Annotated in this window: 114 protein-coding genes, 1 tRNA gene, 2 CRISPR repeat arrays and 1 riboswitch (2 of these 118 running past the window's edge); of the genes, 46 read left to right on the top strand and 69 right to left on the bottom strand. The window is 56.9% G+C overall.

Features of this window, described 5'->3' with window-relative positions; translation table 11 throughout:
- The 9 genes from cas1 to cas10 all read right to left on the bottom strand — a co-directional run.
- On the bottom strand, window positions 1-23 hold the start of the coding sequence (gene cas1 / locus CL1_RS10100; RefSeq protein WP_014789786.1) for a CRISPR-associated endonuclease Cas1. It extends 919 nt beyond the left edge of the window; only the first 23 of its 942 coding nucleotides appear in the window; the start codon lies at window positions 21-23; its stop codon lies beyond the left edge, outside the window.
- Between the two features lie 52 nt (window positions 24-75).
- A CRISPR array of direct repeats spans window positions 76-1,234; the repeat unit is 28 nt; unit sequence GTTTCCAAACATTATGTGGTTCTGAAAC.
- A gap of 737 nt (window positions 1,235-1,971) precedes the next feature.
- The gene (gene cas2 / locus CL1_RS10095; RefSeq protein ID WP_014789785.1) at window positions 1,972-2,241 is read right to left on the bottom strand and encodes a CRISPR-associated endonuclease Cas2; all 270 of its coding nucleotides are present in this window, start codon (window positions 2,239-2,241) and stop codon (window positions 1,972-1,974) included.
- An 18-nt stretch (window positions 2,242-2,259) separates the two neighbouring features.
- Entirely contained in the window at window positions 2,260-2,565 is a 306-nt protein-coding gene (crn3, locus tag CL1_RS10090; protein WP_014789784.1) for a CRISPR-associated ring nuclease Crn3/Csx3, read from the bottom strand.
- A complete protein-coding gene (locus tag CL1_RS10085) occupies window positions 2,559-3,548 on the bottom strand; it encodes a hypothetical protein (RefSeq protein ID WP_048152278.1) in 990 nt (329 codons plus the stop codon). Before CL1_RS10085 ends, crn3 begins: the two co-directional genes overlap by 7 nt.
- A gap of 21 nt (window positions 3,549-3,569) precedes the next feature.
- Entirely contained in the window at window positions 3,570-4,688 is a 1,119-nt protein-coding gene (gene csm5 / locus CL1_RS10080; protein ID WP_014789782.1) for a type III-A CRISPR-associated RAMP protein Csm5, read from the bottom strand.
- 3 nt (window positions 4,689-4,691) lie between these two features.
- Window positions 4,692-5,624, bottom strand: coding sequence for a type III-A CRISPR-associated RAMP protein Csm4 (csm4, locus tag CL1_RS10075; protein ID WP_048152275.1), 933 nt, complete (start codon window positions 5,622-5,624; stop codon window positions 4,692-4,694).
- The gene (gene csm3 / locus CL1_RS10070; protein WP_014789780.1) at window positions 5,621-6,502 is read right to left on the bottom strand and encodes a type III-A CRISPR-associated RAMP protein Csm3; all 882 of its coding nucleotides are present in this window, start codon (window positions 6,500-6,502) and stop codon (window positions 5,621-5,623) included. The genes csm4 and csm3 overlap by 4 nt, the downstream gene beginning before the upstream one ends.
- Window positions 6,499-7,017: a type III-A CRISPR-associated protein Csm2 gene (csm2, locus tag CL1_RS10065; protein ID WP_187287167.1), complete on the bottom strand. Its 519-nt coding sequence runs from the start codon at window positions 7,015-7,017 to the stop codon at window positions 6,499-6,501. The genes csm3 and csm2 overlap by 4 nt, the downstream gene beginning before the upstream one ends.
- 94 nt (window positions 7,018-7,111) lie before the next feature.
- Window positions 7,112-9,526 (bottom strand): type III-A CRISPR-associated protein Cas10/Csm1, encoded by a 2,415-nt coding sequence (cas10, locus tag CL1_RS10060; protein WP_014789778.1) that lies wholly within the window; start codon window positions 9,524-9,526, stop codon window positions 7,112-7,114.
- A 376-nt stretch (window positions 9,527-9,902) separates the two neighbouring features.
- Window positions 9,903-10,390: a CRISPR direct-repeat array (repeat unit 28 nt; unit sequence GTTTCCAAACATCATGTGGTTCTGAAAC).
- Window positions 10,391-11,166: 776 nt separating this feature from the next.
- On the opposite strand from cas10, the gene cas6 reads away from it, so the two are divergent.
- The 3 genes from cas6 to CL1_RS10045 are packed head-to-tail and all read left to right on the top strand — an operon-like array spanning window position 11,167 to window position 14,599.
- The gene (gene cas6 / locus CL1_RS10055; RefSeq protein ID WP_237266249.1) at window positions 11,167-11,913 is read left to right on the top strand and encodes a CRISPR-associated endoribonuclease Cas6; all 747 of its coding nucleotides are present in this window, start codon (window positions 11,167-11,169) and stop codon (window positions 11,911-11,913) included.
- A 9-nt stretch (window positions 11,914-11,922) separates the two neighbouring features.
- Window positions 11,923-13,137 carry a hypothetical protein gene (locus tag CL1_RS10050; RefSeq protein WP_014789776.1) on the top strand — a complete coding sequence of 405 codons (1,215 nt, stop codon included), beginning with the start codon at window positions 11,923-11,925 and terminating at the stop codon, window positions 13,135-13,137.
- Between the two features lie 4 nt (window positions 13,138-13,141).
- Window positions 13,142-14,599 carry a hypothetical protein gene (locus CL1_RS10045; RefSeq protein ID WP_014789775.1) on the top strand — a complete coding sequence of 486 codons (1,458 nt, stop codon included), beginning with the start codon at window positions 13,142-13,144 and terminating at the stop codon, window positions 14,597-14,599.
- Here the strand turns inward: CL1_RS10045 and CL1_RS10040 are convergent.
- Window positions 14,596-15,840, bottom strand: a complete 1,245-nt coding sequence (locus CL1_RS10040; protein ID WP_237266248.1) for a PDDEXK family nuclease — start codon at window positions 15,838-15,840, stop codon at window positions 14,596-14,598. The genes CL1_RS10045 and CL1_RS10040 overlap by 4 nt on opposite strands.
- Before the next feature lie 62 nt (window positions 15,841-15,902).
- Here CL1_RS10040 and CL1_RS10035 point away from each other — a divergent pair, with 62 nt between their 5' ends.
- The 3 genes from CL1_RS10035 to CL1_RS10025 all read left to right on the top strand — a co-directional run bounded on the left by CL1_RS10035 (window position 15,903) and on the right by CL1_RS10025 (window position 20,158).
- Window positions 15,903-17,678, top strand: a complete 1,776-nt coding sequence (locus CL1_RS10035; RefSeq protein WP_014789773.1) for a ribosome biogenesis/translation initiation ATPase RLI — start codon at window positions 15,903-15,905, stop codon at window positions 17,676-17,678.
- A gap of 217 nt (window positions 17,679-17,895) precedes the next feature.
- Window positions 17,896-19,074: a cell wall-binding repeat-containing protein gene (locus tag CL1_RS10030; RefSeq protein ID WP_014789772.1), complete on the top strand. Its 1,179-nt coding sequence runs from the start codon at window positions 17,896-17,898 to the stop codon at window positions 19,072-19,074.
- A gap of 91 nt (window positions 19,075-19,165) precedes the next feature.
- The gene (locus tag CL1_RS10025; RefSeq protein ID WP_014789771.1) at window positions 19,166-20,158 is read left to right on the top strand and encodes an AIR synthase family protein; all 993 of its coding nucleotides are present in this window, start codon (window positions 19,166-19,168) and stop codon (window positions 20,156-20,158) included.
- Here CL1_RS10025 and CL1_RS10020 read toward each other — a convergent pair.
- Window positions 20,155-21,027 (bottom strand): type I restriction enzyme HsdR N-terminal domain-containing protein, encoded by an 873-nt coding sequence (locus CL1_RS10020; protein ID WP_014789770.1) that lies wholly within the window; start codon window positions 21,025-21,027, stop codon window positions 20,155-20,157. The genes CL1_RS10025 and CL1_RS10020 overlap by 4 nt on opposite strands.
- Before the next feature lie 63 nt (window positions 21,028-21,090).
- Between CL1_RS10020 and CL1_RS10015 the strand changes: the two genes are divergently transcribed.
- The 3 genes from CL1_RS10015 to CL1_RS10005 are packed head-to-tail and all read left to right on the top strand — an operon-like array spanning window position 21,091 to window position 23,881.
- On the top strand, window positions 21,091-21,900 hold the full coding sequence (locus CL1_RS10015) for a class II glutamine amidotransferase (protein ID WP_014789769.1): 810 nt from the start codon (window positions 21,091-21,093) through the stop codon (window positions 21,898-21,900).
- Window positions 21,901-21,941: 41 nt separating this feature from the next.
- A complete protein-coding gene (locus tag CL1_RS10010) occupies window positions 21,942-22,349 on the top strand; it encodes a CBS domain-containing protein (RefSeq protein ID WP_014789768.1) in 408 nt (135 codons plus the stop codon).
- 5 nt (window positions 22,350-22,354) lie between these two features.
- The gene (locus CL1_RS10005) at window positions 22,355-23,881 is read left to right on the top strand and encodes a metallophosphoesterase family protein (RefSeq protein ID WP_014789767.1); all 1,527 of its coding nucleotides are present in this window, start codon (window positions 22,355-22,357) and stop codon (window positions 23,879-23,881) included.
- On the opposite strand, the gene CL1_RS10000 is transcribed toward CL1_RS10005, so the two are convergent.
- Window positions 23,856-24,737, bottom strand: a complete 882-nt coding sequence (locus CL1_RS10000) for a 2-phosphoglycerate kinase (RefSeq protein WP_014789766.1) — start codon at window positions 24,735-24,737, stop codon at window positions 23,856-23,858. The genes CL1_RS10005 and CL1_RS10000 overlap by 26 nt on opposite strands.
- Window positions 24,734-26,038: a 2,3-phosphoglycerate synthetase gene (locus CL1_RS09995; protein WP_014789765.1), complete on the bottom strand. Its 1,305-nt coding sequence runs from the start codon at window positions 26,036-26,038 to the stop codon at window positions 24,734-24,736. Before CL1_RS09995 ends, CL1_RS10000 begins: the two co-directional genes overlap by 4 nt.
- Window positions 26,039-26,178: 140 nt before the next feature.
- Here CL1_RS09995 and CL1_RS09990 point away from each other — a divergent pair, with 140 nt between their 5' ends.
- On the top strand, window positions 26,179-26,358 hold the full coding sequence (locus CL1_RS09990) for a hypothetical protein (protein WP_014789764.1): 180 nt from the start codon (window positions 26,179-26,181) through the stop codon (window positions 26,356-26,358).
- Between the two features lie 71 nt (window positions 26,359-26,429).
- The gene (locus tag CL1_RS09985) at window positions 26,430-27,305 is read left to right on the top strand and encodes an MBL fold metallo-hydrolase (RefSeq protein ID WP_014789763.1); all 876 of its coding nucleotides are present in this window, start codon (window positions 26,430-26,432) and stop codon (window positions 27,303-27,305) included.
- A gap of 4 nt (window positions 27,306-27,309) precedes the next feature.
- On the opposite strand, the gene cas4 is transcribed toward CL1_RS09985, so the two are convergent.
- The gene (cas4, locus tag CL1_RS09980) at window positions 27,310-27,951 is read right to left on the bottom strand and encodes a CRISPR-associated protein Cas4 (protein ID WP_014789762.1); all 642 of its coding nucleotides are present in this window, start codon (window positions 27,949-27,951) and stop codon (window positions 27,310-27,312) included.
- A gap of 162 nt (window positions 27,952-28,113) precedes the next feature.
- On the bottom strand, window positions 28,114-28,449 hold the full coding sequence (locus CL1_RS09975; protein ID WP_048152463.1) for a hypothetical protein: 336 nt from the start codon (window positions 28,447-28,449) through the stop codon (window positions 28,114-28,116).
- A 127-nt stretch (window positions 28,450-28,576) separates the two neighbouring features.
- Between CL1_RS09975 and taw2 the strand changes: the two genes are divergently transcribed.
- A complete protein-coding gene (taw2, locus tag CL1_RS09970; protein WP_014789760.1) occupies window positions 28,577-29,416 on the top strand; it encodes a tRNA(Phe) (4-demethylwyosine(37)-C(7)) aminocarboxypropyltransferase Taw2 in 840 nt (279 codons plus the stop codon).
- A 21-nt stretch (window positions 29,417-29,437) separates the two neighbouring features.
- On the opposite strand, the gene CL1_RS10795 is transcribed toward taw2, so the two are convergent.
- Window positions 29,438-29,614, bottom strand: coding sequence for a hypothetical protein (locus CL1_RS10795; protein ID WP_167773019.1), 177 nt, complete (start codon window positions 29,612-29,614; stop codon window positions 29,438-29,440).
- A gap of 163 nt (window positions 29,615-29,777) precedes the next feature.
- Here CL1_RS10795 and CL1_RS09965 point away from each other — a divergent pair, with 163 nt between their 5' ends.
- On the top strand, window positions 29,778-31,679 hold the full coding sequence (locus CL1_RS09965) for an aldehyde ferredoxin oxidoreductase family protein (RefSeq protein WP_014789758.1): 1,902 nt from the start codon (window positions 29,778-29,780) through the stop codon (window positions 31,677-31,679).
- Between the two features lie 227 nt (window positions 31,680-31,906).
- On the opposite strand, the gene CL1_RS09960 is transcribed toward CL1_RS09965, so the two are convergent.
- The 21 genes from CL1_RS09960 to eif1A form a co-directional block, all read right to left on the bottom strand.
- Window positions 31,907-31,993 (bottom strand) — tRNA-Ser (locus CL1_RS09960).
- 16 nt (window positions 31,994-32,009) lie between these two features.
- Entirely contained in the window at window positions 32,010-32,318 is a 309-nt protein-coding gene (rpsJ, locus tag CL1_RS09955; RefSeq protein ID WP_012571711.1) for a 30S ribosomal protein S10, read from the bottom strand.
- Window positions 32,319-32,367: 49 nt separating this feature from the next.
- Complete coding sequence (gene tuf / locus CL1_RS09950) at window positions 32,368-33,654, bottom strand: translation elongation factor EF-1 subunit alpha (RefSeq protein WP_014789757.1); 1,287 nt, start codon at window positions 33,652-33,654, stop codon at window positions 32,368-32,370.
- Window positions 33,655-33,839: 185 nt separating this feature from the next.
- Window positions 33,840-34,361: a hypothetical protein gene (locus tag CL1_RS09945; protein ID WP_014789756.1), complete on the bottom strand. Its 522-nt coding sequence runs from the start codon at window positions 34,359-34,361 to the stop codon at window positions 33,840-33,842.
- Window positions 34,362-34,476: 115 nt separating this feature from the next.
- On the bottom strand, window positions 34,477-36,675 hold the full coding sequence (locus CL1_RS09940; protein WP_014789755.1) for an elongation factor EF-2: 2,199 nt from the start codon (window positions 36,673-36,675) through the stop codon (window positions 34,477-34,479).
- Window positions 36,676-36,796: 121 nt separating this feature from the next.
- Window positions 36,797-37,873, bottom strand: a complete 1,077-nt coding sequence (locus CL1_RS09935; RefSeq protein WP_014789754.1) for an HD domain-containing protein — start codon at window positions 37,871-37,873, stop codon at window positions 36,797-36,799.
- Between the two features lie 52 nt (window positions 37,874-37,925).
- Window positions 37,926-38,675 carry an ABC transporter ATP-binding protein gene (locus tag CL1_RS09930; protein ID WP_048152461.1) on the bottom strand — a complete coding sequence of 250 codons (750 nt, stop codon included), beginning with the start codon at window positions 38,673-38,675 and terminating at the stop codon, window positions 37,926-37,928.
- A complete protein-coding gene (locus tag CL1_RS09925; RefSeq protein WP_014789752.1) occupies window positions 38,675-39,136 on the bottom strand; it encodes a hypothetical protein in 462 nt (153 codons plus the stop codon). The genes CL1_RS09930 and CL1_RS09925 overlap by 1 nt, the downstream gene beginning before the upstream one ends.
- Window positions 39,133-39,900: a hypothetical protein gene (locus CL1_RS09920; RefSeq protein ID WP_014789751.1), complete on the bottom strand. Its 768-nt coding sequence runs from the start codon at window positions 39,898-39,900 to the stop codon at window positions 39,133-39,135. Before CL1_RS09920 ends, CL1_RS09925 begins: the two co-directional genes overlap by 4 nt.
- A gap of 4 nt (window positions 39,901-39,904) precedes the next feature.
- Complete coding sequence (locus tag CL1_RS09915; protein WP_237266247.1) at window positions 39,905-40,939, bottom strand: hypothetical protein; 1,035 nt, start codon at window positions 40,937-40,939, stop codon at window positions 39,905-39,907.
- Window positions 40,940-41,042: 103 nt separating this feature from the next.
- Window positions 41,043-41,366, bottom strand: coding sequence for a hypothetical protein (locus CL1_RS09910; protein WP_014789749.1), 324 nt, complete (start codon window positions 41,364-41,366; stop codon window positions 41,043-41,045).
- 233 nt (window positions 41,367-41,599) lie between these two features.
- Window positions 41,600-42,403, bottom strand: coding sequence for a GTP cyclohydrolase IV (locus tag CL1_RS09905; RefSeq protein WP_014789748.1), 804 nt, complete (start codon window positions 42,401-42,403; stop codon window positions 41,600-41,602).
- 152 nt (window positions 42,404-42,555) lie between these two features.
- Window positions 42,556-43,947, bottom strand: a complete 1,392-nt coding sequence (locus CL1_RS09900) for a 5-methylcytosine restriction system specificity protein McrC (RefSeq protein ID WP_014789747.1) — start codon at window positions 43,945-43,947, stop codon at window positions 42,556-42,558.
- Window positions 43,944-46,055, bottom strand: coding sequence for an McrB family protein (locus CL1_RS09895; RefSeq protein ID WP_014789746.1), 2,112 nt, complete (start codon window positions 46,053-46,055; stop codon window positions 43,944-43,946). Before CL1_RS09895 ends, CL1_RS09900 begins: the two co-directional genes overlap by 4 nt.
- Before the next feature lie 72 nt (window positions 46,056-46,127).
- On the bottom strand, window positions 46,128-46,544 hold the full coding sequence (locus CL1_RS09890; RefSeq protein WP_014789745.1) for a DUF1699 family protein: 417 nt from the start codon (window positions 46,542-46,544) through the stop codon (window positions 46,128-46,130).
- A gap of 4 nt (window positions 46,545-46,548) precedes the next feature.
- Window positions 46,549-47,796: a DUF530 family protein gene (locus CL1_RS09885; protein WP_014789744.1), complete on the bottom strand. Its 1,248-nt coding sequence runs from the start codon at window positions 47,794-47,796 to the stop codon at window positions 46,549-46,551.
- Window positions 47,793-48,953 carry a DNA topoisomerase IV subunit A gene (locus CL1_RS09880; RefSeq protein ID WP_014789743.1) on the bottom strand — a complete coding sequence of 387 codons (1,161 nt, stop codon included), beginning with the start codon at window positions 48,951-48,953 and terminating at the stop codon, window positions 47,793-47,795. Before CL1_RS09880 ends, CL1_RS09885 begins: the two co-directional genes overlap by 4 nt.
- Entirely contained in the window at window positions 48,946-50,634 is a 1,689-nt protein-coding gene (gene top6B, locus CL1_RS09875) for a DNA topoisomerase VI subunit B (protein ID WP_014789742.1), read from the bottom strand. Before top6B ends, CL1_RS09880 begins: the two co-directional genes overlap by 8 nt.
- Before the next feature lie 2 nt (window positions 50,635-50,636).
- The gene (locus tag CL1_RS09870; RefSeq protein ID WP_014789741.1) at window positions 50,637-51,353 is read right to left on the bottom strand and encodes a KH domain-containing protein; all 717 of its coding nucleotides are present in this window, start codon (window positions 51,351-51,353) and stop codon (window positions 50,637-50,639) included.
- Between the two features lie 11 nt (window positions 51,354-51,364).
- A complete protein-coding gene (locus CL1_RS09865; RefSeq protein WP_014789740.1) occupies window positions 51,365-52,138 on the bottom strand; it encodes a serine protein kinase RIO in 774 nt (257 codons plus the stop codon).
- A 37-nt stretch (window positions 52,139-52,175) separates the two neighbouring features.
- Window positions 52,176-52,538, bottom strand: a complete 363-nt coding sequence (eif1A, locus tag CL1_RS09860) for a translation initiation factor eIF-1A (RefSeq protein WP_014789739.1) — start codon at window positions 52,536-52,538, stop codon at window positions 52,176-52,178.
- Window positions 52,539-52,743: 205 nt separating this feature from the next.
- Between eif1A and CL1_RS09855 the strand changes: the two genes are divergently transcribed.
- From CL1_RS09855 to rnhB, 3 genes are read left to right on the top strand one after another with little or no spacing between them, the layout of a single operon-like run.
- Window positions 52,744-53,538 (top strand): metal ABC transporter ATP-binding protein, encoded by a 795-nt coding sequence (locus CL1_RS09855; RefSeq protein WP_014789738.1) that lies wholly within the window; start codon window positions 52,744-52,746, stop codon window positions 53,536-53,538.
- The gene (locus CL1_RS09850; RefSeq protein WP_014789737.1) at window positions 53,535-54,356 is read left to right on the top strand and encodes a metal ABC transporter permease; all 822 of its coding nucleotides are present in this window, start codon (window positions 53,535-53,537) and stop codon (window positions 54,354-54,356) included. The genes CL1_RS09855 and CL1_RS09850 overlap by 4 nt, the downstream gene beginning before the upstream one ends.
- Window positions 54,331-55,059 carry a ribonuclease HII gene (gene rnhB, locus CL1_RS09845; protein WP_048152264.1) on the top strand — a complete coding sequence of 243 codons (729 nt, stop codon included), beginning with the start codon at window positions 54,331-54,333 and terminating at the stop codon, window positions 55,057-55,059. The genes CL1_RS09850 and rnhB overlap by 26 nt, the downstream gene beginning before the upstream one ends.
- Here the strand turns inward: rnhB and CL1_RS09840 are convergent.
- Together CL1_RS09840 and CL1_RS09835 are read right to left on the bottom strand one after the other, a co-directional pair.
- Window positions 55,034-56,413 carry an ATP-binding protein gene (locus tag CL1_RS09840; RefSeq protein ID WP_014789735.1) on the bottom strand — a complete coding sequence of 460 codons (1,380 nt, stop codon included), beginning with the start codon at window positions 56,411-56,413 and terminating at the stop codon, window positions 55,034-55,036. The genes rnhB and CL1_RS09840 overlap by 26 nt on opposite strands.
- A 42-nt stretch (window positions 56,414-56,455) precedes the next feature.
- Window positions 56,456-57,844, bottom strand: a complete 1,389-nt coding sequence (locus CL1_RS09835; protein WP_014789734.1) for a hypothetical protein — start codon at window positions 57,842-57,844, stop codon at window positions 56,456-56,458.
- Window positions 57,845-57,903: 59 nt separating this feature from the next.
- On the opposite strand from CL1_RS09835, the gene CL1_RS09830 reads away from it, so the two are divergent.
- A complete protein-coding gene (locus tag CL1_RS09830; protein WP_014789733.1) occupies window positions 57,904-59,052 on the top strand; it encodes a methyltransferase domain-containing protein in 1,149 nt (382 codons plus the stop codon).
- A gap of 49 nt (window positions 59,053-59,101) precedes the next feature.
- Here the strand turns inward: CL1_RS09830 and CL1_RS09825 are convergent, their stop codons facing one another.
- Complete coding sequence (locus tag CL1_RS09825; protein WP_014789732.1) at window positions 59,102-59,293, bottom strand: PCNA-inhibitor; 192 nt, start codon at window positions 59,291-59,293, stop codon at window positions 59,102-59,104.
- A 154-nt stretch (window positions 59,294-59,447) separates the two neighbouring features.
- Between CL1_RS09825 and glmS the strand changes: the two genes are divergently transcribed.
- Both glmS and CL1_RS09815 read left to right on the top strand, forming a co-directional pair.
- Window positions 59,448-61,256 carry a glutamine--fructose-6-phosphate transaminase (isomerizing) gene (gene glmS, locus CL1_RS09820; protein ID WP_014789731.1) on the top strand — a complete coding sequence of 603 codons (1,809 nt, stop codon included), beginning with the start codon at window positions 59,448-59,450 and terminating at the stop codon, window positions 61,254-61,256.
- 10 nt (window positions 61,257-61,266) lie between these two features.
- Window positions 61,267-64,149 carry an STT3 domain-containing protein gene (locus tag CL1_RS09815; RefSeq protein WP_014789730.1) on the top strand — a complete coding sequence of 961 codons (2,883 nt, stop codon included), beginning with the start codon at window positions 61,267-61,269 and terminating at the stop codon, window positions 64,147-64,149.
- Here the strand turns inward: CL1_RS09815 and CL1_RS09810 are convergent.
- Genes CL1_RS09810 through CL1_RS09800 form a run of 3 tightly spaced genes read right to left on the bottom strand, consistent with a single transcriptional unit; the run spans window position 64,133 to window position 65,387 of the window.
- Window positions 64,133-64,825 (bottom strand): class I SAM-dependent methyltransferase, encoded by a 693-nt coding sequence (locus CL1_RS09810; RefSeq protein WP_014789729.1) that lies wholly within the window; start codon window positions 64,823-64,825, stop codon window positions 64,133-64,135. The two genes, CL1_RS09815 and CL1_RS09810, sit on opposite strands and share 17 nt — an antisense overlap.
- On the bottom strand, window positions 64,825-65,106 hold the full coding sequence (locus CL1_RS09805; protein ID WP_014789728.1) for an MTH1187 family thiamine-binding protein: 282 nt from the start codon (window positions 65,104-65,106) through the stop codon (window positions 64,825-64,827). Before CL1_RS09805 ends, CL1_RS09810 begins: the two co-directional genes overlap by 1 nt.
- Window positions 65,106-65,387: a ubiquitin-like small modifier protein 1 gene (locus CL1_RS09800; RefSeq protein WP_014789727.1), complete on the bottom strand. Its 282-nt coding sequence runs from the start codon at window positions 65,385-65,387 to the stop codon at window positions 65,106-65,108. Before CL1_RS09800 ends, CL1_RS09805 begins: the two co-directional genes overlap by 1 nt.
- A 71-nt stretch (window positions 65,388-65,458) precedes the next feature.
- Here CL1_RS09800 and CL1_RS09795 point away from each other — a divergent pair, with 71 nt between their 5' ends.
- Complete coding sequence (locus tag CL1_RS09795; RefSeq protein WP_014789726.1) at window positions 65,459-66,205, top strand: hypothetical protein; 747 nt, start codon at window positions 65,459-65,461, stop codon at window positions 66,203-66,205.
- Here CL1_RS09795 and CL1_RS09790 read toward each other — a convergent pair.
- The 4 genes from CL1_RS09790 to pyk all read right to left on the bottom strand — a co-directional run bounded on the left by CL1_RS09790 (window position 66,171) and on the right by pyk (window position 70,818).
- Window positions 66,171-66,842 carry an adenylate kinase gene (locus CL1_RS09790; protein WP_014789725.1) on the bottom strand — a complete coding sequence of 224 codons (672 nt, stop codon included), beginning with the start codon at window positions 66,840-66,842 and terminating at the stop codon, window positions 66,171-66,173. The two genes, CL1_RS09795 and CL1_RS09790, sit on opposite strands and share 35 nt — an antisense overlap.
- A 79-nt stretch (window positions 66,843-66,921) precedes the next feature.
- Entirely contained in the window at window positions 66,922-69,153 is a 2,232-nt protein-coding gene (locus tag CL1_RS09785; protein ID WP_014789724.1) for an amino acid permease, read from the bottom strand.
- Between the two features lie 2 nt (window positions 69,154-69,155).
- A complete protein-coding gene (locus tag CL1_RS09780) occupies window positions 69,156-69,350 on the bottom strand; it encodes a hypothetical protein (RefSeq protein WP_014789723.1) in 195 nt (64 codons plus the stop codon).
- Window positions 69,351-69,381: 31 nt separating this feature from the next.
- The gene (pyk, locus tag CL1_RS09775; RefSeq protein ID WP_014789722.1) at window positions 69,382-70,818 is read right to left on the bottom strand and encodes a pyruvate kinase; all 1,437 of its coding nucleotides are present in this window, start codon (window positions 70,816-70,818) and stop codon (window positions 69,382-69,384) included.
- 93 nt (window positions 70,819-70,911) lie between these two features.
- Between pyk and CL1_RS09770 the strand changes: the two genes are divergently transcribed.
- Window positions 70,912-71,373 (top strand): peroxiredoxin, encoded by a 462-nt coding sequence (locus CL1_RS09770; protein ID WP_014789721.1) that lies wholly within the window; start codon window positions 70,912-70,914, stop codon window positions 71,371-71,373.
- Between the two features lie 46 nt (window positions 71,374-71,419).
- Here CL1_RS09770 and CL1_RS09765 read toward each other — a convergent pair whose 3' ends face one another.
- A complete protein-coding gene (locus tag CL1_RS09765; RefSeq protein ID WP_014789720.1) occupies window positions 71,420-71,881 on the bottom strand; it encodes a hypothetical protein in 462 nt (153 codons plus the stop codon).
- A gap of 151 nt (window positions 71,882-72,032) precedes the next feature.
- The gene (locus CL1_RS09760; protein ID WP_014789719.1) at window positions 72,033-72,737 is read right to left on the bottom strand and encodes a zinc metalloprotease; all 705 of its coding nucleotides are present in this window, start codon (window positions 72,735-72,737) and stop codon (window positions 72,033-72,035) included.
- A 95-nt stretch (window positions 72,738-72,832) separates the two neighbouring features.
- A riboswitch (Fluoride riboswitch) is annotated at window positions 72,833-72,906 on the top strand.
- Window positions 72,907-72,929: 23 nt separating this feature from the next.
- Here CL1_RS09760 and CL1_RS09755 point away from each other — a divergent pair.
- From CL1_RS09755 to CL1_RS09740, 4 genes are read left to right on the top strand one after another with little or no spacing between them, the layout of a single operon-like run.
- A complete protein-coding gene (locus CL1_RS09755; RefSeq protein ID WP_014789718.1) occupies window positions 72,930-73,796 on the top strand; it encodes a prenyltransferase/squalene oxidase repeat-containing protein in 867 nt (288 codons plus the stop codon).
- Window positions 73,797-73,805: 9 nt separating this feature from the next.
- Window positions 73,806-74,495 carry a DUF6062 family protein gene (locus tag CL1_RS09750; protein WP_014789717.1) on the top strand — a complete coding sequence of 230 codons (690 nt, stop codon included), beginning with the start codon at window positions 73,806-73,808 and terminating at the stop codon, window positions 74,493-74,495.
- Window positions 74,486-74,788 (top strand): hypothetical protein, encoded by a 303-nt coding sequence (locus CL1_RS09745; RefSeq protein ID WP_014789716.1) that lies wholly within the window; start codon window positions 74,486-74,488, stop codon window positions 74,786-74,788. The genes CL1_RS09750 and CL1_RS09745 overlap by 10 nt, the downstream gene beginning before the upstream one ends.
- Window positions 74,785-75,228 (top strand): hypothetical protein, encoded by a 444-nt coding sequence (locus tag CL1_RS09740; RefSeq protein ID WP_014789715.1) that lies wholly within the window; start codon window positions 74,785-74,787, stop codon window positions 75,226-75,228. The genes CL1_RS09745 and CL1_RS09740 overlap by 4 nt, the downstream gene beginning before the upstream one ends.
- On the opposite strand, the gene CL1_RS09735 is transcribed toward CL1_RS09740, so the two are convergent.
- Window positions 75,206-76,486, bottom strand: coding sequence for a cation:proton antiporter (locus CL1_RS09735; RefSeq protein WP_014789714.1), 1,281 nt, complete (start codon window positions 76,484-76,486; stop codon window positions 75,206-75,208). The genes CL1_RS09740 and CL1_RS09735 overlap by 23 nt on opposite strands.
- A 108-nt stretch (window positions 76,487-76,594) precedes the next feature.
- On the opposite strand from CL1_RS09735, the gene crcB reads away from it, so the two are divergent.
- The 6 genes from crcB (at window position 76,595) to CL1_RS09705 (ending at window position 80,612) form a co-directional block, all read left to right on the top strand.
- The gene (gene crcB / locus CL1_RS09730; RefSeq protein ID WP_014789713.1) at window positions 76,595-76,954 is read left to right on the top strand and encodes a fluoride efflux transporter CrcB; all 360 of its coding nucleotides are present in this window, start codon (window positions 76,595-76,597) and stop codon (window positions 76,952-76,954) included.
- Between the two features lie 4 nt (window positions 76,955-76,958).
- Window positions 76,959-77,339, top strand: a complete 381-nt coding sequence (locus CL1_RS09725; RefSeq protein ID WP_014789712.1) for a DUF190 domain-containing protein — start codon at window positions 76,959-76,961, stop codon at window positions 77,337-77,339.
- 64 nt (window positions 77,340-77,403) lie between these two features.
- The gene (gene coaBC, locus CL1_RS09720; RefSeq protein WP_014789711.1) at window positions 77,404-78,621 is read left to right on the top strand and encodes a bifunctional phosphopantothenoylcysteine decarboxylase/phosphopantothenate--cysteine ligase CoaBC; all 1,218 of its coding nucleotides are present in this window, start codon (window positions 77,404-77,406) and stop codon (window positions 78,619-78,621) included.
- Window positions 78,622-78,679: 58 nt separating this feature from the next.
- Entirely contained in the window at window positions 78,680-79,486 is an 807-nt protein-coding gene (locus CL1_RS09715) for a mechanosensitive ion channel family protein (protein ID WP_014789710.1), read from the top strand.
- Between the two features lie 114 nt (window positions 79,487-79,600).
- Window positions 79,601-80,281 (top strand): aspartate/glutamate racemase family protein, encoded by a 681-nt coding sequence (locus tag CL1_RS09710; protein WP_014789709.1) that lies wholly within the window; start codon window positions 79,601-79,603, stop codon window positions 80,279-80,281.
- 40 nt (window positions 80,282-80,321) lie between these two features.
- Window positions 80,322-80,612: a MazG nucleotide pyrophosphohydrolase domain-containing protein gene (locus CL1_RS09705; protein WP_048152258.1), complete on the top strand. Its 291-nt coding sequence runs from the start codon at window positions 80,322-80,324 to the stop codon at window positions 80,610-80,612.
- Between the two features lies 1 nt (window position 80,613).
- Here CL1_RS09705 and CL1_RS09700 read toward each other — a convergent pair whose 3' ends face one another.
- Complete coding sequence (locus CL1_RS09700; protein WP_014789707.1) at window positions 80,614-80,880, bottom strand: type II toxin-antitoxin system RelE family toxin; 267 nt, start codon at window positions 80,878-80,880, stop codon at window positions 80,614-80,616.
- Between the two features lie 10 nt (window positions 80,881-80,890).
- Window positions 80,891-81,109 (bottom strand): hypothetical protein, encoded by a 219-nt coding sequence (locus CL1_RS10790; RefSeq protein ID WP_048152255.1) that lies wholly within the window; start codon window positions 81,107-81,109, stop codon window positions 80,891-80,893.
- Between the two features lie 126 nt (window positions 81,110-81,235).
- On the opposite strand from CL1_RS10790, the gene CL1_RS09690 reads away from it, so the two are divergent.
- Window positions 81,236-82,654, top strand: coding sequence for a TldD/PmbA family protein (locus CL1_RS09690; protein ID WP_014789706.1), 1,419 nt, complete (start codon window positions 81,236-81,238; stop codon window positions 82,652-82,654).
- Between the two features lie 10 nt (window positions 82,655-82,664).
- Window positions 82,665-83,987: a TldD/PmbA family protein gene (locus CL1_RS09685; RefSeq protein WP_014789705.1), complete on the top strand. Its 1,323-nt coding sequence runs from the start codon at window positions 82,665-82,667 to the stop codon at window positions 83,985-83,987.
- 42 nt (window positions 83,988-84,029) lie between these two features.
- On the opposite strand, the gene CL1_RS09680 is transcribed toward CL1_RS09685, so the two are convergent.
- Window positions 84,030-85,220 (bottom strand): MFS transporter, encoded by a 1,191-nt coding sequence (locus CL1_RS09680; RefSeq protein WP_014789704.1) that lies wholly within the window; start codon window positions 85,218-85,220, stop codon window positions 84,030-84,032.
- Between the two features lie 206 nt (window positions 85,221-85,426).
- On the opposite strand from CL1_RS09680, the gene CL1_RS09675 reads away from it, so the two are divergent.
- Window positions 85,427-86,707, top strand: coding sequence for an MFS transporter (locus tag CL1_RS09675; protein ID WP_014789703.1), 1,281 nt, complete (start codon window positions 85,427-85,429; stop codon window positions 86,705-86,707).
- An 8-nt stretch (window positions 86,708-86,715) separates the two neighbouring features.
- Here CL1_RS09675 and CL1_RS09670 read toward each other — a convergent pair whose 3' ends face one another.
- The 6 genes from CL1_RS09670 to cobB are packed head-to-tail and all read right to left on the bottom strand — an operon-like array spanning window position 86,716 to window position 90,261.
- Window positions 86,716-87,177: a COG2426 family protein gene (locus CL1_RS09670; RefSeq protein WP_014789702.1), complete on the bottom strand. Its 462-nt coding sequence runs from the start codon at window positions 87,175-87,177 to the stop codon at window positions 86,716-86,718.
- The gene (locus CL1_RS09665) at window positions 87,174-87,749 is read right to left on the bottom strand and encodes a phosphatase PAP2 family protein (RefSeq protein WP_014789701.1); all 576 of its coding nucleotides are present in this window, start codon (window positions 87,747-87,749) and stop codon (window positions 87,174-87,176) included. The genes CL1_RS09670 and CL1_RS09665 overlap by 4 nt, the downstream gene beginning before the upstream one ends.
- A gap of 48 nt (window positions 87,750-87,797) precedes the next feature.
- Entirely contained in the window at window positions 87,798-88,379 is a 582-nt protein-coding gene (locus CL1_RS09660; protein ID WP_014789700.1) for an ASCH domain-containing protein, read from the bottom strand.
- Entirely contained in the window at window positions 88,336-89,064 is a 729-nt protein-coding gene (locus tag CL1_RS09655; RefSeq protein WP_014789699.1) for a TIGR02253 family HAD-type hydrolase, read from the bottom strand. The genes CL1_RS09660 and CL1_RS09655 overlap by 44 nt, the downstream gene beginning before the upstream one ends.
- A gap of 34 nt (window positions 89,065-89,098) precedes the next feature.
- Complete coding sequence (locus CL1_RS09650) at window positions 89,099-89,509, bottom strand: DUF3783 domain-containing protein (RefSeq protein ID WP_014789698.1); 411 nt, start codon at window positions 89,507-89,509, stop codon at window positions 89,099-89,101.
- Window positions 89,506-90,261, bottom strand: coding sequence for an NAD-dependent protein deacetylase (gene cobB / locus CL1_RS09645; RefSeq protein ID WP_014789697.1), 756 nt, complete (start codon window positions 90,259-90,261; stop codon window positions 89,506-89,508). Before cobB ends, CL1_RS09650 begins: the two co-directional genes overlap by 4 nt.
- A 146-nt stretch (window positions 90,262-90,407) precedes the next feature.
- Here cobB and CL1_RS09640 point away from each other — a divergent pair, with 146 nt between their 5' ends.
- The 10 genes from CL1_RS09640 to CL1_RS09600 all read left to right on the top strand — a co-directional run bounded on the left by CL1_RS09640 (window position 90,408) and on the right by CL1_RS09600 (window position 100,006).
- The gene (locus tag CL1_RS09640) at window positions 90,408-91,604 is read left to right on the top strand and encodes an aromatic amino acid transport family protein (RefSeq protein ID WP_014789696.1); all 1,197 of its coding nucleotides are present in this window, start codon (window positions 90,408-90,410) and stop codon (window positions 91,602-91,604) included.
- A gap of 129 nt (window positions 91,605-91,733) precedes the next feature.
- Window positions 91,734-93,023, top strand: coding sequence for a serine hydroxymethyltransferase (gene glyA, locus CL1_RS09635; RefSeq protein ID WP_014789695.1), 1,290 nt, complete (start codon window positions 91,734-91,736; stop codon window positions 93,021-93,023).
- Window positions 93,024-93,107: 84 nt separating this feature from the next.
- Complete coding sequence (locus CL1_RS09630) at window positions 93,108-93,545, top strand: immunoglobulin-like domain-containing protein (RefSeq protein WP_014789694.1); 438 nt, start codon at window positions 93,108-93,110, stop codon at window positions 93,543-93,545.
- A gap of 60 nt (window positions 93,546-93,605) precedes the next feature.
- Window positions 93,606-93,938 carry a transcription factor S gene (locus tag CL1_RS09625; protein WP_014789693.1) on the top strand — a complete coding sequence of 111 codons (333 nt, stop codon included), beginning with the start codon at window positions 93,606-93,608 and terminating at the stop codon, window positions 93,936-93,938.
- Complete coding sequence (locus CL1_RS10785) at window positions 93,935-94,105, top strand: hypothetical protein (protein WP_014789692.1); 171 nt, start codon at window positions 93,935-93,937, stop codon at window positions 94,103-94,105. The genes CL1_RS09625 and CL1_RS10785 overlap by 4 nt, the downstream gene beginning before the upstream one ends.
- 2 nt (window positions 94,106-94,107) lie before the next feature.
- Complete coding sequence (locus CL1_RS09620; RefSeq protein ID WP_014789691.1) at window positions 94,108-94,857, top strand: DNA polymerase sliding clamp; 750 nt, start codon at window positions 94,108-94,110, stop codon at window positions 94,855-94,857.
- 29 nt (window positions 94,858-94,886) lie between these two features.
- Window positions 94,887-95,456, top strand: a complete 570-nt coding sequence (locus CL1_RS09615) for a DNA replication complex subunit Gins51 (RefSeq protein WP_014789690.1) — start codon at window positions 94,887-94,889, stop codon at window positions 95,454-95,456.
- Window positions 95,457-95,461: 5 nt separating this feature from the next.
- Window positions 95,462-97,372 carry a molybdopterin-dependent oxidoreductase gene (locus CL1_RS09610; RefSeq protein ID WP_014789689.1) on the top strand — a complete coding sequence of 637 codons (1,911 nt, stop codon included), beginning with the start codon at window positions 95,462-95,464 and terminating at the stop codon, window positions 97,370-97,372.
- Between the two features lie 224 nt (window positions 97,373-97,596).
- A complete protein-coding gene (locus CL1_RS09605; protein ID WP_014789688.1) occupies window positions 97,597-98,244 on the top strand; it encodes a peroxiredoxin in 648 nt (215 codons plus the stop codon).
- Between the two features lie 169 nt (window positions 98,245-98,413).
- The gene (locus CL1_RS09600; protein WP_237266246.1) at window positions 98,414-100,006 is read left to right on the top strand and encodes a hypothetical protein; all 1,593 of its coding nucleotides are present in this window, start codon (window positions 98,414-98,416) and stop codon (window positions 100,004-100,006) included.
- 109 nt (window positions 100,007-100,115) lie between these two features.
- Here CL1_RS09600 and CL1_RS09595 read toward each other — a convergent pair whose 3' ends face one another.
- From CL1_RS09595 to CL1_RS09570, 6 genes are all read right to left on the bottom strand, one after another.
- Window positions 100,116-100,721 carry a hypothetical protein gene (locus CL1_RS09595; RefSeq protein ID WP_148267307.1) on the bottom strand — a complete coding sequence of 202 codons (606 nt, stop codon included), beginning with the start codon at window positions 100,719-100,721 and terminating at the stop codon, window positions 100,116-100,118.
- Entirely contained in the window at window positions 100,718-101,422 is a 705-nt protein-coding gene (locus CL1_RS09590; RefSeq protein WP_014789685.1) for an ABC transporter permease, read from the bottom strand. Before CL1_RS09590 ends, CL1_RS09595 begins: the two co-directional genes overlap by 4 nt.
- The gene (locus CL1_RS09585; RefSeq protein ID WP_014789684.1) at window positions 101,419-102,120 is read right to left on the bottom strand and encodes a fluoroquinolone export ABC transporter permease subunit; all 702 of its coding nucleotides are present in this window, start codon (window positions 102,118-102,120) and stop codon (window positions 101,419-101,421) included. Before CL1_RS09585 ends, CL1_RS09590 begins: the two co-directional genes overlap by 4 nt.
- Window positions 102,117-102,968 (bottom strand): ABC transporter ATP-binding protein, encoded by an 852-nt coding sequence (locus CL1_RS09580; RefSeq protein WP_014789683.1) that lies wholly within the window; start codon window positions 102,966-102,968, stop codon window positions 102,117-102,119. Before CL1_RS09580 ends, CL1_RS09585 begins: the two co-directional genes overlap by 4 nt.
- A gap of 61 nt (window positions 102,969-103,029) precedes the next feature.
- A complete protein-coding gene (locus CL1_RS09575; protein ID WP_014789682.1) occupies window positions 103,030-103,674 on the bottom strand; it encodes a helix-turn-helix domain-containing protein in 645 nt (214 codons plus the stop codon).
- A 207-nt stretch (window positions 103,675-103,881) separates the two neighbouring features.
- Window positions 103,882-104,127: a hypothetical protein gene (locus CL1_RS09570; RefSeq protein ID WP_048152248.1), complete on the bottom strand. Its 246-nt coding sequence runs from the start codon at window positions 104,125-104,127 to the stop codon at window positions 103,882-103,884.
- Window positions 104,128-104,419: 292 nt separating this feature from the next.
- Here CL1_RS09570 and CL1_RS09560 point away from each other — a divergent pair, with 292 nt between their 5' ends.
- Window positions 104,420-105,037, top strand: a complete 618-nt coding sequence (locus CL1_RS09560) for a GNAT family N-acetyltransferase (protein ID WP_014789680.1) — start codon at window positions 104,420-104,422, stop codon at window positions 105,035-105,037.
- A gap of 149 nt (window positions 105,038-105,186) precedes the next feature.
- The gene (locus tag CL1_RS09555; RefSeq protein ID WP_014789679.1) at window positions 105,187-106,569 is read left to right on the top strand and encodes a hypothetical protein; all 1,383 of its coding nucleotides are present in this window, start codon (window positions 105,187-105,189) and stop codon (window positions 106,567-106,569) included.
- A 60-nt stretch (window positions 106,570-106,629) separates the two neighbouring features.
- On the opposite strand, the gene CL1_RS09550 is transcribed toward CL1_RS09555, so the two are convergent.
- The 4 genes from CL1_RS09550 to CL1_RS09535 all read right to left on the bottom strand — a co-directional run.
- Window positions 106,630-108,717, bottom strand: a complete 2,088-nt coding sequence (locus CL1_RS09550; RefSeq protein WP_014789678.1) for a heavy metal translocating P-type ATPase — start codon at window positions 108,715-108,717, stop codon at window positions 106,630-106,632.
- Complete coding sequence (locus tag CL1_RS09545; RefSeq protein ID WP_014789677.1) at window positions 108,717-109,073, bottom strand: ArsR/SmtB family transcription factor; 357 nt, start codon at window positions 109,071-109,073, stop codon at window positions 108,717-108,719. Before CL1_RS09545 ends, CL1_RS09550 begins: the two co-directional genes overlap by 1 nt.
- Window positions 109,074-109,148: 75 nt before the next feature.
- Window positions 109,149-110,174, bottom strand: coding sequence for an SLC13 family permease (locus CL1_RS09540; RefSeq protein WP_335324042.1), 1,026 nt, complete (start codon window positions 110,172-110,174; stop codon window positions 109,149-109,151).
- 49 nt (window positions 110,175-110,223) lie between these two features.
- Window positions 110,224-110,318: the final stretch of a hypothetical protein gene (locus CL1_RS09535; protein WP_014789675.1), read on the bottom strand. The gene runs 367 nt beyond the window's last position; the window shows 95 of its 462 coding nt (coding positions 368-462); its start codon lies beyond the right edge, outside the window — the gene reads right to left on this strand; the stop codon is at window positions 110,224-110,226.

Here is a 110,318-nt window from a genome sequence, read left to right as displayed (position 1 = left end):
GTTATGAAGAGAGGATACTTCACAATGCTCCCCCCGCTGGCCTGAAGAAAGGTGCACAGCACGGGATAAAAACCTTGCGGCAAACATTATGTGGTTCTGAAACATCGTGTGAACTACGTGAGTCAAAGAGCCAAGCAAGTTTCCAAACATTATGTGGTTCTGAAACCGCCCGCATAGTCTCGACGAGAAACCTCGCGATGAACACCGGAAGCGCGGTGGGGTTTCTAAACATTATGTGGTTCTGAAACACGGGTCAATGTCGAAGGTTTTTCCGTCGGAAGTCCGCACATCAAAGGTTTCCAAACATTATGTGGTTCTGAAACTCAACATGTTCCTGGCGTACGTTGTACCGTTCATATTGGCCATAGCGTTTCCAAACATTATGTGGTTCTGAAACCCATTCAGGGGGAGGTAATCTATTACCGCCGCGGTAGGGTGTTTCCAAACATTATGTGGTTCTGAAACTCGGAGGGCGGGTTGGTAATCTGGCTCCAATCATGAGTTTCCAAACATTATGTGGTTCTGAAACTCCTGAGAAACAGGAACTACCACTACGGCGAGGTCCACGACGCTGTCAGCAGCATCGAGTTTCCAAACATTATGTGGTTCTGAAACGATCCCGAGGGGAACATATGGTTTGCATGCTCTCCAGAGATTTCAGAATGCGGTTTCCAAACATTATGTGGTTCTGAAACTTGTGCTCTGGGACCGTGTCGAAATAACTTTCGCTGCACTATTCAAGGATGGTTTCCAAACATTATGTGGTTCTGAAACAAGTCGGATAGCCCACTCGGTAAGGTTGTGTCCTATATCGTCAGCGTGGGTTTCCAAACATTATGTGGTTCTGAAACAGAAGAAGAAGGAAAGGACTACACCCTCGTTGAGTTTGAGATTGAGGGTGTCGTTTCCAAACATTATGTGGTTCTGAAACACGGTAGGGTCACGATAGACTTCAACGACGGTAACGTTGACGGGGTGCTCCCCAGTTTCCAAACATTATGTGGTTCTGAAACTTATAATTCCGTCACGGGTGTGTATTTCGAGAATGAGCCGTTCGTTTCCAAACATTATGTGGTTCTGAAACTTTGTGGAGGGGTGAACCATGAGGAATTTTGTAGTGGGCCCCCTTTTGTTTCCAAACATTATGTGGTTCTGAAACGTTGCGTGTAGTATTGTGGATAAGATCTGGGAGGCAGAAAAATGTCGGTTTCCAAACATTATGTGGTTCTGAAACGGTTAACTTTTTTGCCCCTTCGGGCAAATAGGGTAATGTTAAACTCCTATATAAATTTTGCGGTTACCAGGAGTTCAGAAAACAGCACCAGAACAAAAACCCTAAACACTCCAAACACAAACCACCCAAAATAGTAAGAAAACCGAAAAAGAAAGAAAAAGCCCTAACAAACCAGGGGAGGAGATAACGCCAGGGAGAGGGCCACCGGGGCAGGCTAAACAATTCACGGGGAAAACAAACGCCGTTCATTGGAAATCGCTCCACCAGACTCCCGCGAGAAGCCTTCGAAAGCCAGACAAAGGTAGTAGGAAACCCCGTTTGAGGCCCGCCTGGAAAACAGTAGAAAATGCTCCTCACAGCTATAGGAGAATTTTTAGGGCTTCTTTTGAGTTGTGGAGGTGTCATAACGCCTCGTTTTCAAACGCGTGCACGGACTTACTCCTATGTAATGTAAAAAGGTGAAAGGCTGTTTTAGGACTCTTTTGGCTGAAAAAAGCGTTTAGGGGAGAAATCACTCCACCTATCTCCGAGGGGAATTCTCAAAACGCCTGAATAAGCTTAGAGTATGCTTGTTTTGCCAGTACTTTCAAAGTTGGGGAAGCTATTTGATGGTTTTATTTGGGTTTTTAAAGTTTTCTCGGCGTTCATTCGCTTGAAACAAAAAAGTAAAGCCTTAGATTCAAAAAAGAAGGAAAAGACTCAAAAGACCCCGTGTAACAATACCCATAACTGTCCACTTAGATGACGTTGTCGAACTCGTCCGGGGGTCTGCCGAGGTGGAAGGTGACGAGGTTGGAGTCGCTCGGCAGGGAGTAGAAGAGGATCGAGTCCTCTTCCTCGTTTATCGCCCGCGAGAGCTTCCTCTTCAGCTCGGCGACCTCGTTCCCATCGAGCCAACCCTCGAAGACGCTCCTCTGGCGCCACTGGAGGTAGGCCTTCAGTATTTTGTGCACCCTTACGACCCTCTTCTCGTTCACGTCGTAGACGACTATGTAGTAGCGCGCCATGGTCCCACCGGGCCCCGATTACCTCCCCAAAATCTCCTCGGGGTCTATGGCCACTACATCCCCAGGGCTTTTATCGGGGACGTGGGACTCGACCACCACCGCCCCGATGCGGGGGTCGTAGGTGGCCACCCAAACGGTTGGGTGGTAGAAGTGAACGAGAAAACCGTAGAGCCATATGGGGCCCCTCCCCGTGAGTATGACGCCCTTCCTGGGATTGACCCCCGGTGGCCTCAGATCCCTGAGGACTTTCGGCTCGAGGATACCCTCAACCTCGAAGCCCACCACCGTGAACTCGTCCACCTCTCTGACCCTGAACCTCAGCATTCGAACGGCACCTCCACGAGGCTGTCCCCCATCAGCTCCCTCCACTTTCCGATGCTGTCGATCCTGCTGTGCTCCAGGGCGGCTCCAAAGAGCCTCCAGCTCCTCTCTATGAATGGACCCATCGTGAACGTGTCCCCGTCCACAGGGGTTATGTAGCCGGCCTCTATGAGCTTCGGTATGAACTTTTCGGTGTAGCCCCGTTTCTCCAGTATATCAAGCACCTCGGACTTGCTTATGTAGGCACTCCCCTTGGCCGTGTAGAACCTCTCGAGGAGGCTCCTGAGTATCGAGCCGACCCCGAGGTTGAGGGGTGGCAAGTCGTTCCACCTGTTGAGTATCTCGTTGGCACACTTGAAGACCTCATGCTCGTCCCTGGGGCACTTCTCCAGCCACCCCGGCTCGAGGAGGGGCGCGTCCTGGAAGACGTAGTAGTACCTGCTCGGCACCATCGTGTAACTGCCGGCTATCATCAGGGCGAGGTTTATCTGGTTGCTGCCCCCGATGAGGTTGACCCAGACCTCCTTCCTCCTGATACCGTAAAAGAGCGTGGTGGCCCTGTCAAAGACCTCGTCGAAGTCCTGACGGTTCACCTTGACGAGGTAGAAGTGCTTGGGTCTCTTCAGCTCGACCCCGAGGCCCTCGAGGCAGTCCCAGAGCCTGCAGAGGTACTTCACGATAGGCCTGTGTATGGGCTCCTCCCTCTGACGCATGTTGGAAAGCCCCCTGAACCACCTGGAGTCATAGGTGAGCCTGAGTTTTCCATCTATTGCCTCGGGGGTGTCGAAGACTATCACGACCTCGGGCATGCCGGGGTGTTTCTCCCTGCTCCCGCTCCTCTCTCCAGCCTCCCCGGAGAGCCTGAAGAAGTCCCTCGCCCCGTTGTGTCCCATCTGTGCCGCGGCCTGGAGTATGTAAACCGCGGTCAGGGGCATCGTCAGGGCGCCGGGGCTCAGCCCGAGTCCGGAGACGTGGTAGACGCCCAAGACTGGCACCTCCAACGGACCTCACTCTCGGAGGATCACCCAGCCCATCGGCCTGGAGTTCGCCACGCGGCGGGTCTTTGGAAAGTCCCCTGAGAGGGCATGGGTCCCAGGCTTCCTGCCGAGCTGGAATTTTCTCCGTATGTGTTTGAAGAAATCTGTTCCTAGTATCAGGGGACCGAGGGTCATCGAGTACCAGCCGCTTCCCCAGCCCACCCTGAGTTTGTGGCCCTCCATCCTCTCGAGCTGGGAGTAGAACCGCCCGACGCTCTCCCTGAACGCGCCGTACTTGCGGAGTTCCCTCCTCTCGAAGGAGATGACCTCCCTGGAGAAGCTGTCTATGGCCTTCCATATCAGGTCCTCGAAGTCCTCCTTCCCCTTTATCGTATCCGCCAGGAGCCCGTTCAGCTCCCCGGCCCTCATGGCGCGGGAGAGCAGCTCGTTATCTACCCTGATTTCGATTTCAACGTCGATGCCCTCAACGCCCTCCACGTACTGGGGTATCTCGCTTTTCCCTCCGACCGTCGAGACGGCGTACACCTTCAGGTTCCTGATGCTCAGGGGCTCGCTATCCCTGACCACCAGCGCCCTCATCGGGTCCCTCTTCGGTTCGTACCTTCTTCTGCCCCTCCTCCCCCTGGCGTACCCGAATACAAGCATCTCCAGCTCATCGTCGGCACGTTTTGGGTTGATTCTACCTTCTGAATCCGCCAGCTTTTCCAGTAACTTCTCTACCCTGCTCCGGTACTTTAAGGCAACATGGTAGAAGACGGCCGTCCGTATGGAACCCTTCACGCTCGAGCCGGGTATGTACGGCCTGCCGCTGGACTTTATGAACTCCCTTATCCTCATGCTCCTCGGTGCTATGCGACCCACCACGGGGAGTGTGTACTTCTTAACCTTCTCCAGCCCAACGCCGTAGTCTGAGAGGTACCTCTTCCAGATGTACATGTCCTCCATTATGTCGGGGGCCTTTACCAGCGTCAGTATCTCCTCGACGTCTGCCCCCGCGCTCGTGAGCTCGAGCATCAGCCTTTCAAGGTCAAGCACCGCTATCCTGCCGTCATTGAGGGGGAGCACGTCTATAACCGTCAGCTCGTTGCCGTTCCCGATGTGGAGTGGAGACAGGACGGTTAGCTTCATGCATCAACCCCCCATGGGCACCGGGAACGCCCTGCCGTAGACGTGGACCCTGTGCCCTATTTCCTTTGAGAACTCTCCTATCTCGTCGAGGTCCAGTATCCTTCCCGCGTTCTCCCTGACTATCGAGCCCTCAGCCGCGAAGAGCATGGTGGGCTTCCTCCTGGGCGTGCCGCCGGTGGTGTGCACCCAGCCGGAGCGCCTGACCGGCTCCCACTGGAGCACCTCCTCCCTGCTCTTCGGGAGCACGAGGGAGAGGGTTACGTAGCGTTCGCTTTTCTCCGGAAGTCCCGAGAAGCTGAAGTTCCTGTCGATCTCAAAATCGAAGAGGCCGAGTCCCCAGCTCCTCTTGCCACCCAGCCCCTCGTCGCCCAGGAACTTGACGGCGGGGAGGATGTACCTCCTGAAGATCTCCTCGCTCCCCTCGTAGAGGAAGTACAAACCTGCGTCCTCCCTGAAGTGGACCTGGGTCATGTAAAATATGTTGGAGTTGGAGGCGAGCCTGTCGAGGGCGACCTTCGGGATATCCACGATCCGCGCAGGTAGGCCCTCTGGAAGCAGCTCCCCCAGCCTCTCCGCCTCTATCCTTCCACCCACCACCATCTCGAAGGCTTCCTTCGTCAGGAGGGGTGCCTTTCTGAACCTTTTCGAGAGGGCGTAGCCCTCGGGCGTGTCTGCGAAGGTCCCGAGCACGAGGGAGTTCGCGTTCACGGGCTTCGGCAGGTAGTAGTGCTCGGAGTCAAAGGGGAAGAGCGAGGAGATGCGCGCGTTCCGCATTGCCTCGACGAACTCGTAGGTGCTGATGCCGAGCCTCGGGAGCACCGAGCCTATGGCACCGAATAGCGTATCCGAGTGAACCACGACGCCGGCGCTGTCGAGGGAGTGAAGCCCCACGTGGAGGGGCCCCCTGAACCTGAGCCTGACTGCTATCATCCTCATCCCCCGATGCTGAGTTTGAACAGTTCATCGAACGAACCCCTCACCCCCTCGATGGTGAGTGCCTCATTCGGCGCCTTCTTAACGAGCGTTTTCTCCTCGCCGTTCTCGGTGTAGTATTCAAGGGGCCTGAAGACGATTTCCGTGAGCCTGAACTCGACCTTTCCATAGCCCCTGGAACCCGAACCGCCGAGGTAGGTGTCCTCAAGCATCTTCATTGCCGAGAACAGGTTCCTGAGGTCCTCCTTCCACTGGGCGGTGTCCTCGATGGTGTAGATTATCTCGAACTCGAACTCCGCCCCGGCAACGACGCGCTCGTTCGTCCTCGGGTTCGCGGCGGAGGTGACCCTGTCGATGGCGACCTCTACCTTCGCCTCGGTTATCTCCTCGCCCGCCTTCCACCTATCCACCCACTCCTCAGCCAGCCTGGCGTCCCTGACGATTACCCTCGAGGGGAAGTTGCTGTTTCCGCTCGAACCGAAGAGCCTGCAGACGGGGCAGACCCTGGCGGTCTCGTACTCGTCGCAGACGTGGATGACGACCTTCCCAACGGCCCTGTTGAAGAACCTGTCGCATTTTTTGTTTTTAATCTCCTCAACAGTGCAGTAGCCGGGCTTGTACTTCAACTTTATCTGGCTCGGAACGTTGCCTCCCTTCTCAAGCTCCGTGTTGACCATCAGCTCGAGGAGTCCCCTGAGCCTGCCCTTCAGAGAGGAGCCGGGTATGTAGGGCAGCCCCGTCACGGGGTCCTTTATCACGTAGTTGTCAATGCCCCCTATCTCGGAGACCTCCCTCTGGGCCCCTATGTGCAGCCCGGTCACGGCCCTGATGCGCCCCCTGATTATGACCTTACCGTAAACGAGCCGGTTCATATCGGTCATTTCTCTCTCCCTCCGAGGAAGCGGTGGTAGGCTATAACGGCCTGAATAAAATCGTAAACGGCCTCAAAATTCTCCCTTGTAGGCGAAGCCGAGACCTTGAGCAGGATTGGATCAAGGGCCTTGTGAAGTGCCTCGAGAGCTTTGACATCCCTCCGGTCGGCCTTTCCTACCGAGTAGGCCAGGAGGAAGCGCATCCTCATGAGCTTCGACTGTATCCTTTCTTCGCTGGAGTGGTCGCCCCTGAACTCGAAGTCGAAGTATATATCCCTCGACAGGTCGAGCACCTTCCTGACCTGGTTGGTCTTGAGGTTCAGCACCCTGAGATAGGCCGCCACCACTATGGCCCAGTCCAGCCTCTCCCGCGGGGTTGCCTCAAAGAACCTTTCCATGGCCGTTAGGGTCTTCCCGAAGGTTTTCCCTATGACGCCCTCCAGGGAGTTCAGCTGCTTGCAGCTGGATATGGCCTCCCTGAGGCGCACCGCGTCGATGGGCTTTTTCTGGAGTGCCTCCGACACCACCGAAGTGTTGCAACCCCCGCCATTGCCGTGCTTCCTCTGGTGGGACTGGAGCCCACCATTTGAGTAGTTTTTATGGCCGTGTCCCATACGTTCACCCCCTAACCGCAAGGAGGAGGGGCTTCAGAACCCCGTCGATCCAGTATATCCTCTGGGGTTCTCCCCTCGAGAGGAGCTGGAGGTCGATTGAGACGAGATCCCTGAAGACCCCCTCCAGCTCCATGCGGGAGACGTAGTAAGCGAGAAGGTAGTTCCACCTTATCCCGTCCGGGTTGCGGACGTAAAGCTCCCTCAGCTCGAGGAGCTTCCAGAGCTGTGACTTGGGCACCCTTTCCCACCTTCCGCGCTCCCCGTTCCAGACCTGCAGTCCATCGGCGGTTACCCTGAATTTGCCGGCGTACCTGCGCCACAGCTCCCTGTACCCGCCCCAGCGGTAGGAGACGGGGAAGCTTAAGTCCCAGCCATAGTCCCTCGGGCTGGTGCGCTCGATTATGTAAACACGGTCCTTGCCCTCGTCCTTTGCCGTTTCGAGCCTCTCCTCAGCCACCTGGGCCATCCTCGACACTGGGAAGTCGTGGGCGAAGGTCGCTATCCCAGCGGACATCGTCACGTTCGGGTTCCTCCCGGTGTAGGCCGAAAACGTCTCCCTGATGAGGAAGGCCAGGTTGAAGACCTCGTTCCACGCGCCAACGATGAAGAGGTCATCGCCGCCGGCGTAGACGACGACCACGTTGGCGGGTGTCTGGCTCAGCCCCTGGTGTCGTTCCTTCCCCAGCTCCCTCGCGGTGGGAAGCCTCGGCACGTCGTCGGGCAGGGCCCCTTTCTCCAGTCTCCCCGAGATTATGGACACGAGGTAGGCCTTGAAGAAGTAGTCCATCAGCCTTGAGAGGCTCGCGACAAGGGCCGGGTTCCTGTCCTTAAGTCCCCTGCTGAATATGAGACCGAGGTTATCGACGTCGGCCTTGAAGACCGCTATCCTCTCCGCCCCCAGCGAGTTCTCGGCCAGCTTTTTGAATTCCATCACGGCCTTCCTGCCGTTCTCCAGCGTCAGCCTCGCGTAGTCGGCGACGACATATGGATAGGCGCGGTACTCTCCCGGAACCTTCCACAGGTCGAGGCTGTTCCTCAGCAGTACCTCCGAACCGGGCGGAACGTTCCACTCGGACAGCATCTTCACGTCGTCGAACCAGTAGATGCGGGAGAACGACAACAGAACGGAGCTCTTCGGATCCTCACCGTACTCCTCGAGGTTTTCCCCGCCAATCCTGACGAAGAGGCCGGTCTTGGGCAGGGCCGTTCCGAGGTGCCACAGCTCGTAGCAGCGCCCGCAGAGCTTGAGCTCCTCCCCCTCCTCGTTCCGTATCGTGAACTTCTTGGCCTCGGCGGGCGTTATCTGCTTCCTGCAGACGGCGCACTCCTCCAGCTTGTGGAAGCCATCGGAATCGACGAACTCACCTATCACATCGAGGAACCGCCTGCTCTTCCTCTCCCCGACCTTGGCCTTCATGTCCCTCCAGAGGCTTCCGTTTCTGAAGGTCCTCATCTCCTCCCTGCCAACCTCGTCCCAGTCGAGTGCGAGGTAAAGGGAGCCGTCGAACTCCCCGAGTAGGAAGCGCTCCAGCCTTTCCCTGACGCGGCGGAGGGTTGAAATGGTGTCATCGGTGTTGGGGAGTATGAGAGTAAACGCACCCCCGCCGTTGTAGATGATGCAAGACCTCGGGAGGCCGAGCCTTCCGAGTACCTCCAGCACGACGTCCCAGGCCAGGAGGTCGAGGTATATCGACCTGGCCCTGAGCATCTTGAGCGCTCCCTTGGAGGTTATCGTGAAGACGAAGCGCTGGATGCCCGAGAGGTCACCTTCCACGAAGAGGAACGGCTTCTCCGCCTCCCCGGCAAGGTACAGCGACACCGCGAGGGCCGAGAGCATGCGGGAGTAGTCGTAGAGGGAAACCCTTGGGTCCGATGTGCAGGCGGGCACGAAGGTCAGGTATCTCTCGAGAACCGCCATGACCCTGCTTGAGTCCGGGTACTGGCCGGGCTGTGAGAGGGCGTAGCTTATCCGCCCCACCACGTCGGAGTACCAGGCGGGGGTCACCTCCACCTCCCTCTCCGGTGTCGGGAACTCCTTTCCGAGGTCCAGCTCCACCGGCCGGTAGTAGAGCATCTCGGGACTCCCCTTGCCGATGTCCACGAGCGTGAAGACGGAGACGAGGGGAGTGGAGGGGTCCTCCTCGCGGCACTCCCCGAGCAGTTCCATCGCCTCGAAGATGGCCCTCCCCAACTTTAGGGTTTTCTCATCGCTCACCGAGTCCGCGAAGGCCTCCCACCCGTCGAGGAGCAACTGGAACGGTGCGACCCTCCTGTATTCCTCCCTCCCTGACCTCTCTGAAAGCCCAACGAGAAACTCGAACCCCGCCTTTCCCGGGGAACCGCGGCCCGCCCTCGACAGCACCCTGCCCAGTGGCAGAAGGGCGGCGGCGAGGGCCAGCGTTTCGACGTCCTGCTTCAACCGTCATCACCCCCTAGCCGGGCGACAGAAGTGCCCAACTGAAAGGTGCATTGATCACCTGAATGGGACACGGGTATTTTCTACGGTGCATCAGATAAAAAAGTTTTTCGGTCCGGGTTGGTGCGAAGAACCTAAGGAAAATCGTTCCCGACTTCAAAATTGCAGGGCTATGAGTCCAATTCAGCGGAGTTGTAATTCGTGAGAGAGGTTTTTGGGAAACACTGCAGGAGGAAGGTGTCTCAAGGTTACCCGGCCCCGCCACCGCGAGAAGATGCCCTCTTGTTTCGAGGCCACGACGCACCTGGAAAGCTTCCAGAACACACCAAACCTCCCACGGGGGCGCTTAAGGCCCCATCTCCCGATACCGCAGATTTTAGCGTCCAAACATTATGTGGTTCTGAAACTCAACATCAGGTTCGACAAAAACCTGTGGTTACAGTACCTGGCCCAGTTTCCAAACATCATGTGGTTCTGAAACAAGAAGGCGCCACTCCTCATAGTATTCGTCGACGTCAGTGGCTCCATGGACGAGTTTCCAAACATCATGTGGTTCTGAAACCATAGTCGACGAGGAGCTTAAGCTCCTCAAGGCGCTGTTTCCAAACATCATGTGGTTCTGAAACGTGAACCTTAACCCCGAGATTGTGACGGCATCGCTGGAAGGGGGGACGTTTCCAAACATCATGTGGTTCTGAAACTCGTGGATTGACAACAAAACACTCCCTCCAGAGGAGTTCGTCAAGCTGGGTTAGTTTCCAAACATCATGTGGTTCTGAAACTGGGAGCTGGGTGCGGGGGTTCGTGATGTTAAACTCCTTCAGAAGCTTCATTAGCTCGTTTCCAAACATCATGTGGTTCTGAAACGGTTAACTTTTTTGCCCCTTCGGGCAAATAAAGTAATGTTAAACTCCCATATAAATTTTGCGGTTATCAGAAGTTCAGAAAACAACCCTAGAAGGGAGACTCCAAACGCCCCCAACACAAACCACTTCAATTAGTAAGAAAGCCGAAAAAGAAAGAAAAAGCCCTAACAAACCAGGGAAGAAGATAACGTCAGGGAGAGGACCAGCGGGACAGGCTAAACAATTCACGGGGAAAACAAACGCCGTTCATTGGAAATCACTCCACCAGACCCCCGCGAAAAGTCCCCAAAAGCCCAACTGAGACGGCAGAGAGCCCCGTTTGAGACCCGTCTGGAAAACGGTAGAAAATTCCCCTCGCAGTTGTAGGGGGATTTTTAGGGTTTCTTTCGAGTTGTGGAGGTGTCATAACGCTTTGTTTTCAAACATGTGCACGGACTTACTTCTATGTAACGTAAAATGGTGAAAAGTTGTTTTACGGCTTTTTTGTCTGAAAAAAGCGTTCAGGGGAGAAATCACTCCACCCATCTCCCATTACAAATCCCCAAACGGCCGAAGAACCCTTGAACTGGCTGTTTTCTATCACCACCTCAAAACCAAATAAGGGCGGATCGATCTCAGTTTGTGGAGCACGGAGTTTTCTACCGTTCATTGGCCCCGAGGAGATTTGTAATGCCCCAAACAGAGAAAAGGAGAAAACGCCTCAAAAACAAGTGTGCATCGTTACTCAACTATGTTACCTATCCTGACCGAAAGGCTTTTTTATCCCTCCAGCTTTTAGTGAGAAGGTGTTTCAGGATGAGGATAAAGCTCGACCTGGAGCCCGAGGAAAGCTTCCCCTTCTACGCCGTTGGAAAACACACCGTCCAGGCGATGATATACACCCACCTCAACGGGACGGATTACTCTGATCTTCACGACAGGAAGGGCTTCAAGTTCTTCACCTTCTCCGACATCTACCCCAGCGGGCCCTTCGAGCCGGGCAAAAGGAAAAGCCTGATAATCAGCTCCCCGGACGAGGGGTTAATCGAGACGCTCTACGAGAAGCTCCTCCCAGATGAGAAGCTCTACCTCGGGAGGCACGCGCTTAAAATAGTCTCACTGAAGAAGTTCAGGCTAAGGCCGAGAAAGGCCTTCATAACCGGCTCCCCCGTCGTCCTCTCCGCCCCGGGAGACGGTCGCTTCTTCACCTTCCACCACCACAACAGCCTCGCCTACTTCGTCGAGAGGCTCACCGAGCTGGCCGTGAGGAAGTACGAGGCCTTCACGGGCGAGGACTTCGAGCTCGACGGCCCGCTCTTCACGAGGATGATCCCGAGGGTGAGGAGGAAGGGCTGGCTCGACATCTACGTCAGGGTTAATATCCGCGGGCGCTACTTCGACGTCCCGGGCACAACATGGGAGTACCTCGAGGCCCCGCTGAACGAGTCAAACAGGGACTTCTACGCCTTCACGATGGACGCCGGAATCGGGGAGCTGAACAGCCTGGGGTTCGGCTTTCTGAATCCGCTCAAGAAAAAGCCGTGAGGGGTTGCCATGAAAAGCTGGGAGCTCAGGCGGAAGGTTGGCTTCCTCGTTCTGGCCCTGACCAGCTGGGCCTTCCTGGCACAAACCGACATAGAGAACGCCACCTTCGCCACGACCGTCGCGTTCATACTCCTGCTCTTCGCCTGGACCGACTACTTCAGCTTCGTAATCTACATAGCCCCGGCCTTTGGCGCCATAGCCGGCCTCTTCGCCGGGAACTTCGATGGAATCTACTACGGCATTCCGACGGGCCTCGCCTTCGTCCTCTTCGCCCTCCTCATGAGCAGGAACCGCGAGAAGCTGGCAACGCTCGTCTTTCTCCTCACCCTTCCCCTCGCCGTCGTGAACGCCCACCTCTACCCTGTATCGAGCGCCATAGTCTGGACCTTCATCGGCCTGATGGTCGGCCTGATAGAGAACGCGGTCATAGAGGAGATGGCCGGGGGCGACGTCCTGATAATAGCCCTCTACTTCATGGCCCTAGGTCCCCTCGCCTTCATTCCCACCGCCCTCCAGACCTTCACCGGGCGGGCGCTCTTCGAGAAGGTCTTCGATGACGTCTCCGCATACCCCGTCGGCCCGGCGATGTTTGTCATAGCCCTTCCACTCTTCCTGGCTACCCCGGGGCTGGTGGAAAACCACTACCTCCCCGAGTGGCTCTTCTACGCCCACTTCCACGGCCTCCAGAGCCCGGGCTGGGCCTTCTTCGTGGGCCTCGGCGCGATGTTCCTCTCGGGTTACGCCACCTCCCTGGGGGACGATGACCCGATTGCGGCCATTATGGGGCTGACCGCCGGCCTGGTCGTTGGAATGGTAGTCCTCGTCGGCCTTGTTCTCCTCGGAATGTACGTTGAGGGTCTGGGACACGAGGGTCTTTCAACCCTGCTGGCTCTCGGTGCCCTCGCGCTGAGTCTCTTCGCCTGGCTCTTCTCCGCGGTCTCCCTGGCTCCCCTCCACTACGAGGGGAAAAGCTCGATCCCGCCCCACCTCTGGTTCTGGGGGCTGAACGCGGTTGCCCTGCTCCTCTCCGTTCCCCTCCTCCCCAAACTCTGGCGCCCGGGGGAGGGGACCTTCATAACGGCCCTCCTGGTTGCCCTGTTCTTCCTCGTGGCCCTTGGGGAGGAGAGGAAGGAGCTCGGCCCCCTCTGGACGGGCTTGCTGGCTCTAATGGCCCTGCTTGCGGGCCTGTGGACCGGTTTGGGCGTTCAATCCGTGCTGGGGTGATGGCATGAGGGCGTACGTGACGACCGTTGGAACCTCACCCGAGGCGGTCTTCAACCCCCTCTGGTACCTCGTCGAGGTTCACGGCTGGGTTCCCGATGCCGTTTACCTGCTCTGGAACGACGGCGTGAGGGAACAGCTTGAGGGGGTGAAGGGACTGATAGAACGTCTCTCCAGCGCCTACGGCGTGGGGATAAACGTCATCGCCGGCGAAGACCTGAGGTTCAGCGAGGATAACCCGGTGGAGTTCAGGGAGAGGGCCGCCTCGCTCATCGGCTCACTTGTCTCTGAGGGACATGAGGTCATTGCCGACATAACCCCCGGCAGGAAGTTCATGAGCGCCCTCCTCCTCGGCGCGGCGATGGCGAGGGGGGCGGGCGAGATAACCTACCTCCACCTGGAGGACTGGAGGCGCTACGCAGGGAAGCTGCTCTTCGAGGTCCCAATGGTGGAGCAGAGGCTCTTCAGGAAGGGGGAGCTGACGGGAAAACCCGGAAAGGTCTCCCTGCCGGGTAGGAAGAGGGGCCCTGCGGAGAGCCTCACCGTGAACAGGGAGTCGCTGATGGCCCTCCTCGACTCCCTGTATCTCGATGGGTTGAGGAGGTTCAGGCTGGCCGTCAGGAGCGAGGAAATAGCGTCCGTGAAGCTGGGCAGGCGGGCGAGGATAAGGGTGAGGGAGTATTTGACCCTCGACCGGGAACTCCACGGCGGGCACACGATGGTGAAGGAGGCGGTGATAGCGGGAATGGGGAGCTTCAGGAACTGGGACGAGCTGAAGGAAGAGGTCAGGGCGTTACTCCGCTCCGGAAGGCCGCTCTACATCGGCTTTGACACTAACGCCCTCCTCTTCCGCGTTCCTTCAAGGGTCATCGCAGAGGGGGACTTCTACAGGAACGGCAATCTGATATTCGACTTCGCCTACTCCGACGAGGTTCAGGTCGAGATAGGGCGGCAGGTGAACGAGAAACTGCCCTTCGACCGGGAGCTCGGCCCCTACTCCAACCAGCCAACGCCGAGGGCAAGGCTGGCCTCCATCGGCAGGGTCGAGCTGGTAAAGCTGAGGGAGATGGGGGCTGAAAGGGCCGACAGCAGGAGGGACGAGCGGGGGGACACGAAGATAGCCCTCGACTACAAGGCCTTCGCCGAGGAGAAGGACGCGAACGTGATGGTCATCACCCTCGACGACAGGGCCTACGCGGAGATGGACGCGCTCCGCGGGAGCGGGCTGGTTCCCTTCAGGCTGGAGTGGGAGTTCTCCTTCGGGGAGAACCTTGAGGGGAGCTGGGAGGCGCTGAGGGACACGCTCTACACGCTGGCGGTGACTCTCGGCGAGCTCAACGTCCACACCTACAAGCTCCACGGCCTCTGGCACGGCAAGAACTCGGAGGACTGGGAAAGGGAAAGGGTGAGGCTGAACAGCTTCGAGTACGGCAGGATTTTCAGGGTTCTCTCGGGCGGGGACTAGTCCTTCTCCCCCTTCTCGTACTGCCTCTCGAAGTAGTCCCTCAGCTCCCTGACGAGGTCCTCGAGGTCAAAGACGTCCATGTCCACGGAGACTAGTAGATCATTGGGTTCAACGTCGAAGACCCTCTGCCTGGCGTACTCCGCGTGGGCGTCGCCCTTTATGGCGTGGAGCATCATGGCTATGCTCATCGGTGCAGTCCCACCCGTCAGATGGAAGGTTACATCCCCGCTGTTCTCCTTTATCAGCTCCGCTATCCGGGAGCCGCGGATATCCTGAAATATCATTCTGACGTCGTTTGAATCCCTGATCGGGACGAAGTTCACCGTGATGGTTCTCCCCGGCCCGCTCTCAATCTTCTCTTCGTCCTCGCTCGGCCACCTCACCAGGAACCGCACGTCCAAGCATTTTGAAGCCTTCTCGAAAAAGAGCAGCAGGAGGTCCTTCACCTCGGTCTTCAGCTTGGGCGGATCGAGACTCGCCAAGTGAGCCTCCTTCGTCACGAGGAGGTAAAGGGACTCAAGCGGGCCGTCTTTGAAGTGGTAGTGCATTGAGACGTAGAGGGGAAAGAGGGAAACGGGCGCTTCCTTTCCGTTCGCGTTTATCTTCCTGTTGCGCCTCATGTCCTCACAGCTCGCGTTATTGACCAGATCCCAGTTGCTAGGGAAACTCAGGCCGTAGACGAGGTATCGCGTCTTCGGGTGATCCATCTTCTCTTTTTTCTTCGGCGCCGGGTAGGCAAAGGCCGTGGCGAAGATTATCGAGAGGAAGTAGAAGACCGTGCCTAAGACGAACCAGGGGTTACCCATCTTGATTGCATCGGGGAGCCATGCCGTCAGGATCACGGCGAAGAGAACAAAGAGGAAGAGACCGTACGCTGAAACTGCCAGCTCGCCTATGAAGTACCTTGATAGGAAAGTGCTGAAGAAAACGCCCAACGAGTCCCTTCGGCTTCCCCCGAGCTTCCAGCCGGCGAAGAGGGCAAGCCCAAAGGAAATGAGGAACACAATCAGCGAGGCCATTAGAAAAACAACGTAATCCGTTGGCAAAGACGTTGCTGGCCTTATGTGATCAACCACCCAATACTCGACCTCTATGAGGTGCGTAGCGATATCCTCTGGAAGCCATTTGAAGAAACTTTCCATCTCCATTAGGGCGGCGTTTTCCAGAAACATAGCGACGGCAGGTGTCAGCAGAAGTAGGGAAGAGACGAGCTTTCGGGCGGTCCTGCCTGGCATTCCCACCACCGCATTAAGTTCCCGCAACCCTTTAAAACCCTCTCCCTCAGCCTAACCCGGTGGTGGGAATGAGGATAGCGGTCATCGATTACGACAGGTGTAACCCTGACAAGTGCGGTAACTTCCTGTGCGAGCGGGTCTGTCCGGTCAATCGAATGGGTGGAGAGGCGATAATCATAGACGAGGAGAACTACCGGCCGGTGATTCAGGAGGCGAGCTGTACCGGCTGTGGGATATGTGTGCATAAGTGTCCCTTCAACGCGATAACCATAGTGAACCTCCCGGAGGAGCTTGAGGAGGGCTGCGTGCACCGCTACGGCGTGAACGCCTTCGTTCTCTACCGCCTCCCCGTGGTCAAGGACGGCATGGTCGTTGGCATACTCGGACCGAACGGAACCGGTAAGACAACGGCCGTTAAAATCCTCGCGGGCCAGCTCCTGCCGAACCTCTGCGGCGACAACGAGAGCTGGGACAACGTGATCAGGGCCTTCCGAGGCAACGAGCTCCAAACCTACTTCGAGAGACTGAAGAACGGCGAGATCAGGCCGGTGGTGAAGCCCCAGTACGTCGATTTGATCCCCAAGGCCGTTAAGGGCAAGGTCAGGGATCTGCTCAGGAGGGCTGATGAGGTTGGCGCCTTTGACGATGTTGTCAGGGAGCTCGAGCTTGAGAACGTCCTCGACAGGGACATAAAGCACCTCTCCGGCGGTGAGTTGCAGAGGGTTGCGATAGCCGCGGCGATACTGAGGAAGGCCCACTTCTACTTCTTCGACGAGCCCTCGAGCTACCTCGACATAAGGCAGCGCCTGAAGGTGGCGAGGATAATCAGGAAGCTGGCAGATTCCGGCAAGTCCGTCCTCACGGTGGAGCACGACCTGGCGGTGCTCGACTACCTGAGCGACGTGATTCACGTCGTCTACGGCAAGCCAGGAGCTTACGGTATATTCTCCCAGCCGAAGGGCACGCGCAACGGGATAAACGAGTTTCTGCGCGGCTACCTTAGGGACGAGAACGTCCGCTTCAGGCCCTACGAGATAAGGTTCACGAAATCCAGCGAGAGGCAGAGCCAGGCGAGTGACGTGCTCGTCCAGTACCCGCGCCTCGTGAAGGACTACGGGGGCTTCAAGCTCGAGGTCGAGCCGGGGGAGCTCTACATGGGCGAGGTGGTGAGCATAGTTGGGCCAAACGGTATCGGCAAGACGACCTTCGTGAAGATGCTGGCCGGCGTGGAGGAGCCGACAGGGGGAGAAGTTGATTGGGAGCTGAAGGTTTCCTACAAGCCCCAGTACATCAAGGCCGACTACGAGGGCACGGTTTACGAGCTTCTGAGCAGGATTGACGCGGCAAAGCTTCTCAACAGCTTCTACAAGACCGAACTGCTCAACCCCCTCGGAATCCCCGACCTCTACGACAAGCAGGTGAACGAGCTTTCGGGCGGTGAGCTCCAGCGCGTTGCCATAACGGCGGCCCTGATAAGGGACGCGGATCTTTACCTCCTCGACGAGCCCTCCGCTTACCTCGACGTCGAGCAGCGCTTGGCCGTTTCGAGGGCGATAAGGCACCTGATGGAGAAGGAAGGCAAGACCGCCCTGGTGGTCGAGCACGACGTGCTGATGATAGACTACATCAGCGACAGACTGATGGTCTTCGAGGGCGAGCCGGGGAGGCACGGAAGGGCCCTTCCGCCGATGGGAATGAGAGAAGGCATGAACCGCTTCCTGGCGTCGGTGGGGATAACCTTCCGCCGCGACCCCGAGACGGGAAGGCCGAGGGCCAACAAAGAGGGGAGCGTGAAGGACAGGGAGCAGAAGGAGATGGGCGAGTACTACTACGTCTCGGCCTGAATAGGCCCACTGTTCCTTTTTTCATGTTATCTCTGTCAGAGCGGTTCGTCTTGTTCCGTGTAAACCAAAATAAACGGTGGCTAACGTTGTTTAACGATAATTCGAGGGAAAAGCGGCCAGCAGCCCGTTTGATGAACAAAAGCAAATCCACGACGACGATTTCCTGAAAAAAGCTTAAATAGATCCCGTTTCATAGAGAAGACTGAGGTGAGGAGCCATGGCGTGGAGAAAAGTTATCGCAGTGCTCTTCGGTTTGATGATGCTGGCGGCGACGGTGTCCCTCACCGGGGTGAGGGCCGGCGAGGCTGGCGTGACGGTGATCCTGGTCAGCGACAACGAGGCCGACTGCGCCCTGGCAGAGTACCTGGCCAATCTGACCGGGGCCGTGGTTGTCACGACGACGTGGGGTGTCTATGACCCGAACGTCACCGCGGAGGTCATGGGCTACGGGCCTGACAGGGTGATAATCATAGGGGGCCCAGAGGCAGTCGTGGAGGAGTACGTGAGCGACCTCCAGGATCTGAACATAACGGTGGAGCGCTGGTGGGGCAAGAACAGGTACGAGACCAACCTGGCGGTCTTCGAGAACGCGAGCAGACTGGGCCTCAGGTTTGAGAACAGCGTGGTGATGGTTCCCGGAAACGACACGGGCGCGATCAGGGAGGCCCTCCGGGAGGCCCTGAGGACCAGGGGGATAATCGTGTTCGCCAACAACACCACCGATCCGGTTAGAATAATGGTCAGGTTGGGGGTTGGAAACGCCAACGTCACCATCATCAGGAGCCGCGTCACCGAGAGGATAGCGGAGAGAATAATGCTGAAGCTCGAGAGCAGAACGAAGGTGCGACAGGTGGAGGTGAACGTGACACCCGATATGGCCCTTGAGGCCATCAACGTCAGCGAGGCGAGGATAAGCACGGCTGAGGGACTCCTCGCCAACGTCACTCTGCCGGAGGAGAAGAAGATACTGGCGGAGAGGATGCTCAACCTGTCAAAGGCCGAGCTCGAGCGTGCGAAGGAAGCCTACGAGGCCGGGAACTACTGGAGGGCCTACGGACAGGCCATAGCCGCCAAGGCCCACGCCGAGGTGGTCATAAGGATCGCCTCCAAGGAGTGGGAGGTGAAGCTCAGGTTTGACCCGGCGATGCGGGCTGAGACCTTCATCTACCGCGTCGAGAGGCAGCTGGCCGTGATGGAAAGGGCAGGGATTGACGTGACCGGGCTGAAGGCCCTGCTGGAGCAGCTGAAGGCCGCGGTTGAAAACGGCGACTACGACGTCGTCAATTCGCTGATGACGCAGATAAGGAGGGAGCTCATGGAGGCCTACACCCACGGGAAGGGCAAGTTCTGGGAGCAGATAAGGTTTCCGGACCATGGAAGATGGGCCGCACCGTGAACTCCCCTTTCTAGGCCTCTTTTTCTTCTCGAGGCAAAGAATTTAAGGCCGTCCACGTTATCGGGGACGGAAGGAAAAAGAGGGGATCACCATGCTTCCGCCAGGCAAGATACCACCGGAAAAGTTAGGGAAGTTCGTGTTCAACAGGCTGGGGGCAAGGGACGACGGGGTTCTGGTTTCTTCTGGCCCGGGAATAGATGCCGCCGCGATAGAATTCGGCGATAGGGTTCTCGTCGCCTCGACGGACCCGATAACCGGGGCGGAGAAGGGAATAGGATTCTACGCCGTCCACGTCAATGCCAACGACGTGGCCACGTTTGGAGCCAGGCCGAGGTGGTTCCTTGTTTCGATCCTCCTGCCAGAGAACTCGGACGAGGGGCTCTTGGAGAGGATAATGGAGGAGCTCCACGGGAGCGCCCTCAAGCTCGGCGTTGCCATAGTCGGAGGCCACACGGAGGTAACGCCGGGCCTCGACAGGCCGATAGTCGTTGGAACTATGCTCGGTGAGGTCGAGAGGGAAAAGCTCGTTACCTCGAACGGGGCCAGGGCGGGGGACGCGATAATCCTCACCAAGTGGGCCGGCCTGGAGGGGACGGCCATAATAGCGAGCGAGCGCGGTGAGGAACTGGAGGGGGTCCTGGGAAGGGAGATCGTGGAGAGGGCGCGCTCTTTCATCGAGATGATAAGCGTCGTTGAAGACGCCCTAACCGCCAACTCGGTTGGAGTCCACGCGATGCACGACCCGACGGAGGGAGGGGTCACCAACGGCCTCCACGAGATGGCCGATGCTGCCGGCCTGGGCTTCCGGGTTTACAGGGGGAGGATACCCATCAGGGGGGAGACCCTCGAGATCTGCCGGTTCTACAACCTCGATCCCCTGGCCCTGATAAGCTCGGGGGCGCTCCTCATAGCCGCCCCCAGGGAGAAGGCCGGGGAAATCCTCGCGGCCCTGGCGAAGAAGGGCATAAACGCCTCCGTCATCGGGGAGTTCCTTGACGACGCGGGGACGAGGGTCATCGTCGAGAACGGTACGGAAAGGCCCCTTGAAAGGCCCGAGAGCGACGAGCTGTGGAAGGTCGTCTAAAGATCCACCGAGATCCTCAGGCCCTTCTCCTCCTCTATCCTCCTCAGCACCTCGAGGGCCGTTTCCTGGCTCACGGGGACCCTGAGGAGGTGCTCGTAGGCCTTCCTCACCTCCTCCCGCTCGTACCCCTGAGAGGTCTTCTCAATGTACAGGAGAACGGCGAGGAGGACACCCCTGAGACTGCGCTCGGGCAGGGGCAGGAGCTTCCAGCCGTTGTCGTGGACGTACGCGGCCCTTGGCCTTTCCTTTCCCGTCAGCTCTGTCAGGGGGACGGCGCCGGGGCTTTCTCCTGAGAGGAGGTACTCGACCAGCGCCTCGCCCGGGTAGCCCTCCCTTCTGAGGCCGGAGAAGCTCAGCTCGAGTGCACGGAGGAGTGAGGCCAGTCTCTCCAGGTCACGTATCCTATCCTTCGAGAGGAGGGACAGCTTGAGGACGGCCTTCTCGAGCGGCTCGTTCTCCAGGTCGGCCGTGAAGAGTACCCTGTCCCTGAGCCTTGAGCCCTCCTCGAAGGCCTTCACCGCTATCCACACGGCACCATTGGTGAGGACGCCGTACCTGACGCCGGAGTTGAAGCAGTAGCGCGCCAGCTGGCGAAGCGGCTCATCGCGTTTGAGAACGTTCACGCCCAGATTCTTGGCCTCGACGTAGGCGAAGACCTCCCCGTCCAGGATAAGCGCGTAGTCCGCCCTGCCGTCCTCGGTCCTCTCCTCCGGCCTTACCTCCTCGGGGTTGTTCCAGTCCCAGCCGAGAGCCTGGAAAATCTCGCCTATGAGGTGCTGCTTCACCGCCTCCTCGTTCTTGACGTAGAGGCCACGGTGGGACTTGATCTTCAGTTTGACCCGTGAAGCCGCTTTTCTCAGCCCCTCCATGAACCGCACCCAACAACTGAAATGCCTCCCCGTGACCTAAAAGCTTTTGGGAGGGTATCCCAAATGGGAACGGTGAACCAGATGTGCAGGATTCTCTTTGCAGTCGGTGAGGGAAGTGAGATACGGCCGCTCCTCGGGGCCCTCGTCAAATCCGCGCGGCACGACCCGTACCGCGAGAGGAGGAACGGGAAGAAGCAACACGCGGACGGCTGGGGCTACGTCCTTCTGAAGGACGGCTCGGTGAGGCACTACAGGTCCCTCAGGCCGGTCTTCGAGGACGACAGGGCCGTCGAGTCCCTGGAGGGGGAGCTTGAAGGTTTCGTGGCCCTGATGGTCCACGCGAGGGCCGCCTCCCAGGGGGACAGGAGCCTCTACAACGTCCAGCCCTTCGCCTTCTCGACGAGGAGGGGCTTTTCCTTCTGGCTGATGCACAACGGCGACCTGGACAAGGGGGCCATACTCGAGCTGGCCGAGCTTAACCCGAGAGAGCTGGAGAACGTTTCCGACACCTACGCCTTCGCCACCTACCTCTGCAGAAGGCTCCCGAGCGTTGGCCTGAGCGACCTCCTCGTCCACTACCGGACGATAGAGGGGCACACCAGGTCGATCTTCAACACCGTCACCCTGTTCCACGACTCGAGAAAAGGTTTCAGCGCCTTCGTCACGGCCAGAATGAGCGACGGGTACCTTAGCAATCCGGCGGACTACGACTACGCCAAGCTGCTCGTGCTCGAGGGGGAGAACCTCTTCGCCGTCGCCTCCTCCACGCTGGCGCTGTACCACGGGGCAGGTTACGAGGTGGTCCCCAACGAGACGGCCTTTCACGTTACCCTGGACGAGGGTTCCTTCGAGGTCAAGAGGATGCACCTGTGAAACGTTATATACCATGCTCCCCAAGTCAATCCGGTGATCCCATGGAGATGAAGGCCCCCGTGAAGGTCTACATGACCCGAAAGCTCATCGGGGTAGAGCCCGAGGACAGCGTGAAGAGGGCCTGCGAGGTGATGGTGGAGTTCGACATAGGCTCCCTCGTCGTCGTTGACTCCGGGAGGGTAGTGGGTTTCTTCACGAAGAGCGACGTGATAAGGCGCGTGGTAATCCCCGGGCTCCCGAACACCACGCCGGTGAGGGAGATAATGAGCGACGAGCTGATAACTGTGGACTCGAACACCCCCCTCCGGGAGGTCCTGGACCTGATGGCCAAGAAGGGCATCAAGCACGTGCTCGTGGAGGAGGGCGGGGAGATCGTGGGGATATTCAGCCTGAGCGATCTCCTCGCGGCGAGCCGGAGAAAGCTTGAGACGGCCATAGCGGCCGAGTGATGGCCATGATAAGGATAGCCCACATAAGTGACACCCACGTAACGGGGGAGAGCGCATACAAGGGTTACGCCTACGACCTCATAGTGAACGAGATAAACCGCGGCGACTTTGACTTCGTCATTCACACGGGGGACGTGACCAACAACGGCCTCCGCGAGGAGTACGAGAGGGCGAGCTACGAGCTGAGGAAGATCAGGAAGCCCCTCGTTGTCGTCCCGGGGAACCACGACGTCAGGAACGTCGGCTATGCCCTGTTCGAGCGCTTCATCGGCCCGCTGAACGGGGTCTTCGAGTTCGAGGGTGGCGTGGTGGTGTGGGTGGACTCCACGATCCCGGACCTCAGCGACGGGCGCGTCGGTGGCCACAAGTTCCGCTGGCTCAAGGAAAAGCTTGAGGAGTACTCCGACAGGAGGTTCAAGATAGTTGCCGCCCACCACCACCTGATCCCCCTCCCCGACACCGGCAGGGAGAGGAACGTCCTCTACAACGCCGGCGATGTTCTCGACCTCCTCCTGAGGCACGGGGTTACCCTCTACACCTGCGGCCACAAGCACGTGCCGAACGTTTACCGGGTGGAGGACCTGGTGGTGGACAACGCCGGCTGCGCCTCCTGCAGGAAAACGAGAAGGGGCGACGTGAACAGCTACAACGTCATAACCCTGCACGACGACGGAAGGGTGGAGGTAGAGGTGAGGCGCGTCACCCGGGAAGTGGAGCGCAGGGAGCACCGTCCGGTTAGGCCCAAGCTCTTCGTCCCAAGGGGGAAGAGACTCCTCAGGGTGGTGCAGGTCAGCGAGAGCAACGTCTCTGACAGGGCCTACTTCCGGCGCAAGGTCCTCGAGAACGCCATCAGGACCATCAACGAGAGGCTGAACCCGGACCTGGTCGTCCACTGCGGCGACGTCGTCGATATGGGCATAGAGCGCTACTACGAGAGGGCCGTGGAGTTCTACGAGAAAATCAGGGCCGAGAAGCTCATTGTCCCGGGCCACAACGACATAACCTACCTCGGCCACGACCTCTTCACCGAGTACTTCGGTGAGCCGGAGGTCAAGGAGATCGGGGACTTCACGTTTATCCCTGTCGTGAGCGCCCAGTACGAGACGCCGATAGGTGTCGTCGGACGGATAGGGCAGAGGGGGCTCGAGAAAGCGTTGCTGGAGAACTCCGAGAGGTTTACCGTGGTGGTGATGCACCACAACATAGTCCCGATACCGAGGAGCAGGGAGCTGGGCTTTCTCGAGGACGCCGGGGACGTCCTCAGGGTCCTCACGCGCGCCGGGGCGAACCTCGTACTGACCGGCCACGGAGGGAACGCCTTCGGGGTCAAGGTGGAGAAAACCCCTATCATCAACGCCGGCTCCATAAGCTGGGAGCTCCACAGGAACCCCTTCGGGAACAGCTTCAACGTGATAGACGTCTACCGGGACATGGTGGTCGCCTTCGAGGTGCAGGCCACCTGGGGTTCGGGCAGGCTCGTGGGGATATGGAAGACAAAGGGGCCATTCACCCCCTTCCGATCCTCTCCCTGAGGCGCTCCATCAGGTCCTCCATTATCGCGTTCACGGTTTTCTCGAGCTCGACGTTCTCTATGACCCTCACGCCGTGCTCCCTCGCCCTCTCAACTATGAACTCCTGTATCTCCAGTATCTCCTCCAGGTGCTCCAGGTAGTAGTCGGCGGACCTCTTGCTGTAGCGCGCCCTCTCGTAGAACCTCGCCTCGAGGTCCCTCTCGCTCCCCACGGTTATCACGTACATAAAGCTGTTCTCCCTCAGCTCGACGTAGCCCGGGACGAGGTGTATGCCCTCGATTATGGCGTTCGAGCCCTCCTTGTAGGCCCTCTCGAGGACGGCCGAGACGCCGACGGAGACGTGCTTGACCTGGCTCTTGAATCCTTCAATGAGGGGTGAACCGCCACCGCCCTCCGCGTGGATCGTCCTCCAGGCCAGGAACGAGGAGGCGTGGATATCAGGGAGTAGCTCCGGCGCGATTATCTTCCTCATCACCTCCCTTATCGTGTCCGTTCCGATAACGCTCCTTATGCCGAGCCTGAAGGCCAGCTCCGTGGCTATCGTGGATTTTCCGACACCGGTGGCTCCTCCAAGGAGTATCGTTATGGGCACCTTGAGCCTCCTCAGCTGGCGCCAGAAGAGGTAGCGCCTCGCCGCCTCCTCCAGGCCGTGCTCAATGAGCTTCCTGTAGGTCAGCTCCCGTATCTCCTCGGTCGTCACGAGCCTGCGGCCCTTCTCGTTGAGCTCCTTCTGAACCTCCGTGGCGATTATGTACGCCACCCCCACGTCCACCCCGGCCAGCGTGATCGAGCGGGTCAGTATGCCCCTCGAGAAGGGCAGGCGCATCTTCCTCTCGGGATCGGTGACGATTATCATCTTCCTCCCCCCAGCACGGAGCGTCCCAGGGCGAGCACGGCCTCCCTCAGGCTTTTTCCGTCCACGTTAACCGGCTCGTTGTCGAAGTAGATTACCTCCAGGCCGTTTTCGAGGGCCCAGAGGGTTACCACGTCCACCGCCGCGGCCTTCAGCTCCACCACAACGGCATCAACACCCCTGAACGACGCCAGGTCCCCCCTCAGAAGGTTTCTCCTCGAAAGGTTCGGGGAGACGTGAAGAACCTCCGCACCCAGGGACTCGAGGTGCCTCCTGGCCGGTTCTATGCCCAGCTCGTTCGTCATGACCAGGGCAACCCTCTTCCCAGAGACGTCGCCGAGGGGCCTCGGCCTGAAGGTGACGAGGTGGACGTCGGCCCCGGGATTCACCTCCCTGACAATTTTCGCGACCCTCTCTGCCCTCTCCCGTCCGGCAACCTCGGCCATGGTGACCACGACCAGGTCAGCCAGCGACAGCCTGAAGGGCCCGAAGTAACCCCTGAGATACTCCTCCCTCTGGAGGGCGCTGGTGACCGTGATGTACGCCCCGGCCCGATAGGCCGGGAAGCTGGCACCGCTCCCCTCGAAAATCAGGAGGTCGTGGGGCATCGTCTTTGCCATCTCCACCGCCTCGTCCACCACGTCGAAGAAGGAAAATCCCGCCATTCCTCCCCCGCATCTCCTGCAGCCTATCGTCGTCACCCTCGATGTGAGGGCGTCCTCGAAATGGTCCGAAGCAGCGTGCCGGCCCTGCCTCGCGAGTCCCGCGAGGAACTCGGGGGTCAGCTCGAAGCTCTCGCCATCGACCACCTCCGGTCTCTCCGGTCCCCCGCGCCCCATCGTGATTATGAGAGGCCGCGAAATCTCCTTCAGCGTCCTCGCCACGAAGCCGCCGACGGCGGTCTTCCCGACCCTCTTTCCAGTCCCTATGACCGCGATGCTGGGCTTTGGTGGCCTTTTCATCTCCCTCGGGGTGAACAGGAAGTCCGCCCCCCGGTAGGCCACGCCGAGCCTGAGGCACAGCGATGCTACTCTGAAGCGCATCTCGTAGTCCACAACGGGTTCGTCACTCAGGTCGATGACCTCCGTCACTCCGTTCTCCACAATTGCCTTCTCCAGCGCGGAGATGTAATCGTCCCCACGGTACACGGGAATCTGGAGCCTCCTCTCCACCTCGCCAATGTCGCCGATCTTCTCCCCTCCCCCAAGGAAGACCGCACAGCACACGTCTCCAAGTCTCTCCACGGCCCAAGCTGTGACGTCTGGATAGTGCTCTCCATCGATCAGGACGAGCTTTCCGACCATGATACCACCATTGGACCTTGGGCGTGCGTGGATTTAACCTTTTGGAGCCCTTGACATGGGAGCTTAGGAAGGGTTATAAACCCCGGCGCGATAAAACCATTGGCAACCGCCTCGCGGTGCCACGAAAGGAGGTGTTCGAAATGGCCGAGATGATAGTTAAGAGCAAGGTTAAGGAGGCCGTCAAGGCCATCGACCCCGAGATGAGAATCAACCCCGAGTTCTACGAGGCCCTCGAGGCCGAGCTCAAGGTTCTCATCGAGAAGGCCGTCAAGAGGGCCAAGGACGAGGGCAAGAAGACCCTCTACCCGAGGCACGTCTGATGCCTCTTTCCCGCTTTTTCCTTCTATCGACGATCTTATAGTCTCCCGCTCCAACTTTCTACGGTGATGTCATGGCCCTTCGGAAGCTCCGCGACTCGGTTTATCTTTATCCTGGCAGTCCCTCGACCCTTGTAAAGGTCTTCGAGGACTCTGCGGTCCTCATCGATCCCGGTCACGGGAGCGGGAGGCACAAGGACCTTAAAAGGGAGATCAAAAAGCTCGGGCTTGGACTTAAGGCCCAGCTCGCGACACATGGTCACGCGGATCACGTCGCCGTCGCGCCCAGGTTGGACGCGCCGCTCTTCACCCACCGCTTCGAGTTCTCCATAGCCGAAAGCCCACTCAACCGTGAGATCCTCACCTTCGGCTCGAGGGCACCTGAGGGCTTCCTCGCCTACCAGTTTCCCGGGGAGGTCAAGGTTCACGCGGTCTTCGAGTGGGGTGATGAGCTCTTCGACCTGAGGGCAGTCAAGCTTAACGGCCACTCCCCCGGAATGACGGGCTTCTTGGACGAGGAGAACGGCGTCCTCTACGCCGGTGATGCGTTCTTCGGCGAGAGGGTTCTCGAGGCCGTCGGCCTTCCGTACCTCGTGGACCCCGACTTATTTAAAACCTCAATTAAAGAATTACAGAATTATGCAGAGAAGGGCTTCCTCCTAGTGCCCTCGCACGGCAGGGCTGTGGAGAGTGAAGGGGCCCTTGAACTGCTCGATTTCAATCTGCGGCGCGTTGAGGAGACCGAGAACTTAATCCTGGAGTTCTTGAGGAAGCCTATGAGCCTCGATGAGCTCGCCTTCAGAATCATGGGGTACTACAACGTTAAAGTGACGCCCCAGAAGCTCGCCCTGAACCTCGTTCCACTCAGGGCATTCATAGCAAAGCTCTACAACGAGGGGAACGTCGGGGCGAGGGTTGAGAGGGGGCTCAGATGGGTGAGGGCGGAATGAATGCCTATTCCTCGTCCGGGTAGCAGAGGTAGCGGTAGGGGCAGAAGCGGCAGGCGTAGGAGTACTCGCCCTTGGGGGGCTTTCCCTTTTCGTAGGCCTTCTTGACCACGTAGAAGTGCTTCAGGGTTTCCTTGAAGAGCTTACCGTCGTAGGGCACTTCAAAGGCCCTGAAGTTCGGCCCCTTGACGATGGGGAAGCGAGAGAAGTCTATCTTGCTTATAATCTTCATTGGCTCCTCGTGGAGCTTGACGTAGTAGAGGTAGCCATAATCGGCCTCGGCCCAGCGCATGTAGATGTTGAGCTGTGCCAAGTGGTAGTCGTAGGGCCTGCTAGGCACGCTCGTCTTGCCTTTTATCTCGATGGGAAACTCGCCGATCGCATCTATCCTGCCGTGTATCTCGAAGCCGAGCTTCCGAGAGCGAAGAACGAGGTGCTTCTCCAGCTCGAAGCCGAAGCGCTTCTGAAGGATCTCGCCAAGGACGTTGTGCGTGTTTATCCCCTGGTTGAGCCTCACCTTAACGAACTCGGGCCACCTCTCGGGGTAGCCCTTGAGCCTGAAGTATATCCTTCGAGGACAGACTAAGGCCTCGCTCGCGTAGAACTCAACGAACCCGTCGTTTTCACCGTTCCCGTTGTTCTTGATCATCTCCTCCCCTCCGAGGACGGGGCGGGTCATTGGCCCGCGAACCTCTCCGCCCCCCGCGTCAGCTAATACCGACGTCATCACAGCTCAGGCTGGGCAAGGGTCGTCATCCGCTCTGAAGGTTAAGGCAGACCCAGCATTTAAACCTTTGGGAGAAGAGGGAAATCAAAGGATCATTCTCCTCTTCCTCTTGATCGAGTAGCTCAGCCCGTAGGCAGGCCAGAGGCTGGGGGGTTGGTCGTAGTGGTGCAGGTTGCGGAGTATCTTTTCCGCGGTCTTCCGGTTTCGGGCCTTCACCCTTAGAACCCCGTCCTCAAGCTCGACCGTCCCGTCTGAAAGCCTTAGGGTGAGCTTGGAACCGTCCACCTCGGGCCTGGCACGCATCAGAAGCCTCCAGTAATCCTCGTAGGCCTCCCTGCTGAGCTTCTGTTCAAGAAAGGCGGGCTTCTCACGTGGCTTGAACAGGCGAGAGAACCAACTATTCGAAGGTTCCTCTTCCATATCGGTCATCGACCTCCGAAGGATTTCTCGCCTTAAATTCGTTCTTTGGGTTTTTAAGGCTTTCTCATCGCTTTTTGCCGAAATGACGGGGGAAGGTTTTTTAAGGTTTCCGGGCTGAGTAAGGCCGATGGTAAGGACACAGGTGATAAAGCCCAGGATACGGGAAATCCTCTCCCGCGAGCTTCCCTATGAGTTAGTCGGCATGCTTCCAAAGCACTGGGTCCAGATAGGGGACGTCCTGATCCTCCCGCTTCGGCCGGAGCTCGAGCCCTACAAGCACAGGATAGCCGAGGTCTACGCCCAAGTTCTCGGCGTTAAAACAGTCCTCAGGAAGGGCAGAATAGGCGGCGAGTTCAGGGAGACCAACTACGAGGTTCTCTACGGTGGGGACACGGTGACGGTTCACGTGGAGAACGGGGTAAAGTACAAGCTCGACGCGGCCAGGGTAATGTTCTCCCCCGCCAACGTCAAGGAACGGGTTAGAATGGCCAAGGTCGCGAGGCCTGGCGAGCTGGTCGTGGACATGTTCGCCGGAATCGGCCACCTCAGCCTTCCGATGGCCGTCCACGGAAGAGCCAGGGTGATCGCCATAGAAAAAAGTCCCTACACCTTCCGCTTCCTGGTGGAGAACATCGAGCTGAACGGCGTGTGGGACAGAATGACGGCCTACAACATCGACAACCGCGACTTTCCGGGGGAGGACATAGCTGACAGGGTTCTCATGGGCTACGTGGTGAAAACCCACGAGTTCATTCCCAAGGCCCTGCGCATAGCCAAGGACGGGGCCCTAATCCACTACCACAACACCGTGCCGGAGAGGCTGATGCCGGAGGAACCCTTCGGGACGTTCCAGAGGATCGCGAGGGAACACGGCTATGAGGTTGAAAAGCTCAACGAGCTTGTAATCAAACGCTACGCCCCCGGCGTCTGGCACGTCGTGATCGATGTGAAGGTGTTCAAGCGATAGACTCCAGATGATCCGATTAGTCTAACCGCCGTGAGGTTTACCGGTTAAGCCCCAAAGCGGCTCCCAGTCGTCGCAGACGAAGTTCATGTGGACGGTCTTCATGTGCCTCCTGCATATTCCCTGCGTTGGGAAATAGGAATCGATTGCACCGAACCAGCGGCAGTTCTTGCAGGCCTTCAGTCCCTCCATCGTGTCCACCGGTGATACCTTTGGTTCTTTAAAGATAAAACCTTAACCCTCCCGTCCCGAAGGGTTCCATAGCGTTTAACAGATGAACTTAACCTGACAGGTGGTGTGAAACGGTTCCTTTTGCGAAGGCCTTATATTTTCCTCTCCGAAAATCTTTCGAGGTGATTCTGGCATGGAGGCAAAAGGCGGTTACTGGGGCAGGATTCTGAGGGTTAACTTAACGACCGGGGAAATAAAGGTGGAACCCCTCCCGGAGGAGTTCCCCAGGAAGTACCTCGGCGGCGTCGGCTTTGGAACGAGACTCCTCTACGACGAGGTTCCAGCTGGAGCTGATCCACTCGGGCCTGAGAACAAGATGATAATTACCCCAGGCCTGTTCGTTGGAACCGGCATTGGAACCGGCTCGAAGACGGCCTTCAACTTCAAGAGCCCGCTCACCGGTGCCTACGGCCGCTCGATGGCCGGGGCCAAGATGGGCGAGGAGCTGAAGAAGGCCGGCTACGACGTCCTCATCATCGAGGGGCAGAGTGAAGAGCCCGTCCTCCTCGTCATAGAGGACGACGAGGTGAAGCTCGTCCCAGCGAAGGAGTACTGGGGCCTCACCACCGGCGAGGCCAGGAAGAAAGCCAAGGAAGAGTACCCCGGCTTCGCAACGGCCTTCATCGGCCCGGCCGGCGAGAACCTCAGCAGGATAGCCACGATAGAGACCGACGACAGGCAGGCCGGTAGGGGCGGCCCCGGAGCAGTTCTCGGAAGCAAGAAGCTCAAGGGAATCCTCGTCAAGGGAACCAAGAAGGTACCGATAGCCCAGCCCGAGAAGCTCCGCGAGCTGATAAAGGAGTGGGCAATGGTCTTTAAGGATCACCCGGCCACCAAGGCCGACATGGAGTACGGAAGCGGCGAGTTCCTCGACTGGATGAACCGCGAGCGCGGAACCTTCCCGGTCAGGAACTGGCAGATGGGCTTCTTCAAGAAGGCCTACGAGAGGGCCAAGGAGGAGGGCAGGGAGCACATCGAAATAGACCCCTACTTCTGGGCGCCGAAGTACCGCGTTGGAAGAAAACCGTGCCCGCTCTGTAACAAGCCCTGCAGCCAGTACATCAAGGTCGAGAGCGAGCGCTGGGGCACCTTCATGACCGACGGGCCTGAGTACGAGACCCTCTACTCCTTCGGCGGTGTCCTTGAGCTCGACGACTTCGAAACCGTCGCCTACCTCAACTACCTCGCGGACGAGCTCGGCCTCGACACAATCTCCGCCGGTGTCACCATCGCCTGGGCCATGGAGGCCTACGAGAAGGGACTTCTCACCAAGGAAGAAGCTGACGGCCTTGAGCTGACCTTCGGAAACGGCGAGGCCGCGGTCGAGGCCCTCAAGAAGATGGCCTACCGCGAGGGCAACCTCGGAAAGCTCCTGGCAGATGGTGTCAAGAGGGCCAGCGAGAGGCTCGGCAGGGGAAGCGAGAAGTTCGCCCTCCACGTCAAGGGCATGGAGCCGCCTGCCTACGACGTCCGCGGCATAAAGGGAATGGCACTGGCATTTGCTGTGAATGTCCGCGGTGCCGACCACCTCACCAGCGGTGCCTACGGAACCGAGCTCGTTGGAAAGTGGTGGAAGTTCAACGGCGTGGACAGGACCAAGGGCGAGAACAAGGGCTTTGAGATAGCCTTCCACGAGAACCTCATGGCAATCTACGACGCCACCGGCGTCTGTAAGTTCTCAAGGCACATGTACTTCCTTGAGGGCTTCCCGCCGCTCGTTGAGGCCGTCACCGGCATGAACATCGGTGAAGCCGAGCTGATGGTCATCGGCGAGAGGATAATGAACATCGCAAGGGCATTCAACGTCCGCGAGGGCTTCACCAGGAAGGACGACACGCTCCCGTACAGGATCATGTGGGAGCCGATTCCGGAGGGTGTCAGCAAGGGCCTCCACGTCCCGCCCTGGGAGCTCGACAGGATGCTCGACGAGTACTACCAGGCAAGGGGCTGGAGCAGGGACGGAATCCCGACAAAGGCCAAGCTCATCGCCCTCGACCTCCCGGACATCGCCGACGATATCGGGGCTGGGATTTGATTCCTGCCCTTTTCTTTTGCCCCTCGTTGGAAGTTAGAGATGCGTGCAAGCTGAGTTTCATTGAAAAACAGGCTTTTTAACAGGTTTCCCATTTTTAGGCGCTCGAAGAGCGCCAAGTACAGTGAAACATTGAAATACAGCGATTTGAGCTAAAAACCACTTGGAAAATTACGAGTTTAAAAAGGACATACAAACTTTGATCAAACTTTGCGCAGGTAAAGTTTGTTTGGCGCCGGGGCAGGGATTTGAACCCTGGCGGGCTAACGCCCACGGACTCTCCAGGCCCGCGCCTTCCCAGGCTAGGCTACCCCGGCGCATAAAGGAGAGGAATCAGGAGATGAGCTCGATCTCGATGGTGACATCTTCCGGAACGCGAATGCGCATGATCTGGCGCATGGCCCTTTCGTCGGCCTCGATGTCAACGAGCCTCTTGTGGACGCGGAGTTCGAACCTGTCGAAGGTGGCAGTGCCCTCCCCGTCCGGGCTCTTCCTGGTGGTGATCCTTATCCTCTTGGTCGGGAGCGGTATCGGACCGCTCATTCTAACGCCGGTCCTCTCGGCGATCTGCTTGATCTGGTCGGTGACCTCGTTGAGGGCCTTAATGTTGGTGCTCGCGAGCTTAATCCTTGCCTTCTGCATTTCCGTCCCTCCTAAGATTCAGGAAGTAAAGGAAAGTCAGAGAAGGCCTTCACTCGGCCTTCTGAATGGAGATAACCATACCGGCAGCGACGGTCTGGCCCATGTCACGGATGGCGAACCTGCCCATCTGCGGGATCTCCTTGACCGGCTCGATGACCATCGGCTTGGTCGGCCTGAGGACGACGATGGCCGAGTCACCGGTCTTGATGAACTGCGGGTTCTCCTCGACGATGTTACCGGTCCTCGGGTCGAGCTTGGCCAGGAGCTGCTCGAACCTGACTGCCACCTGGAGGGTGTGCGCGTGGAGGACCGGGGTGTAGCCGACGGTGATGGCGGTCGGGTGGTTGAGGACGATGATCTGGGCCTTGAAGGTGTCCTTCGGCCTGACGACGGTCGGCGGGTTGGTGGTGTGTCCGGCAACGTCACCGCGCTTTATGTCGTTCTTACCAACGCCACGGACGTTGAATCCGATGTTGTCACCCGGAAGGGCCTCCTGCATGGGCTCGTGGTGCATCTCGATGGACTTGACCTCACCCTGGATCGGCTTGTGGAAGATGGTGCTGGCCGGCTCGAAGATGACGACGTCACCGACCTTGAGCCTGCCGGTCTCGACACGGCCGACGGGGACGGTACCGACACCCTTGATGGAGTAGACGTCCTGGATCGGTATCCTGAGCGGCTTGTCAACCGGCTTCGGCGGCTCCGGGATCTGGTCGAGGGCCTCGAAGAGGGTCGGGCCCTTGTACCAGGGCATCTTGTCGCTCTTGTGGACGATGTTGTCGCCCTCCCAGGCGCTGGTCGGAATGATCGGGAAGTCCTTGTAGCCGAGCATCATGAGGAGCTTCTTGACCTGGTTGGCGACGGCCTCGAACTTCTTCTGGTCGTAGTTCACCATGTCCATCTTGTTGACGCTGACGATGATGTGGTTGATACCGAGGGTCTTGGCAAGGAAGGCGTGCTCCTTGGTCTGCGGCATGACACCGTCGGTGGCGGCGACGACGAGAACGGCCGCGTCGGCCTGGCTGGCACCGGTGATCATGTTCTTAACGAAGTCCCTGTGGCCCGGGGCGTCGATGATGGTGATGTACCTGTGCGGGGTCTCGAACTTGGTGTGGGCGACGTCGATGGTGATACCCCTCTCGCGCTCCTCCTTGAGCCTGTCCATGACCCAGGCGAACTTGAAGGACTTACCCTTCTCACCCATCTGCTCGAACTTCTGGATGATGTTCTCCGGAATGTTCTGGCTGTCGAACAGGAGCCTTCCAACGGTGGTGCTCTTTCCGTGGTCGACGTGTCCGATAAAGACTATGTTAACGTGCGGCTTCTCCTTCGGCATTTTCATACACCTCCAAATTTTGGTCTAGCCTCATTGACTAGGATGGCTTTTTAAATCTTTCGAACCTCGGCCCCCTCGGGCGGGAAACCCGCCGTTTCTCGGGGAGGCCTCATGAGTTCCGTGCTTAACTTACGAAGCGGGTTTAAAAACTTAACTACGGGGGTTTGAACAGGAAAATGTAAACCTCAGCCCCCCTTCAGCCTGCATTTCCTGAGGTAGTCCCAGAGGGTGTAGTAGATGGTGAACCTCTCCTCCCTCCTGCTGTCAAGGTCATACACCGTGAGAACCAGCCCGCACTCCCTCGTGCCGTTTTCAAGGGTATGGCAGATTTCCCTGTAGGCATTCTCCGAGGGGCCGGTGCTCGAGGTGTACCTGACTTCCACCAAGCGACCGTCCTTTCGCACCAGGACGAGCCGCTGGTAGGTCCTTCCGTATCCATCGTTCGAGAGGAAACTCCTCTCCGCTACCACCGTTTCTATTCCGTCAGACTTGTTCACGCTCACGTTCCAGCTTTCATAGTTGATATCCCTGACGAACTCGAAGGGTGCAGTTCCAGCTTTGCACTCCACCTTCTCCAGGGGTGTTGACGGCCCCCACCAGAAATAGGAGTAGTGCTCGTAGAACACCCTCCCTGGCCACGGGACGAACAGTAAAATCCCAATGACTATCAGAATTCCAACGGAGAGCACCTTCCTTCGTGTCCTCATGAAGCTGATATTATCGTTAGAAATTAAGAGGCTTTCGGGGGAGGCGTTGAATTAAGCGGCACTGTATCAAGGCCGTAAAGCCCAGAAAGTAAGTAGAATGGAAGGGCAAAAGCCCTCACTGCTGCGGGCAGACGTCCTGCTCCTTCGGCGGGTTCGGGTCGAGGCCCTTCCTCTGGCGTATCTGCCTGATGATCTGCTGGGCGAGCTCGTTCGGGACGCGCTTGAAGCCGGCGTGCTCGGTGCTCCAGAGGGCCCTTCCGCTGGTCGCTCCACGGATCGCCCCGGCGAACCCGAACATTTCCGCAACCGGCGCCTCGGCGATGATTATCATGACCTCGCCCTCCTGGCGCATGTCTATGAGCTGGCCGCGCCTCTGGTTAATCTCCCTGCTGACGGCACCCATGTACTCGTAGGGCACGTTGATGATGACCTTCTGGTAGGGCTCGTAGAGCACCGGCTGGGCCTTCATCATGGCGCACTGTATCGCTCCCCTGATGGCCGGGTATATCTGGGCCGGACCGCGGTGGACGTTGTCCTCGTGGATCTTGGCGTCGTGCAGGCGAACCATTACCTTCATGACCGGCTCCTTGGCGAGCGGTCCCTCGTCCATGGCCTGGTGGAATCCGTCAACGAGCAGGTCCATGACCTCGTTGAGGTACTGGATACCCTTGGTGTTGTCGAGGAACAGGTTGCCGTTGTATATGTCCACTATACCCTTGGCGACCTCGTAGTCCATGCCGAGCTCGGCGAGCTTCTTGGCGACGGCCTTCGGGTCCTTCGGCCTGCCCTCCGGAATGAGTCCGTCCTTGATGGCCTGGTATATCTCGTCCGGAAGCGGCTCGACGGTGATGTAGAACCTGTTGTGCTTGTTCGGGGACTTTCCTTCGACTATCGGGCTCATCTTGCTGACGCTCTCGCGGTAGACGACGATCGGCGGGCTGACCTCAACGTCGAGCTTCCAGTCCTCCTTGAGCTTGACGAGCTTGACCTCGAGGTGGAGCTCACCCATACCGCTGAGGAGGTGCTGGCCGGTTTCTTCGTCGATCTTAACGTGCAGGGTCGGGTCCTCCTTGGCGAGCTGTCTCAAAGCCTCGATGAGCTTGGGCAGGTCCTTGACGTTCTTGGCCTCGATGGCGACGGTAACGACCGGCTCGCTGGCGTAGTGGAGGGCCTCGAAGGGCTCTATCTTCTCGGTGGAGACGGTCTCACCGGCCATGGCATCGCGCAGACCGGTGACGGCGACGATGTTCCCTGCAGGAACGGCTTCCATGTTGACCCTCTCGGGACCCATGTAGATGCCGACCTGCTGGATTCTCGCCTTCCTCTTGGCGTTGATGAGGTGGACCTCCTGGCCGGTCTTAACCGTACCGCTCCAGACACGGCCGGTGGCGACCTCTCCGGCGTGCTTGTCGAGGATTATCTTGGTGACGACCATGACCATGGTCCCCTTCGGGTCGCAGCGGAGCATGGCCTGGCCGACCTCGCTGTTCACGTCGCCCCTCCAGAGGTGCGGGATCCTGTACTTCTGGGCCTCAAGCGGGTTCGGGAGGTGCTTGACGACCATGTCCAGAACGACCACGTGGAGCGGGGCCTTCTGGCGGAGGGTCTTGAGGTCGCCGGCGTTGGTGAGCTCGACGATGTCCTTGAAGGAAACGCCGGTCTTCTTCATGTACGGGACGCTGAGGGCCCAGTTGTAGTAGGCACTTCCGAAGGCGACACTACCGTCCTCGACCTTGACCATCCACTGGCTCTTGAACTCCTCGGGGGCGTACTTCTTGATGAGCCTGTTGACGTCGGTAATTATCTTGGCGAAGCGGTTGAGTATCTCGTTCGGGCCGAGCTTGAGCTCCTTGATGAGACGGTCAACCTTGTTGATGAAGAGAACCGGCTTGACGTACTCCCTCAGGGCCTGCCTGAGAACTGTTTCGGTCTGGGGCATGACGCCCTCGACGGCGTCTACAACTATAATGGCACCGTCTATGGCTCTCATTGCCCTGGTAACGTCACCACCGAAGTCAACGTGACCCGGGGTGTCGATGAGGTTGATGAGGTAGTCGTTGCCCTCGTAGTTGTGGACCATCGAGACGTTGGCCGCGTTGATGGTGATTCCCCTCGCCTGCTCCTGCTCGTCGAAATCGAGGACGAGCTGCTTTCCAGCGAGCTCCTCGCTTATCATTCCAGCACCGGCGAGCAGGTTGTCGCTCAGGGTCGTCTTACCGTGGTCAATGTGAGCGGCGATACCCATGTTCCTGATCCTCTCGGGCTGGGTCATGAGCTCCTTAATCTTCGCAATCATCTCTTCCCTTCTTCCCATTTACACCACCTTCTAACCTGATGAGCTTGTTCACCACTCACTTAAGAAGGCCGGTTATAAATCTTTCCCAGAGGAGAAATGGAGAGGCGCTCCGGACGTTCAAACTACTTAAGGTTTTGGGTTATGGAACGAACAGTCCAATGAATTTCTCAACCCTCTCCACCACGTCGGCCCTCGCGTAAACGCCCCAGCGCCAGTGGGTGTCTTTCAGCTCCACCAGCGAGCGGACGAGGGGCGAGACCTCGCTGAGGCGCTTTAGCTCGCCGCCAACGAGGACGAAGGCGTTCTTCTCCTCGAACTTGGGCTTTGGAGGATAATCCACGAGAACCAGGTGACCGAACTCGGCCTCGAGTTCCCTTTTCAGCTCATCGACCGCCTTCTCACCCGGGTCTTTATCCGTGTAGAGGACGCGCTTGTAGAGCCTCCTCGAATCGATGGCCTCTATCAGCTCGCGAACCTCCGCTCTCTCGCTCCGCCTGAGCCTCGCAACGAGGTCGACCTCGTCCATGGTGCGTATCTCCTTGAAGGGAATTCCTTCGAGCTTGACCGCTTCAACGAGCATCACACTCGCTATCTTCGAGACGTGGTGCTGGTAAACGGTGGGATACATCATGCTCCTCGCGAGGAGGAGACTCTGAGCGGCCATTACTCCCTTTTCACCTATTACGAGCCTCTCCCCGTCCCAGGCAAGGTTCCTCACCAGCCGGTCCAGGTCAACGAGACCATAGGCCACCCCGGTGTAGTAAGCGTCTCTCACCAAGTAGTCCATTCTGTCGGCGTCAATGTCGCCGCTCACGAGAGGGTGCTTGAGGAGTTTGAGGAACTCCTCAATGGAATAGCGCTCCCTCACCACGTCGCCGATTTCGCCGTGCCTTATGAACCATTTCGTGTTCTCCTCGTGTCTGCCGTAGATGCCCTCAAGCGTGTGGCTGAAGGGGTAGTGACCGAGGTCGTGGAGTAGAGCCGCGTAAACGGCTCCCTCATCAACCTCTGGATTATATCCGGCGATTTTCCTGGCGAGGTGAAAGGTTCCGAGGGAGTGCTCGAAGCGGGTGTGCCGGGCGGAGGGATAGGCGAGAAAGGCCAGGCCGAGCTGGGTTATCCGCCTGAGGCGCTGAAACTCGGGGGTATCAACGAGCCTGACCGCGAAGTCGTCGAGCTCGATGTGGCCGTGTATGGGGTCGTGGACGAGCTTCATATTCATCACGCCAAAGTGGGAGGAAAAATTAATAAACGTAATCCCCGAGAACTTAACCGTTGGCAGGGGTTTGCCGACCCTCCTGCCCGGGGGAGGGGCCTTTCCCCGCCCCTTCCCTCTTCGAACGTCTAACCTTTGGCTTGAAGAGCCTCTCGACCTCTTCTTGAACATCTTCCGCTTCTCCGCTCAGGACGAGCTTCCCGTTGCCTATGACCACGACCCAGTCCACGATTGGCATCAGAGGCTCCCAGATGTGGCTTATGACCACGAAGCTCTTCCTGCCCCTCATCTCGTCTATTATCCCTATCACCCGCTCCATGCTGTCGAAGTCTATGTTGGCCAGCGGCTCGTCCAGGAATATCAGCTCGGGGTCTCCTATGAATGCTTGAGCCAGCGAGAGCCTCTTCAGCATTCCGGAAGAGTAGCCGTTTATCCTCTTGTCGAGGAAACTCCTGACCTCGAACATCTCCGCCACGCGCTCGATTTCCTCCTCGCCGGCGCCCTTGCTCTCGGCGAAAAGGCTCAGCCACTCCCTGCCTGTCGCGAACTGGGGGAAAGCCGGCGGGTCGTAGGCGACGCCGAAGCGGGCCTTGATTCGCCAGTTGTTCCAGGGGGCCTCGCCGAACACCTTTATCTCCCCGGAGGTTGGCCTGTAAACGCCGGTCGCGAGCTTGAGGAACGTGCTCTTTCCGCCCCCGTTGGGGCCGAGAATGAGGGTCAGCCCCTCGGGAATCTCCACGGTAACGCCGTCGAGCGCACGTATGCTCCCGAAGTGTTTCTTCAGGTCTTTGGCCTCGATAATCACCTCACCCACCTCCAGACGATGAACGCCAGGAGCAGAGCGAAGGCCGAGCCGCTGAGGTAGAGGGCGTTCTGAACTGCCCTAGTGGGGTAGTTCTTGACGAAGCGGAATGAGCAGGTTAGCCGTTCGGTTCCGTTGTTGATTACCAGGTAGTCGCCCTCCCGGGGGAGAACGAACTGGTACCTGGCATGACCGTAAACGGTGTGTTTATCCACCATCTCGCCGGTTATGACGTCGTAGACCTCAACGACACCGTTGCCGCTGCACGACGCCTCCACGAGCGAGCTGGTGGGGGTGTGGGCGATGACGTAGTTTATGCTGGTGGTGTTTCCCTGATGCTCCACAGGGGGCAGGAAAAGGGGTCCTATTGAACCCACTTGGTCCTCGTAGGAGCTGTAAACCCAGAGTGAGCCCACGGTGAGAATGAGCATCGCCGAGAGGAGAGCCACCCAGAACCTCATACCACGTCCCTCCTCCTGATGAGAACCCACGAGAGAGCGAAGAGCACCAGCGGGACGAGCACCCCCCAGCCGAGGTATTCCGCGGTGAAGGGCGTAAAGCCCGTGCTCCCGCTACGGGTTATGGCGTTGATGAAAAGCTGGGGAGGTATCCCGGAGCTACCCGTCACCCTCGGTGCGTAGATTACTGCAAAGCCGACCATGAAGGCAAGGAAGGCGTTTGGAGATGCCAGCGAGACCAGCGTAGCGACTGCCACGAGGTATAGGAGGAGGAAGGCAACGAGGAGCAGTGCGTCCCCGAGGAAGCCGGAGGTTATCTCCGAAATGTGGCCGGCTATGCTCGCGTACGTGGTCAGCGTCACGTAGGCGAAGGGCAAAAGCACCATTGCGAAGGCGTATATGATGAGCGATAGGAGCTTAACTCCAAAGATTTCCGTGTTGGAGTATGGGAGGGAGTAGATGGAACGGGCAACACCGCTGTCCCTGTCGTAGCGGAAGGTAAGGGCTCCAAGAAGCAGGATAAGGAAGCTCAGCAGGGTCCAGACGTCGTCGAGGGATAGGAGTCCCTGAATGCTCACCGCGACTCCCGTGGCCGTGGAAGGCCCAAAGAGGCTTATCTCCGTCCCAGAGATGGAGCCCGGAATGGAGTCCACCCCCATGAGGGACCGCTTCATCGCCATGCCAGTCAGAACCAGGCCCAGCAGGAGGAGAACGTTCTTCACGATATCGTTCATCTCCCAGCGGAAGAGGGTGTAGAGGCGTCCCATACTATCACCTTCCTGAGTGACGATCTGCAGTTCTTCTCAGGACGTTTCGTCTGGTCAAGACGACGGTCAGCACTAGAACTACTAGGGAGGCATAAAAGACGTAAGAAGTTTCGGTTCCCCGCTTCTCGAAGGCGACGGTTTCGTGTTTTCCCTCTTTGAGCCTGAAGGCTTTAAGGACTAGGCCTACGGCGTACGAGTCATCGTGCTTGACCTCCACCTGATACAGAGCGTACTCGTCTGCAAACGACGCGTCCAGAATTCCAACGGCCCACAGGTCGGGTCCGCCGTTGGGGGTGAAGACGAGCTTTCCGTCCGATGCGTCGAAGGTGTAGATCAGGGTTGCCATCTGAACGTCCATAAGGGGATAGCCCCTCCCGAAGGGCTGGGTCAGGTTAAAGGAGTACTGGCCCGTGACTACCGTCTTCAGCGGGGGGTAATAGGTGACGTTTTTCCACCTCCTCGGTTTGTCGTTGTCGATCGTGACCCGGTCGATGGACGTGGCAAAGGGGTACTCTGAAAAGGAATCCCCCTTCTCGAGCGGGTTTCCGGGGTCGTCAAACAGCATCGTGTGGCCGTAAACTTTTCCGTCTTTTACCACCTGCAGGTCGCTTTTCCTGATGAGGTACGCCCCCCTTATCGTGACTTCCCCCAGTTTGAACACGTACCAGTTCCAGTCCTTGAAGTCCGGGTTGTGGCTTTTCTCAACTTTCTCTGAAAGAACCTCAGACTCGTTCCAGAAAACGGGTGGGGCCGTGCCCCTAGGAAGGAACGTCATCACCGTGACGTTATTAAGCAGGACGGTAACGTGTGAACTTATGTAATCCCCTTTCTGCGCGAGCTCGAACCTCATCACGGTGTCGTTGTGGGCCTTTATCACGTAAAGAACCCCTGAGTAGTTGTAGATAATGAGGGACGTGGTTATCCATTCAGGCTTGTCCCCCTGGGAGAGCCGATAGTGGACGTACGGGTCGTATCTTTCCGATGTGTATGTCAGGGAAGTATAACTACCAAGCTCAGAAGCACTAGCAAGGGATGACACTATAAGAACCGTAACCAGTAGGAGAAGATATGTCAATCTGTGCCCGGCCATTTTAGATCCTCCTTTTTATTTTCAAAAAGGGGGGAGAAAGACGAGAAAGAGATCAAATATACGGCCACCCAGCCGATGAAATTATGTTGTGGTATCCATCGATTGTCACGATAGTTTCTGCTCCGTTAGGTTCTGCAATTACTCTGAGTCCCGTCACTTTATGGTCACCATAGGCGCCACCGCCACCGGTCCTATAGGTAATGTAGTAGTTTGTGTAGGGGTGCTGAACGTCGTACTTGACTCCTATCTCTGTCCACGAGTAGCCATATGAGTCGCTGTTGTATCCTCTAACTGAGGTAACAGCCCAAGTCGTCGCTGCCGCGAACCCTGCCGCCACTACCAGCAGACCGAACAACAGGGCAACCAGCTTCTTCATCAAGCCAACCCTCCTGCCCGGGGAGAGGAGTACCTCCGGGCGGTGATAACTATTACTCCCCACTATTTAAGTCTTACTTCGAACGTATGTTGTCATAAATGAAAAAAAAAATCGTGATTGGATAAAATATCCCTAAAAACCTTCAACCGAAAGCGACGAAAAGTTGTCAAAAGCTTCACAAACGAAACAATTTACCAGAAATTTCAACAAAAAAAGATAACGTCAGCCAGAGCTCAGCTCCACGTCTCGGCTATGACGTCGTGCTTGTGGATGCTCTCGTTGCTGATGACCTTCACGTGGATCCTGCCCTTGAACCTCTCCTTCGCCTTGGCGAATATCTCGCGCGCAACGTCCTCAACAAACTTCGGGTTGGCAAACATTCCCTGAACCACGGCGTTCTCGTCCGCCGTCTTCAGCAGGGTGTACGTCGGGTGGCTGAACGAGCTCTCGACCACGTCAATCATGTCTTCTAAGGCTATCTCCTCGTTGAAGGGGGTTCTAACCTCAAGCTCGCCTATCGCCCTCTGTATGTGGGTCTTCCCGTTGTTGTTGGCCATGGCGTGGGGGCAGGCGGTGTTTCCGATTACCTTGACGCGGAGAACCTTCTCAAAGGTCCCGTCGTAGTGCTTTATGACCCCGACCTCGACGTCGTAGGGCTCGTAGGTGGTCTTTCCACTGGCCGGGGTTTCCCTCGGAATGATGAGGTGGGTTCTTATCCACACCTCCGCCCTCTTGTGGGGGTGCTTCCCTTCCAGGCGGCTGATTATCGCTCTCCCCAGCTCTTCGAGCGAGGAATGAGCCTCCATGACCTCCTCCTCGACGGCCTCGCTCATGGCCTCGGTTATGCTCTCCACGAGCCTGCTCATGTGTATCCCCTTCTTCTCCTCGGGGACGTCGATGGTTATCTCAAAGAGCGGGAGGAACGTGTAAACCTTTCCCTTCCAGTTTATCTTGGCCACGCTTCTCAGGTTGGTGATACCAACGCGATGAAGGCGCTCCCTTATCTCGGGCCTCTCCTCCTGGGTCTCAACGAACATGGACATCACCCTCACTTTTTAGTTAGGTGGTTCTAACCGCGGCCCCTTTTAAAGCTACCCTAATCTAAGAGAAACCCCGAGAAATTTTGGGTTATAGCGGGAAGTTTTCTCCATTCCCCTTGGCCAATCTGACATCGCGTTTAAATGTTACCTTAGCTTCCAACGCACACGGACTCTAGGAGGTTCCTAACGTTTCCCGCGATTTTTCCGTCGAGAACCACTCCCCTGCGCGCTATGAGCACGTCCCTGCCGATGCGCGACAGTTCGTACCCGACGATTCCAAGCGGCGTGCCGTCGAAGAAGCTGAAGGTCTCGACTCCCTCATCGAACATGTCGGGAAGCCACTCGTTGTACTGGCCCCTCAGCCTCGGGTAGACGATGAGCGCCCCGCCGCCGGAGATGCGGGAGTAGGAGTACACCTGGTAAAGCTCCCCACTGCTCCTGACGAGCTTGCGCCACCACGTGTCGCCCATCTTCACGCTCAGGTTCCTGTACTTCACCTCCAGAATGCACCTGCCACCGGGCATCTGAACGAAGATGTCGGGCCTTGGGGGGCCGAAGGTAAACACCGCGCCCATTTTGGCCTCTATCTCCGCGGCACCCCTGACGATCTGCGGCAGGGGGTGCTGCCTGTGGACCCTTCCCCTTCCGGCGAGGGCCGTCAGGATCGTGTGGTAAACGAGATCCTCGAACAGGCGATCCATCTCTATGAATATCCCCGGAGTCGTGAAGCCTCCACGGGAAAGCTTTCCAAAGCCAGCGAGTATCATGGTTGCCAGGTGGAAAGCCGGCCGGAACCTCTCATTCAGCGGGTTGAAGGCGACCCTCTCTATGTCCCCCTGCCTGAGAGAACCAACGTCTGCAAAGTATCGAATCAGAGCCTCCGCGGCCCTGGCCACGCCCTCCCACGCTGAAACCCCCACGACCACCTCCAGGGCCGCCTTCAGGACCCTGTTGAGGGCAGTATCAACGTCGAGGACCGCGTGTCTAACCGGAACGTCCCTGCCGAGGGGAGGCCTTCTGGCAAGGCGCGAGAGGAGAACCCTTCCCCGTATCGTCTGGAGTTCCTCCTCGACCTCGGAGTACTCCCGGTAGAGACCGTGGAAGAGCTCCCTGCCCAGGAGGTAAACGTAGAGATACAGGAAGAGTTCGTGAACGCTCCCATCTCCCCGCGTGTACGTCGACACAGCATCTTCTATCTCCCGCCTTCCCAGCCCCAGTCCGCCGCTGAGGTTCATCAGGCTGAGGAAAAAGCGCAGGGAGCGCGCCTCGTCGGGGTCGCGTTTGTAGGGCCTCGGGAGAACCTGGATCATAAACCTCGGCTCCCCCAGGTGGTAGGCGAAGCCCACGCTGCCGTGGGCCTTGATGTAGTACTCCCCCCTCCGGGTGTCGTACTTGAGGCTCAAAACCTCGTGCTCCCTGCCGTAAAGCCCGTTTATGACCTCGAAAAACCTCTGAAGGCTCTCCGGAGTTACGTCCACCCCCTCTGTTCGGATCGTGCTGAGGTACTTCCTCTGGAACTCGTAGAGGGTTATTCTCTTCATTCCGCCCTCACCAGCCGACGAAGGGCCTCCATGAAGGACTCCCTGTCCATCATCACTATCCTGCCCCTGTCGTCTATGAACTCGAATCCAGGATAGAACGACCCCAGCTGCTCCCAGCTTCCGTAGAAGTACTCCTGGAAGAGGGGCAGTATCTTGTGGTAGAACACCAGGTAGAGGTCCTCCTCGGGGTTCTCGGACGAGGCTATATCAAGGAAGTAGCCGTGGCCGATGGTGTAGTCCTTGCCCTTCTCCCTTTCGATTATGGAGTTCAGCCTCGAGAGAAGGTGTTCGAGGTTCACCCCGCCGACTTCCATTCCGGCCAGCAGCTCCGGCCTCGGAAGGACCTCGTAGAACGCGAACCTGCGCCTCAGGGCTATGTCGAGGAGGGCTATGCTCCTGTCCGCCGAGTTCATCGTGCCGATGATGTAAAGGTTGGGCGGAACGGCGAAAAGTTCACCCGAGTAGGGAAGCCTGACTATCGTCTCGTTCGGGCCGCCGAGTCTCTTGTCGGGGTCGAGAAGGGTTATCAGCTCCCCAAAGATCCTGCTGATGTTTCCGCGGTTTATCTCGTCTATGACCAGGTAGAACTCCCTCCGTGGTGTGAGCTTTAGGTTTTCCCCGGCCCTTCTCCGTTCAAGGAACTCGAGAACAGCCTTTTTCATTTCCCCATACGTGGCGTTCTTTTTCCTGAACTTCTCTGGCAGGGAGTCGTAGATCGCCTCTATCGTGATCCTCTTGAAGACGCCATCGACGACGTCGTAAACCACCCCGCCGCTTCCCTTCGTCGGCCGGAATCCCTCAACGAAGTCCTCGTAGCTGAAGGACTGGTGGAAGGAGACGAACTCCGGCTTAACAGCCACCTTCCTGGCCAGGTACGTCTTTCCGGTGCCGGGGGGGCCGTACAGTATGACCTGCCTGAACTTTCTGAGGAGGACCCTTATTGACTCCACCTCAGCTTCCGTTTCCTCGGGCTCTGCGGGGGCTCTTTCTTCCACGGGGGCCCTGTTGGTGTCCCAGTGTATCCTGTAGATGTAGTCCACGTCCCTGCGCAGGTAGTAGTAGAACCTCTGTCCCGCGGCCCGGTATGCCGTTCTTCCGAAGTAGAGAACCCTGCAGTCGTCGGACACGCCGGCGTACTTGGGGTCCACGACGCTCGGAACGTACCTTCCAAGCGAGAAAACGCCCTCAAAATCGCCCCTTCCTATCTCTCTGGCCTCGAAAAGGCGCTCAAGGGGCACGATCCCGGCGCTTATACTGCTCCCATAGATTCCGGTTATCATGAACAGGCCCCTAGATGTGAAGCGGAGGTAGATAAGCTCCCCAGGGATAAGCACAACTCTGCTCCCTCCGGGAGTAAGGAGGTAGATCTCCCTGCCGCCCTTGGTTCCGAGGGCCGCCACGAATGAGCCGTCTTCCTCAAGGTGTACGTCACCCACGGTCTTGCCCCCGGGTACCATTGAGGTCCTGGATAACCTCTCAACGCCGTCCCAGAACTCAAGCGGAGAGTAGTAGGGAAAGACGGGAACGCTTATCCTACCAACCCGAAGCTCCTGCTTGCCCTCGTTCTTCCAGGTGTACAGCAGGTAAAGGGAGTTTTCATCGTCCGCCACCGCGTGAATGTACGAGTATCCGTTGGGAGGGGTCGGGATCTTGACTATCTCAAGGCCTTCAGGAGCCATGTACTCGATGTGGTAATCACCAAAGACCAGCACCCTTCCCTCAGGGGTGAAGTTCACGTAAAGGGGGAGCTTTGAGAAGGTGACCGACAGCGCCTCGCCCTCTGGATCTGGTGAGGTCACGGGATACACAACGAACCTACCGGGACTGCACTTCGTGAAGACCGCCAGCTTGTCCCCGCCGGCAAAGAGAACGGCTTCGTCGGCACACGGAACGGAGATCCCCCTCTCCCAGCCGGGAAGAACGGAGCCATTTATGTCAAAAACGTGCAGGAACCTGGAGTCGTCCTCCAGCCTTACCATAACGGCCAGGTATTCCCCCGACGGGAAGAGGACCGCCTCCTCGATGACGAAGCCGAACTCCTCGTACTCGGCCTTCAGAAAGGTGTTGATGGAGTAAACGGAATTTCTTAGTGGTTCTATGTTCACCATTACAATCACCCAAAGGAACTAGGGATCCTGATATATAAACCTTTGGCAGAAAAAAGTGCCAGTGGGGGAGGTTTAGGTACCCTTGGGACCGGATTTCCTCTCGGTCTGCTCCACGAGGTAGTAAACGGTCCTCAGGGGAATGCCCATGCGGGCGCTGATTTCCTTCGCGGGAACACCTACCTTTACCAGCTCCCTCACCCGCCTGATGGTTTCCTCGTCATACTTCCTGGGCCTTCCCCGGGGGTAGCCCTCGGGGACAAGTTCTATTCCCATCTGGGAGAGGGCGGAGATGATCTTCTTGGACACCTTGGGGTAGAGGCTCGGGGGGCAGGATATCTTGCGGACGTTGGGGGCGCGCTCGAGGATTCTGACGAGTATCTCCTTGGTGGGACGGAGGTTAATGTAGACCTCGGTAACCTCCTCGTTGAGGGCCTCGTTGAGCTTCCTTATGAGCTCGGCGTTGTTTCTGGCCTTTATCTCCACCCTCATGGGCTCACCCCTGGAGCAGGGCCAGGAACTGCTTTGCCTTGTCACTCTTGGGCATGAACTTCTCGAACTTCTTCGCCTCCGCAAAGAGGGTCCTGTGAAGGCCCGAGATGACGAACTTCTTTATGGCCTCGACCAGCTCGTCCTTGGGAATCCCGAGGATCTCGGCAACCTTCTCCTCGCTGTACTCGCTCATTCCGTAGAGCAGAACGCCGCCGAGTAAGTGGTTGGGAACGTTGGCGATGTCCTTTCTCCTACCCACGAGGGCCTTCTCCATCTCGCACTTCCTGATGAGGAGCATGCTCCCGTGGCCCGTCCGGAACCCGGGCTCGTCGGCAAAGGGAAGGTCGAATATCGAGTAGTGGCAGTCTATGCAGAGCCTCATGTCCGGGTAGAGGCCCAGGCTTTCCCTCTCGTTCTCCGAGGTGAGGAAGTAGTAGCGGAAGAGGTCGAGGCCGAGCTTCTTCGCCCCCTCCTCCGGGTCGAGTATCGCGTAGGCGAGGGCGAGGTTATCAACTGTGTAGTGGTTGTTTATGAGCACTCCCCGGGTCTTGACGAAGCTCAGCACGCGCCAGCGGAAGCGCCTTCCATAGCGCTTTCTCAGTTCCATTTCGATGTCAGCATCTGCCGGGAGGTCGAGTCTTGCTTTCTTCAGACGGTTGTTCTCCCAGTACTCCACCTCTATCCTCAATCCGCGCGTTCTGACGGTTCCCTTCTCGCGGAGCTTGCCTTTTATGAGCTTGAACGCCTCTCTAACCGCTATGCTCTCCCTGGCGAGGAGCCTGAGAACGTCGCCCGAGTATGCGAGATAGGGGAGGATCTCCACCCTGCCGAGCTGGATCGGATTCTGAACCGCCCTCACCTTCTCAACGTTCTCCCTGGTTAGTTCCTTGACGCCCAGGAGCTTCTTTCCAAGGAAAAAGGTATAGTTGGCCGAGATCAACGCCAGGGCCATCTTGTGGGCCGTTATTGCCGCGCGGAGCCTTTCCAGGGCCAGGACGCGGTTGTGCTTCTTCCTGTAAATCCACTGGAGGTGGGGATCCTTGCTCTTCCTGTCAGAGAAGCCGGCCGATGGCGTTGCCTCGCCCACACGTCTCGAAAGGTCGTCCTCCAGCTCCTGGAGGAGGGAGAGGTTTTCCCGGAGGCGGAGGGAGATGGACGGGACGTCGAAGGTCTCGAATAACCCGTCCATGTCTATGCCTATATCGTCCAGTATCTTGTTCACCTGGGCAACGAGCTCTTCCGTCGTCGTCATGGCAACAGCTCCCCGTTGTTTATCTTCTCGGGGAGGTACTTCTTGGCAACAAACTCGAGGGACTTGTTGGCCAGGGCCTGCTGCTCGATCCTGACGCCCATCTTGAGGGCCATCTTGAGCTGTCTCTGCCACTCCTTGTTCTGGAACCACGGGTACTCCATCTCCTCCAGGATTCTCTTGTAATCCCCCGTCGGACCGCCCTTCTTGTTCGGCGGAATCCCCTTGAGCTTTTCAGTGACGTTCTTGAGCCCGTAGCGCTCTATGTCGTCCATCGTCATTCCCACGAACTTCGCTTCCGGCGTCGCCAGCTTGTCGCTGAGGTAGGCAAGGTTGATGGAGCCCTGCTTTATGGTGGAGTAGATGTACCAACCGTAGGGGTCACCGTCGGTGAAGACTATTATCGGCAGTCCCTCCTCGTAGTGGAGCCTGTGGATCAGCCTTCTGACTCCACGGGAGGCCTGTCCCTGCGTCGCTATGATGAGGGCGTTCTCCTTCCTGGGGAACTTTTCCTCGATGAGACGGTCGGCCATGGCCGCGGTCTCGACGACGAGTGCGTAATCGACGTTCACCTCGACGAACTGGAGGTGCTCGACCGTTCCCGGAACGGCCCAGCCGCCCATGCCGAGCTTGCTCGTGTTGAACTCGTCCTCGCCGTCCCTTATCACGATGTCACCGTAGATGTAGCCGCGCCTGTCCGCCGTGAGGTGCATCTCCTCACGCAGGACGCCCATCATTCTCTCGAGGTCCTCGATGATGGGGTCGCTCTCGCGCTGGTCCTCAAAGGTGTTTTCCTTCGTCCCTGGAATGGTGTGCTTGTTGGCGTAGTAGGCTTCACGAAGGCTCGCGTGCTTGTTTTCGCTCACGAGGCGCTTCACGTAGGCCATTATCAGGAGCGTCTGCATGAACTTCCTGGCGTGAGCAACGTTGAGGAAGTACCTCCTGGAGAGCTTGTCGCCCATTCGGATAACCCTTCTTCTCTCGTCGAAGTAGACGTTGCCAAGCCCGCGCATCGGAATGTCGAAGTAGGGGTTCCTGCCCTGCTTGATGTCCTCGAGAACGCGCCTGCCGTACTCCTCCAGCTTGCTGAGCACCTTGTTGGGGTCGTAGGAGAAGCGCTCCCTGGGCTTCTCCCTCTTGACGGCCTTGGATTTAGGCATTCTCGCTCACCTCCTGAGCCTCCTTCGCCGCGAAGTGGCTTTCTATGTATGATATGAAATACTCCCTAATCTTCTCCTCCGGCTCGCCGGTGAGTACGCTAAGGGCCTTCGCTATCTCAGGCACGTACTTCTCGAAGGTCTTCCTCCTCTTTACCTGGTAGAGCCTCCTGTGCTTGCCGCTGAGGTAGGTCTGGAGCTTTCTCGCCGCGTCCATTATTGCCAGCCTTATCTCGTTCTGAATCTCCTCGACGTTGGCTATGCTCTGCTTCCCGGTGCCGGTGTAGGGGACGTGGACGCTGATGACGTTTATCATGAGCACCAACGGCGCGCGGTCGAGGTCGTCCACCTTGTACCTCTTCCAGTCTATCGAGCGGGCCGCAAGAGTCGTCACACACGAGCCGGCGTCGAAGAGGAGGGGAACGCGGTTGGCGTAGCGGAGGAGCTCGAAGCCACTCGGGATTTCACCGCCGTAAGCCAGGCCAACCTCGACCTGGAAGGGAATGCCTCCGGAATAGACCTTCGGCGGCCTCGTCACGGCGGTAACGAACTCCGGCTTGAGAATTCCCTTGAGGCCCTTCTCGATGTTCTCCTCGCCTATCGGCCTGAGGCCATGGGTCGGGGGAGCGAGGAACTTCATGTACTTGAAGGCCTCGACTATCTCCTCCGCCTCCTGCCAGGTGAGCTTCTCCGGCGGCTTCTCCATGAGCTTTGCCACCTGCTTGACGACCTTGGTGTAACCCCTGAAGGAGCGGAGGACCGCTTTAACCTCCCCCTTGGCGAGCCTCTCGTAGAGCTGCTCCTGGACTTTTTTGTCCTTCTCGGTCTTTATGAGCCTGAGGGCGGCTATGTATTCCACCAGCTCGTCCACCTTCTTGTCGCTTATGCGCGAGAACTCGCCGACGAGGAAGCGCCTGACAGTGCTCCTCCTGGTCTTCCTGGCCATTCTGTAAACGTCGTCCGTGAGAACACCGCGCGGGTGGGGCTTCATCTCGGTCGGCGGCTTCGGAACCTCCTCGCTGGAGCGCGGGAAGACGATGAGCTTTCCGTCGGGCTCGATCAGCTCTATGTGGGCGTGGGGATTGGCTATGGCGGTGAGCTTGAGGTACCAGTAGACGCCCTGCTTGGAGCGGACGTAGCGGACGTTCTTCACCTCCAGCTCTATCCTCGTCCCGCGCCAGCCCTTGGGGTTGGGGTGCTTCTCCTTCTTCACTATCTTGCCCTCGTTCTTGTCCACGTCTATCTTGACCCAGGCCTCGATTATCTCGTCGTTTCCCGTGGAGGTTATGACGCGCGTCGCCTTTCCACTAGTTATCTGGGCGAACATCACCGCACCGCTTATACCGATACCCTGCTGTCCCCTGCTCTGTATGTTCCTGTGGGCCTTGGTTCCGGCGAGCATCTTTCCGAAGACGTGGGTGATGTACTTCTCCGGTATTCCCGGGCCGTTGTCCTCGATTATGACCTTGTAGTGCTCCTTCCCAAGCTCCTCTATCTCGACGCGGACGTAGGGCAGTATCCCGGCCTCTTCACAGGCGTCCAGCGAGTTGGTGACCGCCTCGTGGACGACGGTGGTGAGGGAGCGTATCTTGCCCGTGTAGCCGAGCATTGCCGCGTTCCGCCTGAAGAACTCGCTGACGCTCTGAATCTTGAACTCCTTAAACAGCTGACTTGCCTCGGCCATCTTCAGTCCTCCCAAAAGTCCTCCTCCAGGTCAGTAATCCCAGGCTCCCCCTCCAGGGCCTCGTAGTATGCCGTGCTCTCGAGCTCAAGGTCCTTCTTCCTGCGCTCGAGGTACTTGTAGACAACTCCGTGAGGGGAGCCTCTGGCGAGCTTCTCTATCGCCGTTTTGGCGACTTCAACCTGAATCGGGTTTCCAATTATCGCAACCGTCTTGCCGTAAACGCTGACGTCTGCCCCGCTCATCTCCTCTATTATCTCCCTCGTCCTGCCCTTCCTTCCGATTATCCTTCCCCTAACCCTCGGCAGGGCGTTCTTGTCGTTGCCGACGATTATGTCTGTGAGGTTTATGACCTCCAACATTTCGCCCTCGTTGAAGAGCCTGAAGGCCCTCTCCGGGGAGAAGCCCCTTCCTATGGCCATGACGACATCTCTCGCCTTCCACACGGCGAGGGGGTCGTCGGTGTCCTTCGTGGCGGTGATGAAGACCTCGCCCGTCTCGCTGTCCACCTCTATCCTGGTCTTCGTTCTCCTCTCGATTTCCCTCTTTGTCTGTCCCTTTTTCCCTATGACGACCGCCACCCTGTCCTTCGGAATCCTCACGAACTCCTCCTGCTCCCCGACGGAGGCGTAGGTAACTTCCTCCCCACCTTCCTCCTTCAGGGGCCTTCCGTCCTTATCAACGCGCTCATACTTCCTCAGCAGTCTCTCAAACTCGTCCATGCTCTCACCCTCTAATCCAAAAGCTCGCGGAGCTTATCGTTGAAATCATCAACATCAACGCCCTTCCTACCGAAGTAGTTTATTACGTTCCTCAGATCCCTCTTTAACAGCTCGACGCTCATTCTGTTCCTCCTAACGGTGGCCTGCGACCAGTCTATCACCACCGGCCCGTCCCAGAGGAGAACGTTGTACTCACTCAAATCCCCGTGGACCATGTCTCCCCTCTTCCAGAGCCTCTCGATGACGCCGATCAGGTAATCGTAAAGCTCCTCGAAATCGGCCCTTTCCAGCTCCCTCTCGACGTCCTTCAGCCTCGGGGCGGGGCTTTCGTCGCCTATGAACTCCATGACCAGAACGTTGTTGCGGAAGATCACCGGCTCCGGGACGCGGACCGCGTACTTGATCGCCCTCTGGAGGTTCTTAAATTCTCTCCTCGTCCAGACGAAGACGAGCTTGCGCATGTCCTTGGGGAGATAGCCAACCCTCGGGTCGGCAGCCAGGTACTCCCATATGCGCCTGAACTCGGTTGTGTAGGTTCTGTAAATCTTGACCGCTATCCTGTTGCCGTCGGAGTCCACTCCAGCGAAGACGTTGGCCTCTTTTCCAGTGCTTATGATGCCGTAGAGCTCCTCGATTTTCCCGCGCCTGTGGAGGTAGGCTAGGGTTTCCTTGGTGGTTCTATCGAAGACCTCGTTGGCTATCTTGTAGAGCTCGCTGTCCTTCTCGCGCCTCTCCCTGAGACCCAGCATCTCCTCGACTTCCCGTTCAATGACCTCCTCGCGCATCTCTACCCCTCTGGAACCGGAATTTAGAAAAGCGGGCTCAGAACAGGAGCTCGCCGCCGCTTATGAAGTCCTGGCTTATCTTGCCTTTCCTGAGGAGCCAGTCCACCTGGGTTCTCGTGTAGCGGTAGACTATGTCCCCGCGCTCGTCGCTCTGGACCGGCCAGGGCTGGACTATGACCACGTCTCCGACGCGCATCCACATTCTCCTCTTGAGCTTGCCCGGGATCCTGCATCTCCTTATCTTGCCGTCCTCGCAGCGGACGTCCATCCAGCCCGAACCGAGGGCCTGCTCGATTATTCCGAAGAGCTGCCCTTCCTTCGGCAGGGGGACGCGAATGACCTCGTCGCCCTGGACCTGCCTGTTCTTCTTTTTACCTTTCCCACCTCTGTGGTACGCCATGATCATCACCTCCAGCGGATAGGATTGAACCCTTATAAACCTGAGCCTTGCAAAAATTTTCCAATGGTAGTACAGGTCTGTGCTTTTAAAATTTTTGCACCACCCAATGATGGGGGCAAACCAGACTTCCCATTACACACCCATGCCCAGTAGGGATACATCAAAGTTTAAAAACGCACCGCCCAACTGGAGTCCGGAGATGAAGATGACGGCTCTGAGGGCGGAGAATCTAACGATACTCTACGATGGAAAGCCCGCCGTGGAGGGGGTAGACTTCACAATAGATGAGGGCGAGACGCTGCTCCTCCTCGGCCCCAACGGGGCAGGGAAGACGACCCTCCTCAGAACCATAGCCTGCTTTCACAGGGAGTACCGGGGGAGGCTGGAGGTCTTCGGCAGGGAGCCCTGCGGGGCAAGGGAGTTGATAGGCTACGTCCCCCAGAGCAGCAATCTCAACGAGAGGGTCCCGCTGACGGCCCTCGAGGTAGTTGCGATGGGTGGCGTGTACAGAAGGGGCTTCGTCCACTTCAAGCTCCCGCCCGAGATCCTCGACAAGGCCCGGGAGGTCCTGAGCTTCGTCGGGCTGGAGCAAGTTGCCGACAGGCTGTTCCGCGAGCTTTCCGGCGGCCAGAAGCAGAGGGTTCTCCTCGCGAGGGCACTGATGAGCGATCCCAGGCTTCTCCTCCTCGACGAGCCGCTCTCTGCCCTTGATCCAAGCGCCAGGGTCGAGGTGGCCAACGTCCTGGACAAGATAAAGCGCGAGAGGGGCATAACGATGGTCATCACCACCCACGACATCAATCCCCTCCTCGAGGTCGGGGACAAGGTGATGCTCCTGAACAGGAAACTCATAGCCTTCGGGCGGCCGGAGGAGGTTCTTCAGGACAGGGTAATAAAGTCCGTCTACGGCCCGCTGGCAAGGGTGATACCTGTCGAGGGCAAGCTCTTCTGTATAACCGGGGACACCCACATTCACCGCCACGGGGGTGGGGGACGGTGATACCGGAGTACCTCGTAAGGGCCCTCCTGGCGAGCGTGATGGTCAGCGTTCTCCTGGGCCTCCTCAGCCCGCTCATCAACGCGAAGGGGCTGGCATTCCTCACCCACGCGCTCTTCCACTCCCTCCTCTTCGGTGCCGTCCTGGGAATGATACTCGGCCTCGTCTTCGAAAACCTGTCCCTGGTTACCCTGGTCGCCCTCATCGTGACCGTGGCCCTAGTCCTGCTAATCGCCCACCTGGAGAAGCTCGGCTTTTCCCCCGATTCCGCGGTTGGGATAGTGGCGAGCTTCGTGGCAGGCCTTACGGTTCTCGGCTTCGGCGTCCTCTACAAGGTGATGGCGAGCAGGCCTTACTTCCCGCTCGGCGAGAGCATAGTGTCCTACCTGACCGGCGACATATTTCTCATAACCCTCAACGACTTAACCGCCCTCGTCCTCGGCGGTGCGTTCCTGTTCTTCGTGATTCTCTTCCTTTACCGCGACTTTCTCTACCTAAGCTTCGACCCGGAGGGAATGGAAAGCTATGGCGGCAACGTGAGGGCGTACCTGATGATACTCTACGTTCTCGTCGGCGCGATTGGAGCTTTAATCGTCCAGACCGTCGGGCTGATAACCCTCCAGGTGGTGGCGATTCTGCCGGGGGCGATAGCGCTGATGGTGAGCAGCGACATGAGGAAAGTCATCGCGGTCAGCCTCTTCCTAACTCTTGGCGTCCAGCTCTCCTCGGTCCTGCTGGCATACTTCACTGACATTCCCCCGAGCGGTATAGCCACGATAATGCTGGGCGTCATCTATGGCGCTCTGCTCTTCAGGAGGTGAAATCTTGGGCAGGAAGCTGGCTGGAATAGACGAGGCCGGCAGGGGGCCGGTGATAGGGCCGATGGTCATAGCGGCGGTCGTCCTCGATGAGGTGAACGTCCCGAGGCTCGAGGAGCTCGGGGTTAAGGACTCGAAGAAGCTCACTCCGAAGAGGAGAGAAAGGCTGTTCGATGAGATAGTGCAGCTTTTAGATGATTATGTAATTCTTGAATTATGGCCTGGGGAGATTGACTCCCGCGGGGGCACGCTCAACGAGTTCGAGGTCGAGAACTTCGTTAAGGCCCTCAATTCACTCAAGGTCAAGCCCGATGTGGTTTACATCGACGCCGCAGACGTGAAGGAGGCCCGCTTTGGTGAAGAGATCAGGAAGGGGCTGGACTTCGAGGCGGAGATAATCGCGGAGCACAAGGCGGACGACAAGTTCGTGCCGGTTTCTGCTGCATCAATCCTCGCGAAGGTCACCCGCGATAGGGCGATAGAGAAGCTGAAGGAGGAGTACGGAGAGATAGGCTCGGGCTATCCCAGCGACCCGAGGACGAGGGCGTTCCTCGAGAACTACTACCGCGAACACGGCACGTTCCCTCCGATAGTCAGGCGGAGCTGGAAAACGTTAAAGAAGATCGAGGAGAAGCTGAGGGTCGAGATGAAGGCCAAGAAATCGAAGAAAAAAGGACAGGTCAGTCTGGACGAGTTCTTGAAATGAGTTCGAAGTCCTCCAGATCCCAGACCAGCCAGCCTTCAGCCCTTAACGTCTCTTTTCCTTCTATGTTCTTCGCAACTATGCCGTAACTTTTATCCCAATGCCCCAGACCAACCAGCTCTGCCTTCCTCTTCACGTCCTTCAAAATCTCCCGCGCTTCCCTCTCACTCAGGTCTTTCCACTTGACCTCGACGAACAGAGCATTCTTCTCCCTTTCATTCAAAGCCACCAAGTCAATCTCCTCCCCTTTGTGCCACCACCTTCCAATCTTGGTGAAGCGGAAGGGAAGTCCCCCGACATGATTTAGTTCTATAAGAAACTCCTTTGAGACTTCTTCAAACCGCCTTGAAAAGACCTTCTGGAGCCTCTCCTCGACGTCCTCCCGGCTGAGAATCCCAAGTTCTATCTCCGTCCTGTTGGAGTGGACCAGCGAGAACCAGGTGAGGAGCATTGGGTCTTTAATCCTGTAACGTCCTCTCTTTTCTTTTCTCGCAACTGGGAGCTGGCGCTCAACGAAGCCAAGGCGTATCAACGTCTCCAGGTAGGGATATATCCTCCTTCCCTCGACACCCACGTATGTGGCTATCTCGCCCGGCCTCTCCCGGCCCTCGGCTATGGCAGCGAGTATTGAGAAGTAGAACTTCAGTTCCCTGAGTTCCTGGGAGAGAATGATGTAGGGTTCATCGTAGAAAAAGCCGTCGGGGGATAAAAACTCGTTCTCAACGAGCCGGTGGACATCGGAATAACGGGCCGCTATCGAAAGATACGCCGGGACTCCACCAACGAGCATGTAGCTCTCAAGGCCGTTCCGGAAGTCATCAAAGAACCTTACAGAGTTGAACAGGTTTAACGGCCTGAGCATGAATCCAGCGGTCCGTCTGCCGTAGAGGGGCGAAGAGTAGCTGAGCACGTCATCAACCATCATGCCCATCAGAGAACCTGAGAGAACGAGCATGATGGGTTTCTTGCTGAGTTCGTGGTCCCAGGCCCTCTGGAGGGCACTCAAAATACCCCTGTCACTTTTAACGGCGTACGTGAACTCGTCGAGCACCACGAGGGTTTTTTCCTCTACCCTGGAGGAGAGGTATTTGAAGAGAGGATACCAGTCATTGAAGCTCAAGAAGATATCGTCCCCATAAAACTCGGCGAGCTCTTCCCGAATACCCTTTATCTGGTTTTCCTTCGTGCCCTCGGTAAAGGTGTGGAAGAAAACCTTTCTTCCACGGGAAAACTCCACCAGTAGTCTCGTCTTTCCAACCCTTCTCCTGCCGTAGACCACAACGAACGAGGGGACCCTCTCCCATTCCCTCCCGAGTATTTCCAGCTCCCTCTCCCGGTCAATGAATAAACTAATCATGATTAGTACTAAACAGCCTTAGTATTTAAGCCTTTCGAGTCCTCACCTCCCCAGCCTCAGCCTTACCCTATCCTTCGCCTCGAGGAGCCACTCCAGGTAGAGCCGGAGGGATTCGGTAAAGGCCTCCCAGCGGAGGAGCTCCCTCAGCGCCACGCCCATCGCCACAGCCGCAGGGGGAACCAAGACGGTGGCGTAGAAGCTGAACTGCGTTGTCCCACCGAGTAGGTACTGGAGGAGGAAAAAGCCCGTGGTGCTCCAGAAGACGCCCATGACGGTAAGGATTCCCCTCCTTCTCCTGTAAAGCCAGGGAAGGGCCAGAAGGAAGAGAACCATCGCGAGGAGGAGGAACGGGTCCGTCTGGGCGAAGACGTTGGGGTCGTAGTGGAGCGGGAATGCCCTGGCATTGACGAACCACTGCCAGACCGGTGAAGCGGCAGGGTGGCCGCCCTTGCTGGAGAGGTGCCAGCGGAAGCTCCCCAGGAACTGCTTTAACCACTCCTCCGGACCAACAGCGACCATTGCCGGAAGGTTCGGTACCAGGAAGCCCAGGGCGGGGAGGAGGGCTATCGTGCCCAAAAAGCCCAGGACACTTCTCTCCCTCCGAAACGCCCTGGCCAGAAGAACCGGCCAGCCGAAGGCACCGCTCAGCTTGGCCGCCCCCGCCAGGCCGACAGCGACCGCGGCCAGACGGTCCCTGTTGAGGGCGAGGAGGGCTATGAAGAGCGCAACGAAGAGGGCCACGTGAATATCGAGCATAGCCACCACAGACATCGCCTGGAGCGTTGGGTCGCCGGCGGTGAAGGCCAGAGCTATAAGCGCCGCGAGGTAGCTGCGGCTGATTTTATAGGTGGCTATGACCACCAGGAGCTCTATCAGGACGAAGGCAAGGACTCCGGGAAGGCGCCAGTTTATCGGGCTGTCGCCGAGGAGAAGCATTCCGAGCATTATCATGTCTTTTCCAAGGAAGGGGTGTTCCAGGTTCAGGTAGTTCTGTATGTTGTCCTTGTCGGGGTACCAGAAGCCGGGAACGATGCTGTATGCACCGTCGGGAAGCATTGCCCGGATATCTTCAATGAAAGGACCGTATTCCTCCGGCGGAATCTCGAAGTAAACGCCCGGAAACTTGCGGTACTCCCTCTCGTAAGTCGCCCCGTGCTTCAGCGCGAGCTTCTCCACCTCGTACTGGTACTCTATCCTCACGCTCTGGTTGGCGAAGATTACGTTCACTCCCCTCGAGCCGGTCGTCCCGTTGATGTAGGTCAGCTCGATGCCGAGCCTGTGGAGCACGTTCCTGCTGGCCGGGACGTACCACACCTCATCGCTCACGTAGTCGTGGAACACCGGCTGGGAGGCGAAGCGGTAGAGGTACCAAAAAGAACCGGCGAGCGTGATGACGACGATTAGAAGGAACACCGCTTTCCTCCATTCCATCTTACCACCGCTCAAACTAAGCGGGCAACGTTTTTAAGCCTCTCCCCTTAGGCGGAAACATGCTGGAGGGAATCACCGAGGAGAAAATCGGGGAGGCAATGGAGCTCATAAGGCGAGGTTTTGACGAGAAGAAGCTCCGCGCGAGGCTCGGCGAGAACTGGGAGCTTATAGCAGAGATAGCGAGGGCGAGGATAAGGGCAAAGGACAAGTTCTCGCGCGACGACCTTTTCATGGACCTGGAGGGTCTGCGCTACGCGACCCACGAAATCGTTGCCAGATACCGCGCCGAAAGGCTTGAGGAGTTTGGAATAAGGAGCATCGCCGACGTCTCCTGCGGGATAGGGATACAGCTCATCTTCTACGCGATGAAGGTCGAGAGGGCCTACGGGATAGACATAGACCCCCTAAAGATAGAGTTCGCGAGGAGGAACGCCGAGAAATACGGCGTTGAGATAGAGTTCATAAACGCCGACTCCCTCGCTCCAGAGACCGTCGAGAGGGTCGATGCGGAGGTGATCTTTTCAGACCCCGCCCGGCCGCCGGAGATGCCCGAGAGGAGGCTCGAGGATCTGCTCCCAAGCCCGCTCAAGGTCTACGGGGCCTATAAATCGAAGACTGACTCCTTCATCTTCGACCTGCCGCCGCAGATGAGGCGCGAAAGGGTGCCCTGGAGGGGCGAGTTCGAGTACATCGACCTCCACGGCCACCTCAACAGGCTGACCTTCTACACGGAACCGCTCGCAAAGGCCGAAAGGAGCGCTGTGATCCTTCCGGCAGGGGTCAGGCTCGAGAGCGACCCCAACCTTGAGAACATTGTCGAGTGGGCTGAGGAGCCCGGCCAGTACCTCTACGAGATACCGCAGGCCGTTGATTACGCTGATTTGCTCAACGAGCTTTTCCACGAGCTGAAGGCCGACGCCAAGATGCTACTCCGCGAGAAGAGGCGCGTTTTAGCGACTGGAGACGAGCCGGTGAAGAGTCCCTACCTCAAGAGGACCTACTCCGTCGTCGCGGTTCTGCCGTTTCACCCGGTCAGGATTAACGACCTCCTCAGGAGGGAAAACTTTGGAAGGGCGACCCTCAAGATGAGCGTCCCGCAGGAAGACTACTGGAGGCTCAGGAAGAGAATAGAGGCGAACCTCAGGGGCGAGCGGAGGGCCTTCGTCTTCAAAGTTGGAGACAGAGCGGTTATAGCGGAGTCGCTGTAGCTCTTACATTTTTCTTTTGAAAGCCCCGCCCTTTAGGGCGGGGAGGAGGTCAGAGCTCCTCTATCCTGGCGTTCCGTATCTTTTTGGAACCTATCCTTAGCTGTTTGAAGTAGTCCACGTGTTCCTCCGGCAGAAAAGAGTCGAGGCTCGTCGATTTGAGGCGTTTCTTCTTCCTCTTCACCCCGGCCGTTTTGGTAGCTCTCGGCGCTCCAGCCAGGAACTCGTCGAGCTTTCTGTCCATCGGTCCACCCCACCGGGATAGTCAGTGGGATATAAAGGCTTTTCCCAATCGACGGTTGAACCAAAGGTTATATTAACGCCGGAACCGCGTCTGAGAAAGGCTTTTAACTCCCGGCGGTTTATCAGGGAAGAGAGTAAAGCAGCGGGTGGTTGCCGTGTGTGGAATAATAGGCTACGTTGGTGACAGGCCAGCGTGCGAGGTAATAGTCAAGGGGCTGAAGAGGCTGGAGTACAGGGGCTACGACTCGGCTGGAATCGTGACCGAGGACGGAGGAAAGCTGTTCATAAGGAAGGGCGCCGGGAAGATCGACGAGCTTACCGGGAAGTTGGGATTCCTCGAAATGCCCGGCAGGAGGGGTATCGGCCACACCCGCTGGGCGACGCACGGCGTTCCCAATGACATTAACGCTCACCCCCATACGGACTGCACCGGGAAGATAGCGCTCGTTCACAACGGTATCATTGAGAACTTCTCCGAGATAAGGGACTACCTCCTCGAGAGGGGCCACTCTTTCAGGAGCGACACCGACACCGAAACAATAGCCCACCTCATAGAGGAGGAGCTCAAATCCAGCGAGACATTTGAAGAGGCCATGCGGAAGGCTCTCCTCAGGCTCAAGGGTTCCTTCGCCCTGGGAATAATATACGCCGATGAGCCGGACAGGCTGTACTTCGTCAGGAACGAGAGTCCGCTCGTGCTGGGGATAGGGAAGGGGGAGACCTTCGCGGCCAGCGACGTTCCGGCCTTCCTCGAGTACACAAACAAAGTCGTTTTCCTCGACGACATGGAGTACGCGGTCATAACCCGGGACTCCTGGGTGGTTAAGAAGCTCGAAACGGGCGAACCCGTTGAGAAGGAAGTCCGGGAGGTGGAATGGACCCTTGAAATGGCTGAGAAGGCCGGCTATCCGCACTTCATGCTCAAGGAGATATACGAGCAGCCGAGGGCAGTTAGGGACGCGATGCACGGCAACGTCGATGCTGTAAGAAAGGCCGCCGAGGAGATAGCGAGGTACGAGAAGGTCTTCATCGTCGCCATGGGCACCTCCTACCACGCTGGCTTGGTTGGCAAGTACCTCTTCCAGAGGCTGGCAAACAGGGTTCCGATAGTCGAGGACGCCAGCGAGTTCCGCTATGAGTTCGAGAACGTCATAGACGAGGACACCTTGGTGATAGCAATAACCCAGAGCGGGGAAACCGCTGATACGCTCGCGGCGATGAAGCTGGCCAAGAGAAAGGGCGCCAAGGTGCTCGCGATAGTTAACGTCGTCGGAAGCATGGCGACGAGGATAGCTGACTTAACGCTCTACACCCACGCGGGGCCTGAAATAGGCGTCGCCGCGACCAAGACCTACACCACCCAGCTGGCTGTTCTGACGATGCTCGCGATAGAGCTCGCGAGGGTTCTTGGAACCGCGGACGATGGATACCTCAGCTCCCTTGTAGATGGCCTGAGCAGGGTCCCGGAGCTTATGGAGGAAGTTCTGAAGCACGACGCCTCCCTAAGGGAGCTGGCCGAGGGTCTGGCCGGAAAGAGCGACTTCTTCTACATAGGCAGAGGAGTGAGCGTGCCGACCGCCCTCGAGGGGGCGCTAAAGCTCAAGGAGATAAGCTACATTCACGCGGAAGGGCTGAGCGCCGGCGAGCTGAAGCACGGCCCCCTCGCGCTCCTCGAGGAGGGCGTTCCGGTCGTCGCGATAGCCCCGAGCGGGAAAACCTTCGAGAAGATGCTCGGCAACATAGAGGAGTCAAGGGCCAGGGGAGCCTTCATAATAGGCCTCGGGGACAGGGAAGAACTGGGCAGGGTCTCAGACGTTCTCGTCCAGATGCCCCCGATGGACGAGCTGCTGACCCCGATAGTTTACGCTGTTCCACTCCAGCTTTTAGCTTATCACCTGGCGGTGTTGAGGGGCAACGACCCCGACAAGCCGAGGAACCTGGCGAAATCCGTTACCGTTGAATGAGGTGATTCCAATGGTGAAGACCGACGTTAAGGAGAAGCGCAAGAAAAAGAAGGGAGAGGAAACTTCCCTCTCCAGGTACTACTCCCTTTTTAAGGCCTACGGCCTCCCGCTCCTGGCGCTCCTGCTTGCCTACCTCGGCTTCAAGCTGAGGAACATAACCTCCAACTACAAGACCTTCCTCGACCCGGACACGTTTTTCCACTATGAGATGTACAAGCAGGCCATAACCGAGTGGATTCCCCAGTATTTCGCCTACGCTGATCCGCCCGCAGGAATAAAAGCCACCGGCTACCTGGGCCTCTACACAGTCCAGGCGGTGTTCTACAAGGTAACCCACGCGCTATTTGGCTACACCGAGCTCCAGGCCTTCAAGGTCTGGCCGCCTTTCGTGGGAGCGATGACAGTACTAGCGGTGTATCTCCTCGGCAGGAAGCTCCACTCTGACTGGGCCGGAATCTGGGCATCGGCCTTCATGATGTTCTCCTACGCCAGCTTCACCAAGACTATGTCCGGCAACAACCGTGGTGAAGGGCCCTTCATGATGTTCTTCCTCTACGCGGTGCTCTTCCTGCTGGTGTACCTCGACGAGAAGGAGTGGAACTGGAAGAAGGTGCTCAGCGCGGTGATGTTCCTGGTCACGAGCGTCCTATACATGGGAGTATGGACGGGTAGTGTATTCGGTATTGAGATACTGCTTGCATTTGCGTTCCTTACTGTAACAGTAGCATTTATCGCTGGGCTCGAGAAGTTTACAATAAAGTTCATCAAGGAATTCGTACCAATACAGGGACTTGCTATAGTCTTAGGCATCATTATTGCCAGAACCGGCTTTATCGGCATCGGAACATTTCTTCTCAAAAGGCCATTTGGACTAATGGGGCTATTTGCAGTTTTAATTTATGCAGGGCTACTCATAGGGCTAAAGCGCTTTTTGCATTTTGATTACTCAAGACTAGAGCACCGTCTCGGAGCACTCCTAATATCCGGAGGGGTACTTGTTATATTTGCAGGATTGCTGGGTCTACTCAATATTTCAGCATTAATAAGGGGTGCGTATCAATCCACTCCCCTCTATCAAACCGTCGCAGAGCTGGCAAGGACAGATATAAACACTATCAAGGCATATTACAGCATAAAGAGCAAGGATATGTTACTGTTCATCTTATCGATCGTTGGGTTCCTAGTAGTACTAGTCAAATTCATCAACAACCTCCGGAAAGGAAACGTCTCCAGCTATAAAAATGCCTTCCTCGTGTCTTATTACATTAGTTCAGTAGTCCTACTGGCACTAGCAGTCCGTTTCGTCTTCCAGGCTTCGGGAGCCATACTCCTGCTGGCGGGCATAGCGATAGGCGAGGTCTTCCTCTTCGTGGAGAACATGAAGGAGAGCCTGACCACCAAAGCACTATACGCCGTCCTGCTGATACTACTCTTCCTCCCACTCCCGGTGATGGGCGCCCAGTACAGCAAGACCCTGGCCACTAACACCGCCAAGGCCCAGGGTTCCGTCCCGGCTGACTGGGTGAACACCCTCACCTGGCTTAAGGAGAACAGCCACCCCCTCGACAGCGCCACCAGCTGGTGGGACTACGGCTACTGGATTGAGTCGAGTCTCCTCAGCAACCGCCGCTCCTCGACCGACGGTGGTCACGCCTACGACAGGCGCTACCTGCTGGCAGATTTCTTCTCCCACTACGGCAACGAGAGCGAGCAGGACTTCGAGGCATGGGAACTTAACTACCTCATCGTCTGGCAGCAGGACATCTACAAGTTCAACGCCATAAGCTACCTCGGCGGTGCGATAGACTACTACGAGTACGGCCACGTCCCGATGTTCCAGCTCGTGCCGATGCAGTACGTCAAGTACGCCAACGAGAGCGGGAAGACGGTCGTCTACCTCAAGACGGCCGAGGGCGACAGGCAGCCGGTAATGACCGTGGACCTTGCCAGAGGACAGGTTATCCAGGGCAGGGGGGACATTCCGTACGTCCTCTACCTCTTCGGCAACTACGGCCTTCTGGCGTACCACAAGATAGCCTTCAGCAACTTCGTCAGGCTGGCGTTCCACATTCCCTACTCCTTCGAGCCGTGGGACGCGCAAAAGCTCTTCGCCAACTTCAAGCCGGTCCACAACGACGGGGGCGTCTCGACCTACGAGTTCAGACCGTTCGCGGTCTACAGGATTGACAGGTTTGAGAACGGCACCTGGAAGGCCTTCTACAGCACGATGGGAGGAGGAAAGCTCCCGCTCGGAGAGCAGAGGCTCAGACTCTGGATTTCAGCCTTCGGCAGGGACGTCAAGGACGCGACCCTGGTGTTCGAGGCCTACAACGGCACCGAGCTCATCAAGAGGGAGGTGCTGGCCGAGAACCTCAACGTGAACCACCTCAACGAGACCCCCGTGGAGGTCAGCCTCTTCGTGCCGAACGCCACCAGCTACCGCTTCGTCCTCATTCAGGACGGCCCCGTTGGAGTGCTCAACGGCGAGCCGAGGGTGGACGGCAGAACCGCGAACCCGAGCTACATACTCGAGGAAGGCCAGAGCGGCCAGCTCGAGCTTAAGGCGGCATTCAGAAAGGACTACGACGACGTAACGCTTACCTTGAGGGCGAGCATCGTCTACTACGTCGCCCCCAACGGCAAGGACATCGAGAGCGACAACTTCTACCTCGTGCCCCACCAGGACATCATCACCTACGTTCCGGTCAAGGAGCTAAGCGTCAGGGAAGGGGACAACGTGATAACCGCACGGGCATCGATGCCGTCCGATGTTTTCGACGCGTACATCGAGAAGCTCTACCAGGAGTACGGGAAGGACAAGGTCGTCATAGTCAAGAAGCGCGTGGAGCCAATATTCATTGCAAAGAAGGAGTACGTCATCTGGGAGGGCTGATTGCTTCAGCCCCCTTTCTCCCCTTTACAGCCACGAACGCTCCCAAACTCTTGCACTTTTTGTAACATTTCTTATCAACCTTCTCCGCAAGGCCGATGAAGGGCCAGAAGGAGGGGAAGAAGATAATCCCAGCGCTCTCAACACCGATAAAGCCGGCTTTTCTGAGAAGGCCTTCAAGCTCGCCCGGCGTGTAGAAGCGGGCGTAGCGATAGGCGGTCTCGGTAAAGATGCTCTTGAGGCGCTTGAGGAGGAACCACAGGCTCCTCCCGTTCATCGTCCCGATGATGACCTCTCCCCCCGGCCTGAGGACGCGGTGGATCTCAGCCAGAACCCTCTCGGGCTCGTGAATGAACTCGAACATCGTAACGCTCAGCACGAGGTCGAAGCTCTCGTCGGGGAAGGGGAGGGAGTAGGCATCTCCCATGATACAGTTTAGCCCCTTGGAGCGGGCTATTCTGAGCATTCCCTCGCTTGCATCGAGGCCTATGACGTCGAAGCCCCTCTTCTTCAACTCAAGCGTGTAGTTGCCCGTCCCACAGCCGAGGTCGAGGGCTTTGCCTCCTCTGGTTTCCATCATGGAGAAAATCAGCCACTTCTCAGTTCTGTCCACGTATCTGCCGGTTTTCGTTCTGTACCATTCGTCGTACCTGCCCGCTATTTTATCGAAGTACTCCATCAGATCCTCACCTTGCCCTCGATGGTGAGCTCCTTGTCCGTCCTGTCGTCTATTCTAAGGCTTATGACGACGCGTTTCGCGCCCGCTTTAAGTATGGCCTCGTGGCAGAGCTTGACCAGCTCGAGTATCTCCTCCACCGGCCCCTCGACGACCGTTCCCATCGGGCAAAGCTGGTACTTGAGGCCGCTGTCTTCAATTACTTTGAGGACCGGCTTGAGATACTCCCCAACGCTCGGGCTTTCCGTCCCCAGGGGAAAGAGGCAGAGCTCCGCGACCGCCATCAGCCACCACCGGCGGGCGGGAATATGTGGACCTCGTCTTCCTCCTTAAGCTCGGTGTCGAGCCCCTTCAGGTGGAGCACGTTGTGGCCGTTCACGAGTATCATTCCATCGATGGGCTTGTTTGGGCCGACGCGGGGAGTTTCCAGGAGTTCCCTCTTGATGTCGGGGCTGTAGTGCTCGGCGAGGTAGTCTATTAGCTCCCCGACCGTTTTGACGCCGTGAACCTCAACCTCCTTCCTCCCGACCATCTCCCGGAAGGTCGCGTAAAACTTCACTTTCATTAGGTTCACCGAAGGGATCTTGATGGAAACCCTTAAAGTGATTTCGCCGTAGTGGTGGTAGAGATGATCCCATGGTCACCCTGACGGTTGAACCTCCCGAGTACTACCCCGTGATCGACAAGCTCTTCGCCGGCCCCATAAAGGACGCCCTGGAAGCGCTGGGCGTGGAGCTGGTTGATATGAAGGCCGGCGTGAAGCCCGTGGACAGGACGATACGGGTAGCCTTCATCTTCGAGGTCCGGAAGCCCGAAACTTTTCTGCCGGCGGAGCTGGACTCAATCCTCTCCGGCCTCCTTGAAAAGCTGGCTGAGGACGCCACGAAAACCTTTGGAAGGCTCTACGAGGCGAGGTTTCAGGTGGTCGGGTTCAGAGTTGTCGAGGCTGCCGCGGAGACGAAGAAGGAAGGAGGGAGGCTCATCATCAACTGCCCCGATGACATCAGGAGAACCATAGAGCGCCTCGGAAAGGGGCTTACGATATACCTGAAGGACAAGAGGGTGAAGTTCCAGACGCTGGTGCTCAGCATGCCCTCCGACGGGAGGCCGAAGCTCACAGTTACCCTCCTGCTCCCTGAGCAGACCTCCCAGGCGGACAAGGAAGCCCTCGCCCGGGAGCTGGAGTACAAGGCCTCCTCCTACCTGAGAACCCTGAACGCCGACTACATAAGGGTAGAAGCTAGAGTTCTCGATCCCGAGGACAGGGCCGTCGGAACCGTGATGGGGCGAATAGACAAGATTGAGAGGGAGGCCGAAGAACTGGCCGAGATGGAGGAAGTAAGGGAACTTATGAGCGCCCTCGGAAAGACTCGCGGGAGCTGATGTAGTCGAGGAGGGGCCTTATGCGCTCCCACACCTGGGGAATGCCGTCGTGGCCGTCGATTCTGACGTATATCCCCTGCCTTTTGTAGAACTTGATTATCGGTTCCATGTTCTTCAAGTAAAGGTCGTACCTTCTCTCCACTACCTCGGGCCGGTCGTCTTCGCGCCGAACCAGTTCCGCACCGCAGAGGTCGCACTTTCCCGGCACCCTTGGAGGGTTGTACTTCACGTGGTAAACCGCACCGCACCGCGGGCATACCCTCCTCCCTGCTATGCGCTCCACGCTCTCCTCCTTCGTTATGAATATCTCCATCGCAACGTCCAAGGTCATTCCGTGGTCGTAAAGGTACTCCTCGAGGGCGAGCACCTGGGCGGGCGTCCTGGGGTAGCCGTCTATGAGGAAGTTCCTCCTGTGCCTCCTGAGCCTTGAGATTATCAGGGTATTGATGACCGTGTCGGGTATGAGTTCTCCCCTTGCCAGGTACTCCTCAAGCTCCCTCCCCAGCTCGCTTCCCCTCTCTATCTCTGCCCTTATCAAGTCCCCGGAGGAGACGTAGGTAAGACCGTAGCGCTCCGTTATCGTCCTCGAGTGGGTGGACTTGCCGCTTCCGGGCGGACCGAAGATCAGGACGTTCATGGCAACCCCCGGAGGAACTACGGCAGGCGGCTATAAAGGGTTGTGGTTCAAACGGCTATAGGGTAGAAAAGGAGAGGGGCTACTCCCTTCTTCCAACGAGCCTGTTTATCCTCGCCCTTATGCCCCTGTTTATCTTCACGAGGAGAACCGTCTTCCGGCACTTCGACGCGACCTTTTCGGGAACCTCCCCGAAGATGAGCCTCCGGAACAGCGGTTCCCGTGTGGCTCCCATTATTAGGAGGTCGTGTTTTTGGCATTCCCTGAGGATCCCCTCAATGACGTTCCCGCCGCGCACCTCAAGCCGGGCGTTGGGAATCCTCTGAAGTACCGCGTCGAGATTCATCTTTGCCTCACTCACCGTCAGCACCGTAACATTAGCACCGTACGATTCAGCCAGCAGGCCAACGAGTTCGGCCGCCTTTGAGGCGTTCCTGCCTCCACGTGTTGGGAAGAGAATCCTCTCAACTTTCTCCTTCCGCTCCGTTTCCCCCGGCTTTATCACGATGACGTTGCACGGGGCGTCGCGGACGATTCTGTCCAGGTTGCTTCCAAGGACGTACTTGCTCCACCTCGACCTGCCCTCCCAGCCGAGTATTAGCAGGTCCGCCCTCTTGTCCCGGACGGCGCTCATTATACCTCTGTACACGCTGTGGGAGTAGTAGATTATTCCCTCGACCCTCACGTCGCCGGAAACGCTCTCTCTGGCCACCCTGAGGACTTTTCTAGCCCCGTCCGCGAACTGCCTGGCTTCCTCCAGCGGCGTCTGCTCTGGAACGGTCACGACGCTGATCACGAAAAGCTCTCCGTTCACCTGTTTGGCTATCCTCTCTGCGTAGCGCACCAGCACCGGGGCGGTCCTCTCGTTTGAGACGGCTACAACGATTCTATACCTCGCTCCCGCCTCGACCTCCTCCTCGAAAACCTTTTCGCGCTCGGACTTGAAACGCTCCACCCTCGCGCCCCTGTAAGACTTGTAAACGATCAGACCTATGGCCACCCAGGTGAGGGTTATTGCCCAAGCGGTCGGGCTGACGTTGAAGACCCAGAGCGAGAGCACCGCCTGGAAGAGTATCGCCAGCAGGGGTATGTAGGGGAAGTAGGGCATCTGGAAACCGTAGTCAAGCTCGTCCCCGCGCTCGTTCCTTATCCTTATCACCGCCGCGTTCACGAGCAGGAAGATGAGGAGGAACACTATGTCGGCGCTCGCGGCGACGTCCTCTATCGGGAAGATGAGAGCCACGCTGAGAATTATGAGTGACGAGGCAAAGAGGGCGTAGTGAGGAACCCTCCTGACGGGGTGTATGCGGGAGAAGAAAGACGGCAGTCTTCCGTCCCTGCTTATCGCGAAGAGGACCCTCGTGGAGGAGTATATGGTGGCGTTAAGTGCCGAGGTTGAGGAGAATATCGCCGCGAGGGTTATGAGCAGGCCGCCGTAGGGCATAAGGTCCTTTATGGCCTCACCCATTCCGACGGGGCCAAGCTCGGCAAACCACTCGGTTAGGGGCACGTTTCCGGGTTCGGCGCCGACTATGGCCGCGAAGGCGAAGAGTATGTACGTGGCAGTTACCGCAACGACGGAGTAGAGTATGGCCTTCGGGACGGTCTCCTTTGGGTTAACTGCCTCCTCTCCAGCATGGGCTATCACCTCGTAGCCCTCAAAGCCGACGTAGGTGAAGCCCATCGCCATAAGCACCTTGTCCCAGCCGTTGGGGACGAAGTCGTTGAAGTGGGCCAGCTTCTCCGGGTGGACGAAGATGTAGTATATCGAGAACAGCCCTATGAAGGCCAGCGTTCCCATCTGGCCAAGGGTTATGAGGTTCTCTATGCTCCCCGTCTCGGAGACGCCTATGTAGTTTATTGCCACGAAAACCAGTGCTATGGCCAGTGCGAGGAGCTTTATCACCAGCTCGTGCTCCAGGTTGAGGTTGGTGAACCAGCTCGTCCCCTCAAGAAGGAAGACAGTGTAGGTGGCGAAGGTTATCGCATACAAACTGCCGGCCACGGTCAGGGCGAACCAGTTCATCCAGCCGGAGATGAAGCCGATTAGACCTTTGAAAGCCTCGTCTATGTAGGTGTAAGCCCCTCCAGCTGTGGGAAGTGCGGAGGCAAGTTCCGCGAATGACATGGCCGAGAAGAAAGCGATGAGACCGTTGAGAGCGAATGCAACGAGTATTCCGCCGGGACCGGCGAAGCCTATCGCTATTCCAGTGGCAACGAAGACACCGGCCCCGATCATCATGCCCATTCCCATCATCATGAGGTGGGTTAATGACAGACCCCTCGACAGCTCAACACGTTCTCCATTTTCCATTTTTACTGCCTCCTGTGCCTTGTTGCCCTGTGGACCTCAAGAACATGGGCTATCTTCTTCTTTGCATACCTACGCTTCTCCACGAGCCTCCTTCTTTTTATCTCGGCTATGATTTTGTTCGACCTGTAGAGGAGGTAGAGCATCAGGCTGTAAGCGCCAAAGATCACAGCCATACCCGCTACCTGGTTGGGATCCATCTTTATGCACCCCTGAACAAGAGAGGGAAAGTCAAACACTAAAAATCCTTATGGTGTTGGTTCCGGCCGTCTTTCCTATCGGCGTCCCCTTGGTGAGCAGGACTATGTCGTTCTCCTTGACCAAGCCAAGGCCGCTTATCAGGCGGAGTATTTCCTCCTCGCTGGTCTCCTCGACGACGAAGGGATAGACGCCGTAGGAGAACATCAGATTCCTTGCAACGTGCTCGTCGGTGGCAAAGGCCAGGACCCACTGCTTCGGCTTGAAGCGCGAGATGAGCCTGGCGGTCTCCCCTGTCCTGGTGGGTGTGAGAATGTACTTTATGTCGAGGGAGTTAAGGGCCTCTATTATGCTCCTCGCTATTGTATCCTTGATGGTTCCCTTCTTCGGCACCCTTCCCTTCCACTCGTTCATCTTCCAGTCCACTATCCTCGAGGCCCACTGGGAGTCGCGGTAGGCCTCGGTCGTCTTGGCTATTCTGGCCATCATTCTGACAGCGTCTACCGGGTACTTACCGACGGCGGTCTCCTCGGACAGCATCACCGCATCGGTACCATCAAGGATCGCGTTGGCCACGTCGGTGACCTCTGCCCTCGTCGGCAGCTTCTCTTCCGTCATGCTCTCCAGCATCTGGGTGGCTGTTATGACCGGCTTTCCGGCGACGTTGGCCTTGTGAATGAGCTTCTTCTGAAGGACCGGCAGCTTTTCTATCGGCATTTCCACCCCCAAATCTCCCCTGGCTATCATTATCCCGTCCGCCGCGCACAGGATATCATCGAAGTTCCTCACCGCGTCGGGTCGCTCTATCTTGGCGATTATGAAGAGCCTGCCGTTGTTCTCCTCAACGAAGCGCCTCACCTTGAGGACATCGTAAGCCGATCCGACGAAGCTTATCCCGATGGCGTCTATGCCGTGCTCCAGCGCGAACTTGATGAACTCGAGATCCTTCTCGGTCACGGCGTCAATCGCCATTCTAGCCCTGGGAACGTTTATCCCTTTGTGGGAGAAAAGCGGCCCGCCAACCAGAACCTTGCAGACGACGTCCTGTCCCCTGACTTCCTCAACCCTCAGTGCTATGAAACCGTCGCTCAGGTAGATAACGTCGCCCTTGGACACCATCTTCGGAAAATCCTTGAACTGGACCGGTATCACGCCCTCGTTTCCAACCACGTCCCTCGTCGTCAGCGTCACCGTCTGCCAGCGGCGAAGGGTAACCGAACCCCCAGCGATTTCCCCGACGCGTATTTTAACACCTGGCAGGTCGCCAAGAATGGCAACGGGCCGGTTGAGCTTCTCGGAGACCTCCCTGATAAGCTCAACGGTCTTCGCGTGCTGCTCAAGGTCACCGTGGGCGAAGTTTATGCGCGCCACGCTCATTCCGGACTTTATCATGGCCTCAAGCGTGCTCCTCTTCAGCGAAGCAGGCCCTATCGTTGCTATGATCTTCGTCTTGTGGGAGGGTAGCCTCATGTCCTTTCACCTAAATTCGAAATTTCCGGCCTCCCTAATAACCTTTGCCAAAAGGTTTAAGAGTTAGGGCGCCCTAATTACTCTGGTGATGGTATGAACCCTCTCGAGAGCAAGGTTCTTGACGAGGACGGGAGCGAGGTAGTCCTCAAAGACGTCCTGGCCGGAAAATGGACTGTCCTCTACGTCTACCCGCGCGACAACACTCCGGGCTGCACGACCGAGGCCAAGGAGTTCACAGAACTCCTCCCGGAGTTCGAGGAGCTGGGCTTTCAGGTGATAGGCGTCTCGAAGGATTCCGTCGAGAGCCACCGAAAGTTCAAGGAGAAGCACGGACTAAAGGTCAAGCTCCTGAGCGACCCAGATGCAGGGCTGATAAAGGCCCTGGGGGCCTGGGGCAGGAAGAAGCGGTATGGAAAGGAGTACGAGGGCGTGATAAGGAGCACGTTCATATTCGACCCGAATGGAGAAATAGTCTGGAAGAAAATCAACGTCAGGGCGAAGGGCCACGCGGCAAAGGTTCTTGAGGAGGCCAAAAAGCTCGTGGGAAGCCCTTAGAAATGACCTGAAGGGGCCAAAAAATCAAAAAGGAGAGGGCACTGGCTCACTTGATAAGGACGAAGCCCACTATGCTTCCCTCGTAGGCCAAGAAGACCTTGACACCGTTGAGGGTTTCATAGGCGGCGTAAACGTCCAGCTCGCTCAGGTCGTAGTCGCCGACGATCTTGCCAACGTAGTCGTCCCCGTAAACGAGCTTCTGGACGGTTACTCCGCGGGGGTTGGTGAACTCCTCAACGCTGAGCTGGGCCAGGTAGTCCTGAACCTCTGCCGGGTCGATGCTCGTCTCGGTGAGGTTTGATGCTCTAACTCCAAGCCCCATGTATGGAGTCCCTTCTCCCGCCATCATGCCACCCTGTCCCTGCCCGTAGCCCTTGGCATACGCCATGGGGGTGGTAGTCCTCTCAACCTCCGGGTTCGGCCCCGGAACGCCCTGATAAGCCGCAACGGCCCCGAACGCGAGGCCGAACACGGCCAAAGCCATCAATCCGGCCAGCAACTTCTTCATGTCACATCACCCCTGCATGTGTAATTGTAATATTACATATGTGCGATTCTTTATAAACTTTGCGGTCGTGACATTGCCGGAGCCGCGGCATTCCCTGGAGTGAAGTAATGACCAGAATGGCCGAACAGCCTTCCGTCAGTTCAGAAGAGCTTCATTCCTGCTGGGGATCAAAGCCGGACCACTCCACGGCTCGTTTGAGCCTGATGAAGCAGGAATCACAGTACCCTGGGAGGCGGGAGTCCCACTCCTCGATGCTGGAGGGAGAGTTCATAACGCAGTCGTTGTTGCAGTGCTCCAGACCGAAACCGTGGCCGATCTCGTGGAGGACCCCCTTGAGAAGCCTCGCCTTAAACAGCTCCAGCGAAGCCCTCAGGCGTTCCTTAGAGCCATTGGCAGGGTTTTCTCCAGCCAGCTCCCTCAGCAACACCGAAAGCTCGGGGGGTTCGAATGGCTTCATCGAAAGCACCATTATTCGAAGGCCCAGCCTCGTCTCGTGGATACCAAGGAACCGCTCGTAGAAGTCGAAATACGGATTGCGGGAAACCAGGGGAAACGTGGTAAGGGCAAATATCTTGTCCATCTTGATGTCCGGCCTCTCTTCTATTTCATGGAGGAGCTTGGCGTGGAGCACATCAACGAGGGCCTCCAAGGGATAGGCGCGGATCTTCCCCTCCTGGGTGTATATGTCAATTAGATAACCCGGCTCGAGCCTGAGCTTTCCCACGTAGAGGAACCTCAGAGGGACGTCGTTCTCGTCAAAAAACCGGTTAGCCTCATCAAACACGTCAAAGACGACTTCCTTTATCAGCCCCTCGCTTATGAAGTTCCCCACGTAGGTGAAGGCTATGAACTCCATGATTTCATCACGGGTTAAAAAATCCCGCTCCAGCTTATTAAGTTTTTAGGTGATTAGCCGATTGCACCACAAAAGTTTTTAATCACCCTCTGGAGGGTCTTACGGGCGATGGCGTCCGCCCGGGCTTCGAGCCGAACCGCCCGAGAGGGCTGATGACGCCTGTTCTCCGTCAAAACTTCAGGAGGCGGTGGAATGGGCTCGAAGCTTTATGAAATTGGACGATTCATTAACGCTGATTCGCTCATCAGGTACATAGAGGAAAGACGCCATGAGGACGGTGGCTACTGCTTCGTCAGCGTTCTGGACGATACCAACGTCAATGACACGTACTATGCCATCAAAATTTACGACCTCCTCGGCCTTGAGATTCCCGAGAAAGAAAGGACGGTGGAGTTCCTGGAAAGGGCAATACAGCCCCAGACCGCTGTGGTGGCGATAGCAATGGCCTTTGAAGGGCTGGCCATGTTGGGGGCGGCGGACGTTGCGATGGAGCACATTGACATCGTTTTTACCAAGTACAACCCGCTGGAAGGCAAATTTGCCGTCGGTCTCGGCGGAAGTGAGGAGTTCGGAACGGCAACACCGCTGGAGGCAACCTACTGGGTGGTCAAGGCGTTTAAGGCCATAGGCTACGGGTTCAGCGCCGATGAGAGGGACGCCATAAGAACCTTCGTCATGAGGTTCAGAAACGGCAACGGGTACGGCGTTAAGGGGCCAACGACGACGATGACCTACCAGGCAATCCACACACTCCGGGCCCTCGGCTACAGGCCACCCAAGAGTCCTCACTTCAGGAACTGCGAGCTCTGCGGTGATTGGGGCGGTTTCACCGAGGTCCCCTACAGCCTGCCCCCGTACCTTGAGCCGACGTTCTACGCGGCCAGGGGGCTGGAACTTCAGGGTGAAACCCCAGGCTGTCCGAGGAGGCACATCTGGTTCATACGCCAGCTGCAGAATCCCAACGGCGGCTTCAGACGCTCTCTGGAACTGGGCATTTCGAACTTCCAGAACACGTACAGGGCCCTGGCCGTGCTGGATTTCATGAAGCGCTACCTCTGAGTGGTGTGAATGGACCTCATTGGCATGTATCTCCGAGATGCGATGGGAGACGGCTGTCCCGTCTGTAGAATACTTCGCAAATACGAGGAGTCTGGGATAGAGACGATCCTCTACGAACACGTGAACGACCCGGGGGTGAGGGAGAAGTTCAAGGAGAGCCTCGGCCTCTGCACCCATCACGCATGGAAGACCCTCAGGGAGGCCTACTCCGACCCCCTCCTCGGACCCCTGGGCGTGGCCATCATCTACCGGGACGTTCTCTCCGAGTACGTGGCATCACTGGAAAGGGGCCGTACCCCCGAGGAGGGGGAATGCTTCCTCTGCCGGCTGGTGGAGGAGAAAGAGACCAGCACTGTGGAAGCTTTTGCGGAGAGGATTGAGGAGCTTCTCCCGGAGTACCGGAACTCCGAATCCATACTGTGCAGGAGACACTATGAGATGCTGGTGTCAATCCTCCAGCGGACGAACCCCCAGGCGGCCAGGATGCTTGAAAGCCTCCAGCTGGAAAAGCTACGGGTTCTGGAGAAGCGCCTCGGGTCATTCATAGATAAATTCGACTACCGTGCCAGGGAGAAACCCACGAAAGAGGAGATATCATCACTGCCCCTTGCGATAGAAGCTCTGAAGGGTCTCGAAACTGGAGTAACGGTTAGAAAGAGGGGGAAAGGAAAAGGTCGGAGGGGCTTCCCGTGGAGATAGAGGTCACGGACGACGGGCTAAAGGAGATAAGGAAGAACCGGAGGGAGATAGAGGCCAGGTTTCGGAACCTGGAGGGCCTTGAGAGAACCCTGAGGGTTCTAAAGCTACGTTTTCTCATCGAGCAGAGGGAAAGGGTCAAGAAGAGGCTCATCGAGATGAAGGCAAACTACGAAGAGCTGATCGAGTTTGAAGAAATGGCCAAGCTGGACAAGAGGTTCCTGATGGCGTTTCGGAAGGAGCTCAGTGAGGAAAATAAACGGCTCAGGGCAGGGCTGGAGGGCAGAAAAAGATGAAACTCACGGTACGGCCAAAGAAGGGCTGGCGAAGGGTAACGTTCAGGATTCCGGACGAAATTATGGAGCGAATCAAGGAGCTCTGTGAACGCTATGGATTCCGGGTTGAAGAGGCGATCAGGATAGTGCTTCTTCACGGCTACCTGGAGGACGACCCCAACGCCAACGAGGAAACGTTTGAAAGGCTCAAAGAGGAAATATCCCGGCTCGAAAAAGAGCTCTACGAACTGGAGGACAAATGGTCCCCCCTGAAGTTCCGCTCATACTACATCGCACTGAACAACCAGAACCTGGCGATACAGCTCTCAGCCATGATTGCCGAGAACAGGAGACTCCGTGAGCGGCTGGGACTTCCGGAGAGGGACTACGGTGAGGTCGAAAAGAAGATACACTACTACCTCAACTTTGGGGAAAAGACTAACCCAGCAGTTTCTCCCTGAGGGGAGAAACCCACGCGGATTCCAGCAACATTGAGAGCAGAACCGTCATCAGCCCGGCGCTCAGTATCAGCTCCCCCCATTCAACGAGCTCAGGGCTGCCGTAGACCCTCCCGAGGACGACGGGCAGTATGGCCATGCTCGCGGCAACGGCACCCTTCGGGCCCTCCAGGGATATAAAGAGGTACCTCCTGAGGCCGGTGAAGGGCAGGATGACGAGGGAAGCCAGCGGCCTGGCGACGAAGATGACGAAGAGGGCCACGAGGAGCGATACCACTATCGTTTTCCACTCCAGGCCGGTGAGGTCGAGGCTTGCACCGAGGAGCACGAAGATGAATATGACCGAGAATGTCGAGAGGACGTCGTTGAACTCCATGTTCCTCTCCACCGCATCGTCCACCTTGCTGCTTTCCTTCCTGAAGAACTCGCGGTGGTTTCCAAGAATGAGGCCTATGACGGTAACGACGAGGAAGCCCGATGCCCCCAGGAACTCCCCGACAACGTAGCCCCCGAAGGCCATCGCCAGACCGAGTATCTGGGTGTAGGGGCTTCTGTAGAGGCCAAGCTTCACTATGGCCTGGTACGCCATGTAGGCTATGGCCGCTCCAATGGCCGCCGAGACGAATATCTGGTAGAGGAAGTAGGCCACGGCCGCCCAGTACAGCCCCGCACCCTCCAGAACGGGCCCGATGGGAGCGTAGCCCGGAACCTCTGGAACAACCAGGAAGAGCGCCACCATCGTGAGGATTATCGCAAGGGGGCCGTTGAATATCGACTCGGAGATTATTATCGTCTCGACGTCCTCGGGAACCTCGTGCTCCCTGAAGAGGGGTATAAGGGTCGCGGGGTCCGTTCCAGAGACGATGGCCCCGAAGAGAAAGCCGACCGAGAGGGGAACGTGGAAGACCCACGAGAAGAACCATCCGGCGAGGAGTGCAGTCCCAAGAAGGCCGGCCGTATCGAGGAGTGTTATGACGAGCTTGTGCCGCCTGAGAACGTGGAGCTTGAGGTCAAACCCCGCCGCGAAGAGAACCAGAAAGAGACCGAAGGCGCGGACGTAGTAGAAGAGCACCCTGGCGGTGTGAGGGAGAATGAGACTGAGGACGGGCCCCACGAGAACGCCGAGGAGGACGAGAAGGGGAGTGTAGGGAAACTTCGTCTTCCTGCTGATGAGCATCGCCAGTATGCCCGAGAGAAGAACCACGAGTGACGCCAGCGCTATCGCCTCTATCCCCAGCCCGAAGCCCGGAACCACCGGCATATCCAACACACGAATAAAGGGGCTTCCATCTATTTAAGGGTATTGAAAACCCAAAACCTTAAGTAGCGCTCCCGCTAGGGAGAAGAGGGATACACAGTGAACCCTCGAATGATCACTGCAATAATGCTGGGCGGCGCCCTCGGTGCGCTGGCAAGGTTCTACATCTCCGGTCTGTTGCCAGTTTACAGGGACTTCCCGGTCGGAACCCTCATGGTGAACAGCATAGCCAGCTTGATCCTTGGCTACCTCTACGGACTGCTCTTCTGGGGCATTGACGTCACCCCGGAGTGGAGGCTCTTCCTCGGGACGGGCTTCTGTGGTGCCCTGAGCACGTTTTCAACCTTCTCCTACGAGACCTTCTCTCTCCTCCGCGAGAAGGAGTACCTCCTGGCCGGCCTGAACGTGGCGGCAAACGTTATAATCACTATCACCCTAGTCTTCGCGGGCTTCCTGCTGGCCCGGAGGTGATTGAATGGTCGAAGTCGAGCACTGGAACACCCTCCGCCTTCGCATCTACATAGGTGAGAACGACCGCTTTGACGGAAAGCCACTCTACAAGGCGATAGTGGAAAAACTCCACGACATGGGAATAGCCGGGGCCACGGTTTACCGGGGCATCTATGGGTTTGGTAAAAAGAGTCGCGTTCACTCCGCAGACGTTATGAGGCTCTCAACCGACCTCCCCATAATAATAGAGGTTGTGGACAGGGGCTACAAGATAGAGAACGCGATAGGCGAGATAAAGCCTATGATAAAGGACGGCATGATAACCGTCGAGCCCACCATAGTCGTGTGGGTCGGAACCAAGGAGGAAGTGAAGCGGTTCGAGGAAGACGCCGTAAGGGAGCTATGAGTTCCTCCGCGCTTCCCAATAAATATATATGACCATAGCCAGATCCTCTTCTGGGGGTGTTGAAATGCTCCATCACGTTAAGCTTATCTATGCCACGAAAAGCAGAAAGCTCGTTGGCAAAAAAATCGTTCTTGCAATCCCAGGCAGCATAGCAGCGGTTGAATGTGTAAAACTCGCCAGGGAGCTTATTCGACATGGGGCAGAGGTTCACGCCGTTATGAGCGAGAACGCGACCAAAATAGTTCACCCCTATGCGATGGAGTTCGCCACCGGCAATCCAGTCGTTACCGAAATTACAGGCTTCATAGAGCACGTTGAACTCGCTGGAGAGCATGAGAACAAGGCGGACCTGATTCTCGTCTGTCCGGCAACCGCTAACACCATTGGCAAAATCGCCTGCGGCATAGACGATACACCCGTTACAACCGTTGTAACCACCGCTTTTGCCCACACGCCGATAATGATAGCCCCAGCGATGCACTCCACAATGTACGAGCACCCGATAGTCGTGGAGAACATCGAGAAGCTCAAGAGGCTTGGCGTCGAGTTCATAGGGCCCCGCTTCGAGGAGGGCAAGGCAAAGGTAGCTTCGATAGACGAGATAGTTTACCGCGTCATCAGAAAGCTCCACCCCAAGAGTCTCGAGGGGAAGCGCGTTCTCGTTACAGCGGGAGCGACGAGGGAGTACATAGACCCGATCCGCTACATAACCAACGCGAGTTCCGGGAAGATGGGTGTTGCTATAGCAGAAGAGGCCGACTTCAGGGGGGCGGAGGTAACGCTGATAAGGACAAAGGGGAGCGTCCCCAGCTTCGTGGAAAACCAGATCGAGGTTGAGACCGTTGAAGAGATGCTTCAAGCGATAGAGAGTGAGCTGAAAGCAAAGAAATATGACATCGTCGTCCTGGCGGCGGCTGTCAGCGACTTTAGGGTCAAAGATAAGGCGAAGAGCAAGATAAAGAGTGGCAAAGAGCTAACCCTTGAACTCGAGCCGACGCCGAAGATAATCGACCGCGTCAAGGAGCTTCAGCCGGGCGTTTTCCTCGTCGGGTTCAAGGCCGAGACGGGTCTCAGCGAGGAGGAGCTTGTAGAGGCCGCGAGGAAGCAGATTGAGAGGGCCGGGAGCGATCTGGTCGTGGCCAACACCCTCAAAGCCTTCGGGAGCGACGAGAACGAGGTTCTGCTGGTCACCCGCGATTCCGTGAGGAAACTCCCCCGGATGGGCAAGAGGGAGCTGGCAGAAAGGCTCTGGGACGAAATAACTTCAATTCTTAGCCGATGAATGAAAAACCTTTTTTACCTCCTTAACCAATTTTCCTAAAACCATTCGAGGTGATGGTATGGTTGCCTTCGATGAGCCCCTGCCGTACATAGGGGTGACACCGTTCCAGCTGGTGTCAGCGCTGATAATACTCCTCGTCGGCTATCTGGTGGCGAAGATCCTTGTATCGCTCCTCAAGAGGAGCCTGAGAAAGACCAAGCTCCCGCCGCTCGTCGTCGAGTTCCTCGGTAGGTTCCTGGCCATACTGCTCTACGTGGTCGTTATAATAGTGGCCCTTGGGGCCGTTGGCATCTCGGTTTCCCCGCTGATACTCGGCCTGTCGGCTGTGATAGGCCTGATACTGGGCTTCGGCCTGCAGGATACCCTCACCAACCTCGCAGCGGGCGTGTGGATAGCGGCCCTCAGGCCGATAGACCTCGGTGAGGTCGTCGAGGTCTCGGGCCAGGTTGGGAAGGTCAGCGGAATCGGCCTGATGAGCACCGAGCTGATGACCCCGGACAACAGGGTCATAACCATACCCAACAAGCTGGTCTGGGGCAGCATAATAGTGAACTACACGAGGATGCCGACGAGGAGGGTCGATGTGGACATAGGCGTTGCCTACGGCACGGACCTCGACAGGGCAATAAAGCTGGCCATGGATCTGATGAAGGGCCACCCCAAGGTCCTCGATGACCCCGAGCCGAGCGTCGTGATAACCGCCCTCGCGGACTCATCGATAAACCTCCAGCTGAGGGCCTGGGCGAAGACGGACGACTACTGGGACGTCAAGGGAGACCTCACCAAGGGTATCTACGAACTCTACACCAGGGAGGGCATAGAGATACCGTTCCCGCAGCTCGACGTCCACCTGAGGAACGAATGATTTTCGAACTCCGGACGAATTTTCTACCCTTTGTAAAACCTCGCCCCCTTTAACCTTTAGTTTTAAACCAAAAGGTTCATATTCTTCCCGGCGCTATGTTCTCCGGTGATTCTCATGAAGAAAATAGGAATAATAGGCGGAACAAGCCCCGAGGCCACGTGTTATTACTACAAGAAATACCTGGAGATAAGCCGCGAAAAGTTCGAGCCCTACGTCTTTCCCGAGCTGATAATCTACTCGATAAACTTCAAGGAGTTCATTCACAACCCGAACGGCTGGGAGGGGAGAAAGGAGATACTCATCAACGCAGCGAAGGCCCTTGAGAGGGCGGGGGCGGAGATAATATCGCTCTCGGCCAACACTCCCCACATAGTCTTTCCCGACGTTCAGAGAACGATTAACGTCCCGATGGTGAGCATAATAGATGCCCTCATCGAGGAGATGAAGCGGAGGGGCGTTAGAAGGGTTCTCCTCCTCGGAACGAAGACGACAATGACGGCCGACTTCTACAAGAACGCACTCCGCGAGGCCGGTTTTGAGGTCGTGACGCCGAGTGAAGAGGAGATGGACGAGCTGAACAGGATAATCACCGAGGAGCTGATGTTCGAGGACTTCACCAGCAGGGACTGGGTGATTGGGCTGATAAACAACTACATAGAAAAGGAAGGCATTGAAGGCGTCATCCTCGGCTGCACCGAGCTCCCGCTGATAGTGAAGCGGGGCGATGTAAAGGCCGAGGTCTTCGACACCGTCGAGATCCACATGAGGAAGCTCATCGAAGTGGCGAGCGAGTGATTTTTAAGCCCTTTTCTTCCCCTTCCTCCCGGTGGGGAAAGTGGAGATACGGGAATTCCAGGAGATGATCAGGGAGATTTACTTCCACAAGGATTCAAAGAGGGGAGTGGAGAGAACATTCCTCTGGTTCGTTGAGGAGGTCGGCGAGCTGAGCGAGGCGATAAGGAAGAAGGACAGGGAGGCGATGGAGGAGGAATTCGCCGATGTTCTGGCCTGGCTCGCGAGTTTAGCCAATCTGCTTGGAGTAGATTTGGAAGAGGCGGCCAAGAAGAAGTATCCGGGAGTCTGCCCCTACTGCGGAAAGAAGCCGTGCGAGTGCGAGGAGAAGTGAACTACCTGTATACGTTTTCCCGCTTTCCAAATTTAACGATAAGAATAAGAAGCTCCTTTCGTCGAAGTTCATAAATTACTCTGTATTCACCCAAACGGACTCTAAATGTGTTCTTTCTCCCCTTAATCTTCTTGATGTCAAACTTCTCGGAGGGTATTGGGTTGAACCTAAGCTCTTCAATCAGCTCACCAAACTTTTTCTTTACGCCCTCGGGGGCATCTTTTAAATTTTTCACGACATTTCTGTGAAGAAGAACTTGGTATGTCATTCAACGCACCTCAGAGGCCGAGCTCTTTCTTTGCCTCTTCCCAGGGTATTCCATTTTCCAGGGTCTCCCTGGAGAGATTTTCAAGCTCCTCAAGCTCTTCATCGCCGAGCTCCTCCTCGTCCAGCTCTTCCATTTTCAGCTTGAGGAGCTCCTTCTCTATCTCGTCCAGTTTTCTGCGCATGAGCTGAATGTCCCGAAGTATCAGGGAAATGTTCACACTCTCACCCATAATCCCACCGGACTTATCTAAGCTCCCACAAACTTAAACCTTACGTGCTTTTCGACCGCCATCTTAACGAAAAGACTTTTATACTTTCGAACGCACTATTCTATGCAGTAAACCGAGGTGATGTGCATGGACGTTTTGGAGTTCGCGGTTGAGAAGGCCCTCGAACTCGGCGCTTCCTACGCGGAGGCGAGGTTCGAGGAGAAGAACGGCACCTCTCTGGCGATAAAGAACGGCAACCCCGAAGGCCTTCAAGTACTCGCGGACAGGGGAATCGGTGTAAGGGTTCTCGTCGATGGGGGAATGGGCTTCGCCAGTACAAACGTCCTCACGAGGGAGAGCGTGAGCGAAGCAGTCAGGAAGGCCGTCAAGCTGGCCCGGGCGGCATCGAAGGTAAGGAACAAGCCGATTCGTTTTTCCGATGAGGACTTCCACCGCGTTTCCTACAAGGTCAAGATGAAGAAGGACTTCCGCGACGTTTCGCCGGAGGAGAAGCTCGAGCTTTTGAAGAAAATCGAGGAGGAAGTCAAAGCCACCGGCGTGAACGTGCCCATGCGCTACCTCATGTACTCTGACCAGCTCTGGAAAAAGGAGATACTGACCAGCGAAGGGGCCTACGTGAAGAGCAAAATCCCGCGCGTTTCGGTGACCTACAACCTCGTCGTCTTTGAGAACGGCCAGATGGAGCAGGCCCCCTTCGTCCAGAGGGCATTCTCCGGGGGATTGGAGCTCATCGAGAGGGACGAGCCGTGGAAGTGGGCCGTCAAGGACGCTCAGGCACTAAAGAGGCTCATCTACGAGGGGAAGAGGCCCCCGGAGGGGAAGATCGACCTGGTCATAAGCCCCGAAGTGGCGGGCATAGCCGTCCACGAGAGCGTTGGCCATCCCTACGAGGCCGACAGGATATTCGGAAGGGAAGCCGCTCAGGCGGGAGAGAGCTTCGTCAAGCCGAACATGCTCGGCGAGAGGATTGGAAGCGAGGTCGTCACGGTCATAGACGACCCGACGATACCGAACAGCTGGGGCTTCTACCTCTACGACGACGAAGGGGTGAAGGCGAGGCCAAGATATCTCATCAGGGACGGAATCATCACCGAGTTCCTCACCAACAGGGAATATGCCTACAAGCTCGGCCAGCGCTCCAACGCCTCCGCGAGGGCGATAAACTACAACCGCGAGCCGATTGTGAGAATGGCCAACACCTACCTCGCGCCCGGTGATTACTCCTTCGAGGAGCTGATCGAGGACGTCAAGCTCGGCGTTTACATGGTGTCCTTCAACGAGTGGAACATCGACGACAGGCGTTACCAGCAGAGGTACATCGGAAGGGAGGCCTACCTAATCGAGAACGGCGAGCTGAAGCACCCGGTCAGGAGGCCGATCCTCGAGATAACCACCAGAGCTTTGTGGAGCAGCGTCGATGCCGTTGGCAAGGAGGTCGAGTTCTACCCCGGAACCTGTGGAAAGGGTGAACCCGGCCAAGGCGTCCCGGTCTGGATGGGTGGAGCGCACGCGAGGCTTCGCGAGGTACCTCTCAGGAGGCCGTGAGGTGGGGGAGATGTTTGAGCTTAACGAGTTCATACTGAAGAAGGCGGAGGAGCTGGGCTTCGGTGACGTCGTGGTTCTGGGTTATGAGACCGACCGCAGGCAGGTGCGCTTCGCCAACAACGAGATAACCGTCGCCAAGAACTGGCACGAGAGGAAGGTGGAGCTCTTCGTTGAGCTTGAGAAGAGAATAGCGAGCACCACCATAACCGAGCTGAGCGAAGAGAACATAGAGCGGACTTTGAAAACCCTGCTAGCGAACATGAAGGGAATGGCCCCGAAGGAGGACTACTACGGCATCGCCGAGGGGCCCTTTGAGTACAGGAACATCCCTGAGACCTTCGATAGGGCCATAGTCGAGCTGGACGAGCCGAACGACTACGTTGAAACCGCCATAAACACCGCCCTGAGCGAAGGGGCCAAACGCGTCGCCGGTGTTCTCTACACCGACCATGACAGGGTTTACCTGACCACGAGCAACGGAGTGGAAGCTTTCGACGAGGGCACGGGGATAGAGATAAGCGTTAGGGCTTTCGTGGGCGACCTTGAGAGCGGCCACGGGACGAACTCGGCTCGCGTCCTCAAGAGATTTGACCCCGAGAGCGCGGGCAGAAAGGCGGGGGAGATAGCTCACATGGCCAGAGACCCCGTCCAGGGGCCTGAGGGAAGGTTCGACGTCATCTTTGACCCGCTGGCCTTTGCAAACCTGCTGAGCTACATGAGCTTCATGACCTCAGCCTACGCCGCGGAGGCGGGCTTCTCCTTCCTGGTGAACAAGCTCGGTCAGAAGGTCGCGAGCGAAATAGTCACCATTAAAGACGTCGGAAACATGCCCAACGGCTATGGAAGCAGGAAGTTCGACGACGAAGGAGTGCCTACGAGGGAAACGACGATAATCGAGAAGGGAACCTTCAAGACTTTCCTGCTCAACACGAGCCTGGCAAGGAAGTACGGAACGGAAACTACTGCCAACGCAGGCTTAATAATGCCCCACGCCTGGAACATCGTCCTTGAGCCTGGGGACTACTCGAAGGCCGAACTCTTCAGCGAGGTTAAAAGGGGCATATACATCACCAACGTCTGGTACACCCGCTTCCAGAACTACGTAACCGGGGACTTTTCCACGATACCGCGCGATGGCATCTTCCTCATTGAGAACGGCGAGCTGAGGCCGATAAGGAACATCCGCGTGAGCGACAACCTCCAGAGGATCCTTGAAGGAATCAAGGCCCTCGGAAAGGAGAGCCACCACATCCACTGGTGGGAGGTCAGCACGCCGGTTTCGACGCCCTACGTTCTCGTTGAAGACGTCGGCATAACGAGGGCAACGAAGTGAGTCTTTCTTTTTATGCCTCTTTTTTTACCTGTTAAGCTGGAGTCATGCCTCAAACCCCAGGTAACCCCTGAGGGGGCCGGCGCTCAGAAACTTGAACAAACCTCCAACAACGAGAAAACCCAGCGCGAAGAGAAGTCTCGCCCTTGAAAGGCCGAGGGAGTCCGTTGCAAAGCCATAAACCACATAGAACGCAGAAGTTGCAAAGGCGAGAACCATGTTCCTCAGCGATACCACCGTCGCCCTCTTCTCGCTCGAAACCCTCTTCTGGAATTCGACCGAGAAGTTAAAGGTAAACGCAGAGGCAAGGAGCGATGCGGCAACTCCAAGGAGGACTATAATCAGGGGATTGTGGTAAAGGACCGAGAGAACGGTTGCCAGGGGTATGCCAACGGGGGCAAGCCCGTGAAGGATGCGGCCGGCCCTCCCGCGGAGGGCGATCCCCATGTACCGGGGGACTGTTCTAACGAGCACCTCGACGAGTCCGAGTATTCCAAGGGTCCCCATTATCGTCGTCCCAAGGTAAGCTGCCAAGATGTCTCCCAGGTAGGGCTCGAAGAACTTCCTGAACTGCCCAAGGGCGAGCGTGACCGAGAGGAGGTAGGCGATGAGCCACGAGATTTCCGGCTTCCTGAGTTCACGCCACGAGCTCAGAAGGTGGAGGGTGTAGGAAAGTTCGGGTTTGGAAAAGCCCATCTCGGGTATGCTAAAGGCGAGGGGAATCAGGAACACCTGAAGGACGGCCGTAAGGGCTATGGCCACCTCGAAGCCAAAGAACTGGGCTATGAACCCCCCGGCAACGGTTGTGGCAGAGCTGACTATCAGGGCAAGCTTTTGGATTGAGCGCCATATCTCCCTGAACTGACCTTCCATGCCCTCCGCCCTGAGGTTGTCAAAGAGCCACGCCTGAATGCTCCCGCTGACAAAGGACGCCCCGAGGGTTCCTAGGAGTTCATGGAGCAGGAGAACCCAGAAGCTTCTCAGAAAGAGGAGGAGGGACGTTGAAAACGGCATTATAATGAAACCAATCAGCACGCTTGTTTTTCTGCTCACCTTGTCCCCGATAACCCCCGTTGGAACCTCAAACAGAAAGAAACCTAGCCCGGCAACGGCCGTCGCGAGACCTATCTCGCCGTAGCTCAGGCCCCGTGAAAGGTAGTATATAACGGCTATGTTGCCCAGAAATCCGGCGTAGGTCAGGGCGAAGAGGAGCTTAAAGCGTCCAAGCCATTCCATTTCACCACCCGGGGATGGAAAGTTGGCCGTCGGGAAGATTTAAGGTTTTTGAATGACGCAACGGGCATAACACCCGGCGTCGGAGAACACAGAGTCACGTTACTTTCCAGAATCTCCGGGAGATTGCCCAAATCTGAGTAACAAGACGGAACAACCGAGAAAACGCTTAAAAACTTCTTCATACAAATGAAGTCGGGTGGTTGGGAGTGGAGGTCATCGAGAACTCCAGGTTGAATAAGTTCCACTACACGCTTTTGGCTATCCTCGGGACGGTTTGGGCGTTCATAGCGGTGAACACCATCTCGGCGGGCTTCGTCATCGCCCTGCTTAAGAACGACCCGGCCTTTCAGGGAAGCCTCGCGAAGCTCGGCTCCCTCGGCTCGGCGGCCCTCTTCGGCATGCTCTTCGGCGCGTGGCTCTTCGGCTACCTCGCGGACAGGATTGGACGGAAGAAGACGCTTACCCTTGCAGTTGCCACTTTCTCTATCGGCTCGATAGTCAGCTCCTTCTCAGGAAACCTGGATCAGCTTATAGCCCTGCGCTTCATCGTTGGCCTCGGTCTCGGCGGCTCCCTGCCGGTTGCAAGCTCGTACTTCGCCGAGTTCATGCCGAAGTCGGTAAGGGGTGCCATGATCTCCATCTTGGAGAGCTTCTGGGCGATAGGCACGATAATAATCGGCGTCGTGGCCATTCTCGTCGGGGCCGACTGGAGGAGCATACTGCTCTTCGGCGGCGCGATAATACTGCTCTTGCCCCTGCTCTTCACCCTCCCGGAGTCGCCCCGCTACCTGCTCATCAAGGGAAGGGTTAAAGAGGCCGAGGAGACCATCAGGGAGATATTCGGGGTGAAGGTTAAACTTGAGAGGCCAGAGGAAGGAAAGAGAATCTCGGTCGGGGACCTCTGGAGAAAGTACGGAAGAGTTACGCTCATGCTCACGATAGCCTGGTTCAGCATAGCATTCGCCTACTACGGCTTCTTCATATGGCTTCCGAAGTTCCTCTCCGCTACGCTTGGAATCACAGTCTTCAAGAGCTTCCAGTACTTCATCATCACGGCGATAGCTCAGCTGCCCGGCTACTGGAGTGCCGCTTACCTTCTCGAACGGATTGGGAGGAAGAAAACCCTATCCTACTACCTGCTGCTTTCAGGAATAGCCGGCGTCGGCTTCTACTTCGCGGCCAACTCCGGCAACGAGGCAGCGATAATAGCGAGCGCCATACTCTTCAGCTTCTTCAACCTCGGCGCTTGGGGTGCGATATACGCCTACACGCCGGAGCTTTACCCAACAGCCGTCAGGGGCACCGGAACAGGCTGGGCCGGGGCGATGGCGAGGATGGGCGGCGGAATAGCCCCGATACTGGCAGGGAAGGTGATGGAAGCCAGCGGGGCGGCGATAGCGGTTCTCATCATCGCGGCCATGGCAATAGCAGGGGCGCTCGACGTTCTGGCACTGGGAGAGGAAACCATGGGGAAGGAGCTTTCATGACTTTCCTTTTACCCAAACAGCCCCAGCGCTGGGAGGAGCGTTATCGCCATGCTCAAAAGCCCGCCGAGGATCAACGCCGGAACCGTCTGTCTCTTCTCTATCCCGAGCAGGTACGCAGCTAAAGCCCCGGTCCAGACGCCGGTTCCGGGGAGCGGGATTGCAACAAAAATCGTCAGCCCGATGAAGCCCCACTTCTCCACGTAGGGGTGGGCCTTCTTCCTGACCCGCTCGACGTAGTACAGGTAGAGGTGAGCGATTTTCCTGAGAAAGGTTCCCTCAAGCCAGAGCATCAGCCTGTCTATGTAGGGGAGCAGAGCGGGAAGGACAAGCGAGAGGAGCAGAACGCCGAGGGAAGCGGCCAAAAGCGTTTCCCAGGGGGGATAGCCCATGCCGATGCCATAGACTATGGCATAGCGCCCCTCAAAGGTTGGAATCAGCGAGAGCAGGAAGACCTCAAGGAAACCGTTCATTCAAACCTCCCTCCGAGGAGTGATTTGAGCAGGAGGTAGAGCCAGGGGGCGAAAAGCAGGCTGAAGAGAACATCGCCCAACCAGTGGACGTGGAGGAGGAGCCTGGTGAGGGCTATCCCGACAGCATAGGCCCAGAACAGGGGGGCGTACTTCCTCCAGCGATCCGAGCCGTAGGCCGCTATGATCGCGGCTCTAAAGGTGTGGCCGGAGGGAAAGGCGTAGCTTCCCACGCCAGAGCCGTAGGCGATGGGCCTCGGCTCGGCGAAGACGAGCTTGAGAGCGCCAACGGCGGCGAGGCCAACAACGATGGACAAGAGAAACGAGGCCGTTTTCAGGGAGGGCCTCCCTTTCTCCCTCCAGTCGAGATAGAGCACGAGGGCGGCGAAGGAGAAGAGAAAGAGGTCCCCTCCGAAGGCGGTTAGAAAGTTCATCAGGGGGGTGTCGATGAGGGGAAGACTTGAGTTGACCCGTTCGTTGATTCCGTAGAGTAAACCGGCCGCCTGGAGAACCAGAACGACAAGGACCCCTACCGTGAGCGCGGTGAATCTGGCGTCGAACTTAACCCCCTTCATAGCGTTTAAAGAAAGATGAAGCCGTAAAAAAGCTTTTCTCTCACTGACTCAGATTACCCCCGCCGCGTAGAGCGCGTGGTAGGTCTTGAGGAGCGCTCCCTGAACCCTCTTAGGCCCGAAGGTCCTGACGGCCCTTCCAAGGCCCTCGTTGTAGATGCGACGCATTATGAAGTCGGTCTCGCGGTTGAGGTTGAGCTTTTCCCTGTTTTCGAGGTAAAGGCGCGCTATCTCAGCCGGCTCGCGGTAGTTGAGACCCTTGAGCCACTTCAGAGGAATCCCGTCATCAAAGCGCTTGACCACCTCGAAGCCTATCACAGTGACCTCGTCGTCGCCGTGGAGCTCGCCGTAGATTTTGTTCAGCTCCCTGACGAGTTCCCTGACATCGGAGAAGCCGTCGAGCTTGGCATCTTCATTGGTGAGTTCCTTAACTTTCTTTTTCTCGACCTTCGTTATCCTCACCTTGGCTATGGCGGTGTCGCTCGGCGTTATCACGAGGTAGATCTCGCTCCCCGGCTTCGCCTCGTAGTCGCCGTAGCGTATCGTGGTCACCTTGTCGCCGCGGAGGATCCTCGACTTGTATGAGCTGTCAATCAGCATGAACTTCCGAATCTGAACGCTCTTCCCCCTCATCGCTCAGTCCCCTCACTATTCTGGGCACTTCCTCGAGGCTGTCGATGGTAAAGTCCGCGTAGTCGATGTACTCAAGCTCCTTATCAGCGCGCTTCCCGTAGCGGAACCAGACTGTGTTCATTCCCACCTGCTTCGCCCCGTAGATGTCGGAGTAGAGCCTGTCGCCGACCATCACGGCCTCATCGGGTTCGACTCCCATCTTCTTCAGGGCCTTCTCGAATATCTTTCTGTGGGGCTTCTTGACGCCGAGGTAGTCGGATATGAACACCTCGTCGAAGTAGGCATCGAGCTCGAGGCGGAGGATCTTTTCCCACTGCTTTATGGGGTCGCCGTCGGTTATTATGCCCAGCCTGTAGCCAGACTTCTGAAGCTCCAGCAGAACCCTCCTGACGCCCTTCACAGTCCGCAGGTAGGCGAACTTGGTGTTGTGGTAGGCTATTACTCCAGCGGCTACCCACTTGGGGTTGCTGGGAAGGTCGAGGCGCCTGAGGAGGTAGTCGAAGTGCCTGTTAAAGTTGCTCCCGTACTCGCTTATCAGCTCGAGGAGCTCGCCGTAAGCCGTGTCGAAATCAACGGGAAGACCGTGGCGTATCATGTTCTCTATCGCGTTCCGCCTCGCCATCTCCGCCAGTCTGCTCGTGTCCACGAGCGTGTCGTCCAGGTCGAAGAACACGACCCTTATCATTCCCTCACCCCCCTGTGATTGGAGGGGGCACTATTTAACCCTTCTCCAAGTCGAGGAAAGGCCCTTTCCTCCCCCTGGCCTCCCTCCTGGCCCACCTCATGGCCCTGAAGTACTCGTCCTCAGCCAAAAGCTCGTTGAGCAGGTCCTCCAGCTTCCAGGTGAGCGAGGTTTCCGTCGTGGTGGCGAAGATGACCCTCCCTAGGTTGAGGGACTTAACGGATCGGATTACCTCCTTCAGCGTTTCGTTGTCGAGGCCGTGCATTATGAGGAACCTCATGAGGTGCCAGTAGCAGGAGCCGCTCAGCTTCTCGGCCTTTTCAACTATCTCACCCACCACCCAGTCCCGGCAGTACTCGGGAACCTCAAAGACCGGAACAGGAAGGGAATCTCTCAGCAGGCCGGCTTCATCAGGGCCGAAGCCCACCAAAAGTACCTTCCCCTTCATCTTACCAGCTCCTTTATCCTTGGCATGAGCTTTTCCATAGCCTGTCCGGCAGGACAGCGCAGGAAGACGTCTGCAATCGGCGTTATGCCGCTCTCCTCTGGGTTAATTTCGATGACCTTCCCCCCTGTCTCCTTGACTATCTGAGGAACGTAGGCGGCAGGGTAAACCACCCCGCTCGTCCCTATGACGAGAACAAGATCAGCCCTCTCCGCGAGCTTGAAAGCTTCGTCAAGCGCCTTTCTTGGGAGCGGTTCATTGAACCACACGACGTCGGGCCTCAGGAGAGAGCCGCAGCGCGGGCATCTCGGGAGTTCCTTCTCGGCCAGGAACTCCTCCAGTCTTCCACTCTCCTTCAGGTTCTCGCGGTAGGAGCAGGAGGTGCACCTAACGCGGAATATGTTGCCGTGGAGCTCGATGAGGTTTTTGGTTCCGGCCTCCCGGTGGAGGTCATCGACGTTCTGGGTGATGACGGCCTTCAGAATCCCCATCTCCTCAAGCTCCGCTAAGGCGTGGTGGGCGCTGTTCGGTCTGGCTTTCCTTATCAGGTTCATTCTCCACCTGTAGAGCTCCCAGACGAGGTGAGGGTCCTTCTCAAAGGCCTCTGGCGTTGCCAGCTCCTCCGGGCGATGCTTTTTCCATAGCCCGTTGAAGCCTCTGAAGGTCGGCACCCCGCTTTCCGCGCTTATTCCGGCCCCGGTGAAGGCTATGGCGAACCTCGAACGGGCGAGAAGTTTTGCCGCCTCCTCTATCATGGTTGAATCTACTCGGCGCTCCTTAAAAATCCTGCCCAGGGCTTTGGTGCCTTGCGTTGCCGGCCGAATAATCTTTGAAATTACCTTCACATTTTCGTGCGAGGGTTTAAATTGTATTCATCGGAACATTGAGCGGTGAGGAAAAAATGCCCGTGAGCGATGGGGTTCCGCGTAAAAAGGTCACCACATCACACGGCCGCTACTACGCCGAGAGGCAGGCCCTGGCGAGGAGGAAAAAGCTCCGCAGAAAGGCCGCGCTCATACAGCTCATGAGGAAGAGGAAGTGCGCGGTCGCGCTGAGAACGACAACGATAAGGGTCGAGAAGGCCAGAATCTCAAAGAACGAAGCCCTGGCAATACTGGTCGGGACGCAGATAGGTGCCGGCGTTCTTGGCCTCCCCTACGCCGCCAGCAAGGTCGGCCTCGTCCCGGCCCTCGGCGTGCTGACCGGCGTCATGCTCCTCATGCTAGCGACGGCCTTCATAGTGTTAAGGTTCAGTGCCGAGATGAACGGGGCCCAGATGAGCACGATAGCCCAGAGAACCCTTGGAAAGGCCGGCGGTTGGCTGATGTACTTGAGCATCTTCATAATGAGCTTCGGGGCGATTTTAGCTTACATAGCGGGAATGGGGAGTGTCTTCGCGAGCCTCTTTGGAGTCAGCGACACCATCGGCGCGGCGGTGTTCTGGGTCCTCGCTTCCTTCGTTGTCTACCGCGGCCTCGAGGCGAGCGGAAGGACGGAGCTGATAATGAGCTACATCATGCTCGCCCTCTTCATAGGGGTCACCCTGATGCTCGTTCCCCACGCCGAGCTTGAGAACGGCCTCTACACAGACCTCGGGGGACTGCTCAGCATAACGGGCGTCGCCATCTTCGCCCTCGGCTGCCACACGATAATTCCGGACGTCTACAAGGGGCTGGGGAGCTACGAGGAAACGAAGAAGGTGCTCGTGCTGGCCTTCCTGATTTCAACCGCGATATACGCGGTCTTCATGGCGGCGTTCCTGCTGGTCTTCGGGAGGGAAACCCCGGAGATAGCGACCCAGGGGCTTGAGCTGCTCTACGGTCACCTCGGGAGGGTGATCGGAAACCTCATACCGCTCCTCGCGATAACCACGAGCTACATCGGCATAGCCCTCGCACAGCAGAGCAACACCGAGGAGTTCGTGAAGCTGAGGAAGCCCGTGGCGTGGGCCCTGACCGTCGTTCCCCCGGCCCTGGTTTACTTCGCCGGCGTCAGGAACTTCGCCGACGTTTTAGCTTTTGCAGGGGACACCGGCGACATGCTGGCGTTCATAGTGCTGCCGATACTGATGTGGCTCGCGGCGAAGCTCCGCCGCTGAGCCCTCCCCTTTTTCAAAAGGGTCCACCACCGTTCCCGCTCCGTCACTGTGCTGCCCATTTCTGTACACGTGAACAAATGCGGTAAGATTTATATTTCCAGCGCTCAAATCCCCATCGAGGTGTTTCCCATGGCTGAAGGATACAGGGCATACCGCGACAGGGTTTTGAACTTTATTGAGGAGCACGAGAACTGGAGGAGCCACACGATAAACCTCATCGCGAGCGAGAACGTAACTTCCCCGACCGTCACCAGGGCAGTCGCGAGCGGCTTCATGCACAAGTACGCCGAGGGCTGGCCGAAGGCCCGCTACTACCAGGGGTGCAAGTACATTGACGAGGTCGAGCTGATTGGTGTTGAGCTCTTCACCAAGCTCTTCCAGAGTGACTTCGCCGACCTCAGGCCGATTTCCGGAACCAACGCCAACCAGGCGGTCTTCTTCGGCCTCACCCAGCCGGGAGACAAGGCAATAGTTCTTCACACCAGCCATGGAGGCCATATAAGCCACATGCCCTTCGGTGCCGCCGGAATGCGCGGCCTTGAGGTCCACACCTGGCCCTTCGACAACGAGGAGTTCAACATCGACGTTGACAAGGCCGAGAAGCTCATACGCGAGCTCGAGCCCAAGATAGTCGTCTTCGGCGGCTCGCTCTTCCCGTTCCCGCACCCGGTCAAGGAGCTCGCGCCGGTTGCGAAGGAGGTCGGCGCCTACGTCATGTACGACGGTGCCCACGTTCTTGGACTTATAGCCGGCAAGCAGTTCCAGGACCCGCTCCGCGAGGGCGCTGACATAATCACCGCCTCCACCCACAAGACCTTCCCGGGACCACAGGGCGGTGTCATAATCTACAAGCGCTTTGGAGAGACCGAGGAGATAGCCAAGCTCCAGTGGGCCATCTTCCCGGGAGTGCTTAGCAACCACCACCTCCACCACATGGCCGGAAAGACCCTCACCGCGGCCGAGATGCTAGAGTACGGTGAGAAGTACGCGGCCCAGGTCGTCAAGAACGCCAAGGCCCTGGCCGAGGCTCTGGCAGAGGAGGGCTTCAAGGTCATCGGTGAGGACAAGGGCTACACCGAGAGCCACCAGGTCATCGTTGACGTCAGCGACCTCCACGAGGCCGCTGGGGGCTGGGCGGCGCCACTCCTTGAGGAGGCCGGCATAATCCTCAACAAGAACCTCCTGCCCTGGGACCCGCTTGAGAAGGTCGAGAAGCCGAGCGGCCTGCGCATAGGCGTCCAGGAGATGACCCGCGTTGGAATGATGGAGGACGACATGAAAGAGATTGCCAGGTTCATTCGCCGCGTCCTCATCGACAGGGAAGATCCGAAGAAGGTCGAGCGCGACGTCTTCTACTTCAGGCAGAACTTCCAGAAGGTCTACTACTCCTTCGACTACGGGCTCCCGCTCAGGGAGTGATCTTTTCTTTTCTCACTTCAACTCCGCTTGAAGCGTTGGCAACCGTTAAAAGCTCCTCAGCGTACCTTTTCCAGGTGATGCCGTGTGAGGAAGGTTCTCCCGGTCCTGCTGGTAGTCCTACTGATTCCCCTCGGGTACTACATAGCCTCGAGCGGTGAAAGCGGGAGTGATGGAGCGCGAAATCTCCCGAACGGTGAAGGAATCGTTCTGAAGCTCGACAAGAGCAGCTACACCCCCAGCGACGTGATGACCCTCACGGTCATCAACAACGCCAACACTAACGCCACCACGAGCTACCCCATCAGCCTCTACCGCCTGGAGAACGGCGAGTGGAAGGAAGTCCCGGTCGATTTGATGTTCATCGAAGTGGCGGTCGTGATAAAGCCCGGAGAGAAGTGGGAGCAGCGGGTCAAGCTCTCGGACCTGGGCCTCGAACCGGGTCATTACAGGGTAGTCAAGACGGTCATATTGGAAAACGTGACCGTCAAGGCCGGGGCTGAGTTCGACGTCGTCTCCGGCTGACTGGCAAAACTTTTTATTCTCCTCCCACATACCCAACCCCCGGCTAAAGGGGGGAGAAAGATGAAGTTCTGTCCGAAGTGCGGCAACTTAATGCTCCCTGACAGGAAGAGGAAGGTCTGGGTCTGCCGCTCGTGTGGCCACGAGGAACCCTTTGACGAGCAGAAGGACCGGGAGAAGACCAGAATAACCCAGAAGGTCGAGCACAAACCCGACGAGGGAATCATAGTGGTCGAGCAGGACGTCAAGACCCTGCCGACGACCAAGGTCACCTGCCCGAAGTGCGGCAATGACACGGCCTACTGGTGGGAGATGCAGACGAGGGCCGGGGACGAGCCGAGCACGATATTCTACAAGTGCACCAAGTGCGGCCACGTCTGGAGGGCCTACGAGTGAGCGGGAAGGAGCTTGAGCGTGAGACCCTCAGGAAGCTCGCGGAAAAGGCCCTGAAGGAACTTGAGGAGGCCTACAGAAGGATACCCGACACCGACAACGGAAAAGCTTATTTATTCCGCGGAAAAGAGAGGGTTAGGCTGATGCTCAACATATTAAAGGAGGGGTAAAGATGCCGTTCGAGATAGTTTTTGACGGTGCCAAGGACTTTGCCGATCTCATAGCCACCGCGAGCAACCTCATCGACGAGGCGGCTTTCAAGATAACCGAGGAAGGTATAAGCATGCGCGCGATGGACCCGAGCAGGGTCGTTCTCATCGACCTAAATCTCCCGGAGAGCATCTTCTCCAAGTACGAGGTGGAGGAAGAGGAAACTATAGGAATCAACATGGACCACTTCAAGAAGATACTCAAGCGTGGCAAGAACAAGGACACGCTCATTCTCAGAAAGGGCGACGAGAACTTCCTTGAGATTACCTTCGAGGGAACGGCAAAGAGAACCTTCAAGCTCCCGCTTATCGAGGTTGAGGAGCTCGAGCTCGACCTTCCGGAGCTTCCCTTCACCGCCAAGGTCGTCGTCCTCGGAGAGGTTCTCAAGGAGGCCGTCAAGGACGCTTCCCTCGTCAGCGATGCCATGAAGTTCATAGCCACCGAGAACGAGTTCGTTATGAAGGCCGAAGGCGAAACCAACGAGGTCGAGATTAAGCTCACCCTTGAGGACGAAGGCCTGCTCGACCTTGAGGTTGAGGAGGAAACCAGGAGCGCCTACGGAATCAGCTACCTGGCCGACATGATTAAGGGCATCGGCAAGGCAGACGAGGTGATAATCCGCTTCGGCAACGAGATGCCCCTCCAGATGGAGTACCCAATAAGGGACGAGGGCAGGCTGATATTCCTCCTCGCTCCGCGCGTCGAGGAGTGATTTCTTTTCCTTTTCTCTGAGGTGGTGGCATGGACATCGTCAAGCTCAGGGAACTGCTGGAGGCCGAGCTTTCATCTCCGGACCTCACGGAGCTGGACGAGGAGTTCTACCGCGAGTTCGACAGCCTGATAAAGGCCCTCAAGCTAAGCGCCGAGAGCTCCAGGGAGAGAGGTGAAGACATAGAGGAGAAGCTTTACTTGGCCCAGCTCAAAATCGCCGAGGAGCTGATGCGCGAGATCATCAAAATCAGGCTCCATAAAATCGTTGATCTGGCCGTCGAGGGCGTTCCGGGTGAACTGACGTCCGAAGAGCGGAAGGTGTTCGCGGTTCTCAGGGCCTTCGTCGAGCGCGAGGAGGTGCCGGGGGAGGTTCCAGAGGAGCAGGCAGAGGTCCCAGTTGAGACGGCGGAGCGTGAGCTTCCGCAGAAGAGGGTTCCAGGTGAGGCCTACATCATCAAGCTCGACCTGCCCAGAATACTCGACCCCGAGATGCGGGAGCACGGTCCCTTCAAGGCCGGCGACCTGGTGGTGCTCCCCAGGAGCATCGGCAGGGTTCTCGTCGAGAGGGACGCGGCAGAGAGGATAAAAATCGCCCCGTGATGAAGATGCCCTTCTCCGCCTGCATGCGGGACTGCTACGACACCTGTTCGATGGTGAGCGAGCTTAAGGACGGAAGGCTCAAGGTTAGGGGCAATCCGGAGCACCCCGTAACGGCCGGCTTCCTCTGCCCCAAGGGCGCGCTTCTCCCCAAATGGTTCCACGCTGGGGACAGGCTCAAAGTTCCGCTCATCAGAACCGGGGAGCGCGGGAGCGGAGAGTTTAGAGAGGTTGGCTGGGAGGAAGCCATAAAACTGGTGGCGGAAAAGTTAAGGGAGACCATAAGTGAACACGGAAGCGAGAGCGTTCTCGTTTACCAGTACGCTGGCGATAGGGGCGTTGTTAACTACGCCTTCCCGCTCAGGCTCTTCCACTACCTGAACGCCTCGACACTCGACTATGGAATCTGCGATAGAGCTGGGCAAGAAGCACTTAAGGACGTCTATGGAACCGCCGTTGGGCTCGACCCGGAGGAACTCAAAAACCAGAGGCTAATCGTTTACTGGGGGATAAACGCCTTCTGGACGAACCTGCACGGCTTCATGCTGGCGAAGCGGCACGGACTTGAAATCTGGACGGTCGATGTTGTGAGAACCGAAACCGCCAGGCGCTCACACAGGTTTTATCAAATAAAGCCAGACACCGATGTTCTCTTTGCCCTCGCGGTTGCGAAGGTCATCATCGAGGAGGGGCTTTACGACAAAGCCTTCGTCCGCGAGAACGTTTACGGCTTTAAAGAATTCAATGATTATGTAAAAACACTATCGCTTGATTATGTAAGCAGAGAAACGGGACTGGACGTTGAAACGATCGAGACCTTCGCGAGGGAATTTGCCGAGAAGAGGGGCGTAATTCACATCGGCTACGGCTTCCAGCGCTCCCTGGCTGGAGGAGAGGCCGTGAGGGCGATTTCGATTCTCCCCGCGCTGGTAGGGCACCGCTTTGGCTTCATCTACGACATGAAGACGATAGACAAAAGCTACGCTGAAGGAAAATTCCTCAGAACGAAGCCCGCCAGGAGAATCCCCCAGATGAAGCTGGCCGAGTACATCGAGCGGGGAGAGATTAAGTTCCTCTACGTCTACAACTCCAACCCCCTCGCAAGCCTGCCGAACCAGAACAGGCTGAGAAGGGCCTTGAGGGAGAATGACATCTTCGTGGTCACGCACGACATCTTTCTCACAGATACCGCCCTCTACTCGGACGTGGTGCTGCCGGCAAACACATTCTTCGAGCGCCTTGACATAGTGGACAGCTACTACCACCGCCACGTGGCCCTAAATGAACCGGTTGCGAGGCTTCACGGGAAGAGTAACAGCGAGGTGACGAGACTCCTCGCGAGAGCCCTGGGGATTGAAAATCCATGCCTCTACGAGAGCGACGAGGAGGTCGTTAGAAAAGTCCTCGAAATTAACGGCCTGAGCTGGGAGGAGCTTACGGCTAAGGGTTTCGTCAAAGTTCCAGAGAGGCCGAGGAAGTGGGAAACGCCGAGCGGGAAGATCGAGTTCTACTCCCGGAGAGCGATGGAGAGGGGCTTAAACCCCTTCCCCGAGTACAGGAAGTTCGAAGGAAAGTATCCGCTCAGGCTTCTCACGCCAACCTACCGAATGACGATAACGAGCCAGTACCACAACACCTACAACATGATTGACCCGAACCTCTACATCAACCCGGCCGACGCAAAGGAGAGGGGAATAGGCGACGGTGACACTGTCGAGGTCTTCAACGACCACGGCAGGATAAAAACGACGGCAAGGCTCAGCGGGGACGTTCCACCAAAGGTGGTCCTGCTCTACAAAGCATTCTGGGTAAAGCTTCTCGGCTGGAACGCCAATTTCCTGACGGCCGATGACACCGTAGAAAAGTACGGAAACGGCTCGGCGTATCATTCAACCTGGGTCGATGTCAGGAAGGTTTGAGGCAAAAATAGATTTTTTCTTCGAGATTTTTGACAAATGCTGTTAGGTCTGTTTTTCAGAGTGACAACCAATGAAGGGCATTCTTTGCAGTCCTAACGCGGGCCTCTTAAGCTGTATGGATATTCGACAAAAAATTGCCCGTTAGACGAACCGAAAGGTTTATATATTCGAACCGATGAGGTTTATAGTGAAGACGACACACAAAAAGGAAGAGGTGATGTAAGATGGTCGTCATAGGAGAAAAGTTCCCAGAGGTCGAGGTCAAGACCACCCACGGAGTGATAAAGCTCCCGGACTACTTCGCCGAGAAGGGCAAGTGGTTCATACTCTTCAGCCACCCGGCTGACTTCACCCCGGTCTGCACGACCGAGTTCTACGCGATGCAGAAGCGCGTTGAGGAGTTCAGGAAGCTCGGCGTCGAGCCCATCGGGCTGAGCGTTGATCAGGTCTTCAGCCACCTCAAGTGGATGGAGTGGATCAAGGAGAACCTCGGAGAGGAGATAACCTTCCCGGTCATAGCGGACGACCGCGGTGACCTCGCCGAGGCCCTCGGCATGATCCCGAGCGGCGCCACCATTACAGCGAGGGCCGTCTTCGTCGTCGACGACAAGGGCGTCATAAGGGCCATCGTCTACTACCCGGCCGAGGTCGGGAGGGACTGGGACGAGATACTCAGGCTCGTCAAGGCCCTCAAGACCAGCGACGAGAAGGGCGTCGCCCTGCCGCACAAGTGGCCCAACAACGAGCTCATCGGCGACCGCGCCATCGTCCCGCCCGCGGCCAGCGTTGAGGAGATCAAGGCCAGGGAAGAGGCCAAGGCCAAGGGCGAGATCGAGTGCTACGACTGGTGGTTCTGCCACAAGAAGATTTGAAGGGCTTTTGCCCTTCGTTTTCTGTTCTCTGTTTTGGATTCTATTCCGTCACGTTTAAATGTGTCTTTGTAGCTGTTTACAATTAATAAAGGTTATGCCATTTAAACTGAAACAATTTTAGTTCGGCACAACATGAAAAATTTATAAAAACTTCTGTCAATAGAGATATTTGAGCGGTGTCATGAAAAAACTTTTCGTATTGCTGTCCATAGTTCTACTATTGGGAGGTGCTGTCTCCGGGGCAGCAGTGTACAACATCCCCATAGACTCCAGGGAGTATCTTGGAGCAAAAGTTGAATACAAGCGGAGCTTCATATTCGGCCCCAGCCTTGAGATTGGGCTTCCAGAGAAAGGATATGGAATAGTTACAGCGTCCCTTTTGCTCCCCAACGGCTCTCTGATGGAGCTCGGGATCTTCTCAGGGCAGGATAAGATAAGAATAAACTACGGCCAGCTCACCAAAGCAATGAAACTCTGGGCCTCCCACCTGAAGGACGCCAAGCTTGAGCCCGGCGCGGTATCTCCTTCTCTGCTACTTGTGGGTACCCTCAGAGATGAAAACGATAACGTGAGATACTTTATAAAAGCGGTACCAATCAATGTGAAAAAAGTGCTCGACAAGAGGAGCATTCAGGTAAAACTACCCAGAGGAAGCTCCAAAACCCTTTACAACAGAGCCCGGATAGAGGATAAGCTCAAATCCATAAAACCTCAAAAGATTAAGAGCAAGGACATTCCAGCAACCACCGAAAACTGGCCACCAAACTTTGACCATGACCAGTGCTACTGGAAGTGCGATCCATGGACGGGATCCTGCTACCAGGTCTGCCTTGTATGGAAATTAGAGCAGGTCCTAGTCTCAAAGTCTAACACGGTCATACCACTCGCCGCGTTCCAAGTTACTGGAGATACCAATGCGATAAACGCGGTCACTATTACAGCAACGTACAAACAAAAAACTACTCAAAGTCTAGAACTTGTCTTTTCTGCCGCTGCCGCTGTAGAAAGGGGAGGTAGTGCTTCTTCCATGGAAGCGGAGATAATAGGGTTCTCACACACGACTAACACAAGATACCTGAATATTCCCGAATCATACGTCCGGATCTGGGGATCAAGAATTGACAGCCCCTCTGTGATAGGAGCGGGAATTAGAGGCACTGTCATACTGGCAAAATACAGACTCTACTGGTGGGACGGTCTTGTTTACCAAAAGCTTGATGACGTTGCATATGTAATTCTTGGAAAGCCAGACGAAGGAGATATGACTCTCCAAGGATTCGTAGAGAGCGGCTGGTCGAGTCAGTATGGTGGTGTAATAAGAAAAACAATGTGGTTTGTCCATGAGTACTGGGAACCATCAACTTACGAAAAGGGTCAGGGAGGATTAGTCAGATCCGACATAAATTTTGTGTCCTCAACCGATACAGTTCCCCTCTTCTCGGCATCAGCGGTGGCACTTGGAACTCTCAGCTACAACAATCTTGAAATTGCACCCTTTGTGATGGCAATAGGAGTGGGGTTCAATACGGACAGTACACAGTTCTCGCTGATCCACCTTGACTTGCAGCTAAAAGAGGAGTATAAGAACCAGTACGTGGACGGAACGTTCTATTCAAGTAAAGTTAAGTTCCAATACAACGGTAACGACTACAGTCTGGCGGGTATGTACGGAGACATCTATATCCACAGCAACGGAAGCTTGCCCCCATGCGATCCAAGAACAGGAATATGTCCAACTTCCAACAATTTGGGAAGACAATGATTCCCATTTATTTCTCCTTTTCCCCCATAATGTTCAAAATGCTTCTTACAAAAGTGGTTCTGCCACAAGAAGCTCGAGTGAGCTTCTTCCTCCCAATTCGTTTCTCTTCTTACGCTCCACGGAACCAAACCACAAGGAAGGAACCCGTCATCGCCATTGCGTAGGCCACCGGCTTCAATGTCAGACAGCTCCCTTCAGGCACCTTTGAAAGTTCCGATGCAAATACGACACTTATGAAAGTCAGGTATATCCCGATCCGAAACAGTGCTTTGTTCGCATTGAGTCCGCTCCTTGCCCCAAGCCCCGCGAGATAAGCGATCAACACCATCAAAGTTAATGAAATCCATTTGCTGATTCTTCCCATTGCTTCATAACAGTCGGGAACGTTGCACGTTGTTGTAAAACCGTGCGGATCTATCCACGTGCCATTAGAGGGACATTGCTTTGGTTCCTGGGAATAGACAAGTGTGATCAGGCCTGAAAAAAAGATAGTGAGAATCAGAAGTTCGATAATTTTTCTCTTAAATGTCTGCATACCCCTCCCCCAGCGCTGATCGATAACAACAATGCTCTGGGAGTTCCCCAGTCTAACCTTTGGTAGTGTTCTCTTTATATGACTTTCCCGTAGTATTCTGTTATTCCAGCAGCAGTTTTGCTGGCTGTTTAAATCAAAACCGAAGTAAACACGTGAAGATGAACGCTCCCTGGGTCTCAAAGCACCCTCCTCCGGAAGAGTACCACCAGCGGGACCAGCCAGGCCAGATGCACGAGCACCGCCATCGGGAAATCGCTGCAGTCGTTTAGGGCTATGCCCTCGAAGACCCTGTACGTCCAGTACGTCGGCAAAAACGCCGTGAGCTTGCTCCAGTCCGTTGAGAGATCCCTCCAGAGGACAACGAGCTTTACCGCCACCGGAAGGATCAGGAGCCAGCCGAGAATCTTGGAGACTGTGATAGCCTGCATTCTGGATTCGGCGAAGATGGTTATCAGCAGTCCATAGATCCAGACCTCCAGCAGGAAGAGAACGGCTAGAGCCAGAACTCCCTTCCAGGGAATCTCCATGTCGAGAACATGAGGCGCTATCACCGTAAAGGCTACGGTCACCAGCGAAGCCCACGTGAGCCTGTAAACAAGGAACGCCTCGCTCGATATGGGAATCACCCGCAGTGCCTGTACCGTCTTCTCCTCCTTCTCGTCGGCCATCATGAAGCCGGGAATCATGCCGAATATCATGGGTATGAATATCAGCACGAAGAGAGCTATCCCGTAGTAAAGCTCGCCCATGCGATCCTTGAAATAGCGGACGATGAAGAGGAGCACCAAAGTCATCCCCACGCTGTATAGTAGCATGGGGTCCCTGCGGAGCAGTTTGAGGTCGGTCCTGTATATGGCAGCGAATTTTCGCACAAAGCTCATCTCAACCCCTCCACTGCGTACCTGTAAAAGCGAACCCTTGCGAGGTAATACACCACGATACCCCATACCATCAGACCAAGCGCCGACCACAGAAGGTTTTCCGCCGAAACCCCTCCGAAGGGGGCGCTGAAGAAGTAGATGGCAGGATAACTGGGGACGGCATAGAGAACCTTCCATATCTCGCCCGTTAAATAGCCGTGGTAGTGGGCGAAGGGGAGAAGGGAAAGGGCCATGACCCCGAGGAGGGGGACGAAATAGTCGTCCAGGTCGCGGTATTTGGCGGAGACCGCGATTCCTAGGAGGGTATAAACGGCTGAAACCAGCAACGTGCCGGCCAAGACGTAGGGCAGCCCGTCAAGGGAGCGGGTTCCAAGGACAAATATAAGCGCCCCCGCGAGGAGGGAAACCAGCGCCATGAGGAGTGTCTTTGCTAAAACGTAGCTCCTCCAGTCGAGCGGTGTAACCGCCAGAGCGCCTATCGTTCCGTCTTTCTTCTCCGCGAAGATGGCCGTACCGACGAAGGTGAAGCCGACCATCCCGGGCTCAAGGAGCAGGAAAAGGGGAACGACGGTTGAGCGGTACCCCTCTGGAAACACCATCACCATAAGGCCATAAGCTAAAGCCATGAGCAGGTATATCGGATAGACGTAGCCCCTCGTTCCAACCTTCAGGTCGAGCCTCACCAGCTGACTTATCATACGAGCCTCCTCCCCGTGACCTTCAGGAAGATGTCCTCGAGTGTCGGTTCTTCAGTGTTTATGCGCCTTATCTCATGCTCCCGCAGGATTCTCAGGAACTCCTCGTTTCCTCCAAGGTTCTCAAGCGGGAACTCGGCGGTCCTCACATCACCGCTGGCCACATACTCGATCTTGATCAGGCGCTTACCCATCCTCACCTTCAGCTCGCCCGGATTTCCAACGAGGACTATCTTTCCGTCCACAATGAACGCAACCCTGTCGCAGAGCTCATCGGCGACGTACATGTTGTGGGTGGTCAGGAAGACGGTCTTCCCGCTTTCACGCATCTCAAGGAGCAGGTCTTTTATCCTCCTTGCGCTCGCCGGGTCGAGACCCTCTAAGGGTTCATCGAGGAAGAGGATTTCCGGATCCGGGAGCAGAGCCCTCGCCAGATCGAGCTTCTTCTTCATTCCCTTGGAAAAGCCGGAGACGAGTTTATCTGCCTCGTTTTCAAGCCCGACAACCTTGAGAACCTCCAGGGGGTCGAGGTGCTTTCTGTAAAAGCTCGCAAAGAACTCAAGGTTTTCGAGGGCAGTGAGACGTGAGTAAACGGCAGGAAACTCGAAGGAGACGCCGATTCTGTTGTAGTACTCCTTCCCCCATTCGCGGAGGTTCCTTCCAAGGATTTTGACGGTCCCTTCATAGTCCCTCAGGATTTTCACCAGAATTTTGACGGTCGTGGTCTTCCCAGCCCCGTTAGGACCAAGGAACCCGTAGATTTCACCCCTCTCGACGGAGAAGCTCAGACCATCAACGCCCCTAACTTCTCCGTAGTACTTCCTAACGTTCTCAACCTCTATGACGGGCATGGTTTCACCTATTGGTTAACTGGAAGTTCAGGTAGTTATAGGTAACCCCGCACATGTGCGGTTATTTGAGGGTCTCGTCGAGGAGCCTCTTAAGCCCCTTCCTCAGGTGCTCCTTCACCGTTGAGGGGCTGAGGTTCAGCATCTCCGCCAGCTCCCGCAAAGTGACCTTCCGGGGCTCGTCGAAGTAGCCGCTCTTGTAAGCCAGGAGGAGAACCTCGGCCTGCCTTTTCGTCAGCTTTGAGAGGGGACTGCTCTCCGGTTCCGCCTCCTCAACGCTGATCACCCTCGCACCGTAGGCTTCACGAAATGTTCTCACCACTTCCCCAAGGAGCTCTTCCTCGCAGAGAACCGAAAGAATGCTCTCGTCCCCAACGAAGGTTCCGCTCTCAAAAATGACGAGGCCTTTCTTCTGAAGCTCGAAGAGCCTTTCCGCCTGCTCCCTCTGGGGTTCAAGGGAGGCGCGGATGTAGAGCAGGTGCATACCATTCCTGGGAAAGGCCCTGACGTCCCTCACCTGGTGGAGCGCCCGCAACCGCTCGATGACCTTCTCAGGGGATTCCCGGAACTTGACTTCCACCAGCTTGATGACATCGGTGTCTATGGTGAAGTAAGTGTCCCCGTAGGCCCACTCTATCGCTTCGAGGAGCCACTCAAGACCGGCAAAGAGATCCCCGTCGTAGGGTATCGCGATCTTCAGGCGCTTCATGACACTAGAACGACTATTCCCCTTATTGATTTATCGGAGGAACAAAGATCCGGACAACCACCAACATCTAGTTGCGAATGGTTTCAATAGCCGCAATCATGCCAGCAAGTTGTTACAAGCATCCGTCAGAAACAGAGGACTTTTATAGTTTGACTGCCTAGTGAAAGTGGTGAAAATCCATGAAACTCGATGCCCTCGACCTGAAGCTTATCTACCTCCTAATGGACAACTCCAGGTTGAGCGTCTCTTCCTCAGCTCGTCAGCCATCCCCTTGAGGAAAGGCCAGCCGCCGTAGAAGTACACCACCGCTGAGAGCGCAAACAGGACGTAGTGGTCGCCCGGAAAAGTCAGCTCAAAGCCGAAGAAGTTCTGTATCAGCGGCGAGAGGAGAAGTATCGGAACGGTGAGTATCGCAGAAACTGTGAACCTCCTCTTGAAGTCCTCCATCATCATTTCATGGTGCTTTGCATGAGAATGTCCCCCGTTATGGGGGGAGTGCCCTTCATGGGGGTGTTTTTTATGGGTTTTTTCCTCAGTCACGGCATTCACCTGAGCCAGTCCAAGCGTGAAACGTTAATAGACTTCTTATTCCCAAAATGGAAAACTCTCCCGGATAATGCTTGGAAATGTAACAAGTCCAAGCGAGGATCGTCCAACAACCCGGACCATCGAGTTTCGACGGGACGTTTCCGACCGATAAGGTTTTTACCCAATGGAAAGAACCTGCCATATTGGAGTGAGAAAAATGGGTGACGTCGTTGTTGAGCCAGCCAGGGGGACACCCGAAGAGGCGGAACACTTCTCAGAGCTCATGGAAATGTCCGCCCCCGAGTATTTTCCCGATTTGCTCGGAAGAAAGTTCAAGGAGCTCTTCAGGGCACTTTTCCTCGAAAAAGAAAACCTCTTCAGCCACGAGCACGTGATTTTTGCGGTCTATGAGCACCGAATAGCTGGAATGCTCCTGGGCTACGACTGGAAGGCCAAGGAAAGGGAGGAAAAGAGAACCGGCTGGCTGATGCTGAAAGCCCTCGGCTTCGACTTTTTAAGGCAGCTTCCAGCTTTCATAAGCGCCGCTTCCGGTTCAGGAAAGCTTGAGAAAGGGGACTATTACATCAGCAACGTCGCCGTTTACCCGGAATTCAGGGGAAAGGGCATCGGAAAGGCCCTCATGCTGAAGGCCGAAGAACTCGCCGGACAAAGCGGGGCGAGGAGAGTCGCACTGGACGTTGAAAAGGACAACGAGAACGCGATAAGGATATACAAACGGCTCGGCTACTCCGTTGAGAGAGAGCACTCCATCGAGCTCGGAGGGAGGAGGTACAGGTTCTACAGGATGACAAAACCACTGGAGAAAATAGAGTAGAGACGTGGATAACCGTTATTGTTCAAGACATTACGACCGAGTGTTTCTGACTAAAGACGGCGATCTTTGACTCCTTTTATAGTAGTAACATTTATGGGCATGCCAATCCTACACTTGATGACAATGTTCAGTAAGGTGATGCCATGCGAATGAGAATTATGGCCATATCACTAATTGTAATAGTGATAATGGCCACCATTGGGACGGCCGCTTCAGAGTTCCTGAGCGTGGAGCAGGTTCCAGTTCAGGGAAGCGCGAAGGCCTTCATCTTTCAGCCCTCCACCCACGGGGACGTTAAGCTTCTAAAGCAGGGCCGCATCGCCGGTATCCTCACGTTCAGGAGCGAAAACAGGGCCTGGGAAAGATTGAATACCAACAACCTGCATTCAGTCCCCACCCCGCTGATCGTGTACTTCACGAAGGACGGGAAGGTTGGCGTTAAGAGCATCGTCCCGGGCAGGAAGCTGGTTCTGGAGGGAATGTTTTCGATTGAGGACGTTGCCGGGCCATCGGGGCGGCCGGATCTTGACCTTCCACTGACTGCCAGGATACGGTACAAGGTTCGCTCGCTGCTTGGAACTTCCTCATGTCCGCGGGGATACGAGGAACTGAACGCCAGGTACTGCATCATCGAAAACTGGGAGTACCTGAAGGGCTCTTACTACGCCGACTCAAGGACCTTCGTTGAGTGGGTCCCGTTTATGGGACTTAAAGTCCGGACGGAAGGGGGCAAGAAAATTGAAAGAATTGGAGCATCGTGGGGAATACAGCTAACAACCTCAACGAGAGCCGTGTGGAGCCTCAGCGTTGATGGAATTCCCGTTCTCGATTTCGGCTCATCATACTCCGGTTCAACATTGAAAGTCAGCTACGCTCCTGAACCCGATGTACGGACTGAGAATGGCTACCTCGATAGATACCTCAACCTTCCGCTGAAGTACGTAGTTGCGATATATAACATTCCTGTCTATGACAAATGGAGAAAACAGTACGCAAGTATTCCAATAGCTGGAGTGTATCCTATTGAGGTCACGATGAGCGGCTTTCATGAGGTAACAGAACGAGACTTGAACAGGAATAAGATCCTTACCGACTACCTTCTGAGTTCACACTTCCCTACAGTTAATACAGGATCAAAAGTAAAAGTCCTCAGAACTACCAGTTATGGCACGTACGACAACATAGTTTTTGAATTCCGAGGTAGTTCCAACCATAAGTTCTACTCTGTTCCGTTAGGCGGCTCTGCCGCCAGCTGGCTGTGGAGCAAACTTCCAGGCGCCGGTGCACTCTCGATAACGTTTAGTTACTCCAATACATCCCAGTCCGTTGTGACGTACGGAATTAGAGTCATGAACGCCCCCCCAAACCAGCTGTATTATGCGACGGTATTAAAAAGGGACATCGAACTCACCAAGGACAACGTTGAGCTGGCGATGTACTTTACCACCATTGATGACGGCACGGATTCTATGCCCCCGTGCTTTGGAAACGTGTGCCCAAGTTCCACGAACGAAAGGAAGACAGACGACTAAATCCCAATTTTTGCCTCTTCATTTCTCCCGAACGCTGGAAGATAAATAAAAAAGTGATCTTCACCTCAGAATCCTCATCGCGTTGAAGACCGCTATCAAGGCCACGCCGACGTCGGCAAAGACCGCCTCCCACATCGTAGCCTCTCCGAGAATTCCGAGGCCGATAAAGGCGAGCTTAACGCCGAGGGCGAAGACTATGTTCTGCCATACTATCCGCTGGGTCTTTCTGGCTATCCTGATGCCCCGGGGGAGCTTCGAGGGCTTGTCGTCCATTATGACGATATCGGCGGTCTCTATGGCAGCATCACTTCCGAGCGCTCCCATGGCAACGCCAACGTCCGCCCTGGCCAGCACGGGAGCGTCGTTTATCCCGTCGCCGACGAAGACCACCTTTCCGTCCCCCTTCTCCTTCTCGAGCTCCTCTATGACCCTCACCTTTTCCTCCGGCAGAAGCTCGGCGTAGAAGCTGTCGAGGCCAAGCTGCTTCGCTATCTCCTCCGCGACTTCCCTGCTGTCGCCGGTGACCATCACGACCTTCTTGACTCCAAGGCGCTTGAGTTCTTTCACGGCCTTCGGGGCGTCATCTTTTATCTCGTCCGAGATTATTATGTACCCGGCGTACTTCCCGTCGATGACGACGTGTGCCACGGTGCCTCTAACCCTGCACGTATCGTGTTCGATGTTGAAGCGGTGTAACAGCCTGTCGTTGCCCACGAGAACCTCGATTCCGTCAATCCTAGCCCTGACGCCGTGGCCGGCTATCTCTTCGTACTCGACTATCTCTGCCTCGTTGATTTCCTTGCCGTATGCCTCGCGTATGGCCTTCGCTATCGGGTGGTTCGAGTGAGCCTCGGCAAGGGCCGCGAACCTGATGATCTCCTCCTCGCTAAATCCGTTCCTTGTTTCCACCTTCGTGACCTTGAAAACGTCCTTTGTCAGCGTGCCGGTTTTGTCGAAGGCGACGATGCTTGCGTCCTTGAGTGCATCGAGGTAGTTGGAGCCCTTGACGAGTATCCCCTCCCTGGCGGCCTTCCCAATGCCCCCGAAGTAGCCGAGCGGGATTGAGAGCACGAGGGCGCAGGGACACGAAATCACGAGAAGGATCAGCGCCCTGTAAACCCACGTTGAAAACGGGTCTCCCGTAATCAGCGGCGGGACCGTGGCTATGAGCGCCGCTATTCCGACCACCGCTGGAGTGTAGTAGCGGGCAAAGCGGGTTATGAACTTCTCGGTCCTGGCCTTTCTGGCGCTCGCGTTTTCGACTAGTTCCAGAATTCTCGATATCGTTGACTCGTTAAGCTCCTTGGTAACCCGGACCTTGAGGACGCCGCTTAGATTGACCATGCCGGAGAGGATTTCCTCCCCTTCCCTTACCGTCCTGGGAACGCTTTCACCCGTCAGGGCGGAGGTATCAACGGTTGATTCACCCTCTATGACAACGCCATCAACGGGAACCTTTTCACCCGGCTTTACCAGGATTGTATCGCCGACCTTCAGCTCCTCCGGCTTCACCCTAACGACCTCGCCGTTCCTGAGCAGGTTAGCGTGCTCGGCCTTGAGCGCAAGCAGTGCCTTTATGGAGCGCCGTGACCTGTCCACAGCTAGGTCCTGGAAGAACTCCCCTACAACGTAGAAGAGCATGACCGCCACTCCCTCCGGATACTCCCTGATGGCGAAGGCTCCCAGCGTGGCCACCGCGATGAGGAAGTTCTCGTCGAAGACGTTGCCGTGCAGGGAGTTGATGATGGCACTTCTAAGAACCTTCCAGCCAACGAGGAGGTAGCTCGCAACGAAGACCCCGAAGACGAAGGCGTTGTCCATGCCGTAGTAATAGCGGAGTACCACCCCGATGCCAAAGAGCATGAGCGACGGGATTATGAAGTAGAGAGCCTTTTTGGGATCCTCTTCACCGTGCTCGTGGTGGTGCCCGTGGTGCGAGTGACCGTGCTCGTCCTCTTCGATGACCTCGACGTCCGGCTCGACCTTTCTGATTATCTCCTTGGCCTTCTCAACGTTGCCCTCTATAACCGCCTCCTTGGTGGCGAAGTTGACCAGTGCGAACTCAAAGCCCTCCTTTTTGAGGGCCTCCTCTATCTCGTAGGCACAGCTCGCGCAGTCGAGTCCCTCGAGCTTGAGCTTTTTTGCCATCACTTCACCTCCGAGAGATGCTCAATGGCCGTCCTCAGTATCTCCCTGATGTGCTCGTCATCGAGGCGGTAGAAGACGTTCTTGCCGTCCTTGCGGTAGGCCACTATCTTCCTGTCCTTCAGGAGTCTAAGCTGGTGAGAGACCGCCGAAACGGAGAGCCCGGTAATGGCTGAGAGGTCGCATGTGCAGAGCTCCCCGGCCTCCATGAGAGCGAGGAGTATTTTGAGCCTGGTTGGATTGCCCAGCGCGTCGAAGAAGTCCGCCATTTCAAGTATGTGCTCCTCCCCGGGGAGTTTTGCCTGGGCCTCCAGGATTTTATCCAGATGCTCCTCGTAGACCTTACACACCTCAGTCATTCTCCATCACCTCTACATTTGAGCAGTTGTGCAAATGTTCTTATAAACCTTCCCATTTCGAAACCGGTCGAAAAATCAGAGCAGGATTATCAGAATCGAAATCACCAAGGCCACTAGGAAGTAAGGAATCGAAAACCTGTGGAAGTCTGCCATACCGATTCCGGAGATGCGGAGGGCTATGAGATTCGCAAGGGAGCCGACTATAATCCCCGTTCCCCCGATGTTCACACCGAGGGTCAGGGGGAGCCAGTCGGGTCTGGAGGTCAGGAGGACCACAGTCGCGGGAACGTTGCTGATGAGCTGGCTAAGCCCCGCAGAGGCCAGGAAGAGACCCAATCCACCCGCGGGCAGGGTTAGGTCTGAAAGCAGGCCGGCAATCTCGCTGAAGTCTATGAAAATGAACGCGAAGGTGAGAACCAGCGCCCAGTCAAAGCCAAGCAGGGCTTCCCTTCCGGCTATGAGGAGCACAACCAGGGTCAGAGGAAGCGTCCACAGCCCCCTGCCGGCCTCGGCGAGAATCACGTCCGAAACCAGAAGGCCGAGTGAAGCAACGAAGAGCCTCCTTTTAACCGCCACGGGAGGCAGCCTCCCAATGGATACAGGCCCTTCCCGTATTGTGAGTGTGAAGAGCAGCAGGACAGCGAGCCAGATGCCCACCGGGAGGAGCATCGCCCGGACAAATCCCAGAAAGGAGATGCCATAGGCGTTCCAGATTATGATGTTCTGGGGGTTGCCGATCGGAGTTAGAGCGGAGCCGACGTTCGCCGCTATGGCCGAAAGCGTAACGGCGCGGGCGGTGTTTATCCCGGCCAGACGGGCGGTGATGACGACGAGGGGGATGAACACGAGCATCGCGGTGTCGTTCATTATCACTGCGGAGGAGAGGGCTATGATGGGGATAAGGAGAAGCATCAGCTTCCTCTCCGAGCCGCCGGAGAGCGAGATGAGCCGTATGGAAAGGCGGGTGAAGACCCCCGACAGCTCAAGGCCCTTCGAGACCAGTATGAGCGACGTTATCAGGGCCAGGCTCCTCCAGTCCACCAGCCCCGGGGTTCTGCCGGGAAGGGTGGGGTCGTGGAGAACCAGGACTAGGTAGAGCAGCAGTAGCGCTGTAAGGAACCACTCCCTTTCAAGGAACGTCCTGAGCCTTTCACCTGCCGTAACGCCTTACCTCCTCTGTGAGCGGATAGTCGGGGACAAGCTCCTTCCCGTCGGCCGAGACGCGTACGTGGAGGATTATAAAGG

Origin of the sequence: Thermococcus cleftensis, from assembly GCF_000265525.1 — an archaeon.
In the GTDB taxonomy this organism is placed as follows: domain Archaea; phylum Methanobacteriota_B; class Thermococci; order Thermococcales; family Thermococcaceae; genus Thermococcus; species Thermococcus cleftensis.
This window is presented reverse-complemented; position numbering and strand designations above follow the sequence as displayed.

What these genes read in the sequence shown, in the direction of transcription:
- CL1_RS09920 (WP_014789751.1), bottom strand. Translation starts at nt 39,900, where the DNA reads ATGGGACGCCTCTACACCCTCTTCCGCTGGGAGATGAACGATATCGTG.
- CL1_RS10015 (WP_014789769.1), top strand. Translation starts at nt 21,091, where the DNA reads ATGGGAACGGTGAACCAGATGTGCAGGATTCTCTTTGCAGTCGGTGAG.
- CL1_RS09965 (WP_014789758.1), top strand. Translation starts at nt 29,778, where the DNA reads ATGGAGGCAAAAGGCGGTTACTGGGGCAGGATTCTGAGGGTTAACTTA.
- CL1_RS09800 (WP_014789727.1), bottom strand. Translation starts at nt 65,387, where the DNA reads ATGAAAGTGAAGTTTTACGCGACCTTCCGGGAGATGGTCGGGAGGAAG.
- CL1_RS09770 (WP_014789721.1), top strand. Translation starts at nt 70,912, where the DNA reads ATGAACCCTCTCGAGAGCAAGGTTCTTGACGAGGACGGGAGCGAGGTA.
- taw2 (WP_014789760.1), top strand. Translation starts at nt 28,577, where the DNA reads ATGGTAAGGACACAGGTGATAAAGCCCAGGATACGGGAAATCCTCTCC.
- CL1_RS09755 (WP_014789718.1), top strand. Translation starts at nt 72,930, where the DNA reads ATGGGCTCGAAGCTTTATGAAATTGGACGATTCATTAACGCTGATTCG.
- CL1_RS10050 (WP_014789776.1), top strand. Translation starts at nt 11,923, where the DNA reads ATGAAAAGCTGGGAGCTCAGGCGGAAGGTTGGCTTCCTCGTTCTGGCC.
- crn3 (WP_014789784.1), bottom strand. Translation starts at nt 2,565, where the DNA reads ATGCTGAGGTTCAGGGTCAGAGAGGTGGACGAGTTCACGGTGGTGGGC.
- tuf (WP_014789757.1), bottom strand. Translation starts at nt 33,654, where the DNA reads ATGCCGAAGGAGAAGCCGCACGTTAACATAGTCTTTATCGGACACGTC.
- CL1_RS09750 (WP_014789717.1), top strand. Translation starts at nt 73,806, where the DNA reads ATGGACCTCATTGGCATGTATCTCCGAGATGCGATGGGAGACGGCTGT.
- CL1_RS09855 (WP_014789738.1), top strand. Translation starts at nt 52,744, where the DNA reads ATGACGGCTCTGAGGGCGGAGAATCTAACGATACTCTACGATGGAAAG.
- CL1_RS09680 (WP_014789704.1), bottom strand. Translation starts at nt 85,220, where the DNA reads ATGGAATGGCTTGGACGCTTTAAGCTCCTCTTCGCCCTGACCTACGCC.
- CL1_RS09575 (WP_014789682.1), bottom strand. Translation starts at nt 103,674, where the DNA reads ATGAAGCGCCTGAAGATCGCGATACCCTACGACGGGGATCTCTTTGCC.
- CL1_RS09895 (WP_014789746.1), bottom strand. Translation starts at nt 46,055, where the DNA reads ATGGTGAACATAGAACCACTAAGAAATTCCGTTTACTCCATCAACACC.
- top6B (WP_014789742.1), bottom strand. Translation starts at nt 50,634, where the DNA reads ATGGCCGAGGCAAGTCAGCTGTTTAAGGAGTTCAAGATTCAGAGCGTC.
- CL1_RS09925 (WP_014789752.1), bottom strand. Translation starts at nt 39,136, where the DNA reads ATGAGGTTCTGGGTGGCTCTCCTCTCGGCGATGCTCATTCTCACCGTG.
- CL1_RS10005 (WP_014789767.1), top strand. Translation starts at nt 22,355, where the DNA reads ATGATAAGGATAGCCCACATAAGTGACACCCACGTAACGGGGGAGAGC.
- CL1_RS09790 (WP_014789725.1), bottom strand. Translation starts at nt 66,842, where the DNA reads ATGAACGTCCTGATCTTCGGTCCGCCCGGAAGCGGCAAGTCCACCCAC.
- CL1_RS09815 (WP_014789730.1), top strand. Translation starts at nt 61,267, where the DNA reads ATGGTGAAGACCGACGTTAAGGAGAAGCGCAAGAAAAAGAAGGGAGAG.
- CL1_RS09975 (WP_048152463.1), bottom strand. Translation starts at nt 28,449, where the DNA reads ATGGAAGAGGAACCTTCGAATAGTTGGTTCTCTCGCCTGTTCAAGCCA.
- CL1_RS09780 (WP_014789723.1), bottom strand. Translation starts at nt 69,350, where the DNA reads ATGGATCCCAACCAGGTAGCGGGTATGGCTGTGATCTTTGGCGCTTAC.
- CL1_RS09710 (WP_014789709.1), top strand. Translation starts at nt 79,601, where the DNA reads ATGAAGAAAATAGGAATAATAGGCGGAACAAGCCCCGAGGCCACGTGT.
- CL1_RS09555 (WP_014789679.1), top strand. Translation starts at nt 105,187, where the DNA reads ATGAGAATTATGGCCATATCACTAATTGTAATAGTGATAATGGCCACC.
- csm4 (WP_048152275.1), bottom strand. Translation starts at nt 5,624, where the DNA reads ATGAGGATGATAGCAGTCAGGCTCAGGTTCAGGGGGCCCCTCCACGTG.
- CL1_RS09725 (WP_014789712.1), top strand. Translation starts at nt 76,959, where the DNA reads ATGGTCGAAGTCGAGCACTGGAACACCCTCCGCCTTCGCATCTACATA.
- CL1_RS09685 (WP_014789705.1), top strand. Translation starts at nt 82,665, where the DNA reads ATGTTTGAGCTTAACGAGTTCATACTGAAGAAGGCGGAGGAGCTGGGC.
- CL1_RS10025 (WP_014789771.1), top strand. Translation starts at nt 19,166, where the DNA reads ATGCTTCCGCCAGGCAAGATACCACCGGAAAAGTTAGGGAAGTTCGTG.
- CL1_RS09935 (WP_014789754.1), bottom strand. Translation starts at nt 37,873, where the DNA reads ATGAAGCTCGTCCACGACCCCATACACGGCCACATCGAGCTCGACGAC.
- CL1_RS09615 (WP_014789690.1), top strand. Translation starts at nt 94,887, where the DNA reads ATGGACATCGTCAAGCTCAGGGAACTGCTGGAGGCCGAGCTTTCATCT.
- cas2 (WP_014789785.1), bottom strand. Translation starts at nt 2,241, where the DNA reads ATGGCGCGCTACTACATAGTCGTCTACGACGTGAACGAGAAGAGGGTC.
- CL1_RS09985 (WP_014789763.1), top strand. Translation starts at nt 26,430, where the DNA reads ATGGCCCTTCGGAAGCTCCGCGACTCGGTTTATCTTTATCCTGGCAGT.
- CL1_RS09765 (WP_014789720.1), bottom strand. Translation starts at nt 71,881, where the DNA reads ATGAAGAAGTTGCTGGCCGGATTGATGGCTTTGGCCGTGTTCGGCCTC.
- csm5 (WP_014789782.1), bottom strand. Translation starts at nt 4,688, where the DNA reads ATGAAGCTAACCGTCCTGTCTCCACTCCACATCGGGAACGGCAACGAG.
- CL1_RS09865 (WP_014789740.1), bottom strand. Translation starts at nt 52,138, where the DNA reads ATGCGCGAGGAGGTCATTGAACGGGAAGTCGAGGAGATGCTGGGTCTC.
- CL1_RS09940 (WP_014789755.1), bottom strand. Translation starts at nt 36,675, where the DNA reads ATGGGAAGAAGGGAAGAGATGATTGCGAAGATTAAGGAGCTCATGACC.
- CL1_RS09625 (WP_014789693.1), top strand. Translation starts at nt 93,606, where the DNA reads ATGAAGTTCTGTCCGAAGTGCGGCAACTTAATGCTCCCTGACAGGAAG.
- CL1_RS09760 (WP_014789719.1), bottom strand. Translation starts at nt 72,737, where the DNA reads ATGGAGTTCATAGCCTTCACCTACGTGGGGAACTTCATAAGCGAGGGG.
- CL1_RS09990 (WP_014789764.1), top strand. Translation starts at nt 26,179, where the DNA reads ATGGCCGAGATGATAGTTAAGAGCAAGGTTAAGGAGGCCGTCAAGGCC.
- CL1_RS09910 (WP_014789749.1), bottom strand. Translation starts at nt 41,366, where the DNA reads ATGAAGAAGCTGGTTGCCCTGTTGTTCGGTCTGCTGGTAGTGGCGGCA.
- CL1_RS09795 (WP_014789726.1), top strand. Translation starts at nt 65,459, where the DNA reads ATGGTCACCCTGACGGTTGAACCTCCCGAGTACTACCCCGTGATCGAC.
- CL1_RS09610 (WP_014789689.1), top strand. Translation starts at nt 95,462, where the DNA reads ATGCCCTTCTCCGCCTGCATGCGGGACTGCTACGACACCTGTTCGATG.
- CL1_RS09585 (WP_014789684.1), bottom strand. Translation starts at nt 102,120, where the DNA reads ATGATAAGTCAGCTGGTGAGGCTCGACCTGAAGGTTGGAACGAGGGGC.
- CL1_RS09835 (WP_014789734.1), bottom strand. Translation starts at nt 57,844, where the DNA reads ATGGAATGGAGGAAAGCGGTGTTCCTTCTAATCGTCGTCATCACGCTC.
- CL1_RS09880 (WP_014789743.1), bottom strand. Translation starts at nt 48,953, where the DNA reads ATGCCTAAATCCAAGGCCGTCAAGAGGGAGAAGCCCAGGGAGCGCTTC.
- CL1_RS09550 (WP_014789678.1), bottom strand. Translation starts at nt 108,717, where the DNA reads ATGGCAAAAAAGCTCAAGCTCGAGGGACTCGACTGCGCGAGCTGTGCC.
- csm3 (WP_014789780.1), bottom strand. Translation starts at nt 6,502, where the DNA reads ATGACCGATATGAACCGGCTCGTTTACGGTAAGGTCATAATCAGGGGG.
- crcB (WP_014789713.1), top strand. Translation starts at nt 76,595, where the DNA reads ATGATCACTGCAATAATGCTGGGCGGCGCCCTCGGTGCGCTGGCAAGG.
- pyk (WP_014789722.1), bottom strand. Translation starts at nt 70,818, where the DNA reads ATGAGGCTACCCTCCCACAAGACGAAGATCATAGCAACGATAGGGCCT.
- CL1_RS09700 (WP_014789707.1), bottom strand. Translation starts at nt 80,880, where the DNA reads ATGACATACCAAGTTCTTCTTCACAGAAATGTCGTGAAAAATTTAAAA.
- glyA (WP_014789695.1), top strand. Translation starts at nt 91,734, where the DNA reads ATGGCTGAAGGATACAGGGCATACCGCGACAGGGTTTTGAACTTTATT.
- CL1_RS09885 (WP_014789744.1), bottom strand. Translation starts at nt 47,796, where the DNA reads ATGACGACGACGGAAGAGCTCGTTGCCCAGGTGAACAAGATACTGGAC.
- CL1_RS09715 (WP_014789710.1), top strand. Translation starts at nt 78,680, where the DNA reads ATGGTTGCCTTCGATGAGCCCCTGCCGTACATAGGGGTGACACCGTTC.
- CL1_RS09580 (WP_014789683.1), bottom strand. Translation starts at nt 102,968, where the DNA reads ATGCCCGTCATAGAGGTTGAGAACGTTAGGAAGTACTACGGAGAAGTT.
- CL1_RS09805 (WP_014789728.1), bottom strand. Translation starts at nt 65,106, where the DNA reads ATGGCGGTCGCGGAGCTCTGCCTCTTTCCCCTGGGGACGGAAAGCCCG.
- CL1_RS09620 (WP_014789691.1), top strand. Translation starts at nt 94,108, where the DNA reads ATGCCGTTCGAGATAGTTTTTGACGGTGCCAAGGACTTTGCCGATCTC.
- CL1_RS09945 (WP_014789756.1), bottom strand. Translation starts at nt 34,361, where the DNA reads ATGAGGACACGAAGGAAGGTGCTCTCCGTTGGAATTCTGATAGTCATT.
- CL1_RS09830 (WP_014789733.1), top strand. Translation starts at nt 57,904, where the DNA reads ATGCTGGAGGGAATCACCGAGGAGAAAATCGGGGAGGCAATGGAGCTC.
- cobB (WP_014789697.1), bottom strand. Translation starts at nt 90,261, where the DNA reads ATGATAGAGGAGGCGGCAAAACTTCTCGCCCGTTCGAGGTTCGCCATA.
- CL1_RS09785 (WP_014789724.1), bottom strand. Translation starts at nt 69,153, where the DNA reads ATGGAAAATGGAGAACGTGTTGAGCTGTCGAGGGGTCTGTCATTAACC.
- CL1_RS09650 (WP_014789698.1), bottom strand. Translation starts at nt 89,509, where the DNA reads ATGAAGGGGAAGGTACTTTTGGTGGGCTTCGGCCCTGATGAAGCCGGC.
- CL1_RS09740 (WP_014789715.1), top strand. Translation starts at nt 74,785, where the DNA reads ATGAAACTCACGGTACGGCCAAAGAAGGGCTGGCGAAGGGTAACGTTC.
- CL1_RS09825 (WP_014789732.1), bottom strand. Translation starts at nt 59,293, where the DNA reads ATGGACAGAAAGCTCGACGAGTTCCTGGCTGGAGCGCCGAGAGCTACC.
- CL1_RS09905 (WP_014789748.1), bottom strand. Translation starts at nt 42,403, where the DNA reads ATGTTCGTTGAGACCCAGGAGGAGAGGCCCGAGATAAGGGAGCGCCTT.
- rnhB (WP_048152264.1), top strand. Translation starts at nt 54,331, where the DNA reads ATGGCGCTCTGCTCTTCAGGAGGTGAAATCTTGGGCAGGAAGCTGGCT.
- CL1_RS09640 (WP_014789696.1), top strand. Translation starts at nt 90,408, where the DNA reads ATGCCCGTGAGCGATGGGGTTCCGCGTAAAAAGGTCACCACATCACAC.
- CL1_RS09840 (WP_014789735.1), bottom strand. Translation starts at nt 56,413, where the DNA reads ATGATTAGTTTATTCATTGACCGGGAGAGGGAGCTGGAAATACTCGGG.
- CL1_RS09890 (WP_014789745.1), bottom strand. Translation starts at nt 46,544, where the DNA reads ATGAGGGTGGAGATAAAGGCCAGAAACAACGCCGAGCTCATAAGGAAG.
- eif1A (WP_014789739.1), bottom strand. Translation starts at nt 52,538, where the DNA reads ATGGCGTACCACAGAGGTGGGAAAGGTAAAAAGAAGAACAGGCAGGTC.
- CL1_RS09560 (WP_014789680.1), top strand. Translation starts at nt 104,420, where the DNA reads ATGGGTGACGTCGTTGTTGAGCCAGCCAGGGGGACACCCGAAGAGGCG.
- CL1_RS09655 (WP_014789699.1), bottom strand. Translation starts at nt 89,064, where the DNA reads ATGATAAGGGTCGTGTTCTTCGACCTGGACGACACGCTCGTGGACACG.
- CL1_RS09545 (WP_014789677.1), bottom strand. Translation starts at nt 109,073, where the DNA reads ATGACTGAGGTGTGTAAGGTCTACGAGGAGCATCTGGATAAAATCCTG.
- CL1_RS09670 (WP_014789702.1), bottom strand. Translation starts at nt 87,177, where the DNA reads ATGAACGGTTTCCTTGAGGTCTTCCTGCTCTCGCTGATTCCAACCTTT.
- coaBC (WP_014789711.1), top strand. Translation starts at nt 77,404, where the DNA reads ATGCTCCATCACGTTAAGCTTATCTATGCCACGAAAAGCAGAAAGCTC.
- CL1_RS09900 (WP_014789747.1), bottom strand. Translation starts at nt 43,947, where the DNA reads ATGAAGAGAATAACCCTCTACGAGTTCCAGAGGAAGTACCTCAGCACG.
- cas4 (WP_014789762.1), bottom strand. Translation starts at nt 27,951, where the DNA reads ATGATCAAGAACAACGGGAACGGTGAAAACGACGGGTTCGTTGAGTTC.
- CL1_RS09995 (WP_014789765.1), bottom strand. Translation starts at nt 26,038, where the DNA reads ATGGTCGGAAAGCTCGTCCTGATCGATGGAGAGCACTATCCAGACGTC.
- CL1_RS09690 (WP_014789706.1), top strand. Translation starts at nt 81,236, where the DNA reads ATGGACGTTTTGGAGTTCGCGGTTGAGAAGGCCCTCGAACTCGGCGCT.
- CL1_RS09570 (WP_048152248.1), bottom strand. Translation starts at nt 104,127, where the DNA reads ATGATGATGGAGGACTTCAAGAGGAGGTTCACAGTTTCTGCGATACTC.
- CL1_RS09590 (WP_014789685.1), bottom strand. Translation starts at nt 101,422, where the DNA reads ATGAGCTTTGTGCGAAAATTCGCTGCCATATACAGGACCGACCTCAAA.
- CL1_RS10035 (WP_014789773.1), top strand. Translation starts at nt 15,903, where the DNA reads ATGAGGATAGCGGTCATCGATTACGACAGGTGTAACCCTGACAAGTGC.
- CL1_RS09735 (WP_014789714.1), bottom strand. Translation starts at nt 76,486, where the DNA reads ATGCCGGTGGTTCCGGGCTTCGGGCTGGGGATAGAGGCGATAGCGCTG.
- CL1_RS09605 (WP_014789688.1), top strand. Translation starts at nt 97,597, where the DNA reads ATGGTCGTCATAGGAGAAAAGTTCCCAGAGGTCGAGGTCAAGACCACC.
- CL1_RS10010 (WP_014789768.1), top strand. Translation starts at nt 21,942, where the DNA reads ATGGAGATGAAGGCCCCCGTGAAGGTCTACATGACCCGAAAGCTCATC.
- CL1_RS10000 (WP_014789766.1), bottom strand. Translation starts at nt 24,737, where the DNA reads ATGATAATCGTCACCGATCCCGAGAGGAAGATGCGCCTGCCCTTCTCG.
- CL1_RS09810 (WP_014789729.1), bottom strand. Translation starts at nt 64,825, where the DNA reads ATGGAGTACTTCGATAAAATAGCGGGCAGGTACGACGAATGGTACAGA.
- CL1_RS10045 (WP_014789775.1), top strand. Translation starts at nt 13,142, where the DNA reads ATGAGGGCGTACGTGACGACCGTTGGAACCTCACCCGAGGCGGTCTTC.
- CL1_RS10790 (WP_048152255.1), bottom strand. Translation starts at nt 81,109, where the DNA reads ATGGGTGAGAGTGTGAACATTTCCCTGATACTTCGGGACATTCAGCTC.
- rpsJ (WP_012571711.1), bottom strand. Translation starts at nt 32,318, where the DNA reads ATGCAGAAGGCAAGGATTAAGCTCGCGAGCACCAACATTAAGGCCCTC.
- CL1_RS10030 (WP_014789772.1), top strand. Translation starts at nt 17,896, where the DNA reads ATGGCGTGGAGAAAAGTTATCGCAGTGCTCTTCGGTTTGATGATGCTG.
- CL1_RS09660 (WP_014789700.1), bottom strand. Translation starts at nt 88,379, where the DNA reads ATGAGGGGGAAGAGCGTTCAGATTCGGAAGTTCATGCTGATTGACAGC.
- CL1_RS09870 (WP_014789741.1), bottom strand. Translation starts at nt 51,353, where the DNA reads ATGGACGAGTTTGAGAGACTGCTGAGGAAGTATGAGCGCGTTGATAAG.
- CL1_RS10020 (WP_014789770.1), bottom strand. Translation starts at nt 21,027, where the DNA reads ATGGAGGGGCTGAGAAAAGCGGCTTCACGGGTCAAACTGAAGATCAAG.
- CL1_RS09665 (WP_014789701.1), bottom strand. Translation starts at nt 87,749, where the DNA reads ATGAAGGGGGTTAAGTTCGACGCCAGATTCACCGCGCTCACGGTAGGG.